Here is a 110303-nt window from a genome sequence, read left to right as displayed (position 1 = left end):
ACAGTTCACCGTGATCATCGTGACCCACAACATGCAACAGGCCGCGCGCTGCTCGGACTACACCGCGTTCATGTTCATGGGCGAGCTGATCGAGCACGGCGACACCGACACGCTGTTCACCAACCCGGCCAAGACCCAGACCGAAGACTACATCACCGGTCGGTTCGGCTGATCTGACGCGGCCTGCGGCCGCTGCCACTTTTTTCGTAGCAGCGGCCGCAGGCCGCGTCACACCCGCACGATCAACCGATGCACGCGCTTGCCCGACGACAGGCTCGTCGACTCGTCATCCAGCAGCACCTCCACACTGCCCAATGCCTCGCGCACCAGCCGCCGATCGAAGGCGCTGTACAGCCGCCCGGCCGCGTCGCGAATGGACGCATCAGGGGTCACCCGCCAGCTCAAATACAAGGTCCCGCCTGGGCGCAATAGCTCGCGCAGGCGCCGGGTAGCTGCGGCCACCTGTGCTTCGGGCAGGTGCATGATCACCGTTTCACACAGCACATTCTGCAAGCTGCCAGCCTTAAGGCCCTCCAATTCGGGCAGGTGCATCAGCGCAAAGCGCAGGTCGGGGTGCAGGGTGCGGGCCTGGGTCAGCAGGCCGCTGCTGGCTTCCACGCCCAGGGCGTCGAAGCCCTGGGCGCTGAGCCAGGCCAGGTCGCGGCCACTGCCGCAGCCCACGTCCACCGTAGGGCCGGGGCGGAAATGGCGCAGCAGCAGGGCGTACATGTCGCTGGGAGGTGCCTGGTGGTTCCATTCGCGCGCGTAGTCGGGCGCGCGTTGGTCATAGGCCTGGAGGGTCTTGGGGTCCACGTTCGGTTCCTGGAAAAGGCGGCATGCCATCACTCTAGACAATGTGCCAGCACCAGGGGTTCGCCTTGTTTTCAGGCGCTCAGTGCCCAGCCTGGTTCCAGTGGCGGTAGCCCGTGGTGGGCGCGGGCGCGGTCGCAGGCTTCGTTGTGCGTGCCGGTCTCCCAGGACGCCTCGAATTCGCGGCAGGTGCTGGAACGTTGCTCGTACATGGTGCAGCCCACCGAACAGCCGATTTCCCCGGCCAGGCTGGTGCAACGCGCCGGCTTGCCCTCGGTGCCACGCATGGCCACGTGGTTGGGGCTGACCTGCACGGTCAGTTCATCGGGCACCAGCCCGCCCACCGAGGTGCATTCGCCCCAGTAGAAAGACACACGGAAAAACGCGCAGCAGGCGCCGCAACTCACGCAAGGGTTGTTATCAGACATGATGAAGGCAGGATTCGATACGGGCGGCGAACTCAGGACGAGGACCGCAACCGAGGGCCTATTCTAGGCATCGCCGCGCCGTTGAGAAGAGGGAAACGGGGGGCTTGAGCAAATATATTTGTGTGGCGTTGTGGGCGCTTTTGTGCAGCGCGAACCGGCGCTGGGCCGGTTCGCGCCGCGCCCTGTTTCAGCGCCCGGCCAGCAGGCGCTGGCGCTTGAAATCGCGCTCGGTCAGGTAGCCGAAAATCAGCCCCAGGGCGCTCCACATCACCAGCTGGATACCCAGGGTGGCGAGGCGGAACTGCCAGAGGTTTTCTGCCGGGAAGCCGTCGGGCACCTCGTTGACCGGCGGGAACACCGAGCCGCCCAGGTTCACCACCAGCAGGTACAGGGCGATGCCGATCAGGGCAGCGGTCCAGGCGCCATGGCGCGGCAGCAGGTTGCGGGCGAAGTTCACGGCGATGACCATGGCCACCACCGACAGCATCACCATCAGCAGGAACAAGTGGGTACGCTCGCGGATAGTGTCGGGGTCGCCGATGGACGGCGGGTTGGCGGGGTATTTCAGCGCCGGCACCACGATCACCGCCACGAACGCCGCCAGCGCGAGCAACGCGGCCAGCCCCCGCGGGCCCAGGCGTCCGACCCGGCCCACGCAGTTGGCGAAGGCCAGGGCAAACAGCGCGCCCATGCTGGCGCTGTACACCACCACGCCGCTGATCAGGCCGATGCCGCTCTGCAGCTCGCGGCCCACCAGCTCGGGGGCGGGGCCCTGGTCCAGGTGTTCCTCGAAGGCAAAGGCCTGGTCGATCTGGGGTTCGCCGAAGCATTTGGCGAAGCTGAACGCGAGAAAGCCGGCAAGGATGCCGACGAACATGCCGCGCAGGAGCAGTGAACCGGTCATGAAGGCGCTCGTCTAGCGAATAGGTGCAGGCGAGTGTAAACCGGCCCCGGGCCATTGCGACGGGGCTGAGTTTTTTGTCATATAGGATGAAAAAGGAGGACCTGCCATGTACAGCCATATTCAACTGGGTGCACGGGACTTGCCGCGGCTGGCGGCGTTTTATGATGCCGTGCTGCATGAACTGGGGCTTGAACGCATGCCGGATGATAACGACGGCGGGCCGCCGGGGGCCGGCTGGCAGGTGCCGGGCCGGCGCTGGCCGCAGTTTTTCGTGCAGGAGCCGTTCAACGGCCTGCCGGCTACCTGGGGCAATGGTGTACAGGTCAGTTTTGCCGCGCGCAGCCGTGCCCAGGTTGATGCGGCGTGGAAGACCGCGGTGCAGTTGGGCGGCCAGGACGAAGGCGCCCCGGGCCTGCGGCCGCAGTATTCAGCCGACTACTACGGCGCCTACTGCCGCGACCCTGAGGGCAACAAACTCTGCTTCGTACACGCGGAGGGCCTTAACCCGTAGCAGCGGCCCAAAGGCCGCGTCCGGGGGCGCTACGGTGTTGGCGTCGGACGCAGCCTGCGGCAGCTGCTACGGGGGCTAGGCTGTAGCAGCGGCCCATAGGCCGCGTCCGGGGGGCGCTACGGTGTTGGCTTCGGACGCAGCCTGCGGCAGCTGCTACGGGGGCTAGGCTGTAGCAGCGGCCCAAAGGCCGCGTCCGGGGGCGCTACGATGTTGGCGCCGGACGCAGCCTGCGGCAGCTGCTACGGGGGCTAGGCCGTAGCAGCGGCCCAAAGGCCGCGTCCGGGGGCGCTACGGTGTTGGCTACGGAGGCAGCCTGCGGCAGCTGCTACGGGGGCTAGGCTGTAGCAGCGGCCCATAGGCCGCGTCCGGCCGCGCCACGGTGCTGGCTTCGGACGCAGCCTGCGGCAGCTGCTACGGGGGCTAGGCCGTAGCAGCGGCCCAAAGGCCGCGTCCGGGGGCGCTACGGTGTTGGCGCCGGACGCAGCCTGCGGCAGCTGCTACGGGGCGGGGGTGTCGGGGGTGTCGGAGATGGCGCGGTGCAGGTCGGCGTTCAGGCGTTCGCCGGCGTAGGCCTGGGCCTGGGCGGATTTCTGTACCAGGTTGCCCAGCCCGAAGAACTCATGGGTGACACCGCTGTACACCCGGCGCTCCACGTTCACGCCGGCTGCTTTCAACGCGGTTTCCATCAAGGCGCCGTCGTCACGCAGCGGGTCGACCTCGGCGTTGATCAGGGTCACCGGTGGCAAGCCCTGCAGGTTGGCGTGCAGCACGTCCAGGCGCGGGTCCTGTTTCTGCCCCGGGTCGCTCAGCAGCTGGTTGAAGAACCACGGCATCATCGCCGCGTTCAACGGCTTGGCGTGGGCGTATTTGCTGTAGGACTCGGTGTCGCTGCCGGTCTGGGTCACCGGGTAGATGGCCAGCACGTGCTTGGGCGCGGCCAGGCCTTGCTCATGGGCGGCGATGGCAGTGGCCAGGGCCAGGTTGCCGCCGGCGCTTTCACCGGCCAGGGCCAGGTGCTTGGGGTCGCCGCCCACGGCGCGGGCGTAGTGGGTCAGCCAGCGGTACACGGCCACGCCGTCATCGGCGGCGGCGGGAAAGCGGTCTTCCGGGGCGCGGCGGTAGTCGATGGACACCACCACGGCATCGGCCACCTTGGCCAGGGCGCGGGCCGAGCTGTCATAGACCTTGCGGTCAGCCAGCACCCAGCCACCGCCGTGGAAGTACAGGATCACCGGCTTGAAGCCACCGCCATCCGGGGTATAGACCGTGGCCGGGATCTGCCCGGCGGCACCCGGCACGCTACGGTCGTAGGCCTGCACGCCAGCCGCGTCGCCGGCCACGCCTTGGTCGGCCAGTACCGCCTTGGCGGCGTCGGCCAGGGTTGGCTGCACCCGCGCGGTCGCCACGTCCAGGGTCTCGATGGGTTGCGGGTTGAGGCTGGCCAGCTTGTCCAGCACCAGGCTCATGTCGGCATCGGTGCGCAGGTTGGCGGCTTCGATCTGCGCCAGTTGCTCGGGGGTAGGCGCCTTGGGCGTGCTGGAGCAGCCAGCCAGCAGGGCAACGGCGAGCAGGAGGAGGGTGGAGGGTTTGGTCATCGACAGGGGGCCTTGAACAGGAAGAAAAGACTCACCCAACTGTAGCGCCTGGCGCAGAGCGGCGCGACACAAATCCTGTGTCAGGCAAACAAGGCAGACAGCGCCACTCCATCAGGCCATGGCACGGTGCAACAAATGTAGCACCGGCCGGTAGGCCGGGTCGCGCCGTGCGGACGGCGCTCGATCTCAAGACCGCTGCAAAACCCCAGACATGCACTTGGCGGCCATAACGCAATCCTGTAGCCGCTGCCGCCAGGCTGCGCTGGCTTGTGTGAACCCTGAAGATCTGCAGTGTGGTAAAGGGCCAGCGCAGCCTGGCGGCAGCGGCTACGCGATTGCGGGGGATTTGAGAGGTGCATGGCGGGTTTTTTGTGGTGTTCATGAGATCGAGCGCCGCCCGCGCGGCGCTTCGGGGGCAGAGCCCCCTCCCACGTTTGTTTCGGGCCAGTTATGCCTGTGGCATCACCTGGTCCGCTTTGTTTGTATGGCTGGGGATTGTTGTTGGCCCAAAAACAAAACACCCCGCACTCGGCGGGGTGTTTTGTTTTGCATGGGTTAATCAACCCACCAACTGAAACCCAGCATGCTGCACCAGGTCCAGCAACGGCTGCGGGTACACGCCCAGGGCGAACGCCAGGATGGCGATGGCCAGCAGCATCACGCCGCCGGTGCGTTGTTCCCAGTTGAACGGCGCATCGTGGCGACGCAGGGTCGGCTCGATCAGGTACAGGGTGACCATCACGCGCAGGTAGTAGAACACGCCGATGGCGCTACCGATCACCAGGGCGCCGGTCAGCCACCACAGTTGCGACTGCACGCCAGTGGCGATGATGTAGAACTTGCCGATGAAGCCGGCGGTCAGCGGGATGCCGGCCAGGGATAGCATCATCACGGTCAGCACGGCGGTCAGGTACGGACGGCGCCAGAACAGGCCGCGGTATTCGTACAGGGCGTCGGCGTCACGGCCGTTGTACGGCGAGGACATCAGGGTAATCACGCCGAAGGCGCCCAGGCTGGTGATGACGTAGGTCACCAGGTACACGCCGATGGCCTCCAGCGCCAGGCCCTTGCTGGCCACCAGGGCGATCAGCAGGTAACCGAAGTGGGCGATCGACGAGAAGCCCAACAGGCGCTTGAGGTTGGTCTGGGTCACCGCCAGCAGGTTGCCGATGATGATCGAGGCCACCGCAATCACTTCCAGCACGGTGGTCAGCACGCCGCTGCTGGCCGCAGGCGACAGCTGGAACAGACGCACCACCACCGCGAACACCGCCACCTTGCTGGCCGTGGCCAGGAAGGCCGCCACCGGCGCCGGGGCGCCTTCGTAGACGTCCGGGGTCCACAGGTGGAAGGGTACCAGCGACAGCTTGAACGCCAGGCCCACGAACATCATGCCCAGGCCCAGGGCCGCCAGGCTGCTCGGCTTGCCGGTGGCTGCCAGGGCGCGACCGATGTCGGCGAACTGCAGGCTGCCGGCGTCGGCATACAGCAGCGCCATGCCGAACAGCAGGAAGGCGGAACCGGCGGCCGACAGCACCATGTACTTGATGCCGGCTTCCAGCGAACGCTTGTTGAAGAACGCGTAGGCGATCAGGCCGTAGGTGGGCACCGACAGCAGTTCCAGGCCGATGAACAGGCTCGACAGGTGCTGCGCGCTGACCAGCACCATGCCGCCGGCGGCGGCCATCAGGATCAGCAGGTACAGCTCTTCGCGGTTGCCCGGGTAGCCCGAGCCGCCATCACCCAGGTAGGCGTGGGCGAGGGTCACGCACGCCAGCGTGGCGATCAGGATCAAGGCAATGTACAGGCAGGCGAAGTGGTCGATCTGGATCAGCGAGGTGACGCTGATGGGCGACACCTTGAGGGCCGGCAGCACCGACAGCAGGGCAATGTTCAGCCCCGCCACCGACAGCAGGAAGGTTTGCGAGTGATTGCGCCGCCAGGCGATCGCCAGCATCACCACGACAACGGTGAGGCTGGTGATCAGCAGCGGTGCAAGCGCGATAAAGTGTTGAAGGGTCAGGTCCATAGCGCTCTTACCGGGCCGAAGCGAGTTGAGTGAAAGCGGTGCCGAACCACTGCTGCACACCGGCCATGGTGGCCGAAGAGGTGTCCAGGAACGGTTGCGGATAGACGCCAAGCAGTACCAGCAGGGCGGCAAGGCCCAGCACCATGATCAGTTCGCGGTTGTCCATGCCGGCCAGGATCGCGTCGGATTTCGACGGGCCGAAGTAGGCGCGGTGGATCATGATCAGCGAGTACACCGAGCCGAACACCAGGCCGGTGGTGGCGATGATGATCACGATCGGGGCAATCGGGAAGCTGCCGATCAGGATCAGGAACTCGCCGACGAAGTTGCCGGTGCCCGGCAGGCCCAGCGACGCCGCCGCGAAGAACAGGCTGATGGCCGGCAGGTAGGCGATGCGCGACCACAGGCCGCCCATCTCGCGCATGTCACGGGTGTGCAGGCGCTCGTACAGCTGGCCGCTGAGGATAAACAGCGCCGCTGCCGACAGGCCGTGGGCCAGCATCTGGATCACCGCGCCTTGCAGCGCCTGTTGCGAACCCGAGTAGATGCCGATCAGCACGAAGCCCATGTGCGACACGCTGGAGAAGGCGATCAGGCGCTTGATGTCGGTCTGCGCGAACGCCAGGAAGGCGCCGTAGAAGATACCGATCAGGCCCAGGGTCATGGCAATCGGCGCAAACTCGGCCGAGGCATGCGGGAACAGCGGCAGGGCGAAGCGCAGCAGGCCGTAGGCCGCGGTCTTCAGCAAGATACCGGCCAGGTCCACCGAACCTGCAGTGGGCGCCTGGGCGTGGGCATCCGGCAGCCAGGAGTGGAACGGCACCACCGGCAGCTTCACCGCGAAGGCGATGAAGAAGCCCAGCATCAGGATGTATTCCACGCCGTGGGGCAGGTTGGTCTTGAGCAGGTCGCTGTAGTTGAAGGTCAGCACGCCGGTGGCGTTGTAGTTGAACAACACCAGGCCCAGGATCGCCACCAACATGATCAGGCCGCTGGCCTGGGTGAAGATGAAGAACTTGGTCGCCGCGTAGATCCGGGTCTTCTTGCCGTCTGCCGAGCTGTGACCCCAGAGCGCGATGAGGAAGTACATCGGCACCAGCATCATTTCCCAGAAGAAGAAGAACAGGAACAGGTCCAGGGCCAGGAACACCCCGACCACGCCGCCCAGGATCCACATCAGGTTGAGGTGGAAGAAGCCGACGTGGCGCTGGATCTCTTTCCAGGAACACAGCACCGACAGCACGCCGAGCAGGCCGGTCAGCAAGATCATCAGCAGCGACAGGCCATCGAGGCCCAGGTGCACGCTGATGCCGAAGCGCTCGATCCACTGGACCTTGAATTCATAGGCCCAGACAGGTGCGGCGCCCGGGGCAGGGGCCAGGTGGTAGTCGCCATGGGCCCACAGCCAGAGGCCGAGGGCGAGTTCCAGGGACATGGTCAGCAACGCGATCCAGCGTGGCAGGGTGGCGCCGGAGCGCTCACCCAGCCAGCACAGAAGGCCGCCGATAAAGGGGATCAGGATCAGCCAGGGCAGAATCATGACGGGCTCAATTCCTTTCGCAAAGTCGCAAGGTTCATAGTCAGACCGCAGCCAGCACAACGGCGCCCAGTACCAGCACGGCACCGGCGGCGATGGAGGCGGCGTACCAGCGCAGCTGGCCCGTTTCGGTACGGCTCATGGCGCTGTTGCCGCCCTTGGCCATGCGCGGGATCAGACCGATGGTGCGGTCCACGGGGTCCTTGCGCAGCAGGTGGCTGATAGCCAGGTACGGTTTGACGAACAGTTTGTCGTAGATCCAGTCGAAGCCCCAGGCGGCGAACCACCAGGCCGACAGCACGCGGCCAAGGCTGCTGTTGGCGATGGCGGTGGCCACGCGGCGCTTGCCCAGGAACAGCATGGCCGACAGCAGGATACCGGCCAGGGCGATGGCGCCCGAGGCGATTTCCAGGCTGTGCTTGGCTTCACCGCCGGCATGGCCGACGCTTTCCGGCAGCACGCCCGCCAGTGGTGGGTGGATCCAGGCGCCGACGAAGGTCGACAGCACGATCAGCACGCCCAGCGGCAGCCAGTGGGAGATACCGTGGCCGGGGTGGGCGTCGGTCTTGGCTTCGCCGTGGAAGGCGATGAAGATCAGGCGGGAGGTGTAGATCGAGGTCATGAACGCGCCCACCAGGCCTGCGTACAGCAGGTAGGTGTGGCCGCTGGCGAAGGCTTCCCAGAGGATCTCGTCCTTGGAGTAGAAGCCCACGGTCAGGATCGGCAGGGCCGACAGCGCCGCGCCACCGACGATGAAGCAGGCGTAGGCCAGCGGCAGTTTCTTCCACAGGCCGCCCATCTTGAAGATGTTCTGCTCGTGGTGGCAGCCAACGATCACCGCACCCGAGGCAAGGAACAGCAGGGCCTTGAAGAAGGCGTGGGTCATCAGGTGGAAGATCGCGCCTTCCCAGGCACCCACGCCCAGGGCCAGGAACATGTAGCCGATCTGGCTCATGGTGGAGTAGGCGAGGATACGCTTGATGTCGGTCTGCACCAGGGCGGCGAAGCCGGCCAGTACCAGGGTCACGCCGCCGACGATGCCCACCAGGTGCAGGATATCCGGCGCCAGGGCGAACAGGCCGTGGGTACGGGCGATCAGGTACACGCCCGCGGTCACCATGGTGGCGGCGTGGATCAGTGCCGAGACCGGGGTAGGGCCGGCCATGGCGTCTGCCAGCCAGGTCTGCAGCGGCAGCTGGGCCGATTTACCGACCGCGCCGCCCAGCAGCATCAGGGTGGCGAAGACAATCCAGAAGTCGCCGACCTTGAAGTGCGCAGGGGCCCGCACCATCAGTTCCTGGATGTTCAGCGTGCCCAGCTGCTGGAACAGGATGAACAGGCCGATGGCCATGAACACGTCACCGATACGGGTGACGATGAACGCTTTCAGGGCGGCGTTGCCGTTGGCGCGGTTGCTGTAGTAGAAGCCGATCAGCAGGTAGCTGCACAGGCCCACGCCTTCCCAACCGAAGTACAGGAACAGCAGGTTGTCGGCCAGTACCAGGAACAGCATGCTGGCGATGAACAGGTTGGTGTACGAGAAGAAGCGCGAGTAGCCCTCTTCACCGCGCATGTACCAGGACGCGAACAGGTGGATCAGGAAGCCTACGCCCACCACCACGCCGAGCATGGTCACCGACAGGCCGTCGACGTACAGGGCGAAGTTGGGTTCGAAGCCGTCCACCGACATCCAGCGCCACAGCACCAGGGTGTAGTGGCCCGCTTCAGGCGGCGCAACGTTGAACTGCCAGATGACCCAGGCGGCGACAATCGCCGACAGGCCGATGGAGCCCACGCCGATCAGCGCCGAGAGGTTCTCGGAGAAGCGCCCGCGCGAGAACGACAGCAGCAGGAAGCCGATCAGGGGGAATACGAAAGTCAGGAAGATTAGGTTCATCCGCGCATCTCACTGGCAGCGTCGATATCAAGCGTGTGGAAGCGGCGGTACAGCTGCAGCAGAATCGCCAGGCCAATGCTGGCCTCGGCGGCTGCCAGGGTGATGACCAGGATGAACATGATCTGTCCATCCGGCTGCGCCCAGCGTGCACCGGCCACGACGAACGCCAGCGCAGTGGCGTTCATCATGATTTCCAGGCTCATCAATACGAACAGAATGTTGCGGCGTACCAACACGCCCATCAGGCCCAGGCAGAACAGCACACCGGCTACTGCGAGACCATGTTCCAGGGGAATAGATGACATGAGTTACTCCTTCGCCTCGTTGCGGCCCAGGTGGAAGGCGGTGACCACGGCGGCCAGCAGCAGCATCGAGGCCAGTTCCACCACCAGCAGGTAAGGGCCGAACAGGCTCACGCCCACGGCCTTGGCGCCCACGGTTTCCTGGCCGATGGCCGCGCCCGAAGGCTCGGCGAACAGCACGTACAGCAGCTCGAACAGCAGCATGCCGGCCAGGAAGATCGGGCCTGCCCAGATGCCGGGCTTGAACCAGCCCCGTTCCTGCAGCACCGACGCCGGGCCCAGGTTGAGCATCATCACCACGAAGACGAACAGCACCATGATGGCGCCGGCGTAGACGATCACTTCCAGCACACCGGCGAACGGTGCGCCCAGGCTGAAGAAGGTCATGGACACGGCGATCAGCGAGATGATCAGGTACAGCAGCGCGTGCACGGGGTTGGTGTTGGTGATCACCCTGAAGGTGGACACCACGGCGACTCCGGCTGCGAAATAGAAAGCGAATTCCATCTTTCTTCCTTAAGGGAGCAAGCTCTTCACGTTGATCGGCTCGGCTTCGTTCTGCGCAGCGCCTTTCGGCTTGCCGGCAACGGCCATCCCTGCAACGCGATAGAAGTTGTAGTCAGGGTTCTTGCCGGGGCCGGAGATCAGCAGATCTTCCTTCTCGTACACCAGGTCCTGACGCTTGAACTCGGCCATCTCGAAATCCGGGGTCAGCTGGATCGCGGTGGTCGGGCACGCTTCCTCGCACAGGCCGCAGAAAATGCAGCGGGAGAAGTTGATGCGGAAGAAGTCCGGGTACCAGCGGCCGTCTTCGGTCTCGGCCTTCTGCAGCGAGATGCAACCTACCGGGCAGGCCACGGCGCACAGGTTGCACGCCACGCAGCGCTCTTCGCCGTCGGGGTCGCGGGTCAGTACGATGCGGCCGCGGTAGCGCGGCGGCAGGTACACGGCTTCTTCGGGGTACTGCAGGGTGTCGCGCTTGCGGAAGCCGTGGCCGAAAATCATCACCAGGCTGCGCAGTTGGGTACCCGTACCCTTAACGATGTCACCAATATATTTGAACATGGGTCAAATCCTCACTGGGCCGCAACGGCTGGCGTGTTCAGCAACACGACGGCAGCGGTCACCAGCAAATTGATCAGGGTCAGCGGCAAGCAGAATTTCCAGCTGAAATCCATCACCTGGTCATACCGTGGGCGCGGGATCGAGGCGCGCAGCAGGATGAAGATCATGATGAAGAACGCGGTCTTCAGGGCGAACCAGATGAACGACAGTTGCGGCAGGATATCGAACGGGCCGTGCCAGCCGCCGAAGAACAGGGTCACCAGCAGCGCCGAGATCATGATGATGCCGATGTACTCACCGACGAAGAACATGCCCCATTTCATGCCGGCGTATTCAATGTGGTAGCCGTCAGCCAGTTCCTGTTCCGCTTCCGGTTGGTCGAAGGGGTGGCGGTGAGTTACCGCAACGCCGGCGACGAAGAAGGTGCAGAAGCCGAAGAACTGCGGAATGATGAACCACAGGTGCTGGTTCTGGTATTCAACGATGTCGCGCATGTTGAACGAACCCACCTGCGCCACGATGCCCATCAGCGCCAGGCCCATGAACACTTCGTACGACACGGTCTGTGCCGAGGCCCGCAGGCTGCCGAGCAGGGCGTACTTGTTGTTCGACGACCAGCCGGCGAACAGCACGGCGTACACCGACAGGCCGGCCATGGCGAAGAAGAACAGCAGGCCGATGTTCAGGTCGGCGATGCCCCAGGTCGGGGTGATCGGGATGATGGCGAAGGCGATCAGCAAGGCACTCATGGCCACCACCGGCGCCAGGGTGAAGATCACCCGGTCGACGAACGGTGGGTTCCAGTCTTCCTTGAAGAACATCTTCAGCATGTCGGCGGCGATCTGGAACATGCCGAACGGGCCGACACGGTTCGGACCGTAGCGGTCCTGCCACCAGCCCAGCAGGCGGCGCTCGACGAAGCTGAGCAGCGCGCCGCAGACCACCACGGCCAGCATGATCACCAGGGCCTTCACGACAGCAATGATGATGTCGATCACTTCAGGGGTGAACCAGGTCATTGTGCTGCCTCCTGCAGGCCGTCGACGGTAGCGCCGGCGAACGCAGGCGGAATGCCGGCGAAGCCTGCGGGCAGGGCCACCAGGCCCGCGCCGAGTTCTTCATTGATGCGCAGCGGCAGGCGCAGGGCCACGCCCGCCACGTTCAGGCTCAGCAGCGCGCCGTCGTTGACGCCCAGGCGGTCGGCTTCCGACTTGGCCAGGCTGACGTAGGCGGGCTGGATGCGTTCCTGCACGGGCGCTGCGCGGGACGAGTTTTCCTCGGAACCGAACAGGTGGTGCACCGGCACCGCGGTCCAGGTGCCACGGGCCGGGGCGAAGGCGCCCGGGATGGCGCTGTACCAGTTCAGGCTGTCGCCCTGGCTCTCGATCAGGCGGGTGCCCGGGTCGCCTGCACGCAGGTGACCACCGACCTCGTCCTGGAACTTGTTCCAGGCCTGTGGCGAGTTCCAGCCCGGCGACCAGGCGAACGGCACCTGCTGGCGCGGCTCGGCGGAGCCCGAGTAGCCTTCCATGGAGAAGGCGAACGCGGTGTCCTTGTCCTGCGGGGTGCGCGGCTCGTGCACGCTGACGTTGGCGCGCATGGCCGTGCGGCCGCTGTAGCGCAGCGGTTCACGGGCCAGCTTCAAGCCCTTGATGCGGAACGCGGCCGACGGGGCGGCTTCGACGATGCGCGCCAGGGCCGGCTTGCTGTTGGCCACGGCCTGGGTCACCTGGTCCAGCAGGGTGTAATCGACCTGACGGTCCAAAAGCGTGCTGCGCAGGGCGTGCAGCCAGCGCCAGCCTTCGTGGATCAGGTTGCTTGCGTCCAGGTACGCCGGGTCGAACACCTGGAAGAAGCGCTGGGCGCGGCCTTCCTGGCTGACCAGGGTGCCGTCGCCTTCGGCGAAGCTGGCCGCTGGCAGCACCAGGTGGGCGCGGTCGGCGGTGGCGGTCTGCTGGTGGTCGGCAACGATGACAACCTTGGCGGCGGCCAGGGCAGCATCGACCTTGGCGGCCGGCAGGCGGGTGTACAGATCGTTTTCGAGAATCACCAGGGCGTCGGCACGGCCGTCGAGCACCGCGTCCAGCGCAGCGTCAACCGACTCGCCACCGAGCATGGCCAGGCCCAGGCTGTTGGCCTCGGGCACCACCAGGCTCAGGGAGCCTTGCTTGCCGGCCAGGTTTAGGGCCTTGGCGATGTTGGCGGCGGCCTCGATCAGGGCGTTGCTGCCCAGCGAGGTGCCGGACACGATCAGCGGGCGCTTGGCTTTCAGCAGGGCGTCGGCGATGCGTTGCGCCAGCTCCAGGGCTTCGGCGTCCAGGCCAGTCACCGCAGGGGCGCTGGCGTCCAGGGCGTGGGCCACGGCGAAGCCGATGCGCGCCAGGTCTTCAGGTGCTGCGTGCACGCATTCCTCGGCCACGTCATCGAGCTTGGTGTCGGTGAGGCTGGCGATGAACAGTGGGTGTAGGGCGTGCTGGCCGATATTTTTGACCGCTGCGTCCAGCCAGGGCTGCACGCGCATGCCTTCGGCCATTTCCACGGCCTTGCCCTTCACCGACTGGCGCAGGGCCAGGGCCATGCGCGCGGCGGTCTGGGTCAGGTCTTCGCCCAGCACGAACACGGCGTCGTGGTCTTCCACTTCGCGCAGGCTCGGGATCGGCAGCGGGCTGTTTTTCAGCACGTCCAGCACCAGGCGGATGCGGCCCAGTTCAGCGGCTTCGATACCGCTGTAGAAGTGCTCGCCGCCTACCAGTTCCAGCAGCGCGTAGTTGCTTTCCAGGCTGGCGCGCGGCGAGCCGATGCCGACGATGTTGCGGCCGCGCAGCAGCTCGGCGGCCTTGTCCAGGGCGGCGTCCAGGCCCAGCTTCTGCTGGCCCAGCAGCGGCTGGCGCGGGCGGTCCTTGCGGTTCACGTAGCCGTAGCCGAAACGGCCGCGGTCGCACAGGAAGTAGTGGTTGACCGAACCGTTGTAGCGGTTCTCCACGCGGCGCAGTTCGCCGTAGCGCTCGCCGGGGCTGATGTTGCAGCCGCTGCTGCAGCCGTGGCAGATGCTGGGGGCGAACTGCATGTCCCACTTGCGGTTGTAGCGCTCGGAGTGGGTCTTGTCGGTGAACACACCAGTCGGGCAGACCTCGGTGAGGTTGCCGGAGAACTCGCTTTCCAGCACGCCGTCTTCAACGCGGCCGAAGTACACGTTGTCGTGGGCGCCGTACACGCCCAGGTCGGTGCCGCCGGCGTAGTCTTTATAGAAGCGCACGCAGCGGTAGCAGGCGATGCAGCGGTTCATCTCGTGGGCGATGAACGGGCCGAGCTCCTGGTTCTGGTGCGTGCGCTTGGTGAAGCGGTAGCGACGCTCGTTGTGACCGGTCATCACGGTCATGTCCTGCAGGTGGCAGTGGCCGCCTTCCTCGCACACCGGGCAGTCGTGCGGGTGGTTGGTCATCAGCCATTCGACGACGCTGGCGCGGAACGCCTTGGACTCGTCGTCGTCGATGGAAATCCAGGTGTTGTCGGTGGCAGGGGTCATGCACGACATGACGATGCGACCACGGGTGTCGTTCTCGTCGGTGTACTGCTTGACCGCGCACTGGCGACAGGCACCAACGCTACCAAGTGCGGGGTGCCAGCAGAAGTAAGGGATGTCGAGGCCAAGCGACAGACAGGCCTGTAACAGGTTGTCTGCGCCATCGACTTCGAGCGCTTTGCCGTCTACGTGGATAGTGGCCATGGTTCAAAGTTCTTCGTTGGCCCGCGTGGGCGGGCGTGGCTAATGGAAAGCTGTGTGCTCGCCCCGCAACCCTTCATGCAAGGGCAGGGGGCGGGCAGCCGGCGGCACGGACCACCGGCTTTTGAGTCTTGTTATGCGCCGACCTGGATCGGGCGCGCCAGGTCCGGGCGCAGGCCGCTGCTTGCGGCGATGCCAGCCTCGAATTCCGGGCGGAAATATTTGATCGCGCTGCCCAAGGGCTCCACGGCACCGGGTGCGTGGGCACAGAAGGTCTTGCCTGGGCCGAGGAAACCGACCAGGCCCAGCAGCGTCTCGATGTCGCCTTGCTGGCCGCGGCCTTGCTCCAGGGCACGCAGCAGCTTCACGCTCCACGGCAGGCCGTCGCGGCACGGGGTGCAGAAGCCGCACGATTCGCGGGCGAAGAACTCTTCCATGTTGCGCAGCAGCGAGACCATGTTGACCTTGTCGTCCACGGCCATGGCCAGGCCCGTACCCATGCGGGTGCCGACCTTGCCGATGCCACCGGCGTACATTTGCGCGTCCAGGTGCTCGGGCAGCAGGAAGCCGGTGCCGGCACCGCCTGGCTGCCAGCACTTGAGCTTATAGCCGTCGCGCATGCCGCCGGCGTAGTCCTCGAACAGCTCGCGGGCCGGGATGCCGAACGGCAGCTCCCACAGGCCGGGGTTCTTGACCTTGCCGCTGAAGCCCATCAGCTTGGTGCCGGCGTCTTCGCTGCCTTCGCGGGCCAGCGACTTGTACCAGTCCACGCCGTTGCCGACGATGGCCGGCACGTTGCACAGGGTTTCCACGTTGTTCACGCAGGTCGGCTTGCCCCACACGCCCACGGCGGCCGGGAACGGCGGTTTGGAACGCGGGTTGGCGCGGCGGCCTTCCAGGGAGTTGATCAGGGCGGTTTCTTCACCGCAGATGTAGCGGCCGGCACCGGTGTGCACGAACAGCTCGAAGTCGAAGCCCGACCCGAGGATGTTCTTGCCCAGCAGGCCTGCGGCCTTGGCTTCTTCCACGGCACGGTTGAGGTGCTTGGCGGCGGTCACGTACTCGCCGCGCAGGAAGATGTAGCCACGGTAGGCCTTCAGCGCGCGGGCGCTGATGAGCATGCCTTCCACCAGCAGATGGGGCAGTTGCTCCATCAGCATGCGGTCTTTCCAGGTGTTGGGCTCCATTTCGTCCGCGTTGCACAGCAGGTAGCGGATGTTCATGGATTCGTCTTTGGGCATCAGGCCCCATTTGACGCCGGTGGGGAAGCCCGCACCGCCACGGCCCTTGAGGCCGGAGTCTTTCACCGTCTGGACGATGTCGTCCTGGGACAGGTCGGCGAAGGCCTTGCGCGCGGCGGCGTAGCCGTCTTTCGCCACGTACTCGTCGAACCACACGGGTTCGGCGTCGTCACGCAGGCGCCAGGTCAGCGGGTGGGTTTCCGGGGTGCGGGCGATACGGTTCGCCGGGCCGAAGGAAGTCAGGGTCATACGTAGCCCTCCAGCAGTTTGGCAACGCCGGCTGGCTGTACGTCACCGAAGGTGTCGTCGTCGATCATCAACGCCGGGGCCTTGTCGCAGTTGCCCAGGCAGCACACCGGCAGCAGGGTGAAGCGCCCGTCCGCGGTGGTCTGGCCCAGGCCGATGCCCAGCTTGCTCTGGATCTCGCTGACCACCGATTCGTGGCCGCCGATGTAGCAGACCATGCTGTCGCACACACGGATGATGTGGCGGCCCACCGGTTGGCGGAAGATCTGGCTGTAGAAGGTGGCCACGCCTTCGACGTCGCTGGCCGGGATGCCGAGGATCTCGCCGATGGCGTACAGGGCGCCGTCCGGCACCCAGCCGCGTTCCTTCTGCACGATTTTCAGGGCTTCGATGGACGCCGCGCGCGGGTCCTCGTAGTGGTGCAGCTCGTGCTCGATGGCCGAGCGCTCGGTTTCGCTCAGGGCGAAACGGTCAGTCTGGATAAGCGTGCTGTTCATGCTTAGCGGTCCACGTCGGCCATAACGAAGTCGATACTACCCAGGTACGCGATCAAGTCCGCGACCATGCTGCCTTTGATCACCGAAGGGATCTGCTGCAGGTGCGGGTAGCTTGGGGTGCGGATCCGGGTACGGTAGCTCATGGTGCCGCCGTCGCTCGTCAGGTAATAACTGTTGATGCCCTTGGTCGCTTCGATCATCTGGAAGGACTCGTTGGCCGGCATGACCGGGCCCCACGAAACCTGCAGGAAGTGCGTGATCAAGGTTTCGATGTGCTGCAGCGTGCGCTCTTTGGGCGGCGGCGTGGTCAGCGGGTGGTCCGCCTTGTACGGGCCTTCGGGCATGTTGCGCATGCACTGGTCGATGATCCTGATGCTCTGGCGCATTTCTTCCACGCGCACCATGCAGCGGTCATAGGCATCGCCGTTGTGGCCCAGCGGCACTTCGAACTCGAAGTTCTCGTAGCCCGAGTACGGGCGCGCCTTGCGCAGGTCGAAGTCGCAACCGGTGGAACGCAGGCCGGCACCGGTGACGCCCCATTCCAGGGCTTCCTTGGTGTTGTAGGCGGCGACACCGACGGTACGGCCCTTGAGGATGCTGTTCTGCAGGGCAGCCTTGGTGTATTCGTCCAGGCGCTTGGGCAGCCATTCGACGAAGTCTTTCACCAGCTTTTCCCAGCCGCGCGGCAGGTCGTGGGCCACGCCACCAATGCGGTACCAGGCCGGGTGCAGGCGGAAACCAGTGATGGCTTCGATCACCGTGTACGCCTTCTGGCGGTCGGTGAAGGTGAAGAACACCGGGGTCATGGCGCCCACGTCCTGGATGTAGGTACCCAGGAACAGCAGGTGGCTGGTGATACGGAAGAACTCGGCCATCATGATGCGGATGGTGTCGACCTTCTGTGGCACCTTGATGCCCGCCAGCTTCTCGACCGCCAGCACGTAGGGCAGGTTGTTCATCACCCCGCCCAGGTAGTCGATGCGGTCGGTGTAGGGGATGAAGCTGTGCCACGACTGGCGCTCGGCCATCTTCTCGGCGCCACGGTGGTGGTAGCCGATGTCGGGCACGCAGTCGACGATCTCTTCGCCGTCCAGCTGCAGGATGATGCGGAACGCACCGTGGGCCGAAGGGTGGTTGGGGCCCAGGTTGAGGAACATGTAGTCCTCGTTGGTGCCCGAACGCTTCATGCCCCAGTCTTCCGGGCGGAAACGCGCGGCTTCTTCTTCAAGCTGCTGTTTGGCCAGGCTCAGGCTGTAGGGGTCGAACTCGGTGGCGCGCGCCGGGTAGTCCTTGCGCAGCGGGTGGCCTTCCCAGGTGGGCGGCATCATGATGCGCGACAGGTGCGGGTGGCCCTGGAAGGTGATGCCGAACATGTCCCAGACTTCACGCTCGTACCAGTTGGCGTTCGGCCAGATACCGGTGACGGTGGGCAGGTTCAGGTCGCCTTCGTGCAGCGCGACCTTGATCATCACGTCGCTGTTCCGCTCCACCGACATCAGGTGGTAGAACACGGTGAAATCGGCGCCCGGCAGGCCGCGGCGCTGGGTGCGCAGGCGCTCGTCGACGCCATGCAGGTCATACAGCATGGAGTAGGGCTTGGGCACGTTGCGCAGGAAGCTCATCACTTCCTTGAGCTTGGCGCGGGCGATCCACAGCACCGGCATGCCGGTGCGGGTTTCCTGGGCGACGAACGCCTCGGGGCCGAAGCGCTGTTGGAGTTCGACGACCACGTCCTGGTCGTCAGCCTTGTAAGGCGGGATATATAGAGCGGTGTCCGCTGTCATGTTCTCGGTCGCTATTCGTCAACGTACAGAATGAGGCCAGGGTTCTTTGTGGCGGTGCCGGGTAAAGAGCTGGATCAGACTTCGTCGGGGCTGCGCAGGTTGGTGACCGCAATGCGTTGTTCGCGGCGTTGTTCCTTTTGCGACGGCATCTCGGCGCGGTACACGCCTTGATCACCGACGACCCAGGACAGCGGGCGACGCTCTTGGCCAATCGATTCCTGCAACAGCATCAGGCCTTGCAGGAAGGCCTCTGGGCGCGGCGGGCAGCCGGGCACGTAAACGTCCACGGGCAGGAATTTATCCACCCCCTGGACGACCGAGTAAATGTCGTACATGCCACCGGAGTTGGCGCACGAACCCATGGAGATCACCCACTTGGGCTCCAGCATCTGCTCGTACAGGCGCTGGATGATCGGCGCCATCTTCACGAAGCAGGTGCCGGCGATGACCATGAAGTCGGCCTGGCGTGGCGATGCCCGGATCACTTCCGCGCCGAAGCGGGCGATGTCGTGGGGCGCGGTGAACGCGGTGGTCATTTCCACGTAGCAGCACGAAAGCCCGAAGTTGTACGGCCACAGGGAGTTTTTACGCCCCCAGTTGACAGCACCGCTCAGGACGTCCGAGAGCTTGCCCATGAAAATGTTCTTGTGGACCTGATCCTCTAGCGGATCGGCTACGGTTTCCCGTTCGCCGATCGGATACTGGTCGTTGGGTGCATCCGGGTCGATTCTGGTGAGATTGTATTGCATTGCCAAAGCCTCATTGTTTCAGCTTCGCTTGCCGCTTACGGCGACCTTCGGGAGCCCAATCGAGCGCCCCCACCCGCCAAAGGTAGACAAGACCTGCCAACAGAATTGCTATGAAAACGAGTGCTTCGACGAATCCGGCCCAGCCGCTTTCGCGTACCGACACAGACCATGCAAAGAGAAAGAGGGCTTCGATATCGAAGATCACGAACAGCATCGCGACCAGATAGAATTTGGCGGAAAGGCGCAGGCGGGCGCTGCCGACCGGCAGCATGCCGGATTCGAATGGTTCGTTCTTGCTGCGGCCCCAGGCCTTGCTGCCCAGCAGGGCCGACAGCCCCAGCATGAAGGCGCAGAGCCCGGCGACACCCAAAAGGAAGATGGCAAAGCCCCAGTTGTGGGCCATGAGTCCTGTCGAATCGGGCATGCTGGAATCCTTAACGGAGAGCAAATGTCTCGGTACTTGAAAAGTAGTAAAGCAGTGACGATATGTCGCAGCTGAATCTATCGCGCTGATTTTATGGGTAAAGCGGTAGCAAGTAAATTTTCTGCAGCAAATTTATTCGTAGGATTAAGCACATACACACCTTGCAAGTGCCTGCAGGCCCCATGGGGCGGGGGTTTCAGGTGGTTTTATTTATACCGTTGTTACACCCGTTTGGAGGTCTTTTTAATGTGTAATGATAATTAATATCATTTAAAGGGTTCCAAATCGTGTCAACCCTCACGTGCGCGTTAACCAACTCGTACGTTCTACGCTATTTTCCCTCTATATAAGTTGGCGTGGATCAAGACTTTGGTTGTAGAAGCGTAGTCGATGTGGGGCGGGGCGAAGGTTTGATTAGAAGGTGCGATGGCGGCGTCGTGCGCCAAGGCTGGCAACGCGAACTCGCAGGCCATGGCGCGTTGCAACAAATGTAGGAGCCGACCTTGGTCGCGATGCGCCGCGCGGGCGGCGCTCGATTTGATGACCGCCACAGGAATATCGGCAGGCACCTCGCGGCGACACCCCATCGTCGCTGCCGAAGGCTGCGGCTACAGGTCGGTGGTGTTGTTTAAAGGCGCATGCCGGTGTTTTCGTGGCGTTCTTTAGACCGAGCGCCGCCCGCGCGGCGCATCGCGACCAAGGTCGGCTCCTACGGTTTGTTGCAACGTGCCATGGCCTGTGAAAGCGGTGTTGTTCCAGGGGCCACAAAAAAAGGCCACCTGCGTGGGGTGGCCTTTTTCGTTACAGCGTGTGCGTCACATTAATGGAACTGCTCTTCTTCGGTGGAGCCGGTCAGTGCGGTCACCGACGAGGTGCCGCCCTGGATCACGGTGGTCATGTCGTCGAAGTAGCCGGTGCCCACTTCCTGCTGGTGCGCCACGAAGGTGTAGCCCTTGGCGGCGTCGGCGAACTCCTGCTCCTGCAGCTTCACATAGGCGGTCATGTCGTTGCGGGCGTAGTCGTGCGCCAGGTTGAACATGCTGTGCCACATGTTGTGGATGCCTGCCAGGGTGATGAACTGGTGCTTGTAGCCCATGGCCGACAGTTCGCGCTGGAACTTGGCGATGGTCGCGTCGTCCAGGTTCTTCTTCCAGTTGAAGGACGGCGAGCAGTTGTACGATAGCAGCTGGTCCGGGTATTCCTTCTTGATGGCCTCGGCGAAGCGGCGGGCTTCGTCCAGGTCCGGCTTGGCGGTTTCGCACCAGATCAGGTCGGCGTACGGGGCGTAGGCCAGGCCGCGGGCAATGGCCTGGTCGAGGCCGGCGCGCACCTTGTAGAAGCCTTCCTGGGTGCGGGTGCCGGTCACGAACGGCTGGTCGTATGGGTCGCAGTCCGAGGTCAGCAGGTCGGCGGCGTTGGCGTCGGTGCGGGCCAGGATGATGGTCGGCACGCCGGCCACGTCGGCTGCCAGGCGGGCAGCCACCAGCTTCTGCACGGCTTCCTGGGTAGGCACCAACACCTTGCCACCCATGTGGCCGCATTTCTTCACCGAAGCCAGCTGGTCTTCGAAGTGCACGCCGGCGGCGCCTGCCTCGATCATGCTCTTCATCAGCTCGTAGGCGTTCAACACGCCGCCGAAACCGGCTTCGGCGTCGGCCACGATTGGCGCGAAGTAGTCGATGTAGCCGTCATCGCCCGGGTTCTTGCCGGCTTTCCATTGGATCTGGTCGGCACGACGGAACGAGTTGTTGATGCGCTTGACCACGGTCGGCACCGAGTCCACCGGGTACAGCGACTGGTCGGGGTACATCGATTCGGCCGAGTTGTTGTCGGCCGCCACTTGCCAGCCGGACAGGTAGATGGCCTGGATGCCAGCCTTGACCTGTTGCACGGCCTGGCCGCCGGTGAGGGCGCCCATGCAGTTGACGAAGTCCTTGTCCGGACGGAAGGACGGCTTGGCGCCCTGGGTCACCAGGTTCCAGAGCTTCTCGGCGCCCAGGCGGGCCAATGTGTGCTCGGGCTGGATCGAACCGCGCAGACGCACAACGTCGGCAGCAGAGTAGGTCCGGGTTACACCTTTCCAGCGCGGGTTTTCTGCCCAGTCTTTTTCGAGGGCAGCTATTTGTTGTTCGCGTGTCAGTGCCATGGAGATAAACCTCGTCGCATAGGTTTGAATGAAAATTCTCGCTCCGCCGGCGCTGTCCTTACAGAAACACCATTGTGGCGCTCGCAGATCAGAAGCTTAGAAGGTCTGGGACGGGCTTGACGGAGAAGGCGACGATCGAACGGTCGTTCGAAGGAGGGGAAGACAGCTGGCAGGCCAAGGTTGCCCGGGCGCACGTGGCTCGTGGTTGCCGTTGTGCGAACGTTCAGGTCTTGCCGTGATGCCGATTGCGCTTCCGTCCCTCGGGACAACTTCTTCGTTCCAGTCGCAATCTCGTCAGGCTGCCTTGTGGGCGTTCCAGACACGAATCGGCTCAGGTGGGTAGGTTAGAGACCGATCCGAAGGCCCTTTCCAGGGCCCCTGATTAGCGGGAGCGAGGCCATCATGCCAAGCACGAATAGTGTCGTCAAATGTTTTGTAGTGGTTTTTTTCTATCACTACATCTTTGGTAGTAGGCGACTTGGCAGTCAGTTTTCGAGGGGCGGGTCGACGACTGGCGGGGCGTTTTCGCGACCCGCAAGTCATGTTTTCAGTCGAGAGGATCAACCTTTACCCGCAAAGTCATGTCGCTACGCCCCTGGGTGGACCAATTTCGCGTGTAGCCACTGTTATTGGCGGTACTTTGCTCATTGGTACCGGCCAAGGTGATCCATTCGCCCAGGCGCCCGCTGACCTGCGTGTCGGTGCTTTGCACGTTCACTACATCCTGACGTTCCTGGCTCATCCGGTCATTATTGGTGCTGATGTTGAGGTGCACGGTCTCGCCGGTGACGCTGGCGGTCACGTAGAAGCCCTGGGTGACGTTGCGGTACTGGGTCTGGGTCTGCAGGCCGCCGTAGCTGTCGCTCTGGGCGGTGGTGAAGGGCACGCTCTGGCCCACCTGGATCAGCGCCGGCGTGCCCTCGGTGGCCTGCACCTGCTGGGTGCCGCCGGTGCGGTTGGTGGTGCCGTAGTTGATGATGCGGGTGTTGTTGTTATTGACCGTGTAGCCGCCGCGGTCGCCCTCGTTGCTGTCGCTGGTGTCGACGCTGATCAGCAGGCGCCGGGCGGCCACGTCCAGCTGGGTGATGAGCGCGCGCAGTTGCTGGATCTTGTCCGGGTCGGCGTTGACGATCAATTGGTTGCCGTAGGCGCTGACCTTGCCGTCGCGGCCGATGAAGTTCTGCGCCACGGGCAGGAGGTCGTCGCTGGTGCGGTTGTTCAGCTGGACGATTTCGGTGGCGGCGCTGGCAGTGAACGAGGCGAGCAGTGCGCAGGTGGCAAGCAGGGGGCGTAACGGCATGTCCGGAGTCTCCATCATTGGAGTGGACATTATGGCAGAAGGGGCGAACGCAAATCCGTGACGCAACGCAGCTCCCGTAGCAGCGGCCGCCAGGCCGCGTCACAGGCGTTGCGGCCGGACGCAGCCTTCGGCAGCTGCTACGGGAGGTGTTTCAGCTATAGCGAACCATATCCACGTGCGGGATGCCCGCTTCGAGGAACTCTTCGCTTACCACCTTGAAGCCGTGGCGCTCGTAGAACGCCGTGGCGTGCACCTGGGCGCTCAGGCTTTGCTGCTTGAGGTCCTGGTGCTCGGCCTGGGTAATGGCGGCTTGTAGCAGGGCGTCGCCCACTTTCAGCCCGCGCCAGTCCTTGAGCACCGACACCCGGCCAATCTGGCCATCGGGCAGCAGGCGGGCGGTACCGATAGGGTAGTCGCCCTCGCACGCCAGGAAGTGCACGGCGTCGACGTCATCTGCGTCGAACTCCAGCTCCGGTGGCACCGATTGCTCGGCAATGAACACGGCCTCGCGGATACGTCGAATGTCGGCGATGTCCTTGTGCCAATCAGCCACGCGTACGCGAATCTTATTCATCGGCAAACCCCAGACTTCCTTGTTTGACCAGCTCGCAGATCAGTGTACGACCTTGCTCGTCAATCATCCATGGGCCCAGGTTTTCGATGTGCAGGGCGTCGGCCGCGCAGATCAGCTTCAGCAGCTCGCGCATCTCGCCCGGCAGCAGGCGGCTCTGGCCGCTGGCGAACAGCAGCAGGTCGTCGCCCACTTCCGACCAGGCCAGGCGCGCGCTCGGGTTGCGGATCAGGATGGCGCCGTCTTCCAGGCCGCCCAGCAGGTCGTCCTCTTCCAGCTCTTCACCGGCCACCAGCTCGGGGTAGCGCGGCTCGGTCATGAACTGGCCGAACCAGGTCAGCAGCAGGCGCTCGTCGTTCATGTGCTCGTTGAGCAGCTTCTTCAAGCGGTCCAGCGCGTCGTGCTGGATTTGCGTCGGGTCGCTCACAGGCTGGGCGTCGGCGTCGGTGTAGCGCTCTTCGTCCGGCATGAACTGGGTCAGGAAGTCGGTGAAGTGGGTCAGCACTTCAGCGGCGCTCGGCGCGCGGAAACCCACCGAGTAGGTCATGCAGTCGTCCACGGCGACGCCGTAGTGGGCCAGGCGCGGCGGCAGGTAGAGCATGTCGCCCGGCTCCAGCACCCACTCGTCGGTCTGCTGGAAGTCAGCCAGGATGCGCAGGTCGGCGTGGTCGATCAGCGGGCTGTCGGCGTCGCACATCTGGCCGATTTTCCAGTTGCGCTTGCCATGGCCCTGCAGCAGGAACACGTCGTAGTTGTCGAAGTGCGCGCCCACGCTGCCACCTGGGGCTGCGTAGCTGATCATCACGTCGTCGATACGCCAGCTGGGCAGGAAACGGAACGGCTGCAGCAGCTCGGCCACTTCCGGCACGAACTGGTCGACGGCCTGCACCAGCAGGGTCCAGTCACGCTCGGGCAGCTTGCTGAAGGCGTCGTCTTCGAACGGGCCGCGGCGCATTTCCCACGGGCGTTCGCCGTTCTCGATGACGATGCGCGACTCGACTTCTTCTTCCAGGGCCAGGCCCGCCAGCTCGTCGGGGCTGATCGGGTTGTCGAAATCGGTGAACGCCTGACGGATCAGCAGGGGCTTTTTCTGCCAGTAATCACGCAGGAATTCACGTGCAGTCAGGCCGCCCAGCAGTTGCAGAGGAGTATCAGGATTCATGTGTAACCTATTGAATGAGAGCGCTTTTAAGTCACGAATAAAAACGCCCGGCTGAGCCGGGCGTCGTAGCGACGGGGCGGAGCGTCAGATGCGCTTGGCCTGGGCCGCGGCGTTACCGATGTAGGAAGCCGGGGTCAGCTTCTTCAGTTCAGCGCGGGCTTCGGCTGGCATGTCCAGGCCGTCGATGAAAGTTTGCAGCGCGTCAGGGGTGATGCCCTTGCCGCGGGTCAACTCTTTCAGTTTTTCGTACGGGTTTTCGATGTTGTAGCGGCGCATCACGGTCTGAATCGGCTCGGCCAGGACTTCCCAGCAGGCGTCCAGGTCTTGGGCGATGCGCACTTCGTTCAGTTCCAGCTTGCTGATGCCCTTCAGGGTCGCCTCGTAGGCGATGACGCTGTGGGCAAAGCCCACGCCCAGGTTGCGCAGCACGGTGGAGTCGGTCAGGTCACGCTGCCAGCGCGAAACCGGCAGTTTGCTGGCCAGGTGCTGGAACAGTGCGTTGGCGATACCCAGGTTGCCTTCGGAGTTCTCGAAGTCGATCGGGTTGACCTTGTGCGGCATGGTCGACGAGCCGATTTCGCCAGCGATGGTGCGCTGCTTGAAGTAACCCAGGGAGATGTAGCCCCAGATATCGCGGTCGAAGTCGATCAGGATGGTGTTGAAGCGCGCGATGGCGTCGAACAGCTCGGCGATGTAGTCGTGCGGCTCGATCTGGGTGGTGTAGGGGTTGAAGCCCAGGCCCAGCTCGTCTTCGATGAAGGCGCGCGCGTTGGCTTCCCAGTCGATGTCGGCGTAGGCCGACAGGTGGGCGTTGTAGTTGCCCACGGCGCCGTTGATCTTGCCCAGCAGCGGCACGGCGGCTACCTGGGCGATCTGGCGCTCCAGACGGTAGACGACGTTGGCCAGTTCCTTGCCCAGGGTGGTCGGCGAAGCCGGCTGGCCGTGGGTGCGCGACAGCATCGGCACGTCGGCGAAGCGGTGGGCCAGTTCGCGGATGTTATCGGCGATCTGGCGCATCAGCGGCAGCAGCACGGTGTCACGGCCTTCGCGCAGCATCAGGGCGTGGGACAGGTTGTTGATGTCCTCGCTGGTGCAGGCGAAGTGGATGAACTCGCTGACCTTGGCCAGTTCCGGCAGCTTGGCAGCCTGTTCTTTCAACAGGTACTCGATGGCCTTGACGTCGTGGTTGGTGGTGCGTTCGATCTCTTTCACGCGCTCGGCGTGCTCGAGGGCGAAGTCATCGGCCAGGGCGTCGAGGATAGCGTTGGCTTCGGCGGAGAACGCCGGCACTTCGCTGATTTGCGGGTGGGCGGCCAGGCGCTGGAGCCAGCGCACCTCGACCAGGGCGCGGAAACGGATCAGGCCGTATTCGCTGAAAATAGGGCGCAGGGCCTGGGTTTTGCCGGCGTAGCGGCCGTCAACAGGGGAAACCGCAGTGAGCGAAGAAAGCTGCATGGGGTGTTCTCGGACAGTCGGGCAACGAAATGGGGCGCGTATCATACATGAAAATTCATTGCAGGTCGGCAGCCCAGCGCCGACCGCGCCCGTGAGGTGACGAGCGTTAACCGCGCATCATCGGATACAGTTCTTTGAGCAGCTTGCGCCGGCTGAATACCAGTTGCCAGCGGTGGCCGCCCAATTGCCGCCACAAACGCGCCGAACGGATGCCGGCCAGCAGCAACGCGCGAATTTTCGCGGCGTTGCTGGGCTGCTGCAGGTTGCGCATGTCGCCCTGCACCTGGATCCGCTGGCGCAGGGTGCTCAGGGTGTCCTGATACAGCGCACCGCTGGCGGCGATAACGTTCTCGTGGGTAATGCCAAAATGTTCTACCTGGGACTGGATCTGCGGCAACCGCCGGCCGATCACCTCCAGCAGGTCGTCACGCTTGCCCAGCTGGCGCTCCAGGTTGAGCATCGACAGGGCGTAGCGCAGCGGTTCGCGTTGCAGGCTGGCCGGGTCGCGCTCAAGCGCGCTGACCAGGGCGCGGTAGCCGTCGCGCAGGTTCAGGTCGTCGCCGCCGAACACCTCCAGGGTGTCCTTGGGGTCGCGAATCAGCAGGCTGCCAAGCATGCAGCCCATGGCCGCCTCGGCGCTCTGGCCGGTCTTGGCGATGCGGTCTACTAGCACGGCGGCCTGGAAGACCGCACCCAGGGCAATCAATTGCTCCTGAATGGGGTTCATGCAGCGGCGCCTTTGCTGGTCCACGGCTGGGCCACTTCAATGACGCCGCCACCCAGGCAGATCTCGCCGTCGTAGAACACCACGGACTGACCGGGGGTAACGGCGCGCTGCGGGTCGTCGAACACCGCGCGGTAGCCACTGGCGGTCTTTTCCAGCGTGCAGGGCTGGTCGCCCTGGCGGTAGCGCACCTTGGCGGTCAGGCGGCGCGGGCTGCTCAGGTCGATGGGGTTCACCCACCAGATCTCCGAGGCCAGCAGGGCGCGGGAGAACAGCCATGGGTGGTCATTGCCTTGGCCGACCACCAGCACGTTGCGTTCCAGGTCCTTCTCCAGCACGTACCACGGCTCGTCGCTGGCGTCCTTCAGGCCGCCAATGCCCAGGCCCTGGCGCTGGCCGATGGTGTGGTACATCAGGCCGTGGTGCCGGCCGATCACTTCACCTTCGGTGTTCTGGATCTCGCCGGGCTGCGCCGGCAGGTACTGCTTGAGGAAGTCGCTGAAGCGGCGCTCGCCAATGAAGCAGATACCGGTGGAATCCTTCTTCTTGGCGGTGGCCAGGCCGTGTTTCTCGGCAATGGCGCGCACTTCCGGCTTTTCCAGCTCGCCCACCGGGAACAGGGTGCGGGCGATCTGTTCGCCGCCCACGGCGTGCAGGAAGTAGCTCTGGTCCTTGTTCGGGTCCAGGCCCTTGAGCAGCTCGGTGCGGCCGTCGATGTCACGGCGGCGCACGTAGTGGCCGGTGGCGATCAGGTCGGCGCCCAGCGACAGGGCGTAGTCCAGGAAGGCCTTGAACTTGATTTCGCGGTTGCAGAGGATGTCGGGGTTCGGCGTGCGGCCGGCCTTGTACTCTTCCAGGAAATGTTCGAAGACGTTGTCCCAGTATTCGGCGGCGAAGTTGGCCGTATGCAGCTTGATGCCGATACGGTCGCACACGGCCTGGGCGTCGGCCAGGTCTTCGCGGGCGGTGCAGTATTCGGTGCCGTCGTCTTCTTCCCAGTTCTTCATGAACAGGCCTTCCACCTGGTACCCCTGTTCGAGCAGCAGGAGGGCGGACACGGAAGAATCAACGCCGCCGGACATGCCGACGATGACGCGCTGGGTTTCAGGGGCAGCAGCTGAATCACGCATAGGAATTGAGAGTGTGTCTGGGAAAAGCAGGGGATTCTACCACCAAGCGCCGCGCTTCGCTCGCTTCTGTAGCCGCTGCCGCAGGCTGCGCTGGCCTTTGAGTGCGCAGTAGATCTCCAGTGGGGCATAGGGCCAGCGCAGCCTTCGGCAGCGGCTACAGGTCAATTTCGGATCAGGGACAGGCTGTGCAGGTCGCCCGCCAGGTAATCATCAATACACTGCAACAACAACTCGCTGCGCCAGCGCGGCTTCTGCTCGATGATCTCATCGCGGGTCAACCACTGCGGCCCGATGATGCCGTGGTCCAGCGTGCGCTCCGGGTCGTGGTGCAGCGGCTTGCCGGCAAAGCACACTCGCTGGTACGTCACGCCGTTGCTGGGCGCGGTGTACAGGTAGATGCCAATGACGCCGGTCAGCTCGACGTCGTAGCCGGTTTCTTCCAGGGTTTCGCGGATGGCCGCCTCGATCAGGCTTTCATCGGGTTCCAGGTGCCCGGCGGGCTGGTTGAGCACGGCGCGGCCGCCCTTGAGTTCTTCGACCAGCAGGAAGCGGCCGTTCTCCTCGATGACGGTGGCGACGGTGACGTGGGGGATCCATGGGCGCATCGATGTTCTCCTGTAGAAAGCACAAAGCCCCGGCACATGACCGGGGCTTCGTGTGTTGCGGGCTAGCTTACTTCAGCGACGCGATCGCGGCGTTCAAGGTAGCGCTTGGGCGCATGACCTTGGCAGCCAGCTCGGCGTTGGCGTGGTAGTAGCCGGCGATGTCGACCGGCTTGCCTTGCACGGCGTTCAGTTCGGCGACGATGGTCGCTTCCTGTTCGGTCAGTGCAGCGGCCAGCGGGGCGAAGCGCGCCTGCAGGGTGGTGTCTTCGGTCTGGGCGGCCAGGGCTTGTGCCCAGTACAGCGCCAGGTAGAAGTGGCTGCCGCGGTTGTCGATGTTGCCGACCTTGCGCGATGGCGACTTGTTGTTGTCCAGGAACTGGCCGGTGGCCTGGTCCAGGGTGGCCGCCAGGACCTTGGCCTTGGCATTGTCGGTGGTCACGCCCAGGTGTTCCAGGGAAGCGGCCAGGGCCAGGAATTCACCCAGCGAGTCCCAGCGCAGGAAGTTCTCTTCCACCAGCTGCTGCACGTGCTTGGGAGCCGAACCGCCGGCGCCGGTTTCGAACAGGCCGCCGCCGTTCATCAGCGGCACGATGGACAGCATCTTGGCGCTGGTGCCCAGTTCCATGATCGGGAACAGGTCGGTCAGGTAGTCGCGCAGCACGTTGCCGGTCACCGAGATGGTGTCCTGGCCCTTGCGGATGCGCTCCAGGGAGAACTTCATGGCGTCGACCGGGGACATGATGCGGATGTCCAGGCCCGAGGTGTCGTGGTCTTTGAGGTAGACCTGGACTTTCTCGATCATCACGCCGTCGTGGGCGCGTGCCGGGTCCAGCCAGAAGATGGCCGGGGTGTTGGAAGCGCGGGCGCGGTTGACGGCCAGCTTGACCCAATCCTGGATCGGCGCGTCCTTGGTCTGGCACATGCGGAAGATGTCGCCAGCCTCGACTTTCTGTTCCAGCAGGGTGCGGCCCTTGCCATCGACCACGCGCACGGTGCCGTCGGCCTTGATGTGGAAGGTCTTGTCGTGCGAACCGTACTCTTCGGCTTTCTGCGCCATCAGGCCAACGTTTGGCACGCTGCCCATGGTGGTCGGATCGAAGGCGCCGTGCTTCTTGCAGTCTTCGATGGTGGCCTGGTAGATGGTGGCGTAGCAACGGTCCGGGATCACCGCCTTGGTGTCCTGCAGGTTGCCTTCGGCGTTCCACATCTTGCCCGAGTCACGGATCATGGCCGGCATCGAGGCGTCGACGATCACGTCGCTTGGCACGTGCAGGTTGGTGATGCCCTTGTCGGAGTTGACCATGGCCAGCGCTGGGCGGGTGGCGTACACGGCTTGCACGTCGGCTTCGATCTGCGCTTTCTGCTCGGCAGGCAGCGACTGGATGCGGGCGTACAGGTCGCCGATGCCGTTGTTCAGGTTGAAGCCAACCTGCTCCAGCACGGTGGCGTGCTTGGCCAGGGCTTCTTTATAGAACTCGGCAACCACCTGGCCGAACATGATCGGGTCGGAAACCTTCATCATGGTGGCTTTCAGGTGCAGGGACAGCAGCACGCCCTTGGCCTTGGCGTCTTCGATTTCGGCGGCGATGAAGGCACGCAGGGCCTTTTTGCTCATCACGGCGCAGTCGATGATCTCGCCGGCTTTTACCGAAGTCTTTTCCTTCAGGACGGTCACGGAACCGTCGGCGGCCAGCAGTTCGATGCGCACGGCGTCAGCGGCTTCGATCAGCGCGGCTTTCTCGCTGCCGTAGAAGTCGCCGTTGCTCATGTGGGCCACGTGGGACTTGGAGTCGGCAGCCCAGGCGCCCATTTTGTGCGGGTGCTTGCGCGCGTAGTTCTTCACCGACAGCGGTGCGCGGCGGTCGGAGTTGCCTTCGCGCAGTACCGGGTTCACGGCGCTGCCCTTGATCTTGTCGTAACGCGACTTGGCTTCTTTCTCGGCGTCGTTGGCCGGGGTCTCCGGGTAGTCCGGGATGTTGAAGCCCTGGGCCTGCAGCTCGGCGATGGCGGCCTTGAGCTGGGGAACCGAGGCGCTGATGTTCGGCAGCTTGATGATGTTGGCTTCCGGCGTGGTGGCCAGGGTGCCCAGCTCGGCGAGGTCGTCAGCGATGACCTGGTCGGCTTTCAGTTGCTCAGGGAAGCTCGACAGGATGCGGCCAGCCAGGGAGATGTCCCGGGTTTCCACGGCAATATCAGCCGAGGCGGTGAAGGCCTCTACGATAGGGAGCAGGGAATAGGTGGCGAGGGCCGGAGCTTCGTCGGTGAAGGTGTAGATGATCTTTGAGCGGGTGGGCATATTCGGATTAACTCTCTTCTTTGCTAAGCGTGCACAGAATCTCGAGATGCGCAGGGTAGGCGCTTTCGTCCAATGTGATCAATGAGCCGAAAGTCGAGGATTCGTCGCGATGATGTGGGGTGCATCAGTAGAGCGTCAAGCGACCGAGTTGCGGTACAACCGGGTCTTTTCAAGCGTTTTCAAAGGCTTGGTGTCTGGTTGCAGACGCCTCGGCCCCCGGTGACTCGATGGTCACTGCGACAGTATACCACTGGTGATGCGGGATAAATGATGCTCTTCGGCAGATTCACCTGCCAATCGGGTGGTTGCGGTCTAGGGCAGGTGGGTTACGCTCAGGGATAGCCAGGATGTTCAACCCACAAAAACGGAGTCCAGCATGGGATACCAGAAGATTCAGGTACCGAGCGTCGGCCAGAAGATTACCGTCAATGCAGATCATTCCCTCAATGTCCCTGACCAACCGATCATTCCGTATATCGAAGGCGATGGCATTGGCGTGGACGTCACGCCGGTCATGATCAAGGTGGTGGACGCCGCGGTGGCCAAGGCCTACGGCGGCAAGCGCAAGATTTCGTGGATGGAAGTGTACGCGGGTGAGAAAGCCACCCAGGTCTACGACCAGGACACCTGGCTGCCCCAGGAAACCCTGGACGCCGTGAAGGATTACGTGGTGTCCATCAAGGGCCCGCTGACCACGCCGGTGGGCGGGGGCATCCGCTCGTTGAACGTGGCCCTGCGCCAGCAACTCGACCTTTATGTGTGCCTGCGCCCGGTGGTGTGGTTCGAAGGCGTGCCCAGCCCGGTGAAAAAGCCTGGCGACGTGGACATGGTGATCTTCCGCGAGAACTCCGAGGACATCTACGCCGGCATCGAGTGGAAGGCCGGCTCGCCGGAGGCGCAGAAGGTCATCAAGTTCCTGAAGGAGGAGATGGGCGTCACCAAGATCCGCTTCGACCAGGACTGCGGCATCGGCATCAAGCCGGTGTCCAAGGAAGGCACCCAGCGCCTGGTGCGCAAGGCCCTGCAATATGTAGTGGATAACGACCGCAAGTCGCTGACCCTGGTGCACAAGGGCAACATCATGAAGTTCACCGAGGGTGCCTTCAAGGACTGGGGCTACGAGATCGCCCGCGACGAGTTCGGCGCCACCTTGCTGGACGGCGGCCCGTGGATGCAGTTCAAGAACCCCAAGACCGGGCGCAACGTGATCGTCAAGGACGCCATCGCCGACGCCATGCTGCAGCAGATCCTGCTGCGGCCGGCCGAGTACGACGTGATCGCCACCCTCAACCTCAACGGTGACTACCTGTCCGACGCCCTGGCGGCCGAGGTGGGCGGCATCGGCATTGCCCCGGGCGCCAACCTGTCCGACACCGTGGCCATGTTCGAGGCCACCCACGGCACCGCGCCCAAGTACGCGGGCAAGGACCAGGTCAACCCGGGTTCGGTGATTCTCTCGGCGGAGATGATGCTGCGCCACCTGGGCTGGACCGAGGCGGCGGACCTGATCATCAAGGGCACCAACGGCGCCATCGGCGCCAAGACCGTGACCTACGACTTCGAGCGGCTGATGGACGGCGCCACCCTGGTGTCCAGTTCGGGCTTCGGCGAGGCGCTGATCAAGCACATGTAATAGCAGGCAACAAAAAAACCGGCCGTCCTGGCCGGTTTTTCATGCCTCAATGCAACCTTTTGTAGCCGCTGCCGCAGGCTGCGCTGGCCCTATGCCCCGCTGGGAATCTCCAGTGGGCACAATGGCCAGCGCAGCCTGCGGCAGCGGCTACGGGCGAGGTGTTCAGGCAGTGATTGTCTGCTGCACAGCCTGCGGGGCAGTGTGCTGGGCGGGGCTGTCGGTGGCAGCGGAAATGTCGACGGCGTGCAGGCCCTTGGGGCCCTGGATGATTTCGAATTTGACAGGCTGGCCGGCCTTGAGGGTCTTGTAGCCATCCATCTTGATGGCCGAGTAGTGGGCGAACAGGTCTTCGCTTTTGCCCTCTTCAACGATGAAGCCATAGCCCTTGGCGTTGTTGAACCACTTGACCTTACCGTTTGCCATGCTCATATCCCTCTGCAAAGGACTCCATCTCTGGAGTATCATCCACTTCATCCGGCATTCGGACCGATCAAAAAATTTGGTTGACTGCGCGGACCTTTATTCCCCAATGTGGGTTCTATTGTTTGTAACACCGTTTTGCCGATAGTCAAGGTCATGCGGCGGCCGAGCTTACAGTCGGTCACAAGGTCAACACACAACCCTATTCGCTCAACCATGAACCTTCTTTCCATGCATGCATTCAGCCAGATTCGACTAACATTCAATCAGGATCGCCCGGAATCGCATGAGGACGATTCCGCAGGCGTGGCCATACAGGAGGCCAAGCCGGCCTTGAAGGCGCCACCCATGTATAAGGTGGTTTTGTTTAACGATGACTACACACCGATGGATTTCGTCGTCGAAGTGCTCGAGGTGTTTTTCAACCTTAACCGCGAGCTGGCGACCAAGGTCATGCTCGCCGTCCACACGGAAGGGCGAGCCGTATGTGGATTGTTTACCCGCGACATCGCCGAGACAAAGGCCATGCAGGTCAATCAGTACGCCAGGGAAAGCCAGCATCCGCTACTCTGTGAAATCGAGAAGGACGGTTAATCGCCGACCACTTGGGTATGAGGTGAAGCTATGTTAAACCGCGAGCTCGAAGTCACCCTCAATCTCGCCTTCAAGGAGGCGCGTTCCAAACGTCATGAGTTCATGACCGTGGAGCACCTCCTGCTGGCATTATTGGATAATGAGGCCGCCGCCACCGTTTTGCGTGCTTGTGGCGCAAACCTCGACAAACTCAAGCACGACTTGCAGGAGTTCATCGACTCCACCACGCCGCTGATCCCCGTCCACGACGAGGACCGCGAGACCCAGCCAACCCTGGGCTTCCAGCGTGTGCTGCAACGTGCTGTCTTCCACGTGCAGAGCTCGGGCAAGCGTGAAGTCACCGGCGCCAACGTGCTGGTCGCCATCTTCAGCGAACAGGAAAGCCAGGCCGTGTTCCTGCTGAAACAGCAGAGCGTGGCCCGCATCGATGTGGTCAATTACATCGCCCACGGTATCTCCAAGGTGCCTGGGCACGGCGATCATTCCGAGGGTGAGCAGGATATGCAGGACGACGAGGGCGGTGAGTCTTCTTCTTCAGGCAACCCGCTGGATGCCTATGCCAGCAATCTCAACGAACTGGCTCGCCAGGGCCGCATCGACCCGCTGGTAGGGCGTGAGCATGAGGTGGAGCGCGTTGCGCAGATCCTCGCCCGCCGCCGCAAGAACAACCCGCTGCTGGTGGGTGAGGCTGGCGTGGGCAAGACCGCCATCGCCGAAGGCCTGGCCAAGCGCATCGTCGACAACCAGGTGCCGGACCTGCTGGCCAACAGCGTCGTCTATTCGCTGGACCTGGGCGCCTTGCTGGCCGGTACCAAATACCGCGGCGACTTCGAAAAACGCTTCAAGGCGCTGCTGGGTGAGCTGAAAAAACGCCCGCAAGCCATCCTGTTCATCGACGAGATCCACACCATCATCGGTGCGGGCGCGGCGTCGGGCGGGGTGATGGACGCCTCCAACCTGCTCAAGCCACTGCTGTCCTCGGGTGATATCCGTTGCATCGGCAGCACCACGTTCCAGGAATTCCGCGGCATCTTCGAGAAAGACCGGGCCCTGGCGCGGCGTTTCCAGAAAGTCGACGTCAGCGAGCCTTCGGTGGAAGACACCATCGGCATCCTGCGCGGCTTGAAAGGGCGTTTCGAACAGCACCACAGCATCGAGTACAGCGACGAAGCCCTGCGCGCCGCTGCCGAGCTGGCCTCGCGCTACATCAATGACCGGCACATGCCGGACAAGGCCATCGACGTGATCGACGAGGCGGGTGCCTACCAGCGCCTGCAACCGGTGGAAAACCGCGTCAAGCGCATCGAAGTGCCACAGGTCGAGGACATTGTCGCCAAGATCGCGCGCATTCCGCCAAAGCACGTCACCAGTTCCGACAAGGAGCTGCTGCGTAACCTGGAGCGCGACCTGAAGCTGACCGTGTTCGGCCAGGACGCGGCCATCGACTCGCTGGCCACCGCCATCAAGCTGTCCCGTGCGGGCCTGAAATCGCCGGACAAGCCGGTGGGTTCGTTCCTGTTCGCCGGCCCTACCGGCGTGGGCAAGACCGAGGCCGCGCGGCAGTTGGCCAAGGCCCTGGGCGTGGAGCTGGTGCGTTTCGACATGTCGGAATACATGGAGCGGCACACCGTTTCCCGTCTGATCGGCGCGCCGCCGGGCTACGTCGGTTTCGACCAGGGCGGCCTGCTGACCGAGGCCATCACCAAGCAACCGCACTGCGTGCTGCTGCTCGATGAAATCGAGAAGGCCCACCCGGAAGTCTTCAACCTGCTGCTGCAGGTGATGGACCACGGCACCCTGACCGACAACAACGGGCGCAAGGCGGACTTCCGCAACGTCATCCTGATCATGACCACCAACGCCGGTGCCGAGACCGCGGCGCGCGCTTCGATTGGCTTCACGCACCAGGACCACTCGTCCGATGCCATGGAAGTCATCAAGAAGAGCTTCACGCCAGAGTTCCGCAACCGCCTGGATACCATCATCCAGTTCGGCCGGCTCAGCCACGAAACCATCAAGAGCGTGGTCGACAAGTTCCTCACCGAACTGCAGGCCCAGCTCGAAGACAAGCGTGTGCTGTTGGAAGTGTCGGACGCGGCGCGCAGCTGGCTGGCAGCCGGTGGCTACGACGCCACCATGGGTGCCCGGCCAATGGCGCGGCTTATCCAGGACAAGATCAAGCGGCCGCTGGCCGAGGAGATCCTGTTCGGCGAGCTGGCCGAGCACGGCGGCGTGGTGCACATCGATGTGAAGGACGGCGAGATGACCTTCGACTTCGAAACCACGGCGGAAATGGCCTGACGGTACACCGCCCGTAGCAGCTGCCGCAGGCTGCGTCCCCTACACCGCGAAACCGCGGTGGCTGTGACGCGGCCTGACGGCCGCTGCTACAAGGGGTGGTTTTGTAGCGCCCACACAAAAACGCCCGGCATGCGCCGGGCGTTTTCGTTTGTGTCGCTTAGCGAGCGCGGTAAGTGATGCGCCCTTTGCTCAAATCGTAGGGCGTCAATTCAACGCGCACCTTGTCACCGGTCAGAATACGAATGTAGTTCTTGCGCATCTTGCCGGAGATATGCGCGGTAACGACGTGCCCATTTTCCAACTCCACGCGAAACATGGTGTTCGGCAGGGTGTCGACGACAGTGCCTTCCATTTCGAAGCTGTCTTCTTTCGACATGCAGTAAAGCCCTCGGTGTCCAGTTAATGGCCCGGTGCAACTGCGCCAGGCAAAAGCGGCGTGCATTGTGCCTGAAAAAGGGGCGTTACGCCAAGGCCCTTCAGTTGAGTGTCACCCAGCGCTGGTTGATCAGCAGTTCTATGGGCCGGTATTGGGTCTTGTAGTTCATCTTTTTGCAGTTCTTGATCCAGTAGCCCAGGTACACCGCGCCCAGTTCCAGGCGCAGCGCCTCGCCGATCTGCCACAAAATCGCAAAACGGCCGAGGCTGCGGCGCTCCTCCGCGGGTTCGTAGAAGGTGTACACCGCCGACAAGCCGTTGGGCAGCAGGTCGGTGACCGCTACGGCCAGCAACTGGCCATCGCGGCGGAATTCGTAGAAGCGCGAGAACGGCAGGTCGCGTACCAGGAAGGTGGAAAACTGATCGCGGCTGGGCGGGTACATGTCGCCATCGGCATGGCGCTGTTCGATGTAGCGCTGGTACAGGTCGAAGTATTCTTCGCTGAACGCAGGCTTGGTGGAGGTCACCTGGATGTCGGCGTTGCGCTTGAGAATGCGTTTCTGCTGGCGGTTGGGGCTGAAGCTGGCCGCCGGGATGCGCGCCGGCACGCAGGCGTTGCAGCGCTGGCAGTGGGGGCGGTACAGGTGATCGCCGCTGCGCCGAAAACCCATTTCCGAGAGGTCGGCGTACACGTGCACGTCCATCGGCTGGCTGGGGTCGAGGAACAGGGTGGTGGCCTGCTCCTCGGGCAGGTAGCTGCACGAATGGGGTTGAGTGGCATAGAACTTCAATCGCGCCAACTCAGTCATGATCAACCCTCGGATCGAAACCTTTGAATAAGTGTAAGCCAGCCGCGCCCAACTCGCCTAACAAACCCAGGTGGCGGTGTTGGCTTGGTCGAGGTAGGTGCGCAGGTGCCAGGCGAAGTCTTCGCGGCTGATGGAGCGTGCGCCCAGGCTGAGCAGGTGCTCGGTGGGCATCTGGCAGTCGATGAGGACGAAGCCTGCCGCCTGCAGGTGGCCCACCAGGGCGGCGAAGCCGACCTTGGAGGCGTTGTCGGCGTGGCTGAACATGGACTCGCCGAAAAACAGCTTGCCCATGGCCAGGCCGTACAGGCCGCCCACCAGTTGCTCGCCTTGCCACACCTCCACCGAGTGGGCCAGGCCTTGCTGGTGCAGGTGGATGTAGGCCGCCTGCATGCTGCCGGTGATCCAGGTGCCGTCGGCGTAGGCCCGCGGGCCTGCGCAGGCGCGGATGACCGCGGCGAAGTCGGTGTCGAAGCTGACCCGGTAGCGCTGCTGGCGAATCACCTTGGCCAGGCTGCGCGACACGTGCAGCTCGGCGGGGAACAGCACGGTGCGCGGGTCTGGCGACCACCACAGGATGGGCTGGCCGTCCTGGTACCAGGGGAAGCAGCCATGGCGGTAGGCCTGCACCAGCCGCTCGGCGCTCAGGTCGCCGCCGGCGGCCAACAGGCCGTTGGGGTCGCGCAGGGCCTTGTCCAGCGGCGGGAAGGTGAGCTCGTTCTTTTTCAACCAGGTCAGCATGGGTTCTTTCTGGCAGGGGAGGGGAGGGCGCTTGTAGCCGCTGCCGCCAGGCTGCGCTGGCTCTTGGGTACACTGAAGAAATTCAGCGAGGCAAAAGGCCAGCGCAGCCTGCGGCAGCGGCTACAAGGGTGCGGCTGTGGCCAGTATTCAGGATAAAAACCCCGTCCTGCAACTCTACGGTCATGTCGCGGTCGTAAACCTTCGGGAATGTAATTGAAAAGCCTGCATAAGCCTTTGTCACAAAAGGCAATGCGTGCTCCAATTGAATCGTGCCAGACGCTCTGGGCTATGCTGTGGCGAACCCGTACAATGCTCCGTTCATTACCCTGATTTTTTATTGTTTGGTCCATCATCCGTTGTTGGCGCCCATGGGCGCAGGAAAAGACTTGTTTTGAAGAAATCCACCGCGACACCCAATCCCGTAGTGCCCCTGTGGCGTCAGCAAATGCACTACCGGCTCAAGGAAGGTGCCCTGATTGCCATGGGCGCCCTGTGCCTGTACCTGTGGATGGCGCTGCTCACCTACGACCAGGGCGACCCGGGCTGGAGCCACACCAGCACCGCCCATGAGGTGCAGAACGCGGCCGGCCGCGTGGGGGCCTTCGCCGCCGACATCCTGTTCATGGTGCTGGGTTATTTCGCCTACATCTTCCCGCTGCTGCTGGCGGTCAAGACCTGGCAGATCTTCCGCGAACGCCACCAGCCCTGGCAGTGGAGCGGCTGGCTGTTCTCGTGGCGACTGATCGGTCTGGTGTTCCTGGTGCTCTCGGGTGCCGCGCTGGCGCACATCCACTTCAAGTCCACCAGCCTGCCGGCCTCGGCGGGCGGTGCGCTGGGCGAAAGCCTCGGCGACCTGGCCTACAATGCGCTGAACGCCCAGGGCAGCACGCTGCTGTTCATCGCCCTGTTCCTGTTCGGCCTGACCGTGTTCACCGACCTGTCGTGGTTCAAGGTCATGGACCTGACCGGCAAGATCGTCCTCGACCTGCTGGAACTGGTGCAAGGCGCCGCCGGCCGCTGGTGGGCGGCGCGCAACGAGCGTCGCCAACTGGTGGCGCAACTGCGCGAGGTGGACGTGCGCGTGCACGACGTGGTCGCGCCCATTACCCCGGACCGCCGCGAGCAGGCCAAGGCCCGCGAGCGCATCATCGAGCGCGACCAGTCGCTGACCAAGCACACGGCCGAGCGCGAGAAGCAGGCGCCGCCGGTGATCATGCCGGCCCCGGCCATGGCCAAGCCGCCAGAGCCGAGCAAGCGCGTGCAGAAGGAAAAACAGGTGCCGCTGTTCGTCGACAGCGCCGTGGAAGGCACGTTGCCGCCCATTTCCATCCTCGACCCGGCCGAAAAGAAGAAGGTCAACTATTCGCCTGAATCCCTGGCGGGCGTGGGCCACCTGCTGGAAATCAAGCTCAAGGAATTCGGCGTCGAAGTGTCGGTGGACTCCATCCACCCCGGCCCGGTCATTACCCGTTACGAAATCCAACCGGCCGCTGGCGTCAAGGTCAGCCGCATCGCCAACCTGGCCAAGGACCTGGCGCGTTCGCTGGCCGTGACCAGCGTGCGCGTGGTGGAAGTGATTCCGGGCAAGACCACCGTGGGCATCGAGATCCCCAACGAAGACCGCCAGATCGTGCGGTTCTCCGAAGTGCTGTCGTCGCCGCAATACGACGAGGCCAAGTCGCCGGTCACCATGGCCCTGGGCCACGACATCGGCGGCAAGCCGGTCATCACTGACCTTGCGAAAATGCCGCACCTGCTGGTGGCCGGTACCACCGGTTCCGGTAAGTCGGTGGGCGTGAACGCCATGATCCTGTCGATCCTGTTCAAGTCCAGCCCCGAAGACGCCAAGCTGATCATGATCGACCCGAAGATGCTCGAGCTGTCGATCTACGAAGGCATCCCGCACCTGCTGTGCCCGGTGGTCACCGACATGAAGGACGCCGCCAACGCCTTGCGCTGGAGCGTGGCCGAGATGGAGCGCCGCTACAAGCTGATGGCGGCCATGGGCGTGCGCAACCTGGCCGGCTTCAACCGCAAGGTCAAGGACGCCGAGGAGGAGGGCACGCCGCTCACCGACCCGCTGTACCGCCGCGAGAGCATGGACGACGAGGCGCCGCTGCTCAAGACGCTGCCGACCATCGTGGTCATCGTCGACGAATTCGCCGACATGATGATGATCGTCGGCAAGAAGGTCGAAGAGCTGATCGCCCGTATCGCCCAGAAGGCCCGTGCCGCCGGTATCCACTTGATCCTGGCCACCCAGCGCCCATCGGTGGACGTGATCACCGGCCTGATCAAGGCCAACATCCCCACCCGCATGGCGTTCCAGGTGTCGAGCAAGATCGACTCGCGCACCATCATCGACCAGGGCGGCGCCGAGCAGCTGCTGGGCCACGGTGACATGCTGTACATGCCGCCGGGCACCAGCCTGCCGATCCGCGTGCACGGCGCCTTCGTCTCCGACGAGGAAGTGCACCGCGTGGTGGAAGCCTGGAAACTGCGTGGCGTGCCGGACTACAACGAGGACATCCTCGCCGGCGTCGAAGAGGCCGGCAGCGGCTTCGAAGGCGGCGGCGGTGGCGGTGGTGGCGACGAGGACAGCGAGTCCGACGCGCTGTACGACGAGGCCGTCAACTTCGTGCTGGAAAGCCGCCGGGCGTCCATCTCCGCGGTGCAGCGCAAGCTGAAGATCGGCTACAACCGCGCCGCGCGCATGATCGAGGCGATGGAAATGGCCGGCGTGGTCACGCCGATGAACACCAACGGCTCGCGCGAAGTCATCGCGCCCGGGCCGATGCGCGACTGATTGAACTGCCGGCCGCCGAATCGTCGGTGGCCGGTTCCATTCTTTGTACGAGGATTCCCATGCGCCTGATTCGCATGCTGTTGGTTTCTGCCCTGGCCTTCTCCACGCTGCCGGCCCACGCCGACGACGCCGCCGTGAAAAGCCTGACCCAGTTGCTGGAAAAGTCCCAGACCCTGGCGGCGCACTTCTCGCAACTGACCCTGGACGGCAGCGGCACCCAGCTGCAGGAAACCTCCGGTGAAATGACCCTGCAGCGCCCGGGCCTGTTCTACTGGCACACCGCGGCGCCGAACGAGCAGACCATGGTTTCCGATGGCCAGAAGGTCAGCCTGTACGACCCGGACCTGCAACAGCTGACCGTCAAGAAGCTCGACCAGCGCCTGACCCAGACCCCGGCCCTGCTGCTGTCCGGTGACATCTCGAAGATCAGCCAGAGCTTCGACATCAGCGCCAAGGAAGCGGGCGACGTGATCGACTTCATGCTCAAGCCCAAGACCAAGGACACCTTGTTCGACTCGCTGCGCCTGTCGTTCCGCAAGGGCCTGATCAATGACATGCAGCTGATCGACAGCGTCGGCCAGCGCACCAACATCCTGTTCACCGGCGTGAAAGCCAATGACCCGGTGGACAAGAGCAAATTCACCTTCGTGGCGCCCAAGGGCACCGACGTCATCCAGGAATAAGAGGTAGCCCCGCCCGTCATGGACCTGTTCCGCAGTGAGCCCATCGCCCAGCCCCTGGCCGCCCGCCTGCGGGCGCGCAACCTGGACGAATACGTTGGCCAGGAGCACCTGCTGGCCCGCGGCAAGCCGCTGCGCGAGGCGCTGGAGCAGGGTGCGCTGCACTCGATGATCTTCTGGGGGCCGCCTGGCGTGGGCAAGACCACGCTGGCGCGGCTGCTGGCGGAGGTTTCCGACGCTCATTTCGAGACCGTCTCGGCGGTGCTGGCCGGGGTCAAGGAGATTCGCCAGGCCGTCGAGGTGGCCAAGCAGCAGGCCGGGCAGTACGGCCGCCGCACCATCCTGTTCGTCGACGAAGTGCACCGCTTCAACAAGTCCCAGCAGGACGCCTTCCTGCCCTACGTGGAAGACGGCACGCTGATCTTCATCGGCGCCACCACCGAAAACCCCTCGTTCGAGCTCAACAACGCACTGCTGTCGCGCGCCCGCGTGTACGTGCTCAAGAGCCTGGACGAGGCGGCGCTGCGGCGCCTGGTGGACCGCGCGCTGACCGAGGAGCGCGGCCTGGGCAAGCGCCAGCTGCGCCTGGGCGACGAGGCCTTCGGCATGCTGCTGGCGGCGGCCGACGGTGACGGTCGGCGCATGCTCAACCTGCTGGAAAACGCATCGGACCTGGCCGAAGACGGCGAGGAAATCGCCACCGAGCTGCTGCAAAGCCTGCTGGGTGACACCCGCCGGCGTTTCGACAAGGGCGGCGAGGCTTTCTACGACCAGATCTCGGCGCTGCACAAGTCCGTGCGTGGCTCCAATCCGGACGCTGCCCTGTACTGGTACGCGCGCATGATCGACGGCGGCTGCGACCCGCTGTACCTGGCCCGGCGCGTGGTGCGCATGGCCAGCGAAGACATCGGCAACGCCGATCCGCGTGCCTTGGGCCTGTGCCTGTCGGCGTGGGACGTGCAGGAGCGCCTGGGCAGCCCCGAAGGCGAGCTGGCGGTGGCCCAGGCCATCGTCTACCTGGCTTGTGCGCCGAAGAGCAACGCCGTGTACATGGGCTTCAAGCAGGCCATGCGCGAAGCCACCGAGTACGGCTCGCTGGAAGTGCCGCTGCACCTGCGCAACGCCCCCACCAAGCTGATGAAACAGCTGGGCTACGGCGAGGAATACCGCTACGCCCACGACGAGCCCGACGCCTACGCCGCCGGCGAAGACTACTTCCCCGAACAGCTGGAGCCGCGCGCCTACTACCAGCCGGTGCCTAGAGGCCTGGAACTGAAAATCGGCGAAAAGCTCAAGCACCTGGCCCAACTGGACCGCCTCAGCCCGCGCCAGCGCCGCAAGCCCTGAAGGGGTGGTACGTTGCAACAGGCTGCGGCGCCCATGACGCGGCCTGCGGCCGCTGCTACGGAGGGGGCGTAGCCGCTGCCGCCAGGCTGCGCTGGCCGGTGTGAACCCTGGGGATCTCCAGTGAGGCACACGCATGTCTTGATTGTCAGGGTGTTGTCGAGATCGCGCGCTGCCAGCCTTGTTTGCCCGGTTCTGCAACACGCAACTGGAAACAGCCCTTCTATCCCGGTACGCTGGCCGTTAATATGGTCGGCTGCCCGGTGTCCTGCCCGCAACAAGGGCTGACCAAGACTTAATTTGATAACGAGAGACCGACATGCTCGATCCCCTGATTTTGCGTACCAAGCTCCACGAAACCGCGGATCGCCTCGCAGCCCGTGGCTACAGCCTGGACGTGGCGCGCCTGGAAGCGCTGGAAGCCCAGCGCAAGACCGTACAGACCCGCACCGAGCAACTGCAGGCCGAGCGTAACGCCCGCTCCAAATCCATTGGCCAGGCCAAGCAGCGCGGCGAAGACATCGCCCCGTTGATGGCTGACGTCGACCGCATGGCCGGCGAGCTGGCCGAAGGCAAGGCCGAGCTGGACAAGCTGCAGTCCGAGCTGGACGCCATCGTGCTGGGCATTCCCAACCTGCCGCACGAATCGGTGCCGGTCGGTGAAGACGAAGAAGGCAACGTCGAAGTGCGCCGCTGGGGCACCCCGGCCGATTTCGGCTTTGAGGTGAAAGACCACGTGGCCTTGGGCGAGAAGTTCGGCTGGCTGGACTTCGAGACCGCCGCCAAGCTGTCCGGTGCACGCTTCGCCTTGCTGCGCGGCCCGATTGCCCGCCTGCACCGCGCCCTGGCGCAGTTCATGATCAACCTGCACGTTACCGAGCACGGCTACGAAGAGGCCTACACCCCGTACCTGGTGCAGGCCCCGGCGCTCAAGGGCACCGGCCAGCTGCCCAAGTTCGAGGAAGACCTGTTCAAGATCAGCCGCGAAGGCGAGGCCGACCTGTACCTGATCCCGACCGCCGAAGTGTCGCTGACCAACATCGTCGCCGGCGAGATCCTCGACGCCAAGCAGCTGCCGCTGAAACTGGTCGCCCACACCCCGTGCTTCCGCAGCGAAGCCGGCGCCTCGGGCCGTGACACCCGCGGCATGATCCGCCAGCACCAGTTCGACAAGGTCGAAATGGTGCAAGTGGTCGAGCCGTCGAAATCCATGGACGCCCTGGAAAGCCTGACCGCCAACGCCGAGCGCGTGCTGCAGGCCCTGGAGCTGCCGTACCGCGTGCTGGCCCTGTGCACCGGCGACATGGGCTTCAGCGCCGTGAAGACCTACGACCTGGAAGTGTGGATCCCCAGCCAGGACAAGTACCGCGAAATCTCCTCGTGCTCCAACACTGGTGATTTCCAGGCCCGCCGCATGCAGGCGCGTTTCCGCAACCCGGAAACCGGCAAGCCGGAGCTGGTACACACCCTCAACGGTTCGGGCCTGGCCGTGGGCCGCACCCTGGTGGCCGTGCTGGAAAACTACCAGCAGGCCGACGGTTCCATCCGCGTGCCGGAAGTGCTGAAGTCGTACATGGGCGGCATCGAGGTCATCGGCTAAATGGAATTCCTGCCGCTGTTTCACAAGCTCAAGGGCAGCCACGTGCTGGTCGTGGGCGGTGGCGAGATTGCCTTGCGCAAGTCGCGCCTGCTGGCCCATGCCGGCGCGCTGCTGCGCGTGGTGGCCCCGGCCATCGAAGCGCAGTTGGATGAACTGGTGCGCAGCAGCGGCGGTGAAGCGGTGCGCCGCGGTTATCAGGAGAGCGACCTGGACGGTTGCCAACTGATCATCGCCGCCACTGACGACGAAGCCCTCAACGCCCAGGTGTCGGCGGACGCCAAGCGCCGCTGCGTGCCGGTCAACGTGGTGGACGCGCCAGCCCTGTGCAGCGTGATCTTCCCGGCCATCGTCGACCGCTCGCCCCTGGTGGTGGCGGTGTCCAGCGGTGGCGACGCGCCGGTGCTGGCACGCCTGATCCGCGCCAAGATGGAGGCCTGGATTCCGGCCGCCTACGGCGAGCTGGCCGGCTTGGCGGCGCGCTTCCGTGCCCAGGTCAAAGGCCTCTACCCCGACGTGCAGCAGCGCCGCGCGTTCTGGGAAGAGGTGTTCCAGGGCCCGATTGCCGACCGCCAACTGGCCGGGCAGGGCGCCGAAGCCGAAAGGCTGCTGGTGGAGAAAATCAACGGCCAGCCGCCCCACGCACCCGGTGAAGTCTACCTGGTGGGTGCCGGCCCCGGTGACCCTGACCTGCTGACCTTCAAGGCCTTGCGCCTGATGCAACAGGCCGACGTGGTGCTGTACGACCGCCTGGTGGCCCCGGCCATCATCGAGCTGTGCCGCCGCGACGCCGAGCGCATCTACGTCGGCAAGCGCCGCGCCGACCATGCCGTGCCGCAAGACCAGATCAACCAGCAACTGGTGACCCTGGCCAAGCAAGGCAAGCGCGTGGTGCGGCTCAAGGGTGGCGATCCGTTCATCTTTGGCCGTGGTGGCGAGGAAATCGAGGAACTGGCGGCCCATGGCATCCCGTTCCAGGTGGTGCCGGGCATTACCGCGGCCAGTGGTTGCGCGGCCTACGCCGGCATTCCATTGACCCACCGCGACTACGCCCAGTCGGTGCGCTTCATCACCGGCCACCTCAAGGACGGCACCAGCGACCTGCCCTGGGCAGACCTGGTGGCGCCGGCCCAGACCCTGGTGTTCTACATGGGCCTAGTGGGCTTGCCGAGCATCTGCGAGCAGTTGATCAAGCACGGCCGCGCCGCCGATACCCCGGCAGCGCTGGTGCAGCAGGGCACTACCGTCAACCAGCGGGTGTTCACCGGCACCCTGGCTGACCTGCCACGGCTGGTGGCGGAGCATGAAGTGCATGCGCCGACGCTGGTCATCGTGGGTGAAGTGGTGCAACTGCGCGAGAAACTCGCCTGGTTCGAAGGCGCCCAGCAAACTGTATAACCCCGTAGCAGCGGCCGCAGGCCGCGTCACAGGCACTGCGTAGTGTCCTGACGCGGCCTGCGGCCGCTGCTACGGGTTTTAGGCGATGCCTTTGCCGGGCAGGCGCGCGCGGTCGTGGGGCAGGGTGAAATCCTGCGCCGGGCCCTTCGGCACCACCCCCGTCGGGTTGATGGTGGCGTGGCTGGCATAGTAATGATGCTTGATGTGCTGGAAATCCACCGTCTGCGCCACACCTGGCCACTGGTACAGCTCACGCAGCCAGTTCGACAGGTTCGGGTAGTCGGCAATCCGCCGCAGGTTGCACTTGAAGTGCCCGTGGTACACCGCGTCAAAGCGAATAATCGTGGTAAACAGCCGCACGTCCGCCTCGGTCAGGTACTCGCCGGCCAGGTAGCGCTGCTCGCCCAACAACCGCTCCAGGCGGTCCAATTCAGCGAAGACATCATCGAACGCCGCCTCATAGGCTGACTGCGACGTGGCAAAGCCTGCGCGGTAAACGCCATTGTTCACCGCCGGGTAGATCGCCTCGTTCAGCGCGTCGATGGTGCCGCGCAGCTTCTCGGGGTACAGGTCCAGGGTGTTGCCGGTCAGGTCGTTGAACGCGCTGTTGAACATGCGGATGATCTCCGCCGATTCGTTGCTGACAATGCGCCCCAGCTTCTTGTCCCACAGCACCGGCACGGTCACGCGCCCGGTGTAGTCCGGCGTCTCGGCGGTGTAGCGCTGGTGCATGAATTGCAGGCCGTCGAGCTTGTCGCCAGTGGAGCCGAGCGTTGTGTCGAAGGTCCAGCCGTTCTCGCGCATCAGCCAGCTGACCACCGACACGTCGATCAGGCCTTCCAGGCCCTTGAGCTGGCGCACGATCAGCGTGCGGTGAGCCCAGGGGCAAGCCAGCGATACGTACAGGTGGTAGCGGCCGGCCTCGGCCTTGAAGCCGCCTTCGCCGCTGGGGCCCGGACGGCCGTCGGCGGTCACCCAGTTGCGACGCTTGGCCGCTTCGCGCTGGAACGCGCCGTCTTTGGCGCTTTCGTACCACTGGTCATGCCAGCGTCCTTCGATCAACAGGCCCATGGGCTGGACTCCTCGCAAACTCTATAAGCGTTGGAGCCCAGTGTACGGCCATCAGTTCGAATAAATAGCGCAAAAACCCCGATCAACCTATCGGTTAAATCGATCTGTCACGGGTGGCCCAGTATTCACGGGCGGTGGCAAAGGCCTCGTCACGGGGCTGGCCCAGGCCGCGCAGGGCCAGGGCCATGGTCGAGATCAGGGCCATCTCGCCGTAGCTGTCCTGGGCCTCGCCGCGCCATACCGCCAGCAGGTGCGCAGGCGCAAGGCTGGCCGGTTTCACATGGCGTTGCGCTGCCAGCTGCGGCCACTCTTCATCCCAGCTCTGGCCGCCGGTGGTGCCGTACAGGTGGCTGGGGCTGTCGGGGTTGACCTCGATCTCGCCGCCGTCACCCTTGATGACAATGGCGTGGTCGCCCAGCAGGCCGCTGGCATCGCGGTGCACCGCCTGGTAACCGGGGTGGAAGATGCTCTGCAGGCCGCAGCGCGCGCCCAACGGGTTGAGGATGCGCGCCAGGGAGTGGATCGGCGAGCGCAGCCCCAGGGTGTTGCGCAGGTCGATCATCCGCTGCAGTTGCGGCGCCCAGTCCACCAGCGGCGCGAAGGCCAGGCCGTGGCTGTCCAGCGCCGTGCCCACCGCGTCCCAGCCGCGCGCCAGGGGAATGCCCAGGGTGCCCAGCAGTTGCTCGGTGTACAGCCGCCCCGCGGTGTGGGCGCCACCGCCGTGCATCAGGATGCGCAGGCCGTTGCCGGCCAGGCACTTGGCTGCCAGCAGGTACCAAGGCAGGTGGCGTTTCTTGCCGGCGTAGCTGGGCCAGTCGATGTCCACGGCCAGGGCCGGGGGGTTGAGCCGCGCGCGCAGGGCCTCGGTGAAACCGGCCAGCTCCTCGGCGCTTTCCTCTTTGTGCCGCAGCAGCATCAGGAAGGCGCCCAGTTGGGCTTCCTCCACCTGCTCATCCAGCAGCATGCCCATGGCCTCGCGCGCTTCCTCGCGGGTCAGGTTGCGCGCGCCGCGCTTGCCCTTGCCCAAGGCACGGACGAATTGAGCGAACGGGTGTTCGGCAGGGGTTTCCAGCAGCAGGGCGGGGTAGTCGGTCATATGCAATTGGTCGGCTTGGGCAGGCCCGCCAGCTTGGCGGCAAGTTTGGCGGGAGTGCCGTTGAACAGGCGGTTCAGGTGCGGGCTGTTGCCTTTCTCGGCGCCCAGCTTCAGCGCGGTGTACTTGATCAGCGGCCGCGTGGCCGGCGACAGCTGGAACTCCTGGTAGAACTGGCGCAACACCTCCAGCACCTCCCAGTGTTCGGCGGTCAGCACGATCTCCTCGCGCGCGGCCAGGGCCTCGGCAACGGGTTTAGACCACTCGGTCAAATCTTCCAGAAAGCCGTTCTGGTCCAGCGCAATCGCACGGCCTTCAACCATCAGTTCACTCATAGCCAGGTGTTGACCTTGTCAAAATCGAGGGTGAGCTGCACAAAGCCCGGGTAATCCACCACCTGCGCCGCGCCATTGATGGCGCGCGCCTGCACATCCTCGTCCAGGGCGTAAACCCGGCCCGGCAGGTGCGCCAGGCTGTCATTGAGCAGCGCGTACACGGCGTCGCCGGTCAGCAGCAGGGCATCATCAGCACCCAGCAGGCGCAGGCAGCTGGCCAGGCGGTTGTCGCCGAAGGGCGAGTGGGACAACACATGCAAAGTAGCCATCAGAGGGTAATCACCTGATCAAAACGGTCGACAAGGGCGGCAAGGGCCGCGTCTTCCAGCACCTGGGCGACAAGGCTCAAGCCGTCGGCGGCCAGGCCGCGTTCGCGCAGGCTGCTGGCCGCCACGAACAGCTCGTCCACGCCGAACATCGGCAGCGCCTGCAGGTTGGCCGTCAGGTCTTTCTGCTGCACCTGGGCAGGTTGCTGCCCTTGCGCCAGCTGAAACACGCCGTCATCGAGGAACAGCATGCCCAGCGGTAAATCGAACGCACCGCCCGCCAGGGCGATGTCCAGCGCCTCGCGCGGGCCGGGGCCCGACCACGGCGCCTGGCGGCTGATAATCAACAAGGACTTGGCCATGTCACTGCCCTCCAAAGGTCACGAGGCGGTCGGCCAGCTGGGCCGCTTCATGCAGTTGCCCCAGCCCGGACAGGTCCCATGGCGCCGGCAGGTTGGCCGCGGGGCGGTTCCAGCGCTTGGCTTCGGCTTCATCCAGCACGCCACGGCGCAGGGCGGCGGCAATGCACACCACCGCGTCCAGCTGGCGCTCGGTAATAAAGGCGCGCCACTGGGCGGCCACGTCCAGCTCATCCTGCGGGGCAACGACGTTGCCCGAGGCGCTGTGCACCCCGTCCTGGTAGAAGAACAGGCGGACGATTTCATGGCCGCCCGCCAGCGCCGCCTCGGCAAACCGCAGGGCGCGGCGCGAGGAGGGCGCATGGGCGGGGGAAAATACAGCGATGGCGAACTTCATGGCGCGGCTCTATCAGCAAATCTGCCGGAATGATAAAGCCTGCACGCGAAAAAAGCCCGCCGCACCCGCCTCAGCGGGCGCTGTTGTCGCGCAGCTCCGGCAGGAACCAGTTCAGCACCAGGGCGCAGATGCCACCGGTGGCCACGCCCGACTCCAGCACGTTGCGCAGCGCCGACGGCATGTGCGCCAGGAACTCCGGCACCTGCGCCACGCCAAGGCCCAGGGCCAGGGACACGGCAATGATCAGCAGCGCACGACGGTCCAGGTGAATGCTGGCCAGGATATTGATGCCCGACGCCGCCACGGCACCGAACATGACCATGGCCGCGCCACCCAGCACCGGCTCCGGCACCGCTTGAATCACGCCGGCCACCGTCGGGAACAGGCCCAGAATCACCAGCATGCCGGCAATCCACACGCCAATGTGGCGGCTGGCGATGCCGGTCAGCTGAATCACGCCGTTGTTCTGGGCAAAGATCGAGCTGGGGAAGGTGTTGAACACACCGGCCAGCAACGAGTTCGCGCCGTTCACCAGCACGCCGCCCTTGATGCGCTGCATCCACACCGGGCCTTCCACCGGCTGCTTCGACACCTTGCTGGTGGCCGTCACGTCACCGATGGACTCCAGCGAGGTCACCAGGTAAATCACCAGCATCGGAATGAACAGCGCCCACGAGAAGCCCAGGCCGAAGTGCAGCGGCACCGGCACCTGGAACACCGCAGCTTCATGCATGCCGGTGAAGTTCAAGCGGCCCATGTAGCCGGCCAGGGCATAACCCACCGCCAGGGCGATGACGATCGCGCAGCTGCGCATCCACACCACCGGCACCCGGTTCAGCACCACGATAATTGCCAGCACCACGCCCGACAGCAGCAGGTTGTCGCCGTTGGCGAACGTGCCGTTGGCCATGGCCGAGAAGCCGCCGCCCATGCTGATCAGGCCGACCTTGATCAGCGTCAGGCCAATCATCAGCACCACGATGCCGGTCACCAGCGGCGTGATCAGCCGCTTCACGAACGGCAGAATGCGCGAAATGCCCATCTCCACGAACGAGCCGGCAATCACCACGCCGAAAATCGCCGCCATCACGCCTTCAACCGGCGTGCCCTGCTTCACCATCAGCGCGCCACCGGCAATCAGCGGCCCGACGAAGTTGAAACTGGTGCCCTGCACAATCAGCAAACCCGCGCCAAACGGCCCGAAGCGCTTGCACTGCACAAAGGTGGCGATACCGGAAATCACCAGCGACATCGACACGATCAGGTTGGTGTCATGGGGCGAAACGCCCAGCGCCTGGCAAATCAACAGCCCCGGCGTCACGATGGGAACAATGATCGCCAGCAGATGCTGCAGCGCAGCCAGCAGGGCAATCACCGGGCGGGGACGGTCTTCCAGCCCCAGCACCAGGTCTTGGCTAGGGGGCGGGGAGGGCTGTTGATGAACAGTCATGGCAGGGCCTTGGCGAAAAAAAGAGCGCAATTCTACGGATAAGCACCCCACAAGGCCACTACCGTTGCGCCGCGCATCGCCACCCGGTGCACCTTCTCCAACGCGGCGCCAAAGACGCGGCCTTGTGGCCGCTGCTACAGGCTCGCGCGGTATCCACTATCCCGCGTAGCAGCTGCCGAAGGCTGCGTCCCGCCACCCCGCGGTGTACCTGCCCCAACGCGGGGCCAAAGACGCGGCCTGCGGCCGCTGCTACAGGTCCGCGCGATATGCGCCGCCCACAAAAAAGCCCGCCGAAGCGGGCTTTTCCAACACAACCACCTAATCAGTCATCACGACCCATCAGGCCAAACAACTGCAACAAGCTGACAAACAGGTTGTAGATCGAAACATACAGGCTGATGGTCGCCATGATGTAGTTCCGCTCACCACCCTGGATGATCGCGCTGGTCTGGAACAGGATGCACACCGACGAGAACAGCACGAAGCCCGCGCTGATCGCCAGTTGCAGCCCGCTGATCTGGAAGAACATGCCCGCGACGGTGGCACCCAGCAGCACAAAGAAGCCCGCAGTGATGAAGCCACCCAGGAAGCTCATGTCCTTGCGCGTGATCAGCACGTAGGCCGACAGGCCGCCGAACACCAGCGCCGTCATGGCAAACGCCGAGCTGACCACCTCGGCACCGCCCTGCATGTGCAGGTAACGGTTGAGGATAGGGCCCAGCAGGTAACCCATGAAACCGGTCAGGGCAAAGGTGGACACCAGGCCCCAGGCGGAGTCACGCAGCTTGGTGGTGAGGAAGAACAGGCCGTAGAAGCCGATCAGCACCACGAAAATGTTCGGGTAGCCCACGTGCATCTGCTGCGACACGTAGGCGGTCACGGCGCTGAAGGCCAGGGTCATGGCCAGCAAGCCGTAGGTGTTGCGCAGGACCTTGCTGACCTCTAGCTGGTCGGCCTGCTGCCTGCTATTGACTGCGTAATCCTGTTCGCGCATGGCGAGACTCCTTTGGGTTGAAAACCGCGTTTGAAACGTTCAGATGCAAAGATCATAACAGACATGCTGCAAGGGGAAATGAAGAGAGTTTGACAGTGTGTTTCAATCGGGTATTATGCACGCCGCAACAAGCTGGAAGCGTGGCCGAGTGGTTTAAGGCAACGGTCTTGAAAACCGTCGATGGGCAACTATCCTAGAGTTCGAATCTCTACGCTTCCGCCACATTTTCTTTGTTAGAGCCCTGATTATTCAGGGCTTTTTTGTTTCTGGGGTTTGGGATTTCTGGTCAAGTCGCATCGGATGTGTTCCGCATCATTTCGATGTGTTCCGCAACTATTGGCTGGCTCGGGCCTACTTTGTAGGGCTTACAATCTCGCCAACAGGGCGATAAACGACCTCGGTAATGCGCTTGTCCGTATGCCCAAGCAGGCGGCTGGCCTGGCCAAGATCTTCGATTTCGCTTGCAGCCTTGGGACGGATATCCCTGAACTGAAAGCCCTTGATACTCTCTGCAAGCACGCTGTCCAGGTCTTCCAGAGCCTGTTTCGCAGCCGCTGCCCTCGCATCATCCCACCTCAGCCTCAGCATTGATTTCGTGACATTTCGGCCGTCCTCAGTATTGATCAGGTACGGATTCCGCACTCCTCGCTCTCGGCGTTGCAACAGCAGGCGCTCCAGCAGGACCGATAGCTGGCTTTCATCCTCACCGGTGCCAAGGCGAATACGCAGCTTCTTTGTTGTCTTGCCCTGGGCGATCTGTAAATACCCATCGATCACGTCAGTTGCGCGGAATGCCAGCACGTCCGCCGGGCGCTGGCCGGTTAGATAGGTAAGGTCCATTGCGTCACGCAATTCCGGAGAGGCTTTGGCATAGACCGCATCCCAGATAACCGGGCTGGCGTAAAAATCCCTCGGCTTCTCTTTATTCTTCCGCACGCCCGTTGCAGGGTTGACGCGGTCGGTGATGCCCCACTCTCTGGCCATGTTGAACATGTGGGAAAGCAACGCTATTTCCCGGTTTGCCCTGACCTTGCCTGTTCGCTTATCTCGGTACTGAGCAAGGGTGTGGGGGGGGGGATCGCGTCAATCGGGGCGCTGTCGAACGCTTTCCGCAACTGACGCAGTTCGGCCAAATTGTCCTTCTGTGTACGTGGTTTTTTGGTCGGTATGACATCCCGCTCGTACCGGTCAAACAGGTGGCTCATCAGGCGAACGATCTTCGGAACTGCCTTCCTATCCAGCTTTGCCCACTGCACCTTCGCCACATCCAGGTCGCTACCCAGCGGCACCTCTTTACGCCTCCCGTCCTCATCCCTCCCGTCGTAGTAATACTCCACCCTGATGTGGCCTAATTATCCCGGACACGCCCAAAGGAGCGGTAATCTACCGCTCAACCAAGAGGTGTTCGATGTCCCGACGAAATTTTTCGACAGAGTTCAGGCATGAGGCAGCGGCCCTTGTTCTTGATAGTGGCTACACCACTCCAGAAGCCTGCAAAGCCATGGACGTGGGCCCGACCGCACTGCGTCGGTGGGTGGAACAACTCCGCCAAGAGCGTTTCGGCATCACCCCCGAAACGGCTTCAGCTATGACTCCTGAACAACAGCAAATCCAGGCGCTGCAGGTAAAAATCCGCAAGCTCGAGCTGGAGAGGGAAATCTTAAAAAAGGCTACCGCTCTCTTGATGAACGATTCCCTCGATCGAAGGCTTTGATCGATGCGTTAAGTGAGCGTTTCTCGGTGACTGATTTGTGTCGTGTTTTTGGGGTAAGCCGCAGCGGTTATTACGAGCATCTCAAGCGCCGCAATTGCCCCGATCCAGACCGGGAACGGCTGAAACGTTGGCCGCAGGGCTGCTCGCCGAAAGTCGAGGCTCAATGGACGCACGGGTATTATCTGCGGCACTCAAGGCCCAGGGCGAGCAGGTGGGGCGTTTTTTGGCCGGACGTTTAATGGCCGAGGCTGATTTGCGGAGCATTCAACGTCGGCCAAACCCTTATCGCCTGGCCACGGTGGAGGCAAAATTTGCACCCAATCTATTGGAGCGCCAGTTCGAAGTGTCGGCGCCCAATCGGGTTTGGTGTGGTGATATCACCTATATCTGGGCGGGGACGCATTGGCTCTATCTGGCGGCTGTCCTCGACCTGTATGCCCGACGGATCGTGGGTTGGGCCATCTCCAAAAGCCCCGATTCGGCATTGGCGTGCAAGGCATTGGAGCTGGCTTATCAGGCCCGCGGAATGCCCGACAAGGTCATGTTCCATTCGGATCAAGGCTGTCAGTACAGCAGTGAGCTATTTCGCGACAAGCTTGAAGGATTCGGGATGAGGCAAAGCATGAGCCGGCGTGTAAACTGCTGGGATAATGCACCGATGGAGCGTTTTTTCAGCAGTCTGAAGTCAGAGTGGATACCCAAGAAAGGCTACCAGGACGAGGCGAAGGCCAGGCCGGATGTGCTTCGATACGTGATCCATCATTACAACCAGGTCCGGCTTCACAGCCATAACGAGTACCGCACGCCGGTCGAGCATGAAAAGCTGGCGGCGTAGCTCCTAAACAAATGTCCGGGATTGGTTGACCAGATCAAACCAAGCCTGGCCATAAATGGCCGCTTTTGGCCCTTCGGGCTTCCATCCTCTATTTTGAGGACAATCGCTTTACTCGTGCAGCAGTTCGCAGTTGCTTTGCGAGGTTGAGCTTACGAGTCGTGACGTATTACCAAGGTCAGGCTGGAAAGGCTGTTAGAACGCCAGGTACGGCCAGGCGCCTTGCCTGTGTAACTTTGAGAAATTAGGGCGAGAGATGGATAGCTTCGATAGAGAAAAGCATTTCACAAAACCACATTTGCAGCATGCCCGCCACCTGCCAGCTCTTGAGGAACTGCAACGCCATATTGAGGAGACCTTGCATGGAGTCAGTTTGAATGGTGTGGGCGATTTCAAAATGCCTACTAAGGTGTGCTGTTACGCCGCAGCGGAGATTGTTGAAGATCTCAACAGGGCGATGCTTCAAAGCCTGAAAATAGGAAGCTACTCTGCTGCGGAGACGTTATCTCGCACGTCGCTTGAGAACTCAATAAATATAATGTTCTTCAATAAGGATGTTACCTCCAATACCCCGAAGTCCCTTTTCTTGAATTACTTTAATACGGCCAAGGAAAGAGCGCGGAAGTGGAACCGTTACGCAGTAAGAAGTAAAGATGCTGAAAGCATTGAAAGGTCTTCTGGCTTTGAGCAGTCGCTGGATTTGATCCGAGGCATGTTTGGCGATCTGGACTCCAAGGGCGTCAAGGGTTGGCCCGATGCCTATAGCCGATTTAGAGATACTGGGTATGAATATGGCTACCATGTACTTTTTGCACCTGCTTCGGATTCCACGCATAGCTTTAGCAATGACCTGTTTAACCGGTTTTTCTCAGAGGCACTTCCTGTTAGCGATGAGGAGAAGAGGGAGCAGTTTGATGGGAATCGAGCTGAGAAAATCTCATTCTCTTTCTATCTGGCGACCAATGCAATTCAGTTCTATTGCGTAGCTGCGTCTCACATTGCAGATCGTGCAAAAGATGATGAAGCCTGTGATAGGTTTCAGATTATTGGGAAGGCTTTGGCAGAGATGTTGATGGAGCATGAGAATCTGACAAAAAGCTGTTTGGAAATGCTGGCCCCTGCCCGGGAAGAGGTTTTTGCGATGAAAAAGGAAGCGCCCAAGGCATCGTAGATCAACCTGCAGTACGTTTATAGTGGTCAACTGATCCCGGACACTGAGTTGAGTTTTTCCTCTGCGACCGCAGGCGGTAGCCCTTCTTTGAATTGATGCGGTCGCCGCCAGTTGTACCGCTCCATCAAAAACCGGCTGATATCTTGCTGTGCCAGCACAGCGCTCATCTAGCCCACCGGCGGTATCCATTCAGTCTTCAGGCTGCGAAATAGCCGCTCCATCGGCGCGTTGTCGTGGCAGTTGCCGCGCCGACTCATGCTCTGCGTGAAGCGGTATCTCCATAGTCTCTGTCGGAAACTCCGGCTGCCGTATTGTAACCGTCCGGGCAACACACCTTCCTGATGCCATCGCTTAAGGCGATGGTGTCCACCTAAATTTAAGTGGACACCATTTTTAGCCTTTTAAAGCGGGCGCCCATGCCACAAGAACGCCGTTCCTATTCCAAGTCCTTTAAGGCTCAGGTCATCGCCGAGTGTGCGCAAGCTGACACCTCGATTGCCAATATCGCCTTGACCCACAACCTCAATGCCAACCTCGTCCATAAATGGATTCGGGTGCATGGGCAGAAAAACCTGGCACTGCAAACTGCTTTTATTCCCGTCAAGGCATTGTCTTCGACAGCGGCCCCTCAAGTTCTTCCGGCCACGATTCGAATCGAAGTGCCTCATTCAAAAGGCGTAGTCGTGGTGAGCTGGCCGGGGGAAAATGCAGCGGCATGTTTCGCTTTCCTGCGAGACCTGCTGCGATGATCCGCATCGACACCATCTGGCTCGCCATCGAGCCCATGGACATGCGCGCTGGCACTGAAACTGCGCTGGCGCGAGTTGTCGCGGTGTTCGGTGCGGCGAAGCCGCACTGTGCTTATCTGTTCGCCAACCGCCGCGCCAATCGTATGAAAGTGCTGGTGCATGACGGTGTGGGGATTTGGTTGGCTGCCCGGCGCTTGAATCAAGGTCGTTTCTTTTGGCCAGGCGTGCGGCACGGTTCTGAAGTCGAGTTGGATGCAGAGTAACTTCAAGCCTTAGTGCTCGGTTTACCTTGGCAACGCGTCGGTTCCGGAGGCGCCATCACGGTGCTCTAAATCGTCTGCAATGGGGCGCTTGTCAGCGCAATTAGCCCATCAGTCTATCGCCGCCACTAGTCCTCTCTGGCAGAATTGGCGGCATGACTTCGCATCCGAATCTCGATCAATTAAACCCTGAAGAGCTGCGTGCCTTGGCGGCGCAGTTGATCCAGCGCGTCGAGACGATGGACAAGCAAATCAATCACCACAAGTCGGTCAACGAGAAGCTGGCCCACGAGATTGCGCTCCTCAAACGCTTCAAGTTTACCAAGCGCAGCGAGCAACTAAGTCCGGATCAAGCCAGTTTGCTCGACGACTTGATCGACACCGATATCGCCGCTATTGAAGCTGAGCTTGAAGCACTGCAACCGGCACCCGTTGACGGCAAAGTACGCCAGCAACCCAAGCGCGCTGCGCTGCCAGCGCAGTTCCCTCGCACGCTGATCCATCACGAACCAGAAAACAGCCACTGCCAATGCGGCTGCGCCCTCAAGCGTATCGGTGAAGATTCCAGCGAAAAGCTCGACTACACACCGGGCGTCTTCAGTGTCGAGCGCCACATCCGTGGGAAATGGGCCTGCGAGCAGTGCGAAACGCTGATCCAGGCGCCGGTACCGGCGCATGTCATCGACAAAGGCATACCGACAGCGGGCCTGCTGGCCCACGTCATGGTGGCCAAGTTTGCCGACCATCTGCCGCTGTACCGGCAGGAGAAAATCTTCGGCCGCGCCGGACTGCCTATTGCTCGCTCCACCTTGGCGCAGTGGGTGGGCAACTGCGGCGTGCAATTACAACCGCTGGTGGACGCGCTGCGCGAAGCCGTGCTGACGCATGGTGTCGTCCACGCCGACGAGACCCCGGTACAAATGCTGACTCCTGGCGCGAAGAAAACCCATCGCGCTTACGTCTGGGCCTATGCCACTAGCCCGTTCTCCGATCTGGTGGCGGTCGTTTACGACTTCAGCCCGAGCCGCGCTGGTGAACATGCCCGGAACTTCCTGGGCAACTGGAACGGTAAGCTGGTATGCGATGACTTCGCTGGCTACAAGGCAGGATTTGAGCTGGGCGTTACGGAGATCGGCTGCATGGCCCATGCACGGCGCAAGTTCTTCGACTTGCACGCGACCAACAAGAGCCAGATCGCCGAAAAAGCACTGCACTACATCGCGGCCTTGTACAAAGTTGAGCGAGAGGTTCGCGAACTGGAACCCGGCGACCGACAGCGAATACGGCGAGAGAAAGCAGCGCCGATCATCGACGCCCTTCATACCTGGATGATCGCCCAGAGGCAGCTTGTGCCGGAGGGATCGGCCATCGCCAAAGCCTTGGATTACAGCCTCAAACGCTGGATAGCGCTCACGCGCTATCTCGATGATGGTGCTGTGCCCATCGATAACAACTGGTGCGAAAATCAAATCCGGCCGTGGGCACTTGGGCGCTCAAACTGGCTGTTTGCAGGTTCTTTACGCAGCGGCAAACGCGCGGCGGCGATCATGAGTCTGATCCAGTCGGCGCGGCTCAACGGGCATGATCCGTATGCGTACTTAAAAGATGTCCTCCATCGCCTGCCGACGCAGCGTGCGAGTGAGATTACCGAGCTGTTGCCGCACAGGTGGGTGCCAGTTTGATCACTCAAACCTGTTCGGCAGACACCCCTTTAAACAAACGACGCTGTTTAGGCATTGGCCAAGGCAAGCCTCAGTAGATATGAAAACTTAGAGATTGCTACGTTGATCTCGTCTTGGGTGTCGCTATCCCACTCCTCGACTGACTCCAACTCTAGTTTTAGCGACTCTATTCGCCCTTTGATGTCGGCAACTTCTTCGCTCTGGCATCGTTTGGCGATTGCCTCCCACCTTGCCTGTGGGATGCTTTCCTGGATTGAGAGTCCTGCCCTAGCTTCAGCAATTAGCGCCGTTAGTTGGCTCATTGGGTATTTATCCTTACAAAGCAACGTATCCGTTATGCCTAATCGCTGTGCACGTCCGCCGTCTACACCTCACGATCCTAGCCAATAAAGGCGACGCCGTCCGCATATTTGAGGACACTTTCACCTAAAGCTTCAGGAAAGGTGTAATGCCCGGACGGTTACGCCGTATTGGCTGCCTTGGTCGCTGTGAAACAGCATATTCTGAGGCCGGCCACGCTGCTCATAGGCCATATCCAATGCCTTGATCATCAGGCCGGAGAAAGCCCAACCTACAACACGGCGGGCACAAAGGTCGATGACAGCCGCCAGATAGTGCCATTGGCCTTCAGCCCAGACGTACGTAATGTCACCGCACCAGACCTTGTTCGGGGATGCCACGCTGAACCCGCGATCAAGCACGTTCGGGATATCAGGCCGCTCCACGGTAGCCTTTTTTGTAGGCATGGGAGCCCGGCTGTTTGCTGATCAAGTTCAGATCGCGCATCAACCCACGTACCTTGAATCGCCCGATCTGCATGCCGTTCTCTTTCATCATCAGCATGATGCTCCGGCTGCCCGCAGCGCTTCGGCTTTGCGTAAACAACTCGTTCACGCGACTACGCAAGACTACTCGTTCGGCATCCGGATACCGACGTTTCCGGCAGTACGCGTAGTAGCAAGATCGGGTGACATCAAATACCGAGCACAACAGATCAACAGGCTCGTGAGCCCGCAGTTGATCGATTAATGCGAACGCTCGTGTTCCTCGGCCATCAAGAGCGCGGTGGCCTTTTTTAAGATCGATTTTTCCCGTTCTAGCCGATTGATACGGGCTTTGAGTTCCTGGATTTTTTGCTGCTCTGGCGTCAGAGCCTTGCTGGTGGGAGTAACACCGCCACGTTCTTGCTGAAGCTGGCTCACCCATCGACGATGCGCCGATTCGACCAAACCGAGCGAACGGGCGGCTTCGATATGGCTGTAGCCTTGGTCGAGCACCAGGCACGCAGCCTCGCGCTTGAACTCAGGGGTAAAGGTACGACGTTGCTTGGTCATCAGACACCTCTCTATGGCGAGCATTCTCGCCTAAATGGATGTCCGGTTTCATTAGACCACTACAGAGCGGAGCCTTACAGGATTCAGATCATATAGAAACCGGCGTATCAGCTCTGCTGTGAGAATCGATCAATGATCTTGAAGATAACCTCCATGAGCTTCTCCCGGCCCTGTGGTGACGTCATGAGCTTGGGGTTCGAAAGCTTCGTCAATTCTCTATCGGTTGGCCTGAGACCAGACTTCACCGCAGAGTTTTTCGTTCCTATGAGGCGTTCACTGATCCCTTTCGCCGCTCCTCCGCTGGCACCTACAGGTATGACGAATGCCCCCGCCTTCACTGCAAGTTCAAACTCTTCCAAAACACCACCAGCCTCGACCAGTACGTTGTTTTCAAGCTTAGCGCCTCCTAGAAAAATGACGATCCCTGCTTGCCTAGCTAGTTCAGAGCGGAGCGCAGACCATTGGGCCCTATTGGGCGGGTTGCCGGCGAGGGGTTGAGGGAAGGGGCGAGCAATCAATCGACGCTCCATGTTCCATTCTCCGACATCGCGTAGCGCCGCCAAGAAGCCTGACAAGGAAGCAGATCCAACCAGCAAGCCTGCCCCAGTCACCAGGTCGCGCCCCGTTTCCCCTATCTTGCTTCCGAGTGACTCGGCCAGCGCATGCATATCGACGTTGTGTGACCCACCGTGCTCAAGAGGCCAGCTGCCACTCACCCAGATTCGTCTAGCGGCCACCTGCTCTTCTACTTTTCGAAGCAGCTGAGGTATCTCCTGGTAGCTGTCTACTTCGACCGCGATCAGCCCATAGCGCTTCAGATCAGCTGCCCACAGCTTATGCTGGCTCAACCTCGCTTTGTATTCTGCAGCGCTACCAAATTCTTTTCGTTGAGGTGGCTTCACTATCGCGAAGTGCTCGGGAGGCTCATCCAGAAAACTTTCCCTGATCAGCGAAAGGACATGCCTGACGTTGGGATCGGTGAAACTGATACCGATGAAAAGCATAGACATGCTTGTCAGATGGGCTTCGAAAAGAGGTAGGTACGCACGACGTGTTTTCCGGAATAGCTCGTAGTGGTCTGTAGAAATCACGATGTCGTCTGTCCGCTCAACCGACCCATGCATTTTGTACAGACGTGTCGCGCCAGGCAGAGGCTTTTGCGATAATCCCTTTGCTGACGACACTGGATCAATTGGGCGATTAATCTCACGAAATGCCCGCTCCACCAGCAGATCGTAATTAGTCGTCCAGATATGCTTGACGGGCAGTTGGGCGATCACGCGTACTGCTTCCGGGATTTCCTTCTCGGGAAGTATCTCCTTTCGGATAATGTCCCTGACCCGATTTTCTCCGTGTGCACCAATAGCCCACTGAGCAAGCGCTGCCAGATCGTGGACATCCTTCGAACTCACTCCGAGCTGTGTTCCGATGTCCCGAAGCAGGGTCGACCAGCCTGGGTAACCTGCGGCCATTGACACACCTGCTCCCACGAAAATGGCGCCGTTTCCTTCATGAAGGGATTTGGGAAACTCGCTCAAAAAACGTGCCTTGGGTGATTGGGTCATGCGATCAAATCCCTGTGACTTGTGCGGTATGGTAGCCGACGGAAAGGGGCCCTAGCCCCGGCATGCCTTTCGGACCTTGATCGCGTTCTCAATCCATGACTCGATGTTTTGCTGGATTGATGCGTACACGGCTTTGCTGTCAGACCCTGGCGGTGTGATGAGCTTGACCTGGGATGACAGTTTTTGCTGGCCCAGATTGATCACGCTGAAAGGGTCTACTCCCAGTAACGAGGGGCTCTGTTTTTCGTCAAGCAATGAATGTATCCGGATGCCCAGAACCCCTTTGCCTGCGTTCCAGCCTTTGATGATCTCCTGTCTGACCCATGGCCGTTGTGAGGTCTGAGAACCGACCAGTACAACCACGCAGGTCTTGTCCTGCATGTTCTCATCGATCCAGCGCTCAACAGCTGCGTTGCCTTTTCGCTTCACCTCTTCCCAAGCATTCGGGGTGTACAGCTTTTGCCCGTGTAATGCCCCCATGTTTCGCACTTGTTGAGTGCGCCAACAATCGTTATCAAAGTGGAAACTGAAGAAAACGTTTCTAGCCATGGTGCACTCCTCCTGGATATTTTCAATATGCCGCAGCAGTATTGGCTACCTGTCTTTATAGGTGGCCTGACGAGCTTTCTCGAATTCTTTCGTGAGGTTTGTCGTCTTGTATAGGTTGTCCAATGCAGCCAAGCCCCGACTCGAGAGCTCGGTATACCAGTGCTTTAGACTGCTGCCACTTACCTTGGGCAAGTGCTTGTTGAATGCTTTGTAGGCCATCGTCATGTCAGCACGAGCAATTGTCTTGATGCGGCGCTCCTGAATGCTATCGAGAGTGATCGCCGACTCATTCGATACCCGTGGCGGGATGCGCTGCTCAGCGAACTGGCTGAACTGGAGCTCCGAGTAAATCCAGGGGGAGAAGGTGCGATCAAAGCTCTCATAGTTTTTCAGTGGGGCGGAGTTGCTGGTGTTCAAAAATATAAAGGTTTCGGTGCGGTCGATCATCGCTTGAAGGGCGCCTACCAGCATCATGTGCACGTTCACGGATACCTGGGTAGCCTTCGTGTAGTTATAATGAGTGATACCGTTAGCTAGTTCAGGTTCGGAGTACTGCTGATTTAGGTCGTTTACCAGATTCTGGAAGTATCCCCATACACACGAATCGACGAAGACGTTCAATCCCTTTTTTTGAAGCAGAACAGCCAGCCTAATAGCATCGTCCTCATCAGCGTGCGAGTGGGAAAGGAAAATATGTGCATTGTCCTGCGAGGGGAAAAGGTGCTGGGCTATTTTTTCCGCATCAATAACATCCTTTCCCTTCACCTGTCCAACAAGGTAAGTCGACAAATCTCGGTACTGCCCCTTCGCCTGACTCTTGAACTCAGAGACCTCTGAGTCGAGCACTGTGCCCAAGGGAAGGTATTCGTTGATCTCGAAGCCTAGATACATGAGCTATGTCCTTGCTCGATGGTCGTGAATGATCGTGTGGGTCGTCAGCGGTTTTGGGATCGGCTCCTCTCCGTTCGGTTCGCCTAACGCTTGGCTGTCGAATGGAATGGTCTTAGCAGGCCTCTCACTCTCGAGCCCGCACGGGCTGAACAGATACAGTGAACACTGGCATGATGATATTACAGGTCCGGAGCATTTGCGTCACGCAGCAGCACCCCGCCAGACGTCCGCAACATCGCATCAGCAACATGCGGCAAGAGGGGCGAGCAAGCGTCAGATGGGCGACCTTAGCATCGCATCGGTGTATTACCGTCTACACGCCAGAACAGGTTCAAGCCTGGACGCAGGTGCCGCTGACGGACCGGTACCGTGCAAGAGTGGAGCGCCGGTACCACATTGCATGGTGGGGCAAAGTGGCGGTTGCTACGAAGCTGATTGATTTCCAGTCCCGGGAGCTGGGCGCGTTCTTTGTGCTGCCCGCGTGCATGGGGCAGGGCATTGGCAAGGCCATGATCCAGCACCTGGATCAACTGGCGCTTGCGGCCGGACTTGCTGAAATTCATCTGGACGCGACCCCGAATGCCACTGCGTTCTATCATCGGTGTGGTTACCCCGGGGAGGTTGGCGGTATCTGTATTCGCCCTCGGGGCTTGAACTGGCATGCACGCCCATGCATAAGCGTTTGGACGGCTGAGGTGTCTCTGGCGGGGGGGGGGGGGCGAAACTTGATCGCTTTCGACTCATTGCAGCCTCAGAGGCTCCGCAAAGGTCGGCCAATTGCTGTCCGTCGATAGCCATCTTTGGGAGTCTGTCGTGCCGCCTACATCATCAAACAGCGAGTTGTTGATATTGTAACGAAGAAAATGAGCCTCAGATACGACGTGTCAATAGTGATAGCAGAAACCTATGAGGCTAGCTATCCTCAAGCGGCTAGCGTTTTTTAGGATCTCGTTGCGAGGTCTCATCAGTCGGGTGACGCGGTCAACATAAAGGATTGGTAAGTTGCAAATAAGAAAATTCCATCTCCCTACAGAACGGCGCGATCAAGTTGTTCTCCCTTACTCAAGCTCAAAGAAAAACAGAGTAACTATTTTGCTCGGTGCCAATGGCACGAGAAAAAGCACGATATTGCGGGGATTGCTTGACGATGCCCTAAAAGAGCATGAATTTTTAAATGGTATGAAATACCACTCTATCGGCACAGAGTTTTCCAGCAATCCTTCTATTATTATCGCGCTGTCTGCAATTCCTAATGATAGATTTCCGACAAAAAAACGACAAGGCAATACTCGACCTGACGGGCGGTATTCAGCTGAAATCTACGAGTATATAGGTCCGCGTCACAATCAAAATTTAGTCAGCAGAAATCAGAGCGTGCAAGCGTTGGTCTCAGCTGCATTAAGCCGAGATGGCGTATCGGATAATCTAAAAAACTTCATTGCAAAGATATCTGAAAAAACGGGAATCTCTACGCGTTTCGAACTATTTATAGAGTCGCAGCCTGGCTCGTCGGGTGACGACAGCCGTTTTACCAAACCAGCCACGCTAATGTTGGATATAGATAAGCGCAAGGCGATAATGTCGCAGTTCAAGGCCAGTCGTGGCGAGCCCGTAGTTTTTGATCTGTTATCCGACGATATCTGCCTTACTTATCATCGAGAATTAGTAAGCGAAGCGTTGCGCTATAATCTGATAGCTCTGAGGCGTCCGTCATTCAACGGCCGCACCCCTGAAGACTTCAGCGCTGGCCAATGGGGATTGTTTTCTACATTTGTTAGCTTAGCTTTACGTGCGAGAGATAACATGCTTGTACTTATCGACGAACCGGAAAGCGCCTTGCATCCATCTTGGCAACGTGAGTATATGGGAGACCTGTCTTCTGCGCTGGTGGAATCTAGAGATTGCCATATTGTTGTCGCAACTCACTCCCCTCTCATTGTTAGCAGTATGAGTCCGACTCATACCGACCTTATTATATTACGTAGAGAGGAGTTGAGCGGTGATATCGTGGCAGTGCCGTCTGAGATTCCAGCGGGATGGCAGTCGAATGATATCTTAGAAGATAAGTTTGATCTCAAGAGTACACGGTCTCCTGAATTGGTAGGTGCATTAGACTTGCTTCTAAAGTCAGTATCCGAAGGCGTGAAAAAAAACAAAAGAAAAATAAAGTCTCTGCTTGTGAGGATCGAAGATTTTACCTCTGGCCTACCGGAGGAAGACCCGGTTCTATCGCTACTAATTTCCATAAAGAAAATTATTGGTGTGTCATGACTGGCTTTGAAATTCTTTCGCCTGCACAATGGTCGAAATCAGATGTCGCAGCAATACAAAAGTATTTCAAGGGTAAGCATAAGGAATGGACAAAGGCATCCTTGGCAAATGTTCGTGATAGGCTGCGAAAAAAACTGCTTAAACAACAAAATTATGCATGTGCATATTGCCGCAGGCGAATAAGTATTGATTTGGGTCGTAACGAAATTGACCATATCGTCGCCAAAACAATTGTCGGAATGGAAAGGTTTACTTACGAGCGCATGAATTTAGTTGCTGCTTGCAAGTCATGCAACAAAAATAAAACCGATGATCCCGTGTTAAGTGTGACTCTTACGCCCAATTGCCCTTACCCGGTAGGTGCAGATGATTTCAACTGGATTCATCCTTATCTGCACCGCTACAGCGAACACCTCTTAATTCGAGAAGGATATATATTCGAGGCAATCGGTGATGAAAAGCAGAAGGCCAGGGCATTCGCGGTTATCGAATCTTGTCAGCTCGCAAGGCTGAAAACCTTGGAAAGAAGGCGAGCTTATGAAGAGGCTTGCGGTTCCATTAATACTAATTTTGCAATCCTGACGCTTATTAGTAACTTTGCACACTACGACAATGAGCAACTTGCGAAAATAATTCGTCGCGCTCGCCCTGAGTTTAAAGGGCGAACCTGGAAGGAGGTCGAAAAGGTGGTCATTTCCGTTAGAAATGGTTCGTCGGAGTCTTACCTAAAATCGATGAGAGCGATAGGTCTCTAAAGCTTTGTATTGCCGTACCAGATTCCTCATAGTCGCCTCCCGATCACGACGCCACCACATCCATCTGTAGCCGCCGGGACATAGTCAAAAAGGACAACCTTTTTCTCCTGAGTGCGGGTGGTTCGAAATGGAGTGGGGGGGGCAACGGACGCCCATGACGAAATCATTAGAGGAGGAAGTGTAGTGGTCTAATGAAACCGGACACCCATTTAGGCGAGAATGCTCGCCATAGAGAGGTGTCTGATGACCAAGCAACGTCGTACCTTTACCCCTGAGTTCAAGCGCGAGGCTGCGTGCCTGGTGCTCGACCAAAGCTACAGCCATATCGAAGCCGCCCGTTCGCTCGGATTGGTCGAATCGGCGCTTCGTCGATGGGTGAGCCAGCTTCAGCAAGAACGTGGCGGTGTTACTCCCACCAGCAAGGCTCTGACGCCAGAGCAGCAAAAAATCCAGGAACTCGAAGCCCGTATCAATCGGCTAGAACGGGAAAAATCGATCTTAAAAAAGGCCACCGCGCTCTTGATGGCCGAGGAACACGAGCGTTCGCGTTAATCGATCAACTGCGGGCTAAGAGCCTGTTGAGCTGTTGTGCTCGGTATTTGATGTCACCCGATCTTGCTACTACGCGTACTGCCGGAAACGTCGGTATCCGGATGCCGAACGAGTAGTCTTGCGTAGTCGCGTGAACGAGTTGTTTACGCAAAGCCGAAGCGCTGCGGGCAGCCGGAGCATCATGCTGATGATGAAAGAGGACGGCATGCAGATCGGGCGATTCCAAGTACGTGGGTTGATGCGCGATCTGAACTTGATCAGCAAACAGCCGGGCTCCCATGCCTACAAAAAGGCTACCGTGGAGCGGCCTGATATCCCGAACGTGCTTGATCGCGGGTTCAGCGTGGCATCCCCGAACAAAGTCTGGTGCGGTGACATTACGTACGTCTGGGCTGAAGGCCAATGGCACTATCTGGCGGCTGTCATCGACCTTTGTGCCCGCCGTGTTGTAGGTTGGGCTTTCTCCGGCCTGGTGATCAAGGCATTGGATATGGCCTATGAGCAGCGTGGCCGGCCTCAGAATGTGCTGTTTCACAGCGACCAGGGCAGCCAATACGGCAGCCGGAGTTTCCGACAGAGACTTTGGAGATACCGCTTCACGCAGAGCGTGAGTCGGCGCGGCAACTGCCACGGCAACGCGCCGGTGGAGCGGCTATTTCGCAGCCTGAAGACTGAATGGATACCGACGGTGGGCTACATGAGCGCTGTGCTGGCACAGCAAGATATCAATCGGTTTTTGATGGAGCGGTACAACTGGCGGCGACTGCATCAATTCAACGAAGGGCTACCGCCTGCGGTCGCAGAGGAAAAACTCAATTCAGTGTCCGGGATCAGTTGACCACTACACTTCTGACGGAGGCTGACTTGCCGTTTCGGATCGCACGAGAAGGCAGACCCTGTCCCTGAAGAAGAGACAGGGGCGGCACATTTCACGCTTATCGAACCTTGCACACCAGCTTGGTCGGGTCTGAGAAATCACAATCCTTGTGATCAATGACGAATCCCATTTCTACACCGGTGATGCTAATCGTGTGCTCGTTAGGTCGTGCTGCGTCTTTCACGCCCCACATGAAAACCCCCGCTGTAATTAGTATTCCCGCCAAGGTGACGAAACCCAAGGCCTTGCCTTTAAGAGTCATGCCAGCGGCACCCGCGATTATCGCCATCACGGCCGATGCAAGGGACACAGCTAGGGCAGTGTTACTGACGCTAAACCGAAGGGAAATCACCAACCCTCCAGCCAACGCCGCACACAGAAACGCTACGATCCAGCCCCAATGACGCTCCCCCCACATTTCGAATTTGCTTTTTGCTTTGATGCTTTGCGCCGTGAAATTCTTCAACTCTCTGTCTCCAACATAATCGATAAATCAAGCAAAATGCTCGGGCTAGAGCCTCCGCGCCCCAGTGTGTTAACGGCAGGGGGGAAATATCTTTGAGACATTTTCTGCGCTGATCGATTTAAAGCGGAGCCAGTGAACCCCGCAACGTGAAGCGCCAGACACGCGTAGGGTAGGGAGGCCCTCACCTGTGCCGAGACCTCTCAGCTGCTGTACCAAGGGCAGAAGTGATGGGGATGGTGTCGATATAACCCTGCTAACAGGTTTGATTTTCAGAGTTAAAGAGGACATTGATGAAAGCTACACTCAAAACCCATTTGCAGTCGTGGGTGGGCCGGCTCGAAGCGCAGCAGGATACGGGACGTGACCGTCATTCGGATTTCGACCCCTATTCGGATTACGACTATTTCTTGGAGTACAAGGTGCTGGGGATAGCGACGTTCCTGAAGCAGGTAGCCTACCAAGAAGACGATCTCGAGCTGCTGGCATTCGCGTCAAAAGCCGAGATGCAAGTCGAGAGCATGATTAGCGCTAATGAAGCAGCAGAGGAGGAGGCTGACCGCGAGCATGATGAGCAACAGCAGGCCTACTATGAGCAAGATGAGCGCATCAGGAAGGCGTGTGCCTACCATTTCTACACTGTCCCCGCATTTTCGGTTGATACGTCGAAATACGACGTGATGGTTCAGGATGCGGCAGCTAGATTTACTGACCCCTACAAGCTTTCTAGCTTGAGAAGGTATCTGGAGAGCGACCAGGTGCTTAGCAGAATCTACGAGAAGGTGAAGTCCCGTCTAAGGCGCACGTTTGATCGAGTGGGGGGCTCTCCAACCCTAGAAGAGATAGCACAGGCCTTCGATGCTGAACTGTTGAATATCTATCGGCTGGCGGATGCCCACGTCGGCCGCACGATTGCTCAGTACGCCCCCTAAATGCCACCCGGGCGCATTGGTTGATTGAGTGACGTGCGCCTTGTGGTGGGCTTGGCGGGGGGCTCTGGCCACCGCCAAGCGCCAATCAGCGACCGAGTGGCACAGCATTCACAAGATGTGCGCGCCTTGGGCGACGAGCAGTCTTAGATTCTGGTTTTCATCGTTCATTTAAGGTCTTGTCCAGCATCCCCCCCCCCCCCGATACGATCGTCCTCGGCTCTCCGCCGAAGCCCTGGTCGGCTTGAAAAGAGAATGTCCCCTCCGCCTCAATATTCTGCTATCGGCATCCGGATTTCCCGGTTATTCGCTAACGACAAAACGCCCAGCACAGCGACACATTCCGGAATTTTCAGATGACAGACTTCGTCAAGGCAGCTGCATTTGCAGCCAAACCTTCTCTCTCCGCGAAAGGCATCAAAGTCCAGCACGGTATCGCGCTGGAAGTCGTCGCTGTGTTTCTCGGCTACAAAATCTACGCCGCGCTTGCGGTTGAAGAGTGTAGGGAGGATCTGAAGCATCATCTGGCTGATGCTGAGGTTATCGTTCTCGATTACCAAGGCGGCGTATCCCGGCTGGCTGAGCTCGAGGTACTGCAGGTCTTCATTGTTCAGGATTTTATCGATGCTATCGCCAGCTGTCGCGATGGTGTGTTTTCAGATCTGCCCGAGTTTCTCGATGGTTACGTTCAACAAGAGCTCCGGGATGTGATTCTTTCGGATGAGGGTGTCATCGCTGCGGCAGGATCTGAGCCATTTTCGGTCGAGCTGGAGGAGGGAAGATCGTTCAGCGAGCCGCTTTGGGGTGCTTCTGATACCTGGGAAGTATCTGGTTTTGGCACAGTCCATGGAATGGTTGATCGTGCTGATTCCGACGATGAGGATCTTGAGCCGGCGGACTCTATCCGTTGTTTTGGCTGGGTCAAGTTTTCTAAGGCGGGGCGTGCTGGCCTCAAGTTCCAGCGGAGCGGCGGGGAGTCTCTCTAGAGGAGAGAGCCACCGACGGCCCGAGCCGTTACAAGGTTGGTTTACCAGGCTCGGGTCACGAATGGTTGAGACGGTACGGGATGGGCATGTGGCCTCCGACGTCTCAAACCAATCTCAAGCCACCGGGTGTGTCGACGTCGGCGGCTGCATCCTTTTCTCGCCTCGCTTCATCCATGCGCATCAGCAAATTCACCGCTCCTTGGCGGGTGATTACTCCACAGATTTGTAGAGTCGTGATTTGGCTTTCAAGTATCCCTTGGAATCGGTGGTACATCGCATCCGCAGCGTCCAGTTTCAGCCAGTTCGCAAGATTTCGTTCGAAACGTTCAATTTCACTCGCTCGTAAAGGGTGTGGCGGTTTTTTTGCTGCCATGCATGTGATCCTACTAATTAAGGGCAGTACCCATGGGGAGATGACTTGCCTCAACGGCTACTGCTCGCGCTCTCGTTTCGCTCTGGTAGATGCGACGCTCGAGCTTCGTACTGTTAGAGAAATGCCCTTTCAACCCAAGACGTCATGCTGAGCCCTGCGGTGCCCTCTACGAATAATTCCTGACTGCTAATCGCAAAGCGTGCTGGGTTGATATGCACGACCTTTGCGCCATTCGCTAAAGCTGCGAATGGCAATTCTGCAGCAGGATAAACGATACCGGATGTGCCTATCGATATGAACATGTCGCAGTCTTTTACGGCAGTGATTGCATGCGCCCATGCGTCATCCGGAAGCATTTCGCCGAACCATACGACACCTGGTCTCACATACCCGTTACACCTGGTGCATCGTGGTGGTTCGATGCGAATTCCTGCTTCTGGTACTGGCTCAGAAGGGAGAGGGGTCTCGTGTGCGGCACTGCAGTCGATGCATCGAGGCGAGTGCAGACTTCCATGGAGATGAGCCACTGCGGAACTTCCTGCTCGCTCGTGGAGGTCGTCTATATTCTGAGTGAAGACCGTCAATTTGGGCACGTAGTTGGCGAGTTGTGCGATTGCATAGTGTCCCCCGTTAGGTTGGGCCTGGATGACTTTGCGTCTACGCCATTCGTACCATCCCCAGCAAAGGCTTGGATCTGAACGGAACGCTTCGGCTGTCGCGAGCTTCGATGCATCAAGGTTTTTTCCCAAAGGCCAGTCAGTGCATCTCTGAATGTCGGAATACCACTTTCTGCTGATGCACCGGCGCCGGTGAAAACCACGACGTGTTTGGCTACCCGAAGGTGCTCTGCAATTGTGGCAATGGGCATGGCTGCTTTCCTCAATTTTCTTTTTCCGAGGCCTGGTTTTCTTGCGAGGGCGTCTTACGTTGTCTGGACATTGGACTTGCCGCTCTGCGGACGGCTGTCGTAAACCGAGCCACTCCATGTCTCAGCCCGATGTGCTACGGCCGGTGGCCTGCGCGCGCCGCTTGCTGCTTCATGTGCTGGACAGAGTGACGCCTGTTCAGCACTCGATGAAGTGATCCGCTTGGTCAATGTACATTTCGATGTTCTCGAAGAGCCAGGTCTGGTTAGAATTTTCCCCTCGGCCGCTCGTTCTGCGGACACGGGCTTTCCACTGCCCGAAGAAGATGTATTCATGCTGGCGTTTGAGCAGGGAGGCGAGGGCGGACTGTTTTAAAATCACCTGAGGCACGGGCTTGCGGACGATGCCGTCCTTGTCGGGCTCAACGTAGGGAGAGGTGAGCTCTGCCACGTGATATGGGAAGCGCTCGCTAGGTGGACGAATGTCTTGAACATACCCGGCAATAGCCAATGGAATTGTCCGGGTGCCTGTACCGTAGTAGCGAGTGAAGTCGCAAAGGTTGCTGTGATCGAAGTAGAATTTACTCCAAGGGATGGTGGTTTCCTTGGATTTCAGCGTAACGAGGTTTTTGAGCTCGTCATTGTCTTCACACAATGCCCTCAGCTCGAGTATCTGACCCAGGGTTTTCAGATAGTTCGAAAGGCGACCCTTGTTTCCAAAGCTTTTGTTCTGCGATTCAGGGGATCCCCAGCCTCCCCCCGAGCATCCACTTCTTCGTCATCAAGCTCCCATAGGGCTTTGATCAGTATGTGAAGACGAAACTCAAATTTCGACGCCGAGATGGCCGAAAACAGATCTGAAGACGATCCTTTTGCGATGATGCTGAGCTGTCCCCCAAGATTGTATTTGCAGTTAGCATCGTGGTTGAGCCGCTTCTTCAGCCTGAAACAAGGAGCCACCTCAATCGTCTTGGTGGCGTATCGTCTATCATGTCGCTTGACGAAAGATAGCCGCGCTTCACACCCGTTGGATGGGCAAGATAATTGTCCTACAGGGTTCCCCTCGTATTGCAGTGCACTGACTTTTGCTCCAAGAGCGTTCCTAGCCTCAGGGATTTTGCTTCCCATTCATTCCTCCTTGGTCTACAGCTCAGGGCATGGACTGCATGTTGCAGCACTCGCCAATCGTAGCCTTAAACCTGATCCAGTATGTCGCCACCAGTTGCGTAGTTAGCTCACCAACGCTGATCCAGTAGCATGCGACGAGTGTCTTAAGGTTCGTCTAGTGAGGCTGCGGCACGGTGATGTATTGGTCGTCGCCCACCGAGTAATCCTGCAGCGTTGACGTTCCTACCCTTTCCTTGTACCTGTCCAAATAGGGGCTCTGCATTTTGGCGAGGAATCGCACCAAGTACGTGCCAGGCGATTTCAGGCGGAATATGTAGCTGATGTCGTAGGTTTCTCCCGCTCCGATATCAATAAAGTTACCCACTTGCCTCAGGACGCCTTCAAAGCGGGTGTTGCCCATGGGTACCTCTCCGATGAACTGAGGCATGCTGTCCATGAAGACGATACCGCTGACTGACAGAGCCCCGTTATCCAAAATTACCCGCTGTGCATCAGTACCCTGATTTGAAAGCTCCACTCTCACCTGCACAATCGAACCAACATTACCCTGTGGTTCGCCCACCGTCGCGGTCACCTTCGATCTCACGTGTGGCGCGAGGTTTGTTTTCTGTTCCAATTCCCGCAGCGTGTAGGCGGAAATCTGTTGTTCCTGTTTCACGTACAAGGTGTTGAAAGCAATCCAAACACCTCCAATCAGCACCGCCAAGATCGAAACACAGTTGAGTGCGATCTGGGAGATGAGTTGTTTTCTGGCAAGCCCCTCGTGCTTGTCGGAGGTCGGCTTATTCGTAGGTGTATCAGTCATCAGCTAAAAGCTCCCAATAAAAAATAGCCAGGCAAACTGCAATCGAGCGAGTCGAAAATGGAGGGCCGCATAGGGAATCCCTAACCAGGCTATCGACCCGACTGAGCAGGACTTCAGATTTATATTGATGATTTCTAAGGCTTTTAGATATGCGACTCGGTGGGGGTACGACTTTAGATGGATCACCAACCAGTGTCGCCTTCAAGACGATATTGATAGGGGCAGTTTAAAGGCCCCGTTGCCTGCCTTTATCACGGAAGAGGTCCGCCTATTGGCGTTCAGGGCCTACGATTTGGTGCCGATGGTTGGCTACCGTAGCGGGCGGATTTTTCACGTCGTTTGGATTGATCGGGCGTTTAAGCTGTATAAGCACTAATGTCCTATCTTAGTGGTGTGCTTCATTGATGCGGAGTCGACTCAAATTTGCGTAAGTAAATGACCCCGGCCAGCTTCCGTCTGTCTCTCCGCATCCACGCTCAGGGAATTCTCACCCCGAGAGCGTTCAGTGTTGGCGTATCCATTTTCCCATGCACGGTAAGCCCCGAATCTGATTGGAAGGCCATGAGCGCCCCCCGGGTAGCTTTGCCCATCACACCGTCTGGACGACCTTGGTAATACTGACGAACCATCAGCGCAGTCTGCACCCTCATGACCAGCGTGTTCTTCTCTGCTTCGGTTGGGCGGGCAGCGGCAGTGGAAGTAGCCCCGCCTCCGGTTGATGTCCCATAAAGGGAATTGCTTGAGGAGGAACTCGTCGACCTGGTAGCGCTGTATATCGACGTACCCGAGGTGTTCGGCGTGGTCGCCACAGGGGGGCTGTAATAGCGTGGCGTGCTGTAGCCGCTTGATCCGCTGTAGTGAGAGCTATGGGAACTGTGCGAGCTATGGGAGCTATGCGATCGGTGAGCGGCATACATGTTGACCACGTCGAGCGCGTTCAAGGTATTGGCGAACACGGGTGGTAAAGCATTGTCCCTGGGTGCCCAGTTCATGTCAGCGAGGGGCAATTGGTTTGCGTCGGCCATGGCCGCGCCGGCAATCGGTAGCAGGCTTACGCCTCCGATCAATAGCTTCCAGCGATCAAGCAGTTTCATTGGGCGCTCCCTGCGTAGGCTGCGAAAGCCTGCGTCGTCAGTTTTTGTATTCCACGGCTTTGCCAGCGGGTGGTGTGAGATTTGAAGAAGCCAGAACAGTGTTCAGCGGCGGCGCAGTCTTTACAGTCGTCGATGAACAGATTTTTCCAGTCCGAGATGCTCTGCCGGGCAAACCGCGCGAGATGTGGGGGGACTAGGCAGAGCGGAAGGTTGTAGATCGACACCGGAAGGCCTCGGTTACTCAGGAAGTAAACGGCTTGGGTTAAGTGCTCCTGGTAATCCAGCGGGTCTATCCAGAGCTCGTCGTAATGCTTGCGAGCAAGTCCGGTGCTCTCAATCCCCATCAACGCAACGTGTTGTACAAACGACAAATTGCGGAAAATGTAGTGGGCCAGCTCGGGGAGGCGCGGCGTCGTCAATTGGTTGAGCACGACCCGGATCTCGATGACCTGTTTTGCGCGCGCCAAGTTGTACAGCCCCTGCAAGGTTTCGCTAAAGGCGCCAGGTGCTTGCACGACGTGGTCGTGATCTATGGGATTGTCCGCATAGAGGGGAATTCCCCAGCTGAGCTGTGGATGATCAACCTGAGTCAGCGCCTCAATCCAGCTGGGGTCTTTGAAAGTTCGGCCGTTGCTCAATACGTGGATCGACTTGTGAGGGAGCACGTCTTTGCATTTACGCAAAATGGCCAACAGTCCTTCCCGGTAAAGGGTTGGCTCACCGCCGCTGATGCCGATGTTCTCCTCCTGCGGATCCATCAGATCAATCACGCGTAGGTTTTCCTCGATGTGCCAGCGGTCATCGATGTCCTTGGGCGGTTGAGAACACATCAGGCACAGGCTGTTGCAGCGGTCGGTCATGAACAACAGGTTGCTGTCGGAGCCCCTCCGATAGAGCACTCGAACTACCGGGCTTCCGGGCGTTAACGCAATCACATCACCTGGCTGGACGACCCCCTCGTCCTTCGGGCCGTGGAGGGCCAACACCCCAATAGCCACCGGTAGCTCAGTACTAGTTGGGGTGATGAAACCACCGAGGGGTAGTTCAAGCAGGTTGGCTTGGAGCGCGGGCTCTGCAACCCATAGCATCAGATCCTCGAAGCCAACTTGGCCTGCACAGGCAGCAGTGCCTTTCTCAATGAACTCTTCAAGGCTGACGACTTTCAGTAGCCGAGGTTCGACCAACCCCTGAATTTCAAAGTGAGTGTCTTTACGCAACAAAATGGTTACCCCCGATATCCGGCCAGACGAACATCGGAGTAGGCGCGCCGGTTCAGCCAAGATAGGAACACCCTTTGGCTGGCGTCATCGCCATCGCGCAGCAGCGTGAACAGATGCTGAAGTAAACCAAGGTTTTTGGTGCAAAAGCTGCTGAGCGCCCGGTGCCCTATAGGGTCGCCTTGACGGGCAAAGTGCTCCACTGGATCTGCCCCACAGTAGGGAACCAGCGCGCAGTCAGAGCAACCAGGCAGAGCTTCGGCCACGCCACTGGCGAGCAGTACCTCCATTACAGGAGACTTCAGCAGTTCATGCAGCGGCTGGTGGACTGTACCCAGGCGCAGGCCATCCTCACCCATCTCCAGAAGCATGCGTGCCTCGTCGGATGGGTAGACGTAGCCGTCATAGTTGTACACCAGCGCTCCGGTGCCCGCGCCGGTAGGGGAGCGCAGATCCACGTATCCCGAGGCGAAGGGGGTCAGCACATTCCTCAGGAGAAGAGTGGTGTAGCTTTCAGAGAGGTAAACCCCTTGCTGGTTGATCTCCAGCAAATACGCCAAGGCCTCTTTGTAGAAGTCGACGAATCGCTCCATCGGATAGTCCAGTCTCTGCGCACTACGCGTAGCAAAGCCGTAGGGGCTGAGGGGGCGCAGCGCGATACTGGTGAAGCCTTGTTTGACGTACTCGTCGATGATGGCCTTGGGGATTTCGAGGCTGCGTGCTGTCAGTGTCGTCAGGGCGGAGACCGCGTCATGCCCCATGTGTTCACGGACACGCCTGACACCCTCAAGGGTGCGCTCGTAGGAATCGCGGGACGGCGTTGGGCGGTTTGCGTTGTGCAATGCCGCGGGCCCATCAAGCGAGGTGGAAAACTGGATCTGATGGTGTTTGGCGAAATCGAGAATTTCGTCAGTCAGGTGGTGCAGCGTCGTGGTGACGACAAACTGCACGTTGCGTTGTTCGACCAGGTTGCGTGCCTCAACCCACTCGACAATTTGCTGGATCCGTTCGAATGCCAGGAGGGGCTCACCACCTTGAAATTCTACGGTGAGTGCCTGCGCGTTTGACTCGAATACTCGGTCGACTGCTGCGCGAGCGTCCGCTTCCGAGAGATCATGGCCGGCGCCGGCCATGGGCGCCCGGGACACCTGGCAGTACTGGCAGGTATGGTTGCACCGCAACGTGACCACGAAAATGTGTAAGGCCGGCCCTTGGAAAAGGAAATCCTTGCGGCTGCGGTACTGGGCCGCCATCTCAGGCATAGGGTCGTGGCGCCCGGGCTCATAGATGAAATGGCGCGCAAGCAGATCTTTGTAAAACGGCGTTTCAGGAGGAATCTTTTTGTCCACCAGGGCCTGCAACTGTGGGTCGCTGACAAACAGGTATTCACCTGTTTCCGAAGTGATCAGGACATCCTGCGCATGCTTTTCTGGCAGGCGCATGAATCGCAGCGGGAGAAGCCTGAAGCTGCTCGCGTCGGTAGCAATAAGGGTCATTTCAGGCCGCAACCCGATAAGGCTGCACGTGCCAGCAACTCCCTGATACCAGCGGACTCTTGGTTAATACGGTCACGTAGCGCAAAGTCATTCAGGGATTGAATGACCAGCGCGCGAGCGCGATCAGCCTGCATGATGCCGTCGGAAATGGGGGGCGAGATCTTCAAATCGATTTGATCTGCCGAAGGCGCAACCTGGATGGTCAAGGAGCTTGCCAGTGCATAGGCAGCTCGTTGCACAACACCAAGAGGATATGCTGTGGCGCTCACGCGCAGGGTGACTGGCCATGTCATTTTGTTCGATCCCTGAATACACACCGGAAAGTGGGGATTTTGCCGTTGTTGTAGGCAATTGGCCACTACCATATATAGCCTTTATGAAGATTTTTTCATTCTAGGGGCACAGGTTCACCAAGTGAGAAGAGCCGGCTGATCATGAGGCCGCAAATGCCGCACGCGCGGCTCAAGTGAAGCATGGCGGGCCTGCTGTGGGTGCCGTCCTTGGCAGTGGTCTGGCTGGTGTCCGCCAGGGTTGGGGCAGGGATGTCGATGGTCACCTGCCTGACCCTGCTCGGTGTGCGGGTGCGTGATCATCACCAGGCCAGCGCACTGTCGGCCATGGCGCAATGCGTGGGGTATGGGCCGTTCCTGGCGGGGCGTCGGCGGTTCGTCGAGTAGCTCCCCAAGGGACGTAGCAGCTGCCGCAGGCTGCGTCCGCCCCAACGCGGTATACCTGGAAAAAGCGCGGCGCCTGTGGACGCGGCCTGGCGGCCGCTGCTACGCAGGCTTGCAGGGAGTCAGCGCCTCACAACCAATGCCACAACCGGCTCCAGAACCCGCGGTCCAGATCAGCCTTGCACCCCGCATACTGCTGCGCGTACATCTGCGAACGGGCCTGCACCTTGCCCGCCACCGCCGGCAGCCACGCCTTGCTGGCGTAGGTGCGCTGCCGGTAGCCGCCCCAGCCCTCGTGGTAGTTCAGGTACTGGTCATAGGCGTCCCACTTGGACACGCCGTTGATGGTGTAGGTCTTGTCCATGTACCAGCCGACGAAATCGATGGCGTCGTCGAAGTCCTTGCGGCTGGCGCCGCTGTGGCCGGTGCTTTTGCGGTAGTCGTTCCAGCCTTCGTCCTTGGCCTGGGCGTAGCCGGCCGCGGTGGTCACGCGGCCCCAGGGGATCACCCACAACAGGTATTTGCGTGGCGCCTTGGCGTCCTGATGGAAGGCCGATTCCTGGTACATGATGGCGAACGGCACCTGGATCGGCACGCCCCAGCGTTGCTGGGTGGCCTTGGCGGCGTCGTACCAGCTGTCCTTTTCGCGGAAGATGCCGCAGATGTCATCCGGGGTGCGGGGCGGGGAAACGCTGCATGCGGCCAGGAAAGAGGTGAGTAATAAAAGTCCTGCGGCTTTGCCAGTGCTCATTGGGCATCCGTTCGATACGCGTAAAAAGCGCCGATTTTACCCCCGCAACGTCGGTGATGGCGATATAGCAGCGCCGCCGCTGCCGCCAGGGCGCGGCGACGCAGCGGGCTACCTGACGGCGATCAATGCATCGACCAGGCCCTTGGCGCCTTCGATGTGGTGCAGCGCCGACCACGCCAGGCCTTTTTCAACGCCGTCGCCGTCGGTGAGTTCGTAGGCCGAGTCGTACGCGCAGCGCAGCAAATGCGCCAGGTGGCACAGCGTGTCTTCCAGGCTGATGCCCGGGTTCACGCTGAAGAAGGGTTGCTGCTGGGAGTCGCGCATGCCGAAGGGCAGGGCGGTGGTTGCCAGAAAGTCGCTCATGATCAAATTCCCTGTGAATAAATCCTTGTGGCCGCCCGGCCGGTAGGGGGGGCGGTGCGGTGACGGGGGGATTTGTTGCAGGGTGGATCGGGGGTGGGTTTGACCATGATGTAGCTCCTGTTGGATTAACGGAGCTGCCAGTCAATGTGACCAAACAAAGGGGTGGCAGCTATACGAGGGTTGGTCAACCGGGGCAACAGGATCCCGGCGCATCCTAGGATGCCCCGCGCACAGCTGCCATAAAGCATCGTGCCGGCCCAGAAAGGGGCTTGCACGAAATGGCGACGCTGTTGCGTCTGTTGACCGTCGGGTGACCAAACCCGGCCGCTATCAGTCAGCGGCGAAGGGGAGGTTAATTATCGAGGAGAACAGGCGCAAGCGTGAAAATGTAAGCTGATTATTCGATTATCACAGGAGTTGTAGGACTTTTCCTAGGAAATTTCCTATAGCTTTTGTTTCTGGAAATGTGCGTGCGAGGTTTAGGTCAAGCCAAACCCCCCTGTTGCATCTTCATGGCGATTAATAGTTAATGTTGTTATTCAATATAACAACAAGAGGTCGCCCCATGAACTTGCGCAAGCAACTGCCCATCCTGGCCATGACGGCCTGCGCCAGCATAACCCAAGCCGCCACCTACGACCCACCACCGCTCAAGCTGGAACCCCTGGCGCGCTTCAGCGTTGATCTGGTGGCGCCCATCTGGGAGCTGGGTGCCACCAGCGGGCAGGGCAACCGGCGCATCATCCCCATCACCGGCGGGCACTTCGAAGGCCCGCGGCTCAAGGGCACCATTCTCGACAACGGCGCGGACTGGCAGGTGGTCACGCCCGACGGCGTGGCCGTTATCGACACCCGTTACCTGCTGCAGACCGACGACGGCGCCTTGATTTACCTGCGCACCGAGGGCTATCGGTTTGGGCCGGCGGAGGTGATGAAGAAGGTCGCGGCTGGGGAGGACGTTGACCCGGGCCAGTACCAGTTTCGGATTACGCTGAGGTTCGAGACGTCGGCGCCACGGTACGCGTGGCTCAACCGCACGATCGGGGTGGGCAGCGCCATGCGGCTTGGCAATGCGGTGGTCTACGACGCGTTCGAACTGAAATAGCTTTCAAATGATTAATTGCATTAATTGATTAGGGCGTGCCGGCAACTGTCTTGAAATGGCGCCGTCTGCATCGCGATCTGTGGGGTATACCCACTCGCGTAGCAGCTGCCGAAGGCTGCGTCCGTGCGCCACCGGGGTTTGTCTGGACAACCGCGGTGCCTGGGGACGCGGCCTTCGGCCGCTGCTACGGGAAGGTGGATGCTGGATGGGGTACGCACCTGAAACAATGATCCCTCAACGCCCTGCGGTTCGCCAAAGCAGACCCGGCCCCGGCAGGTTGCTTTCGCTTTTCGAATCAGGATAACTGGGGCCTTCTCCTGCCCTGAGGTGGTCCGCGATGTTCGATCTGGCTTCCATCGTGACGTATGTCGCTGTCGTCATCGGCCTGTTCCTGATCCCCGGCCCCGCCGTGTTGCTGGTGCTGACCCGCACCCTGCAAGGCGGGCGCCCCGTGGGCATGGCCACGGGGCTGGGCATCGCTGCAGGCGACCTGATACATACCTTGAGCGCTGCGCTGGGCCTGTCGGCCATCCTCATGACCTCGGCGCTGGCGTTCACCGTCGTCAAAGTGGCCGGCGCCTGCTACCTGATCTACCTGGGGGTTATCGCCTTCTTCGCCAAGGCAAGTGCCACGCGGGTCACCCAACTGCCCACTGTCTCGCCCGGCCAGGCCTTCGCCCAGGCGGTGGGGGCGGAAGTGTTGAACCCGAAAACCGCGATCTTCTTCCTGGCGTTCCTGCCCCAGTTCGTTCACCCGGCATCGGGCTCTTCGCTGGCGCAGTTCGCGGTGCTTGGCTTGATCTTCTCGGGGCTCAGCGCGCTGTATACCAGCCTGCTCGTATTGGCCATTCGTCCGTTGAGCCGCTGGGCCAAGGGGCTCGCCAGGCTGCGGCAGTGGGAGGGCAAATTCATCGGCACGGTGTTTATTGCGTTGGGGGTGAAGGTTGCGTTTCAGCAGCGGTAGGTTGTGCCGCCCCCGCAAATAATTCCCCATGGCTTCACCGCGGCGGGTGCCAACCAGGTCCTCAAGTTGGCACCCAGGCGGCCGAGAATATTTCATGCCTGACACAAAGTACCTATTATTGTGTCGACAATGAAAATAACTCCGTCGCCTCGACAGGGAAGCCGCATGATCATCAACAACAACTCGTCCAACACCGCCGCGGCCGCCTACGCCAGCCAAGCCACGCGCAGCACCAGTGCTGCCAGCGCCACCGCGCAAGCCACAGCCAGCAGCGCCCGGCACGCCGGCAACGCCGTGAGCCTGTCCGGCACCTCGACCGACTACAGCCACGCCATCGCCAGTTATTCCGCCTATTTTCCCGTGCGCGAGGGCATGGCGGCCGACGCCTTGGCACTGGGCGTTTCCCAGCCTGGCGCGGTGTCCAGCTCCAAGGGCCTGAGTTTTGCCGACGTGGCCACCGACGCCCGCAAGCGCCTGGACGAGAAGTACGCGCTGATGAACAAAAGCGGCAAGCCCTACGACGGCAGTGACACCGACCGCAACTCGGCGATGGGCGACCTCGACCGCCGCTCGCTGTACGCGGTGGCGACCAACAAGGACGGGCACTTCACTAGCCAGGAGCAAACCGCAGCCAAGGCGCTGATGACGCAGCAGGGGCGGCTGGCCACGGGGTATTACAGCGGCCCGGCCGACCAGGCGAAAAACTTCACCGACCCTTACGCGAAGGACCCGGTGGGCCGCGCCAAGGCGGCGCTGGCGTTTCTGGACAATGTGAGCGTGGAGGAGAAGTCGGCCTCCGGTTGGCTGGTGCAGCACCAAACGTTGAGCCAGGCCCTGACGCAGACGGGCAGCGCCGCTGGCGGCTCGACGGCCACCCCGGGGAAGGGGCATTTCCACAACCTGGCGGAGATATTAGCAGGCACCGATACCTCCGGGGACTAAACACGTAGCAGCTGCCGAAGGCTGCGTCCGGGCTCCGCCGCGGTGCGTCTGGACAACCGCAGCGTCCGTGGACGCGGCCTGGTGGCCGCTGCTACAGGCAGAGTAACTAGCTAAGCAAGTTAGTTATATGTTAGCTTTGCTTCATCGCAGCCGCGCCCCTTGCCCACCGGACACCCCGCGCATGAAGCCATCCCCAGCCCAAGACCCCCGTACCCTGCAGATCGCCAACGACCCCCTGGGCCAACAGCTGCAGCAGATTGCCATCCTCACCCGCGCCGCCGCCGGTAACCTGGCGGCCACCCTGGGCATCAACCAGACCGACATGGCCGCCCTCGAACACCTGATCACCGACGGGCCCTTGCCGCCTACCGAACTCGCCGCGCGGCTGGCGGTGACCACCGCCGGCATTACCCAGGTCATCGACCGGCTGGTGCGGGCCGGGCACGTGGTGCGCCAGCGCCAGCTCGATGACAAACGCCGGGTGCTGGTGTGCCCGATGCCGGCGTCGGTGGCGCTGGCCTATCGGCATATCTCGCCCATGCTCACGGGCTTGAGCACCGTGCTGCACGGCCTCGACAGCCGTGACCGTAGCGTGATCGAAGCCTTTCTGGGGAAGGTGATCGGCGTCTATCGCAGCAGCCTGCCACGCGCCCCCCACGCCTGATGAAAACTCAAAAGATTCTGGTGACCGGCGCCAGCATTGCCGGGCCAACCCTGGCGTACTGGCTGGCGCGCCAGGGCATGGACGTGACCGTGGTGGAGCGGGCGCCTGCCTTCCGCGATGGCGGGCAGACCATTGACGTGCGTGGCGCCGGCCGCACGGTGGTGCAGCGCATGGGGCTGGAGGCGCAGGTGCGGGCGCACACCACCGCAGAGCAGGGCATCGCCTTCGTTGACCGCGCCAACCACACCCAGGCGTTCATCGGCGTAGGCGCGTTTGACGGCAAGGGCCCGATAGCCGAGCTGGAAATCCTGCGCGGCGAACTCGCCAAGCTGTTGATCCAGCACAGCCAGGATCAGGTCACCTATCGTTTTGGCGACAACATTGAACGGCTGGTGGACGACGGCGAGCAGGTGTACGTGCGTTTTGCCCAAGGCGCGGAACAAGCCTACGACCTGGTGATCGTGGCCGAGGGTATCGGTTCGACCACGCGCAACCAGGTGTTTGGTGACGAGGTCACGCGCCGCTCCCTGAACTTGTACACGGCCTATTTCACCGTGCCGTGGCAGCCCAGCGATGGCCAGGTGATGCGCTGGTACAACCTGCCGGGAGGCCGCTGCGTGTGCCTGCGCCCGGACAACCTAGGCACCACGCGCGCCTTTCTGTCCTTCCAGCAGCCGCCCAGTGGCTACGAGAAACTTGCCCAGGCCGAGCAGAAAGCCTTGCTCAGGCAACTGTTCGCCGGCGCCGGCTGGGAGACGCCCCGCGTGCTAGCCGCACTGGACGATGCGCCCGACCTTTACCTGGAAGCCGTGGGCCAGGTGAAACTGCCCCGCTGGAGCAAAGGCCGCGTCGCGCTGGTGGGCGACGCTGCCTATTGCGCGTCGCCCATCAGTGGCATGGGCACCAGCCTGGGCCTGAGCGGCGCCTATGTGCTGGCCGGCGAGCTGGGGCGCCACGCCGACCACGCCCAGGCGTTCGCGGCGTATGAAACCTTGATGCGGCCTTATGTGGCGCAGGCGCAAAGCGTGCCCACATTCGCCCCCCGGCTGGCCTCGCCGCATTCGCGGGCGGGCATCGCGGTGGGGCATGCGCTGTTGCGGTTGGCGACCTTGCCGGGGTTCAAGGGCGTTTTCGGCAAGCTCCTGTCGCCGAAGGCGGATGCCATCGAGTTGCCGAACTACGAACCTTAAGTGCGCAATGGCGGTTCGTCCTGGGCCTGTCATCGCTTGGCTATGCTGTGTGTCTACTCGTCATGCAAGGAAGCGCCGGGATGCCAGCGCAGGTTCGATCGACACTGCCGTTCAGGCCTTATCTCTGGATAAGCATCGCCCTGTTCTTTCCCGCGCTTGCCTTGCCGGCTTACTACCAAGGCACCAAGGTCGTCTACGGTGTCGAAACGGCCGCACTAGGGTGGCTCGGGTTTATCGACGGGCACTTCTCCTGGTTCGCCAACCCTCTTTACCTCGGGGCTGTGCTGCTGTCTCTCGCCAACCCGCACCGCGCATTACGCTGGGCGGTGGTGGCGTTGGTCCTGGCCTGCACGTTCATGTTCCGCAGCGGCATTATCTATGACGAAGCTCACGGGGACGGGGCGATATCCGGCCTGGGTTGGGGTTACTTCTGTTGGCTGATGGCGATGCTGTTCGCCGTGCTAGGGCTAGCACGGCCTTCCTGGCCTGGTTACCTGAAGCCGGGCTGGCTGGAGGTGTCTGTGCTGGCGGCTGCCTTGCTGGCGTTTAACTTCTATTGGTTCCATCACCCCACGGGCTATTGGCAACAAAAGTCGAAGCTGGAGCACTTCATGGCCATCAACTGTGGTGAAGCAACACAGATGATCGAGCATACGCTGCCAGAAGTGAGGCTGTTGTACATGCCTGAAGGAAACTTTTCGTTGTCGAGTTACCTACTTACTCACACAGACCTTCAGGAAATTCAGACGCAACGCACGTCGCGCCCAGGCGTGAAAGTACTCCATGGGCCAGACGTTCATGAAGCCGAAAAGCTGGACAGCCCGACGGCCAGGTATCAATACGACGTCAACACCCAGTTCCCTGTTGCCGCCAGCGGTGCGTGGGCTTCGCGTGCGCGGATAGTTGACCGAGAGACGGGGGAAGAGGTCGCGTCGAGTACTTCGTATGGTTACCTGTCCATCGGCGGTAGCGCCGAAGTGACCTGTGGAGAGCCAGCGGGGGCCCCGTTCATCGTCAAGGTGCTGTCGCTCAGGTTACTCACTGAACAAGAGACTACCGAGCGCGTGATGAACGCTCGCAAGGCTGCCAGAGCACCCACCCTCTGAAGGTAAATGCTCTGCCAGGGGGCTGTTGTGGCGACTGTGACGCGGCCGGCGGCCGCTGCTACGCAGAGCGTGTGGGCACACCTCAAGGCTCTAGCACACAGTGATGAGTCGCCTGTTCATCCACCACCGCCTGAAAGCCGCAGGCAGTGTAGAAGGCTGCGCCGCTGGAGGTATCGGTGGACAGGCGCACCTCGCGGAAGTGCCCAGCGGCATGGGCAACCAGCTGCTCGACCAGGCACCTGCCCAGGTTCCGGCCCCTGAACGCCCGGGCAACGAACACCCGGCGCAGCCTGCCGACGCCAGGCGCTGCGAATGGGTGTTGGGTAAGACCGCCAATCGCTATCAGCTGGCCCTCCATAAAAGCCGCCATGAGGCATTCGCCGGGGCGGTTGAAGCGATTGGCGCCGGACTGCCATTCGGCAATCAGGCGCGTGAGAAACCTGAAGCCCTCGTCGATGGCCTCTTTTTCCAAAACCGCGATGTTCTCGGGCAGTGCTGTTATGGAATGTATTGCTGGCTGGCTCACTATCGTCACCCCCCAATCTCATCCATGAAATCCGCCAGGAACGACTCAAGCCGCCCATGGCGCACCGCAGCCAGGCGGCCGCCCTCGGTTGTCTGGAAACCGACCGCGAGCGTCAGCAGCTTGGTGTGGAAATGCTCGATGGCGAACTGCTTGTCGTGGTAGTCGCGACCGGCAGCCGTGGGGTTGGTGAAATCGTACAGCGCCGAGCCCATGCGCCCGGACACATAAAAGCAGCGCGCCACGCCCACCATGCCAATCGCGTCCAGGCGGTCGCTGTCTTGCAGTATCTTCGCCTCCAGGGTCTGGGGCGCGACGCCTGCCGAGAAGCTGTGGGCCTGCACGGCATGGGCGACCTGTTCGACCCGGCTGGGCTTCCAGCCCCTATCCGTCAGGATCGAAGCGGCCTTTTCCGCCGAAAGCGTCGAGGCCTGGGCCCGCAAGGGCGAGTCCTTCTCGACCGCCACGCAATCGTGCAGCAGGGTGGCAGCCAGCAGCACTTCCAGGTCGCCGCCTTCGCACCGCTGGATGCGCCGGACGTTGGACCATACCCGGTGAAGGTGCGACAGGTCGTGGGAGCCGTCGTTGGTGGTGGGTAGGCAGGCCAGGAGGTCGCTGGCCAGGTGTTGGCAGGGGGCGAAGGGTGGGTTGGGCATGGGTTTGGCTCGGAGGGGTGGCGCGTATGGGTAGCGGTAGTTATCCAGTGATGGCCTTGGCCATCTCCGACGTCCCCATCCAGCCTATCTGCTCATACACAGGCTTTCCAACCTGGGTGGCGTGCAGCACGGCAAAGCTGATACCCCGCCTCGCGAACTCGGCCTCTCTCGGCGTCATCTGGCCCAAGAGGCCGGCATTGCAGCCCGCTTGATTCGCTACGTCCCTGTGGTGGGTTCATCGCTGTCCCGTCGATGGTGAGTGCCGAAGACAAGCAGGCTATGGCATTTGCCAGCGCTGTGGCAAGGCTGAGCAAAGAGCGCAGAGCCAACCACGCCTCTATAGGCCCCGCCTATGCAAGACACTGGAAACCCACTGTTCATCTCGCCCTACACCGAGCGCCACAATGCTGCTGGTGGAGGCATGCGCCGGCAATCCCATGCCAGGAGCCGTTTTGCCCTGCAACCGGCGACCCGTTCGCCGGTTTTTATTGGCCAAGAGGAATGCCTCGATGAAACTGTGCTGGATTCACCCGACTGCCCGTAACCCGGCCCTGGAGCCGCTATGGGCGACCATTCACGAGCGTGTCGGCGCCGTGGTTGCCCCAAACGTTCAACTGGACTTTCGCTTCCTGGCCACCAGCGGTGGCTTCACCCGCTCGCAGTACGCCGAGCACCTGAACTCGGTGCTGATGGTGGAAGCCGCCATGCAAGCCCAGGCCGACGGATACGATGGCGTTTATCTGGGCTGTTGGAATGACCCTTTGTGGGAAGCACGCGAGATGCTCGACATCCCGGTAGCTTCGGTGGGCGAGCAGTCGATGCTGGCCGCCCTGGCCATGGGCCAACGGTTTGCGGTGGTCACGGTCTCCGACAAGACCGCCGTGGCCATCGAGCGCGATATCATCGCCTATGGCCTGCGGGACCGCTGTATCGCTCGGCCGGTCCGGTCCATCACGCCCTATTCCGATGCACAGCTATTGCTGGAAGCCGTCGATGGGCCGGCACGGCAATTCCTTCCTCGCTTCGAGGCTGCGGCGCACGCGTGCATCAGCGACGGGGCAGACGTGATCCTGGTGGGCTGTGCCTATTACGGGCCACTGTTGCGTCGCGCCGGCTACAGCCACGTGCAGGGCACGCGCGTGCCCGTGGTGGATTCCTCCTCCGTGGGGCTCAAATACCTGGAGGCAATGGTGGGGGTTGCCCGCTGTACCGGGCTGGTGAAAAGCCAGGCGAACTTGTTCGCCGGTGTCGCGCCTGAGTTCGTGGCCCAGGGCCGCAAGGCCCTGGGGTTGCTGTAGCAGCTGCCGCCAGGCGGCGTCTTGCAACCACGGTGAGCCAGGCACAACGCAGCGGCTCATGACGCGGCCTGGCGGCCGCTGCTACAGGTAGACTAGCCCTGCTGCACCCACGCCAGCCGCACCGCGAAGCCGATCAACATCCCGCCAAACAGCCATTGCTGGACCTTCTGCGCGACGGCGCTGTGTTCCAGGCGGCGGCCCATCCAGCTGCCAGCGGTGGCGTAGGCTACGTCGAACACTGCGCCCACGCTCACTAATATCACACCCAGGAGCGCAAATTGGCCCAGCACGGGCCCCTGGCCCGGGTGGATGAATTGCGGCAGCAACACTGAGCAGAACAACAAGGCCTTGGGGTTCAGCAGGTTGGTCAGCATGCCACGCCGCACCGCCGCCAGGCCCTGGCCTGGGGTGCTCTGCGCAGGCGGGTGGCGTGGTGTGCCATGGCTGGTCGGCTTGAACATTCTGAGGCCGAGCCAGAGCAGATAGGCAGCCCCACCGAACTTGGCCATCTCGAACGTCCAGGGTAGCACCTTGAACAGCGATGCCAGGCCCACCGCCGCCAATGTGACATGAGCGGCACGGGCCATGGCCAAACCCAACGCGGTGGCCAGCGCCCGCCTGCGGCCCTGGCGAGCGCCGGTCTGCAACAGCAGGACCATGTCGGGGCCAGGCATGAGAAAAATCATGGCAAGGGCGGCGAGATAGAGAACTTTATCGTCCATGGCAGCGACCGTCAGGGCAGGAAGTGAGGACGAAATTCTAAGCCGCATGGGCAGGGCAGGTGGTTGCGTAATGAACCCTTGAATTGGCTATCATTGGCAGATTGTGCCAATCAACCCCTGCTCAACAGGCTGCCTATGCCAACTCAGCGCCCGGTCTACCCCAAGCTCGATGGTTACGACAAACGTATTCTCACCGCCCTGCAGCGCGACGGTCGGCTCACCAACGTTCAACTGGCCGAGGAGATTGGCCTGTCCCCCTCGCCATGCTTGCGGCGGGTTCGCCAGTTGGAGGAGGCGGGGGTGATACGCGGCTATCAAGCCAGCCTGGAGGCGGAAGCCGTGGGGCTGGGGTTGACTGTCTTCGTGGGGGTGAAGGTCGAACGTCACCATGAGGTCGAAGCCGAGAACTTCCGTTTGGCGGTGCTGGCGCTGCCAGAGGTCATTTCGGCGTTCCTGGTCTCAGGTGAGTCGGACTTCCTGCTGCATGTGGTGGTGCCAGATCTGCGTGACTACGAGCGCTTTCTTACGGAGTCGCTGCTGAGGCTGCCGGGGGTGCGGGATATCCGCAGCAATTTTGCGATCAAGACCATCAAGCCTCAAGGGGGATTACCCTTGGGGCATTTGCCCTAGGTGGCGTGAAGCCGGGGTGGGCTTGCTTCGTTCGGCTAGCGTTGACGGCTGGGGGCCGCTGACGCCGCCTGCGGCAGCTGCTACGGGGAGGTGCGGCATGCCCTGTAGCAGCGGCCGGTAGGCCGCGTCAGCCGGCGACGATGGCGTAGGTCTCGATTTCGACCTTCTGCCAGGGCCGCAGCATGGAGTCGACCTGGATCAGGCTGCTGGCCGGGCGGATGCCGTCGAACACGTCGCTGTGGGCCTTGGCCACCTGGGCGGCATCATTGATGTCGCGCAGGTAGACCACGGTGCGCACCACGTCTTCCACGCTCATGCCGGCCTCGGCCAGCACGTTGCGCACGGTGGCCAGGATGGCCTGGGCCTGCTCCCCGGCGTTGCTGTGCTCATGGTCGGGCGAGGCGCAGGTGCCGGAGATGTGCAGGTGGTTGCCCACGCGCACGGCGCGCGAGTAGCCGAACACCGCTTCGTACTGGCCACCCGAGGAGATGTTTTGACGCAAGGTTGGAGTAGTCATCATGGGTCTCACTGTGGGAGAGGTTTGCCGGTGGAGTCCTTCACGAACAGGACGGAAATCAGGCCGACCACGGCGCCTGCGATCAGGTACCAGGCCGGTATCATCTGATTGCCGGTGGCGTTGATCAGCCAGGTGTTGATCAGCGGGGCGGTGCCGCCAAACAGCGACACGGCGACGTTGTAGCTGATGGCCAGGGCGCTGAAGCGCACCCGTGAGCCGAACAGCGACGTCAGCGTGGCCGGCATGGCGCCTTCGAAGAACAGTTGCGCCAGGGTCAGGGTCAGCATGGCCGCCAGCAGCAGGGGCAGCGACTGGCTGTGCAGCAGCATGAAGCAGGGGATGGCCAGCACGATCAGCAGGGCGCAGCCGGCGATGATCATGGCTTTGCGGCCGATGCGGTCCGCCAGCAGGCCGGACACCGGGATCAGCACCAGCATGAACAGCGTGGCGGTCATGCCCAGGCTCAGGCTGAAGCTGTTGCTGTAGCCCAGCACGTTCTCCAGGTAGCCGGGGATGTACCCCAGGATGATGTAGTAGGTCACGTTGAACACCGTGACCAGGCCCATGCACTTGAGCAGTTGCGGCCACTCGTTCAACAGCAGGGTGAACAGGCCGGCTTTGGCCGCCGGGCTGTTTTTCAGCGCGGCTTCGTTTGCCTGCATTTGCTGGAACACCGGGGTCTCTTCCAGGCCGAGGCGCAGGTACAGGGCGATCATGCCCAACAGCCCGCCGATGGCAAACGGCACGCGCCAGCCCCAGTCAGCCATGGTGGCTTCGCCCAGCGTCAGGGTGAACAGGGTGACCACCGCGCCACCGAGCAGGAAGCCGGAGATATTGCCGAACTCCAGCCAGCTGGTGAGGAAGCTGCGGCGTTTGTCCGGCGCGTGCTCGGCGATGAAGGTGCACGAACCGCCGTACTCGCCGCCCGTGGACAGGCCTTGCAGCAGGCGCATCAGGATCAGCAGTATCGGGGCGAACGCGCCGATGCTGGCGTAGCTGGGTATCAGCGCAATGGCGAAGGTGGCCACCGCCATCAACGAGATGCTCAGCGACAGCGCCATGCGCCGCCCGTACTTGTCGCCGATGGGGCCGAACACCAGGCTGCCCAGGGGGCGGATGAGGAAACCGGCGGCAAAGGTTGCGTAGATCGCCAGCAGTTGCGTGGTGGGGTTGTCGTTGTGGAAGAAAGTCTTGCCGATGATACCGGCCAGTGATGAGTACAACGCAAAGTCAAACCATTCGACCATGTTGCCCAGGGTCACGCCGACCACGGCCTTGGTCATCGGTTTGCGCGAGGTCGATGCCTTGGCGCGCGGGGTGGACCTGTCGTGCGAGGTTGAGGAAACGTAGAGTTCGCCCATGATCTTGCCCTCTGGAATAATTGTAATGAGGCAGCAGTCAGGAGGAAGGGCAGGCCCACGTCTTGGCGCGTGGGGCCTGCGATCGGGTCAGCGCATGAACACACCACCGGCGATGCACAACGACTCGCCCGTCACGTAGGACGGCTTGGCGCCGAGCTGCCAGACCCAGTCGGCAATCTCGTCGACGCGGGCGGCACGCTTGAGCGGGATCGACGCAATGGCCGCTTCGATGCGGCCACCGGCACGGGTGCCTTCGGTGTCTACCCAGCCCGGCGCCAGGGCGTTGACCACGATGTTGTGGTCGGCCAGTTCAATCGCCAGCGAGCGGGTGATGGACACCACGGCGGCTTTCGAGGCGCTGTACAGCAGTTGGTTCTTGGACACCGTGAAGGCGTCCACCGATGCGAAGAATACGATGGCGCCGCCACCGGCGGCCTTCAAGTGCCGGGTGCCGATGCGGGCGATGTTCAGCGAGCCCAGCACGTTGATGTCGAAGATCTTGCGGTAAAGGGCGTCGCTGTAGCTTTCCAGCGACGAGGTCGGGAAAATCCCGGCCGCGTTGATCACGGCTTTCAACGGCGCCTTGCCGTCGAGGGCGGCGTCGATGGCGCTGGTCAGCTCTGCTTCGCGGGTGATGTCACCCACCACGGGCGAGAACAGGGCGCTGGGTGCCTGGGTGCCGGGGGTGACGTCGACGGCCACCACGTGCCAGCCTTCGGCCTGGAAACGTTGGGCGACAGCCTGGCCCATGCCGGAGGAGGTGCCGGTGATGATGACGCTGGCGGTAGGTGCAGTAGTCATGATGAGTAGTCCAGTCAGGCCAGTTGGGCGATAGGGGTGGCGGGTTGCAGGGACAGTTCCATGACATCCAGTTGGCGCTGGGTGTCCTTGTAGCTGGCCAGCCATTCGCGCTTGATGATGTCGATGCGCGAGTCGGCTGGTTGCAGCCTGGCGAACTTGGCAGCCAGGCCTTGCATGCCGGCGGCGCGCAGTTTCAGGAAGCGCATCACCAATTTGGTCTGGTCGCAGTACACCGGCCATTGCGGGCCACGGGGGGCGCCCAGGCCGATGTAGAACAGGCCTTCGATGTTGGTCGGTAGGGTCATGGCGGCGGTGCGCAAGGGGGCACCGTCGCGCCACTGCAGCAGGTTCTCGTCCAGGAACGGCAGGCGCGTGTTGAAGCCGGTCGCCCAGACAATGGTGTCGTAGTCGCCCTGGCTGCCGTCGCTGAAGGTGACGGTCTTGCCTTCAATGTGCTCGATGCCCGGGGCCACCTTGATGCGGCCGTGCTGAATCCAGTACAGCAGTAAGGTGTTGACCACCGGCGGCTGTTCGTCCAGGTCGTAGCTTTCCGGGGCGGGCAGGCCGGGGTAGTTCGTGTGCGAGCCGACGGTGGCCATGATCAGCAGGTTCATCACCATGTTCTGCTGTTCGGGCGGCAACTGGCCGAGGAACGGCAACTCACCGCGGGGCACGCCAAAGATGGTCTTGGGCTGGAACAGCTGGCCGCGGCGGATCACGATGGTGGTGTCGAGGCGCGCCTGGGCGGCATCCACCGCCAGGTCGCAACCGGAGTTGCCAAAGCCCACCACCAGCACCTTGCCCTCCACCTGTTTGACGTTGCGGTATTCGCCCGAGTGAATGGACAAGCCGGTAAAGCCTTTGCCCACCTCGGGGATCTTGCAATCCCACAAATGGCCGTTGGCAACCAGCACCCCGGCGTAGCGCTTGCGGGTGCCGTCGGCCAGGGTCACCTGCCAGCCCGCTTCGCCGATGTCACCCAGCGGCACCAGGGTGCGCACTTCGGTGTTGAAGGTGATCTTCTCGCGCAGGCCGAAGGTGTCGGTGTAGGCGTTCATGTACGCCTTCACCTGGTCGCGGCTGGGGTACACCGGGTAGTCCGCCGGCATGGGGAAACCATCGAAGCATGAGCTGCTTTTCGGGGTGATCAGGTGCAACGCGTCGTAATCGGTGTTCCAGTGGCCGCCGATGTGCGCCGACTTCTCGTAACAGTCCACCTGGAAGCCGGCGTCGGTCATGGTCTTCAGCGCTGCCAAGCCTGCGGCCCCGGCGCCAATGATGCAGTACTGCAGTTGAGTGGACATGGTTGACTCCCCCTTCATCGAACGGTGCAAGCGCCTGTCATTGGCGTCCGTGGGGGCAGTATCCAACCGGCTTGCGTGCGGATGAATGGGTAAAACAAAGTGCTTCGTATAGGCGCAGCCTATGGCTACTGCGACTCCAGATGCGCATACAACGCCTGGATACGGCTGAGGTGGCTGCGCATCAGGTTCATCAGCACCCGGGTGGGCGGCGAGATGGGCGTGTCGTGGCGGTGGATGAAGCCGAAGACTTCGAAGATGGGCGGGTTGATCGGCACCCAGCCCAGGCGGTCATTGAAGCCCAGCTGATGCAGGATCGGGCGCGTGGCAATGACGTCGCCGAGCCCGCGGGCGGCCAGTTCGAAGCCGGTGACCTGGTGCTCCACCTCGATGATCGGGTCCAGCACCTCGCCGCCCTTGGCGGCCAGTTGGGCGAGCAGGCGGCGGATAGGGTCGGCGGTATTCCAGCGCGCTTCTGTCAGGATAAGGGGCGCGGTGGCCAGGTCGCGGATGGTTTTCGGGCCCTGCAGGTGGTCGGGGTTGGCGCTGATGTAGCCGACCTGCGCCGACCAGACCGGCTCGCTGACCGTCAGGTTCTGCTGCTTGATGGGCAGCATCACCAGGCCCGCCTCGATATCGCCGTGGCTGACCAGCTCGGCGATCTCGGACGAGTTGTAGCCCACGATCTTGATGCGCATGTCGGGGTGCTGGGTGCGGAACTGTTCGATCAGGTCGGTCAGGAAGTAATGGTGCGCCGTGCCGAACGTGCCGAAGCTGGCCACCCCGCCACTGAGTTCGCGCACCGCTTGCACCGCCTCGTAGCCTTGGCGGGCGGCGGTGACCATGCCTTGGGCGAACGGCTGCAGGCGCCGCCCCGCCTCGGTGAGCACCAGGCGCCGGTTGGTGCGGATGAACACGTGGGTGCCCAGGTGCTCCTCCAGGCGCAGGATCTGTTCGGACAGCGACGGCTGGGCGATGTGCAGGCTTTCGGCGGCCTTGGAGAAGGTGCCGTGCTCGATCGCGGCCAGGAAGTAGGTCAGTTGTTGCAGGGTCATGTGAAGGTCAACCGTTCCTTGTCTGTTCGCGCCAGGGGCTGCGCGCTGCCGTGCATCATGGCCTAAATGGGCGGGGAACGTCGCCCCTGGGCTTGCTGAAACGTTTCTTCACGGCTATAAAAAACCCACAACTCCAAGAAAGGCTATTGCAATGACCCCGCTCAAACTCTTCGTTGCCCTCGGCGCCCTGTCCGCCGGCTCCCACGCCATGGCGTGGGATTACGTATTGCTCGACACCGACAAAGCCGCCCAGAACTGGCAGGTCACCAGCCAGCAGCTCGGGGTGAAAACCGCCAAACCCTTCAGCGTCACGGTGCGTACCTTGCACGGTGGGCGGCAGGAGGGGGTCAGCATCGTCGACATCGATAACGGCACGATGCAACTCTCGGTGGTGCCCACCCGCGGCATGAACGTCTTGCACGCCTCGGTGGGCAAGGTGCGCATGGGCTGGGATTCACCGGTCAAGGAGGTGGTCAACCCCGCCTTCATCGAACTCAATGGCCGCGATGGCTTGGGTTGGCTGGAAGGCTTCAACGAGCTGGTGGCCCGCTGCGGCTACGAATGGGTCGGCCACCCCGGCGTCGACAACGGCGAGCTGCTGACCCTGCACGGGCGGGCGGCCAACATACCCGCAAGCAAAGTCACCCTGCACATCGACGAGCAGCCACCGTACGCCATCCGCTTGCGTGGCGAGCTGAAAGAGCAGGCGTTCAAGAAGGTCGACTTTGCCGTCGCCACCGAGCTGGTCACCGAGCCGGGCAGCGTAGCGTTCGCCCTCAACGACACCCTCACCAACAACGGCGACTACCCAAAGGAATACCAGGCGCTGTACCACAGCAACTTCAGCACCCCGTTCCTTGAGCAGGGCGCGCGTTTCGCTGCGCCGGTGAAACAGGTGTCGCCGTTCAACGACAAGGCCAAGGGCGACCTCGCCGACTGGCAAACCTACCGCGCGCCCACCAAGGACTACGACGAAACGGTCTACAACGTAGTGCCCTATGCCGATGCCAAGGGCGATACCTTGACTGTGCTGCATAACCAGGCGGGCAGCCTGGGCGTGGCGGTCGGTTTCAACACCCGGACGCTGCCGGTGTTTTCCCTGTGGAAAAACACCGACACCCAAGGCCAGGGCTACGTCACGGGGCTGGAACCCGGGACCAGTTTTTCCTACAACCGCCGTTACCAGCGCCCACTGAACCTGGTACCCACCATTGGCCCGAAAGAGCACAAGCAGTTCCACATCAGCTACAGCCTGTTGGCGGACAAGGCCGCAGTGGACAAGGCCTTGAAGCAGGTGAGTGATATTCAGGGTGGGCGCGACACCGAAGTGCGGCAGACGCCGTTGGTGGACTTGAGCAAGGGGTAGGGCCGGCCAGCTCGTTGTCGCGCTGTTGCAGCGGCATGAGCAGAACTAATGTTTTTCTGAAATCAATTCGTTTTTACTCAACTGCCACCCGCTTTAACCTGCGCTCAGCTCTTCACACTCGGCAACAGCCAAGGCCGTGAGGGAACGGAACGCTGGTCAATATTGAAAAGTAGGGTGGCAGTTGGAATGAACAATGAATTCACCTTCACGATCAAACGCGTAAATTTTGATGAGCACTATTCGCCATCAAACAATACCCGGGTCACCACCAACTTCGCCAACCTGGCCAGGGGTGAAAGCCGCCAGGAGAATTTGCGCAATACGTTGAAGATGATAGATAACCGTTTCAACGCGCTGGCGCATTGGGACAACCCCGCAGGTGATCGCTACACCGTTGAACTGGAGATCATCTCCGTCGAGATGAACATGGGGGCGGGCACCCGTGGTCACGCCATCCCGCTGATCGAAGTGCTCAAGACTACGATCGTCGACCGTCAAGCCAACGAGCGCATCAGCGGCATCGTCGGCAATAACTTTTCCTCGTACGTGCGCGACTACGATTTCAGCGTGCGATTGCTCGAACACAACAACAAGCAGGCTGGGTTCAGCACACCGGAAGGCTTTGGCGAGCTGCACGGAAAGCTGTTCAAGTGCTTCGTCAATTCCAGCGCCTACCAAGCGCATTTCGACAAGCCGCCGGTCATCTGTTTGAGCGTTTCGAGCAGCAGAACCTACCGCCGCACCGAAAACCAGCATCCTGTATTGGGCCATGAATACCAGCAGGATGAATACTCGCTGACCGATGAATACTTCAAGCAAATGGGCATGAAGGTTCGCTACTTCATGCCGCCTGACAGTGCGGCGCCGCTGGCGTTTTATTTTACAGGCGATGTGTTGGGTGATTACTCCAACCTGGAGTTGATGGCCACGATCAGCACCATGGACACGTTCCAGAAAATCTACCGGCCCGAGATTTACAACGCCAATTCGGCGGCAGGTAGAACCTACCAGCCAAGCCTGACGCACCAGGACTACTCGCTGACGCGCATTGTTTATGACCGAGAGGAACGTAGTCGCCTGGCTGTGGAACAAGGCAAGTTCGCCGAAGAACAGTTCATCAAACCCTACCAAACCATGCTTGAACAGTGGGCGGCGAACTGCGCGCTTTGATTCATTTATACCAAGGTCTTTTTCATGAAAAAACTGTTGCCCACATCGACGGCTGGCAGCCTGCCCAAGCCTGCCTGGCTTGCCCAACCCGAGACACTCTGGTCACCCTGGAAACTGCACGACGAAGCGCTGATGGAAGGCAAGCAGGACGCCTTGCGCCTGGCGTTGCACGAGCAGCAACTGGCCGGTATCGATATCGTCAGTGACGGCGAACAAACCCGTCAGCATTTCGTGACCACGTTCATCGAACACCTCGACGGCGTTGATTTTGAACAGCGCAAGACCGTCAGGATCCGTGATCGCTACGACGCCAGCGTCCCCACGGTGGTGGGCGCTGTTGCGCGCAGACAACCAGTGTTCGTCGAGGACGCCAAATTCCTGCGGCAGCAGACCCGGCAACCGATCAAATGGGCACTGCCAGGCCCCATGACCATGATCGACACTCTGTTTGATGCGCATTATAAGAGCCGGGAAAAACTGGCGTGGGAATTTGCCAAAATTCTCAACCAGGAGGCCCGGGAGCTGGAGGCTGCCGGAGTGGATATCATCCAGTTTGACGAGCCTGCGTTTAACGTCTTTTTTGATGAAGTGAACGACTGGGGCGTGGCTACCCTGGAGCGCGCCATCGAAGGGCTCAACTGCGAAACCGCCGTGCATATCTGCTATGGCTACGGCATCAAGGCCAATACCGACTGGAAACAGACGCTGGGCGCGGAGTGGCGCCAGTACGAACTGGCGTTCCCCAAGCTGCAACAGTCCAGCATCGATATCGTCTCGCTGGAATGTCACAACTCCCACGTTCCCCTGGAGTTGCTTGAACTGATCCGGGGCAAGAAGGTGATGGTCGGGGCCATTGATGTGGCCAACCATGCCATCGAAACGCCCGAGGAAGTTGCCGACACCCTGCGCAAAGCCCTTCAATTCGTCGACGCCGACAAACTCTACCCGTGCACCAACTGCGGCATGGCGCCGTTGCCGCGTCGAGTTGCCAGCGCCAAGTTGAGAGCGTTGAGTGCTGGCGCAGCGATTGTTCGCGAGGAACTTGCGAGCGAAGGTTGAGCCGGCCTTGGCTGCCTGATGGCGTTAGGTTTAAAGTCAGCTTTAAGGTCAAGAGTGGTGCAGGGTGGGGTTATGAGAATAGGCGAACTGGCGAAAATCAGCGGGCTGGCCCCCTCACGAATTCGTTTCTACGAGGCCAGTGGCTTGATTCGCTCCGTCGAGCGCAAGGCCAACGGCTACCGGGACTACGCGCCTGATACCCAATGGGTGCTGGAACTCATCACCGGTGCACAGGCGGCAGGTTTCTCGTTGGAGGAGATCCGGCAACTGATGCCGGGGAACGCCAGCGGCTGGCAGCACGACGCGTTGCTCACGGGGCTGAAGCAAAAGGTGGAGGAAATCAGTGTGCTGCAGGAGCGGCTGGCGCAAAACAAAGCGCAACTTCTGCTCGTCATCAAGGGCATCGAAGCTAAGCCCGAGGGCGTTGCGTGTGAGGACAATGCGCAAATGCTGATCACTCGTCTGCGAGAAGAGGGGGCTACAAAAAGGTATTGACCTTAAAGTTCACTTCAATCTTAAGGTGGCCTCATCTCCAGTTGAGGACTGCCCCCATGAATGTGTTCGCCCCCCTGACCCTTCCCAACGGTTCCACCATCAAGAACCGAATCGCCAAAGCCGCCATGGAAGAGAACATGGCGGACGCCCACCAGGCTCCGTCCGAAGACCTCATGCGGCTCTATCAAGCGTGGGCGGACGGCGGTGTTGGCCTGATCATCACTGGCAACGTGATGGTCGACGGCCGCGCCATGACCGGACCGGGTGGCGTGGTGTTGCAGGACGATCAGCACCTGGCCCCTTTCAAGCGCTGGGCGCGTATTGCTCGATCCGGCGGCGCGCAGGTCTGGTTGCAGATCAACCACCCAGGTCGGCAGATGCAGGCCAACCTCGGGCAAACGACGTGGGCGCCGTCGGCCGTGCCACTGGCACTGGGCAACATGTCCAAGCGCTTCGCCACGCCCCGGGCGATGACCCCTGATGTGATTGAAGAGGTCATCCAGCGCTTCGCGAACACCGCCCGCCTGGGCGAAAAAGCCGGGTTCACCGGCGTGGAAATCCACGCCGCCCATGGCTATTTGTTGAGCCAGTTCCTTTCGCCCCTGACCAATCAGAGAACGGACGAGTGGGGCGGCTCCCTGGAAAACCGCGCGCGCCTGTTGCTCGCCATCGTCAAGGCGGTCAGGGCGGTGGTGTCCACGGAATTTGCCGTGGCGGTTAAGCTCAATTCCGCCGATTTCCAGCGCGGAGGGTTCACTGCCGATGAGGCGAAACGGGTGGTTGAGTTGCTCAACGACCTGGGCGTCGACATGGTGGAGTTATCCGGAGGCAGCTACGAAGTACCCGCTATGCAGGGTGACGCCCGCGACGGTCGCACCTTGGCGCGTGAAGCGTATTTCGTCGAATTCGCCCGTGACATCCAAACCGTCGCCAACATGCCGGTGATGGTCACCGGCGGTATCCGCCGCCGGCCGGTGGCCGAAAGCGTGGTGCGCAGCGGTGTGGACATGGTGGGCATCGGCACCGCGTTGGCCATCGACCCGCACTTGCCTCGTGACTGGCAGCAGGGCAAGGACAACGCCCCGCAACTGCCTGCAATCACCTGGAAAAACAAAGCCATTGCCGCCTTGGCGAACATGGCGGTGGTGAAGTTTCAGTTGCGCAAACTCAGCCTGGCTAAAAAAACCGATCCGAGCGTTTCACCGTTGCGGGCGCTGATCCTGCAGCAGCTCGCCATGGCCTTGCGCACTCGCCAGTATCGTAGATGGGTGGAAAAGTCGTCGCACTACAACGGCTTGGGAGACTTGAGATGACCATCGCAGGGCACGCACTGCTGCGTCTCGCCGATTGCGCCTTCGGGGCTTGAGCTGGCGTGCGCGCCCATGCGCAAGCGATTGGTTGGTTGAGGTGAGTCTGGCGAGCATCTTGCGCCGGCCGCTAGCCCCAGCACCGTAGCCGCTGCCGCAGGCTGCGCTGGCCTTCAACCACACTGGAAACCTCCAGCGTACCCGGCGGCCAGCGCAGCCTGGCGGCAGCGGCTACGGTGTATGGGCGCTTCAATGCCGAACAAAAAAGCCAGACCGAAACCAGGTGCTCCCCGACGCAGAAACCGGCTTGTTACACATCACAATACCGCCGATCACCAACGCTCCCCCCACCGCGGTATAAGCGCTGATGTGCTCATCGAGCAGCCCCCACCCCAGCAGCACCGCAGTCAACGGGTTAAGCGCAATAAACACCCCCGCGCGGGTAGCGCCGATCACCTGGATGCCGTTATAGAACCAGATGTACGCCAGCGCCGAACCGATGGCCCCCAGGTAGGTCAGGCTCAACAGTTCATTGGCAGGCAACGCCCTCATCAGGTCCAGGCTGAACTGCCCCTTGGCAATGGCGGTGACGGTCAGCATCGCCGCGCCGGCCCAGATCGAGTAGGTCACGGTATGCAACGCGCCGATTTCCTTGACCATCGACTTGCCGAACAGGCTGTAGGCTACCCAGCTCAGCACACAGCCGAAAATCAGCAGGTCGCCGCGCCAATCAGCGCCATCGCCGGCGATCGCCAGGTGGTTCCTGGAAAATATCACCACCGCAGCCCCCATCAGGCACAGCACGATACCGAAGGCTTTCACGAGGGAGATCGCCTCGCGATACATGAGATAAGCGCCTATCGCCATGACGGCCGGGTTCAGCGCCACGATCAACGACGCCCGCGAGGCGCTGATGAGGTGCAGGCCATAGAAAAAACACAGGTTATAGGCGTAAATGCCGCAAAACCCCAAACCTAGCACTTTGACCAACTGGGCGCCCGATAGCTTCACAAATGCCTGTTTGGACAACAGCAAAAACACACCCAGCACCGCACCTGCCAGCAGAAATCGCAAGCTGGCTGACAGCAGGGCAGGGTTGTCCACCGACATATAGCGCCCAGCCACGAACGTGCCGCCCCATATCATCGCGACCAGGGATAACTGCAGGTAAATCAGCCGCGCTGAGTATCGGCTCTGTGAGTCACCTTGGCCGCCGCGGACCTGAAGGTGTCCCAATCGGCGATTTCTCATGCGGTGAAGGCCCTTGAGCAAGAGCTGGGGGTTGAGTTGCTGGTCCGCCATCAGGGCCAGGTCGAGTTGACCGACATCGGCGCGCGCCTGGTTCAGCGGGCCAAGGCCATGCTGGGCATGGCCGACGCCATGCGCCTGGAGGCGGCCGACGCGCGGAACTTGATGTTGGGCACGCTGCGCATAGGTTCCTTCGGCCCCACGTCCTCGCAGCGCTTGCTGCCTACCATTCTGCGCGAGTTCCGCGCAGCCTACCCGGGCATCGAAGTTCACATAGACGAGGGGCCTGATCGCCAGGTTGTCCAATGGCTGCTGGAGCATCGAGTCGATGTGGGCTTCGTTACCTTGCCCGATGGGCAGTTTGACACCTACCCGCTGATCGAAGATCAGATGGTCGCCGTGCTGCCGCTCGATCATTGCCTGGCGCCCCAAGCCTCGGTAAGCCTGGCCGACCTGTGCGCCGACCCCTTCGTCCTGACCGAGGCCGGCTCCTCTGAACTGGTCTCGCAATTGTTCGCGGCGGCGCGGCTGCAACCCCGCGTGCGCTACCGAACCTCACAGCTGATGAGCACCCTGGCTGCGGTGGAGCGTGGCGATGCTGTGACGGTGGTGGCGCAATCCTCGTTGCCCCAGCGCGCGTCGGCCGATTACCTGACGCGGCCCTTGAACCCTGCGGTCAGGCGAGTGGTCGGGCTTGCCGTGCTGGACAAGACCCAGTCCTCGACGGCAACCCAGGCCTTCATTGCCGTGGCGCGCAAGTGTTATGGCGATGAATCCAGCGGGCGCTAGTGAGGGGCGGGGGAGTTGGGTCGTTGCTGCGGTGGTGAGGCACTCAAGAGCGATTTCGAGAGCGATCAGTTCTGAGGTACGTAGATACATTTTCAGAGGCTGCTTTCGACCCATTGCAGTCGGCCGTAACGCTAGTCAAAAGGGGCGCAATACGCGATTATCGCGATTTACTTTTGCAAGAGATGCCAACGGAATGCTCCACTCTTTTTGTCACGGAAAAAGTCACTTCTATAGACGCTACCTCGGTCATCGCGATGTAGGTGAAAAAAGAGTATGCGAAGAGGATGAGATAACCTCTTTAATCATGGGACCATTGGACTACCTTCCCCCTGAGGCCAGTGGCTCATTTTGGAGGGCGCTAATCGAGCGCGACGTACGGGAGGAACTAGCTTTTCCGTCGGGAACCGTCAGCCGCGTTCAGATGGATTTCTGGCTACGCCGAACTATTGAGCCAGATCTCCTCGTCGAGTTGCACTGGCCATCGGGAGAACGCCGCATAGTGTTAGTAGAGTTCAAGTGGAATGCGTCGCTAAGCGGCAAAGATCAGTTGCACCGACAATGGACTGAGTATCTGACTGACACCGAGCGCGAAGTTGCGCACCACCTTTTCATTGCGCCTGAAATCAGTGCAGGTCTGAATGCTATTGGTCAAGACAATATCTGGAATGGCCGCCTGATTCTGCGATCATGGATCAGTATTCTCGACGTATTGAAACATTTGGATTGCTCAACCGATTCCGGACTGAAGAAGTGGAGCGCTCAAGTGACAACCCTACTTGAGCGCTTGCATATTAGGCGTTTCCAAGGCTTCAGAGGTCTCACGACCCCTTCCGCGCTCCCAAAGTCTCCGTTGTTCTGGAGCCCAATTAATGGCTTCAAAAAACTTGCTCCCCCCGTCGTCCCTATGGCTGGCACCTCATTTCCATCTTTCATTTGGAGTTCAGAACAGTGACTACCCCGAACGATATTGGTAAGTCGATTACAGAGGCCATTCGATTCGTTTCACGACTTGGTGCTGAATGCGAACGTCTGACTGACCTTATCAAAGAAGAGTTGAGTCGTGCGTTGCTTGCTCCGGAGCTCGCCAAGCATTACAAAGTAGGGGGCAAATGGATCGACCACTGTACGACTGATGAACACGATTGGGTATACACCCAACTGGGTATCTCTCTACCGATCATTTCCAAACCGAAACGTTCGACGAGCAGTTATCTTGTAGCCCAGATAAGCCTTACAGGTGAGGGTGTTGAGGCAGAGGACAATCACGAACCACTCCTGCATATAGGGAAATGGGGAAACCCCATTGACTTCGAAGATATACAAATGGGTTTCCCCCTAGATCTCACCAATGGGTATGACCTAGTTCTTGAAGATGAGCGCCTTTTTCGTTGGGTGCATACGCAGTACGAGAGCGAATGGTGCTATAGCGTACGCCTAACCGATATCAACAGCCCGAAGGATGTTCAAAATAACATCATCAATCCCATAAAAGCTTTGCTATTAAAACTCGATGCAGCCCAAGCGCTCTCCACCACAGCAGCGGTGAGGTATGCTCGAGTTGAAGGCAAAACCGGGCAATATCGTGTTCTTCCTCGTACATCAGGTTCCTTTTAGTCCTGCCGAAGGGGCGGAAGGGGCCTGGTCTCTGCGTGCCGTTGCCGGTAGAAATTGATCCAAAGCAGCTACACCCATCAATGGAAACGTGAGCGGCAACGGCCCACCTAGATTGATCCATCCTTGCCCTCCAGCAGGCTGGAGGACTAGCCAATTTGTCGGTTGAAAGCTGGCAGTGTACCGTGTCGTTTCATGTAAGCCGTCTGTAGATAGACTTCGATGAGCGATACTACCACCGAGTCAGAGACCGTAATGACGGCGATCCGTGCTTCACCATCTTGAACCTGAGGCACTGGATTTTTGTTGTTCCTAAACCCTGTGAATCGGTGGTTGGGAAAGGTTCGCCAACCGTCTTCTCGGATTTTGGGCGTCTTAACATGGTCCCAGACCCGATGATGCAGGTTGTTCCGGGTTGCCTTGCCGATATAGAGGATTTGCCCCTCAGGGGTACCAAAAAAATATACGCCGTTCTTACACCCGACCCCATCGCCGGTGACCAGCATTCCCGAGTTGGTTGGATCTGACCAGTCGCCGATGGCGGGACTTGCGTCACCAAAGGCGAGTTCTATTGTGACTCTGTCGAATATCGCAGGCATGGCCTCGGCAAGATCCTTTACCAGTGTGAATGCTTCTTTGAAGTCCATTTCCCCCCTCCGTTCGCTATCTGTTTGGGCCAAATATTGGCATATTTGGAGCCGACTTCTCCACTCTTGAGCGTCCGCTCCTGGCCGAAAGCCGTCATTCAATGCAGGTAACAAAGCGAGTTTCAATTTCAGGACATGCAGGTGGAAGCCTGTTGACCAGCATCACAGCATCGTCACCCTGGTTCAGAAAAACCAGGTAATTGCCGGACTCGAAAGTGATTCTAAACCCGACCTGCCGAGGAGCCTGATCGTAGAGGGAGTCCAGAATGCCTTCTACTTCGCAAACCGTGTCGCGTTCAAAGTGGGGTATTGACAGGGCTGTCAGAAGATTTTCCCTCTTCCAACAGCAGGTCGCGTCGGGCTTGAGATCGAGCGGCGGGGGTGTCGTTATGGGCAACAGATCAGCCCCTACGCTTTCACCGTCACTCAACAGGTACATGGCAATTGTGGGGTGGCCGTCACTATGCCACTCAATGGAGCCTACATCTCCCAGACACTTCTCTTCGTTGAAGTAGTACTGGTCATGTGTAAGCGCGATCAGTCGTCTACCCACCAGTAGGCGTGCGGTGTGAAGATCCTGAATCGCCCTGTCAGAGGTAAAGATGTATCGGCTAGCCATATCAGGTCTCGGTGGGTCAGACGGGTATGCATTCGTGTGAATCAGCGCCTAATCGCTGGCGCAGTGATCAGTTTGTTGTCTGCGTGCGTCTGAAGGGAGTCGCAAAGTTCTGACAGAAGCGCCAGAAAGACGTTGAGGGATGAGTCGGACCAACACGTTCCGAACCGGAGTGATAAATGGATGGACGTCACCGGCTTTCCTGAAAGGCTTCCTTCAACTGTGAACGACTCATCCCTGGCGAATACTCCTTGAACACACCCCGGCAACACCTGCGCCAGAGACCTGAGGACCGATGCTTCATCCCCGATTTCCAGCACGTCATTGACGTTTGCCAAATCATCAGTGCCAGACCCCATCGGCTTTAAGATGATGATGTCGTAGCTCATCCGTTTTCCTGTACCCCATCTCGTGCGTGTGACTTATCGTACCTTCGAGCAGGGGGATGTGGATGTTGTCGACTAGCCATTGGCTTGCAGGTCCTCGCGTGAGGGCGAGAGCAGCCGCGAATGGCAGCAATCGACCCATTGCTGACGGCCAGCCCCAGCACTGTAGCCGCTGCCGCAGGCTGCGCTGACCATCACCCACACTGGAGATCTCCAGCGTACCCAGCGGCCAGCGCAGCCTGGCGGCAGCGGCTACAGCGCATGGCCGAGCCTTAGCCGTCCAGATGGAGGGCAGCTTCTGGCCGAAAGCGGCCAGTCATGACAGAGCGCTCTTGACTGCGGACAGCCATCCTTCACACTACCCGCGCTCATGGCTGCTATGGCTGACCTCGCTGAATCCCTCCAGGGGTCAACCCGGTCAGGGCTGCCTGGCGGCAGTGACTAACAACATGCTGGTTAGCCATTGTGCAATAGCGTTCAAACGGCTGATTCGGCCCGCCCGAATTGCTTGCGATAACAGCTGGGGCTGCTGTTCAGGCTTTTGCGAAAGTGATGCCGCATCGTGGCTGCAGTGCCGAATCCGCATTGTTCGGCAATCCTGGGCATGGACAGTGTGCTGGTCTCCAGCAATGCCTTGGCGCGTTCCAGCCTTACCCCCAGCAACCAGTTGGCGGGCGTGGTGCCCGTGGCATCATGGAATCGGCGCAGGAATGTCCGGCGACTCATGTGGGCGGTACGCGCCATGTGCTCGATATCTATTTCGCTGTCCGGGCTGAGCCGCAGCCTGTCCAGCAGCGGTGCCAGGCTGCTGCCGGGTCTGACGGTGACGGGTTGTTCGATATACTGCGCTTGGCAGCCCAGCCTATGGGGAGGCGTGACCATGCGGCGTGCCGCCCGATTGGCCGCCTCAGGACCAAAATCGCGACGTATCAGGTGCAGGCAAGCGTCAAGTCCGGACGCGCAGCCGGCCGAAGTGAGGATATCGCCTTCGTCCACGTACAGCACCGAGGCCTCGACTTGAATGTCCGGATAAGCCTGCGCGAACGCCTGGTGATGGTGCCAATGGGTGGTGGCGCGTCTACCGGCCAGCAAGCCGGTTGCCGCCAGCACAAAGCTGCCGGCGCAGATGGTAATGATGCGGCATCCTCTTTTGCCGGCCACCTTGAGCGCTTCGAGCAGCGCGGTGGGCACGTTTTCTGCCAGGTCGCGCCAGCCCGGAATCACAATGGTGCCCGCCTGTTCCAGCAGTTCGAGCCCACCTTCCACGCAGATCTGCACGCCACCGAAAGCCCTTAGCGGGCCGGGCTCGGCCGCCGCGACGCGCACATCGTAGAGGGGAGCGTTGAGGTGTGGGTCGTCACGACCGAAGGCTTCTACCGCGGTGCCGAACTCGAAGGTACAGAGCTGGTCGTACGCGACCACGACGAGTCGGTTGTTGAACGGAGTTACGTCGGGAGGATGTTTTGGCATGAAATTGACAATACCTGGCCTTCGTGCCGATTTCCAGCCACCCTCGAGTCCTTGATCATCGCTGCATTCATTCGGGCTATGGAAGGTGCAGCATGAGAGACTCGGTAAAAGCGCTGGCCGCGGTTTGTGTGGCGGCAATGATGTTTGGTTTGGAAATCTCAAGTATCCCGGTGATATTGCCCACGCTTCAGGCGTTGCTCAAGAGCCATTTCAGTGATCTGCAATGGATCATGAATGCCTACACGCTCGCCTGCACGACGGTGCTCATGGCGGTGGGCACGCTGGTGGATCGGTACGGGCGCAAAGTCTTGTTCATAATCAGTGTCGCGACGTTCGGCGTGGCGTCTTTGGCCTGCGGCTTGGCTGGCAATACAACCACACTGATCATCGCCAGGGCTGTACAGGGCGCGAGTGGCGGCGCCATGTTGGTGTGTCAGATTGCAATTCTCTCCGGGCAGTTCAGCCAGGCTCGTGAACGCAGCAAGGCTTTTGCGATGTGGGGGATCGTTTTTGGCGCCGGGCTGGGGCTGGGGCCAATCATCGGCACGGTCATCCTTGAGCTCGCCAACTGGCAGTGGGTGTTCTTGATCCACGTGCCGCTGGCTGTAGGCGCGTGCCTGCTCGCAGGTACCGGCGTAAAGGCGTCGCGGGAGGTGCAGGGCGGCAAACTGGATGGCCTGGGCATAGTGTTATTGGCGTCTTCGGTGTTCGGTTTGACCTACGTCATTACTCAAGGCTCGCAATCTGACCTATCGACCGTGGAAGTCGGTGTGATCATGTCGTTGACTCTGCTTGGATTCATAGCGTTCGTGGTTTCGCAAAAGTACAACCGTCAGCCGATGATGGATTTCTCGGTGTTCCGTATCCGGGATTTTTCCGGGGCGTTGCTTGGCTCGGCAGGAATGAACTTCAGCTATTGGCCGCTGATGATCTATTTGCCTATCTATGTGCAGGCGGGCATGGGGCTGGGCAAAGGCGAAGCGGGGCTGCTGCTCTTGGCATACACATTGCCGACGCTTTTTGTCCCGCCCCTGGGTGAGCGGCTGGCGCTGAAACTGCATCCAGGTGTAATGATCCCGGCAGGGCTATTGGTGATTGGGGCGGGCATGTTGCTGATGTGTGCATCCATTGGCCATGCGGGGCTGTTGGTACCCGGCATGACCGTTGGCTGCTTGCTGGCCGGGACAGGGTTGGGCCTGACGAATACCCCGGTGACGAATACCAGCACAAGCGCTGTACCAGCGATTCGTGCCGGTATGGCTTCGGGCATGGACATGACCACCCGGATGACTTCGCTGGCCATCAACATTGCGGTCATGGGCTGGATTTTGGTGCAAGGTATTAGCGCCGGGCTACGCCAGGTACTGCCCGAGTTGGAGGGGGATTCAGTCGTGCAGGCCGTGGCCCAGGCGGTGGCGGCCGGCAAACAGGATTTACCAGTCGCCACGTTCCAAGCGTTGCTGAATATTGGCTTCACCTGGGTGCTGCTGTACAGCTTTGCAAGCGCCTGCGTGGCGTCGGTTGCGAGCTTTCTGGTGTTTAGGCCATGGAAAACGAGGGGACCTGTTTTGAACGTCGCATGAGCCGGTTTTGTGGGCGTGGGTGTTCCTTCTCAAGCTCTGAAAAGCTCGGCGCCCGCGCCGGCTATGGGTTGAGCACCCTTGATTCCAGGGTCTATTGGCGGTGATCGCTTTGGGAGACGCGGATGATCGCTTCTGGCCGGAAGCGGTCGATCGACCGTGGCACACCTTCGCTGCCGAGTATGTGAGTTCGGCCTGAGGCCTACGCAGAGACGGCACCCATGCGATCACGCTGTGGTGCTTGGACGCATGTCGAAAAACAGCTGTTGGGATCGCTCAGCCCGCCGCCGTGAAGATTTCCTGTTTTTTGTGAACCCCGGTGTTTGAAGAATACTCGCTGCAGACCAGCCCTTGGCTGAACGCCACGTCCCTGACCAGCTGCCGGTTGGACAGGCTATTGCCGGAATCTTCCAGGTAAGCCGGTAGCGCTACCCATTTCGCTTCTTCGATCTCGTCGGTGTCCTGGATGGCGATATGCTGGGTCAAGGGTGTCATTCGGCAAATAAAGTGAATGTTCGATTTGCCAAATTGGTAGGGGTGTTTGGTGGTAAAGGCCACGATAGAGTCGAACCTCGTTTCAATCCCCGTCTCCTCCATCACTTCGCGCACGATCGCGTCCTGAATTCGTTCGGCATCGTCTACATGCCCCCCCGGTAGCTTGAACCCGGTAGTACCTCGTTCCCTTATAACCAGTAGCTCCCCGGCATTGTTAATGACGATAGCCCCGGCGCCTAGGGTATGCGTGGGTATAAAGGGCACGAATGCCTGATCAACGTGGCGGCGCACCAGGGTCAACTGATCGGCCAGGCAGCTATGGAAGGAGAAACCGACGGCGGTAAAGGCAGGAATCGCTTGGGCATTGCTGATCGGCAGGGTGACCCAGGCCAGGTTCAGGCCCTCGTGCTCGACAATGGCAACCAACTCCTCGACCGCACTCCACAAGGTTTGCGGGTTGTCCGGCAGCGAAGCGGCGTCGACGATGATGCCGTTGAATCTGTCTCGTTCGAATTCCACGTTGCACCTTTGGCTTGGTCGGTATGCCGAGATTGTAATGAGCCGGGAGCTGGTTTACGAATCATGGATTGCTTCATGGGATGATTCGCTCCGAGGAGCTATATGGAACGATCAAAACCGTTGCGTCCACCGGCTGAATCCACAATCCAAAGCAGTCGGTACCCCCGTGGCTAACGAGTGGCACCGACGAGGCCTATGGCCAAATGTTTCGGAAGGGGCTGTTTGAGGCGGGTCGTCGGTCACCAGCTATGCTTACTAGTTACTCGATCCTACTTCGTTGGGACCGGACTGGGAGCGGAGCATGAATGGATTCAGTCGTATGGTTGGTCGAAATAGAACTGACAAAATTATGGCGTTTTTCCCAGTGGTCAGTATTTCTATTTTTGCTTTTTTAGTCGTTCTCTATCTTTGGCTTGCGCACATTCCTCCTGACTTGCACGCTTTTTCGGGGATGTTCTCAATCAAGAAAGTTGGACGTAACTCATATGTCAGCATAGAGGGGGGCGGACAAGAGAAAATAAGATTTACCTGTTCGGACATGTTTGCCGGTGCTTCGGACTGCCTGCCGCGTCGAAAGATTTCGGAGTTGCTTGGACGGGATGTAATTGTCTACTGGTATGCGCAGAAATATTTTCCGCTGGTCGTGGAGAATAAATTAGTGGTATTGGAGGTTGGTGGGCAGCAAGTTGTTACTCGAGAAATGTCGCAAGCTCGTCTGGCGAGAAGCAAGGTTATCGGGGCTTGGCTATATGGTGGTGGGGTCTTTTTTTCAGGCAGTATAACGTTGTTCTTTTATAAGTTGGCGTGCAGGCAGAGTCGTTTGGGCTAAATTAGGTTTGGATGCGGTCAAGCTGGAAACGTTAACCCCGCATCAAATGCGGGGTTGTACAAGGTGAAGTGGTGGGTGTGTCATCACGCGCCATCGAGGACGGGAAACGGGGGTTGATTTATAAAATGAAAATTCGCTTGATAAATGATCGCTTGTCTATAAGGGGGAGTGGCTCGCTGGGAGCGGTAATTACGCTCGGTGGCCGGAGGGGGGTATGATTGCGCTCGAGGATTTGGTCAGAGATCCTAAGTTGTGGTGGAAAGTGGTGTTTGTAAAGGTGGATAAATACCAAAAGATTTTCACGCTCTTCGGGGCGTCAATTGGGCTTGTAGTGTTTTCCTTAAGTGCAGTAGCTTATTTTGGCTGGCAGCGCATCGCGTTTAATGATCTTGTTATCGTATCTGGGCAGGCGTCTTTTACCCAGTCGGAGAGAAATAAGCAGTTGTGGCAAATTTATCTGGTCTCGCACTCGGGTCTTGATCGTATCCCTTTGAAAGGGGCATGCTTCGAGAATAGGTTGTTGGATTCCAACGTTGCAGAAGGCGATCATATATCTGTTTGGATGCAAAGGGGGGCGGCTGTTCAAATCCTAAACACCGCTGGGCAATACTACAAGCCCGCGTCGCCTAGGTTTATATGCTCTCTGGATACTGCTTGGAGAAAAGTTGAATTGGGTTTTAATTTCTTTCTAGTGGTTTCGATTATTGGAAGTGTTGCTGCTGCGCTGTCGGGCTTCCGGATTCGAAGTTTGCTTAATCGTCAAAGGGGATTTTGAAAGTGGCGGAATTTTACTAGTGGAGAGATTTTTGGCTGTGTTGCAGAAGTTTTTGGGGACGTGCTTTTGGTTGTGGGGCAGGAGTGGCGTATCAAGCGTGCCTAGCGCTACCGAAATCCAGTCGGAAAATTCACCCTTACAACGTGACCAGAACAGGGTTGAACCGCACTCTGCACAGAACTCGCGCAACACCGTTTGTGAGGATGCATAGGTCTTGAGGTTGTTGGCGCCGCGAAGAATTCGTAGCGCGCTACGCTGAACGCTGCCATATGATGCAAACGCTGCTCCGTGAGCTTTGCGGCACTGGCTGCAATGACAATGGCTTACTGCTTTTGGAGGGACGAGCAACTCATAACCGACCTCTGCGCACAGGCAGCTTCCTTGGTATGCCTTGGGCATTTGTTTCTCCATGTGGTCAAAAAAACCAGTGTAATTGCCCCAGACTCAATCCGCGAGAGACCGCCTGTGGCCGAAAGCGGCTGCCCCGGTGATGGCTACGATTATTTGTCGGACTTTGCTATACAGCTCGTAGACCATACCCTGTCTGCAGGCTCAATAAAAAGGCTAATGGAATGGCACTTCAACTTCGACAAGCACGTATCACCGATCTTCCGGCCGTCTATCGAGGCGAGGAGAGCTACATACGCTGCTGGGAGCCCAAGCATGAATCCGCTTGGCGCACCCAACTGGAACGACACCTGACGCGGTGGGTAGAGAATTTCGACCGTCTGACAGTCGCGCTCATGGACGATCAATTCGCGGGTTACTCACTCTGGGTGCCTGAGCACTCTCACGCGGAAATTTGCACTGTTCATGTCGGGCCTGAGTATCGACGTTGCGGCGTTGGAATGGCCCTCTTGGAAGCTTTTGTGACGGACGCGACACAGCATGGATTCCGGCAACTGCGGCTGAGTGTGCGAGCGGATAACCCTGCGAAGAGACTGTATGAGAAAGCGGGATTTTTATGT

General features: G+C 60.7%; 109 protein-coding genes, 1 tRNA gene and 6 pseudogenes (2 of these 116 running past the window's edge). 43 read left to right on the top strand and 73 right to left on the bottom strand.

Annotation, left to right across the window (positions count from 1 at the left end; genetic code table 11):
- Nucleotides 1–172 carry the final stretch of a phosphate ABC transporter ATP-binding protein PstB gene (gene pstB, locus AC0Z2B_RS07950; RefSeq protein WP_416425248.1) on the top strand. It extends 602 nt beyond the left edge of the window, so the window shows 172 of its 774 coding nt (coding positions 603–774); the start codon falls outside the window, past its left edge; the stop codon is at nt 170–172.
- A gap of 56 nt (nt 173–228) precedes the next feature.
- Here the strand turns inward: pstB and AC0Z2B_RS07945 are convergent, their stop codons facing one another.
- The 3 genes from AC0Z2B_RS07945 to AC0Z2B_RS07935 all read right to left on the bottom strand — a co-directional run bounded on the left by AC0Z2B_RS07945 (nt 229) and on the right by AC0Z2B_RS07935 (nt 2142).
- Nucleotides 229–813: a class I SAM-dependent methyltransferase gene (locus tag AC0Z2B_RS07945; RefSeq protein WP_416425247.1), complete on the bottom strand. Its 585-nt coding sequence runs from the start codon at nt 811–813 to the stop codon at nt 229–231.
- A 71-nt stretch (nt 814–884) separates the two neighbouring features.
- Nucleotides 885–1238: a YkgJ family cysteine cluster protein gene (locus AC0Z2B_RS07940; RefSeq protein ID WP_416425246.1), complete on the bottom strand. Its 354-nt coding sequence runs from the start codon at nt 1236–1238 to the stop codon at nt 885–887.
- 187 nt (nt 1239–1425) lie between these two features.
- Nucleotides 1426–2142 carry a CbtA family protein gene (locus AC0Z2B_RS07935; RefSeq protein WP_476295833.1) on the bottom strand — a complete coding sequence of 239 codons (717 nt, stop codon included), beginning with the start codon at nt 2140–2142 and terminating at the stop codon, nt 1426–1428.
- A 106-nt stretch (nt 2143–2248) separates the two neighbouring features.
- Here AC0Z2B_RS07935 and AC0Z2B_RS07930 point away from each other — a divergent pair, with 106 nt between their 5' ends.
- Nucleotides 2249–2653 (top strand): VOC family protein, encoded by a 405-nt coding sequence (locus AC0Z2B_RS07930; protein WP_416425244.1) that lies wholly within the window; start codon nt 2249–2251, stop codon nt 2651–2653.
- Between the two features lie 497 nt (nt 2654–3150).
- Here AC0Z2B_RS07930 and AC0Z2B_RS07925 read toward each other — a convergent pair whose 3' ends face one another.
- The 23 genes from AC0Z2B_RS07925 to AC0Z2B_RS07815 form a co-directional block, all read right to left on the bottom strand.
- Nucleotides 3151–4248 (bottom strand): alpha/beta hydrolase, encoded by a 1098-nt coding sequence (locus AC0Z2B_RS07925; protein ID WP_476295832.1) that lies wholly within the window; start codon nt 4246–4248, stop codon nt 3151–3153.
- A gap of 559 nt (nt 4249–4807) precedes the next feature.
- Entirely contained in the window at nt 4808–6277 is a 1470-nt protein-coding gene (gene nuoN, locus AC0Z2B_RS07920; protein WP_476295831.1) for an NADH-quinone oxidoreductase subunit NuoN, read from the bottom strand.
- A gap of 7 nt (nt 6278–6284) precedes the next feature.
- Entirely contained in the window at nt 6285–7817 is a 1533-nt protein-coding gene (gene nuoM, locus AC0Z2B_RS07915; RefSeq protein ID WP_416425241.1) for an NADH-quinone oxidoreductase subunit M, read from the bottom strand.
- A gap of 40 nt (nt 7818–7857) precedes the next feature.
- Nucleotides 7858–9711 (bottom strand): NADH-quinone oxidoreductase subunit L, encoded by a 1854-nt coding sequence (gene nuoL / locus AC0Z2B_RS07910; RefSeq protein ID WP_476295830.1) that lies wholly within the window; start codon nt 9709–9711, stop codon nt 7858–7860.
- Nucleotides 9708–10016 (bottom strand): NADH-quinone oxidoreductase subunit NuoK, encoded by a 309-nt coding sequence (nuoK, locus tag AC0Z2B_RS07905; RefSeq protein WP_008369052.1) that lies wholly within the window; start codon nt 10014–10016, stop codon nt 9708–9710. The genes nuoL and nuoK overlap by 4 nt, the downstream gene beginning before the upstream one ends.
- A gap of 3 nt (nt 10017–10019) precedes the next feature.
- On the bottom strand, nt 10020–10520 hold the full coding sequence (gene nuoJ / locus AC0Z2B_RS07900) for an NADH-quinone oxidoreductase subunit J (protein ID WP_416425239.1): 501 nt from the start codon (nt 10518–10520) through the stop codon (nt 10020–10022).
- Nucleotides 10521–10529: 9 nt separating this feature from the next.
- Nucleotides 10530–11078, bottom strand: a complete 549-nt coding sequence (gene nuoI, locus AC0Z2B_RS07895; RefSeq protein ID WP_027979511.1) for an NADH-quinone oxidoreductase subunit NuoI — start codon at nt 11076–11078, stop codon at nt 10530–10532.
- Nucleotides 11079–11089: 11 nt separating this feature from the next.
- Entirely contained in the window at nt 11090–12097 is a 1008-nt protein-coding gene (nuoH, locus tag AC0Z2B_RS07890) for an NADH-quinone oxidoreductase subunit NuoH (protein ID WP_416425238.1), read from the bottom strand.
- Nucleotides 12094–14805, bottom strand: a complete 2712-nt coding sequence (nuoG, locus tag AC0Z2B_RS07885) for an NADH-quinone oxidoreductase subunit NuoG (protein ID WP_476295829.1) — start codon at nt 14803–14805, stop codon at nt 12094–12096. Before nuoG ends, nuoH begins: the two co-directional genes overlap by 4 nt.
- A 131-nt stretch (nt 14806–14936) precedes the next feature.
- Nucleotides 14937–16292, bottom strand: a complete 1356-nt coding sequence (gene nuoF / locus AC0Z2B_RS07880; protein WP_416425236.1) for an NADH-quinone oxidoreductase subunit NuoF — start codon at nt 16290–16292, stop codon at nt 14937–14939.
- On the bottom strand, nt 16289–16786 hold the full coding sequence (gene nuoE / locus AC0Z2B_RS07875; RefSeq protein WP_007970445.1) for an NADH-quinone oxidoreductase subunit NuoE: 498 nt from the start codon (nt 16784–16786) through the stop codon (nt 16289–16291). The genes nuoF and nuoE overlap by 4 nt, the downstream gene beginning before the upstream one ends.
- Before the next feature lie 2 nt (nt 16787–16788).
- On the bottom strand, nt 16789–18570 hold the full coding sequence (gene nuoC, locus AC0Z2B_RS07870) for an NADH-quinone oxidoreductase subunit C/D (protein WP_476295828.1): 1782 nt from the start codon (nt 18568–18570) through the stop codon (nt 16789–16791).
- A 74-nt stretch (nt 18571–18644) separates the two neighbouring features.
- Entirely contained in the window at nt 18645–19319 is a 675-nt protein-coding gene (locus tag AC0Z2B_RS07865) for a NuoB/complex I 20 kDa subunit family protein (RefSeq protein ID WP_158156576.1), read from the bottom strand.
- 10 nt (nt 19320–19329) lie between these two features.
- On the bottom strand, nt 19330–19743 hold the full coding sequence (locus AC0Z2B_RS07860) for an NADH-quinone oxidoreductase subunit A (RefSeq protein WP_008369061.1): 414 nt from the start codon (nt 19741–19743) through the stop codon (nt 19330–19332).
- A gap of 820 nt (nt 19744–20563) precedes the next feature.
- A complete protein-coding gene (gene aceA / locus AC0Z2B_RS07855; protein ID WP_476295827.1) occupies nt 20564–21889 on the bottom strand; it encodes an isocitrate lyase in 1326 nt (441 codons plus the stop codon).
- Between the two features lie 547 nt (nt 21890–22436).
- Nucleotides 22437–23189, bottom strand: a complete 753-nt coding sequence (locus AC0Z2B_RS07850) for a secretin N-terminal domain-containing protein (RefSeq protein WP_476295826.1) — start codon at nt 23187–23189, stop codon at nt 22437–22439.
- A 151-nt stretch (nt 23190–23340) separates the two neighbouring features.
- A complete protein-coding gene (locus AC0Z2B_RS07845; RefSeq protein WP_416425232.1) occupies nt 23341–23763 on the bottom strand; it encodes a GNAT family N-acetyltransferase in 423 nt (140 codons plus the stop codon).
- Nucleotides 23756–24922, bottom strand: coding sequence for a ribosomal protein uL16 3-hydroxylase (locus AC0Z2B_RS07840; protein WP_416425231.1), 1167 nt, complete (start codon nt 24920–24922; stop codon nt 23756–23758). The genes AC0Z2B_RS07845 and AC0Z2B_RS07840 overlap by 8 nt, the downstream gene beginning before the upstream one ends.
- An 84-nt stretch (nt 24923–25006) precedes the next feature.
- Nucleotides 25007–26377 carry an adenylosuccinate lyase gene (purB, locus tag AC0Z2B_RS07835; RefSeq protein WP_416425230.1) on the bottom strand — a complete coding sequence of 457 codons (1371 nt, stop codon included), beginning with the start codon at nt 26375–26377 and terminating at the stop codon, nt 25007–25009.
- Nucleotides 26378–26483: 106 nt separating this feature from the next.
- On the bottom strand, nt 26484–27104 hold the full coding sequence (gene hflD, locus AC0Z2B_RS07830; protein ID WP_416425229.1) for a high frequency lysogenization protein HflD: 621 nt from the start codon (nt 27102–27104) through the stop codon (nt 26484–26486).
- On the bottom strand, nt 27101–28231 hold the full coding sequence (gene mnmA / locus AC0Z2B_RS07825; RefSeq protein WP_416425228.1) for a tRNA 2-thiouridine(34) synthase MnmA: 1131 nt from the start codon (nt 28229–28231) through the stop codon (nt 27101–27103). The genes hflD and mnmA overlap by 4 nt, the downstream gene beginning before the upstream one ends.
- A 161-nt stretch (nt 28232–28392) precedes the next feature.
- On the bottom strand, nt 28393–28836 hold the full coding sequence (locus tag AC0Z2B_RS07820; protein ID WP_476295825.1) for an NUDIX hydrolase: 444 nt from the start codon (nt 28834–28836) through the stop codon (nt 28393–28395).
- Between the two features lie 67 nt (nt 28837–28903).
- Nucleotides 28904–31132: an NADP-dependent isocitrate dehydrogenase gene (locus AC0Z2B_RS07815; protein WP_416425226.1), complete on the bottom strand. Its 2229-nt coding sequence runs from the start codon at nt 31130–31132 to the stop codon at nt 28904–28906.
- 376 nt (nt 31133–31508) lie between these two features.
- On the opposite strand from AC0Z2B_RS07815, the gene icd reads away from it, so the two are divergent.
- A complete protein-coding gene (gene icd, locus AC0Z2B_RS07810) occupies nt 31509–32765 on the top strand; it encodes an NADP-dependent isocitrate dehydrogenase (protein WP_416425225.1) in 1257 nt (418 codons plus the stop codon).
- A gap of 162 nt (nt 32766–32927) precedes the next feature.
- On the opposite strand, the gene cspD is transcribed toward icd, so the two are convergent.
- Nucleotides 32928–33188 carry a cold shock domain-containing protein CspD gene (gene cspD / locus AC0Z2B_RS07805; protein WP_416425224.1) on the bottom strand — a complete coding sequence of 87 codons (261 nt, stop codon included), beginning with the start codon at nt 33186–33188 and terminating at the stop codon, nt 32928–32930.
- A 228-nt stretch (nt 33189–33416) separates the two neighbouring features.
- Between cspD and clpS the strand changes: the two genes are divergently transcribed.
- A complete protein-coding gene (gene clpS, locus AC0Z2B_RS07800) occupies nt 33417–33779 on the top strand; it encodes an ATP-dependent Clp protease adapter ClpS (protein ID WP_416425223.1) in 363 nt (120 codons plus the stop codon).
- A 30-nt stretch (nt 33780–33809) separates the two neighbouring features.
- The gene (gene clpA / locus AC0Z2B_RS07795; protein ID WP_416425222.1) at nt 33810–36080 is read left to right on the top strand and encodes an ATP-dependent Clp protease ATP-binding subunit ClpA; all 2271 of its coding nucleotides are present in this window, start codon (nt 33810–33812) and stop codon (nt 36078–36080) included.
- A 157-nt stretch (nt 36081–36237) separates the two neighbouring features.
- Here clpA and infA read toward each other — a convergent pair whose 3' ends face one another.
- From infA to aat, 3 genes are all read right to left on the bottom strand, one after another.
- Nucleotides 36238–36456 (bottom strand): translation initiation factor IF-1, encoded by a 219-nt coding sequence (infA, locus tag AC0Z2B_RS07790; RefSeq protein WP_002553999.1) that lies wholly within the window; start codon nt 36454–36456, stop codon nt 36238–36240.
- Nucleotides 36457–36556: 100 nt separating this feature from the next.
- On the bottom strand, nt 36557–37264 hold the full coding sequence (locus AC0Z2B_RS07785) for an arginyltransferase (protein WP_475504269.1): 708 nt from the start codon (nt 37262–37264) through the stop codon (nt 36557–36559).
- Nucleotides 37265–37321: 57 nt separating this feature from the next.
- Nucleotides 37322–38002, bottom strand: a complete 681-nt coding sequence (gene aat, locus AC0Z2B_RS07780; RefSeq protein ID WP_476295824.1) for a leucyl/phenylalanyl-tRNA--protein transferase — start codon at nt 38000–38002, stop codon at nt 37322–37324.
- A gap of 391 nt (nt 38003–38393) precedes the next feature.
- Here aat and AC0Z2B_RS07775 point away from each other — a divergent pair, with 391 nt between their 5' ends.
- The 5 genes from AC0Z2B_RS07775 (at nt 38394) to cysG (ending at nt 45827) form a co-directional block, all read left to right on the top strand.
- Nucleotides 38394–40808, top strand: a complete 2415-nt coding sequence (locus tag AC0Z2B_RS07775) for a DNA translocase FtsK (protein ID WP_416425219.1) — start codon at nt 38394–38396, stop codon at nt 40806–40808.
- A 59-nt stretch (nt 40809–40867) separates the two neighbouring features.
- Complete coding sequence (gene lolA / locus AC0Z2B_RS07770) at nt 40868–41491, top strand: outer membrane lipoprotein periplasmic chaperone LolA (RefSeq protein ID WP_416425218.1); 624 nt, start codon at nt 40868–40870, stop codon at nt 41489–41491.
- A gap of 18 nt (nt 41492–41509) precedes the next feature.
- Nucleotides 41510–42835: an AAA family ATPase gene (locus tag AC0Z2B_RS07765; RefSeq protein WP_473003084.1), complete on the top strand. Its 1326-nt coding sequence runs from the start codon at nt 41510–41512 to the stop codon at nt 42833–42835.
- 316 nt (nt 42836–43151) lie between these two features.
- The gene (serS, locus tag AC0Z2B_RS07760; protein ID WP_476295823.1) at nt 43152–44432 is read left to right on the top strand and encodes a serine--tRNA ligase; all 1281 of its coding nucleotides are present in this window, start codon (nt 43152–43154) and stop codon (nt 44430–44432) included.
- Nucleotides 44433–45827 carry a siroheme synthase CysG gene (cysG, locus tag AC0Z2B_RS07755; protein WP_476295822.1) on the top strand — a complete coding sequence of 465 codons (1395 nt, stop codon included), beginning with the start codon at nt 44433–44435 and terminating at the stop codon, nt 45825–45827. It begins immediately after the preceding gene.
- Nucleotides 45828–45905: 78 nt separating this feature from the next.
- Here the strand turns inward: cysG and AC0Z2B_RS07750 are convergent, their stop codons facing one another.
- From AC0Z2B_RS07750 to AC0Z2B_RS07715, 8 genes are all read right to left on the bottom strand, one after another.
- The gene (locus AC0Z2B_RS07750; RefSeq protein ID WP_476295821.1) at nt 45906–46898 is read right to left on the bottom strand and encodes a glutathione S-transferase family protein; all 993 of its coding nucleotides are present in this window, start codon (nt 46896–46898) and stop codon (nt 45906–45908) included.
- Between the two features lie 94 nt (nt 46899–46992).
- A complete protein-coding gene (locus tag AC0Z2B_RS07745) occupies nt 46993–47994 on the bottom strand; it encodes a glycosyl transferase family protein (RefSeq protein ID WP_476295820.1) in 1002 nt (333 codons plus the stop codon).
- Nucleotides 47991–48326, bottom strand: coding sequence for a TusE/DsrC/DsvC family sulfur relay protein (locus AC0Z2B_RS07740; protein WP_473003078.1), 336 nt, complete (start codon nt 48324–48326; stop codon nt 47991–47993). Before AC0Z2B_RS07740 ends, AC0Z2B_RS07745 begins: the two co-directional genes overlap by 4 nt.
- Nucleotides 48323–48595 (bottom strand): sulfurtransferase complex subunit TusB, encoded by a 273-nt coding sequence (tusB, locus tag AC0Z2B_RS07735; RefSeq protein ID WP_476295819.1) that lies wholly within the window; start codon nt 48593–48595, stop codon nt 48323–48325. The genes AC0Z2B_RS07740 and tusB overlap by 4 nt, the downstream gene beginning before the upstream one ends.
- Nucleotides 48595–48954 (bottom strand): sulfurtransferase complex subunit TusC, encoded by a 360-nt coding sequence (gene tusC, locus AC0Z2B_RS07730; protein ID WP_476295818.1) that lies wholly within the window; start codon nt 48952–48954, stop codon nt 48595–48597. The genes tusB and tusC overlap by 1 nt, the downstream gene beginning before the upstream one ends.
- Before the next feature lies 1 nt (nt 48955).
- The gene (gene tusD / locus AC0Z2B_RS07725; RefSeq protein WP_476295817.1) at nt 48956–49348 is read right to left on the bottom strand and encodes a sulfurtransferase complex subunit TusD; all 393 of its coding nucleotides are present in this window, start codon (nt 49346–49348) and stop codon (nt 48956–48958) included.
- 70 nt (nt 49349–49418) lie between these two features.
- Nucleotides 49419–50798 carry a nucleobase:cation symporter-2 family protein gene (locus AC0Z2B_RS07720; protein ID WP_416425208.1) on the bottom strand — a complete coding sequence of 460 codons (1380 nt, stop codon included), beginning with the start codon at nt 50796–50798 and terminating at the stop codon, nt 49419–49421.
- 322 nt (nt 50799–51120) lie between these two features.
- Nucleotides 51121–51792: a Bax inhibitor-1/YccA family protein gene (locus AC0Z2B_RS07715; protein ID WP_416425207.1), complete on the bottom strand. Its 672-nt coding sequence runs from the start codon at nt 51790–51792 to the stop codon at nt 51121–51123.
- Between the two features lie 134 nt (nt 51793–51926).
- On the opposite strand from AC0Z2B_RS07715, the gene AC0Z2B_RS07710 reads away from it, so the two are divergent.
- Nucleotides 51927–52014, top strand: a tRNA-Ser gene (locus AC0Z2B_RS07710).
- Nucleotides 52015–52143: 129 nt separating this feature from the next.
- Here AC0Z2B_RS07710 and AC0Z2B_RS07705 read toward each other — a convergent pair.
- Nucleotides 52144–52785, bottom strand: a complete 642-nt coding sequence (locus AC0Z2B_RS07705) for a tyrosine-type recombinase/integrase (protein ID WP_476295816.1) — start codon at nt 52783–52785, stop codon at nt 52144–52146.
- A 415-nt stretch (nt 52786–53200) separates the two neighbouring features.
- On the opposite strand from AC0Z2B_RS07705, the pseudogene AC0Z2B_RS07700 reads away from it, so the two are divergent.
- A pseudogene (locus AC0Z2B_RS07700) lies at nt 53201–54341 on the top strand (IS3 family transposase).
- Nucleotides 54342–54594: 253 nt separating this feature from the next.
- Nucleotides 54595–55509, top strand: a complete 915-nt coding sequence (locus AC0Z2B_RS07695) for a DUF5677 domain-containing protein (RefSeq protein ID WP_476295815.1) — start codon at nt 54595–54597, stop codon at nt 55507–55509.
- A gap of 26 nt (nt 55510–55535) precedes the next feature.
- Here the strand turns inward: AC0Z2B_RS07695 and AC0Z2B_RS07690 are convergent.
- Nucleotides 55536–55823 (bottom strand): annotated as a pseudogene (locus AC0Z2B_RS07690) (integrase core domain-containing protein); the annotation flags it as partial.
- 102 nt (nt 55824–55925) lie between these two features.
- Here AC0Z2B_RS07690 and tnpA point away from each other — a divergent pair.
- The 3 genes from tnpA to tnpC all read left to right on the top strand — a co-directional run bounded on the left by tnpA (nt 55926) and on the right by tnpC (nt 58200).
- Nucleotides 55926–56258 carry an IS66-like element accessory protein TnpA gene (gene tnpA, locus AC0Z2B_RS07685; RefSeq protein ID WP_476295814.1) on the top strand — a complete coding sequence of 111 codons (333 nt, stop codon included), beginning with the start codon at nt 55926–55928 and terminating at the stop codon, nt 56256–56258.
- Nucleotides 56255–56521 carry an IS66 family insertion sequence element accessory protein TnpB gene (gene tnpB, locus AC0Z2B_RS07680; RefSeq protein ID WP_476295813.1) on the top strand — a complete coding sequence of 89 codons (267 nt, stop codon included), beginning with the start codon at nt 56255–56257 and terminating at the stop codon, nt 56519–56521. The genes tnpA and tnpB overlap by 4 nt, the downstream gene beginning before the upstream one ends.
- Before the next feature lie 152 nt (nt 56522–56673).
- Entirely contained in the window at nt 56674–58200 is a 1527-nt protein-coding gene (gene tnpC, locus AC0Z2B_RS07675; RefSeq protein WP_476295812.1) for an IS66 family transposase, read from the top strand.
- 47 nt (nt 58201–58247) lie between these two features.
- Here tnpC and AC0Z2B_RS07670 read toward each other — a convergent pair whose 3' ends face one another.
- The 5 genes and pseudogenes from AC0Z2B_RS07670 to AC0Z2B_RS07650 all read right to left on the bottom strand — a co-directional run bounded on the left by AC0Z2B_RS07670 (nt 58248) and on the right by AC0Z2B_RS07650 (nt 62539).
- Complete coding sequence (locus AC0Z2B_RS07670) at nt 58248–58502, bottom strand: hypothetical protein (protein WP_476295811.1); 255 nt, start codon at nt 58500–58502, stop codon at nt 58248–58250.
- Between the two features lie 162 nt (nt 58503–58664).
- A pseudogene (locus tag AC0Z2B_RS07665) lies at nt 58665–59534 on the bottom strand (IS3 family transposase); the annotation flags it as partial.
- Between the two features lie 107 nt (nt 59535–59641).
- Nucleotides 59642–61099 (bottom strand): SIR2 family protein, encoded by a 1458-nt coding sequence (locus tag AC0Z2B_RS07660; protein WP_476295810.1) that lies wholly within the window; start codon nt 61097–61099, stop codon nt 59642–59644.
- A gap of 51 nt (nt 61100–61150) precedes the next feature.
- The gene (locus AC0Z2B_RS07655; protein ID WP_476295809.1) at nt 61151–61648 is read right to left on the bottom strand and encodes a TIR domain-containing protein; all 498 of its coding nucleotides are present in this window, start codon (nt 61646–61648) and stop codon (nt 61151–61153) included.
- 45 nt (nt 61649–61693) lie between these two features.
- The gene (locus AC0Z2B_RS07650) at nt 61694–62539 is read right to left on the bottom strand and encodes a hypothetical protein (RefSeq protein ID WP_476295808.1); all 846 of its coding nucleotides are present in this window, start codon (nt 62537–62539) and stop codon (nt 61694–61696) included.
- A gap of 170 nt (nt 62540–62709) precedes the next feature.
- On the opposite strand from AC0Z2B_RS07650, the gene AC0Z2B_RS07645 reads away from it, so the two are divergent.
- The 4 genes and pseudogenes from AC0Z2B_RS07645 to AC0Z2B_RS07630 all read left to right on the top strand — a co-directional run bounded on the left by AC0Z2B_RS07645 (nt 62710) and on the right by AC0Z2B_RS07630 (nt 66955).
- On the top strand, nt 62710–63333 hold the full coding sequence (locus AC0Z2B_RS07645) for a GNAT family N-acetyltransferase (protein WP_476295807.1): 624 nt from the start codon (nt 62710–62712) through the stop codon (nt 63331–63333).
- Between the two features lie 208 nt (nt 63334–63541).
- A complete protein-coding gene (locus AC0Z2B_RS07640; RefSeq protein ID WP_476295806.1) occupies nt 63542–64810 on the top strand; it encodes an AAA family ATPase in 1269 nt (422 codons plus the stop codon).
- Entirely contained in the window at nt 64807–65565 is a 759-nt protein-coding gene (locus AC0Z2B_RS07635; protein ID WP_476295805.1) for an HNH endonuclease, read from the top strand. Before AC0Z2B_RS07640 ends, AC0Z2B_RS07635 begins: the two co-directional genes overlap by 4 nt.
- Before the next feature lie 243 nt (nt 65566–65808).
- Nucleotides 65809–66955: pseudogene (locus tag AC0Z2B_RS07630) on the top strand (IS3 family transposase).
- 97 nt (nt 66956–67052) lie between these two features.
- Here AC0Z2B_RS07630 and AC0Z2B_RS07625 read toward each other — a convergent pair.
- Nucleotides 67053–67460, bottom strand: a complete 408-nt coding sequence (locus AC0Z2B_RS07625) for a hypothetical protein (RefSeq protein WP_476295804.1) — start codon at nt 67458–67460, stop codon at nt 67053–67055.
- A gap of 290 nt (nt 67461–67750) precedes the next feature.
- Here AC0Z2B_RS07625 and AC0Z2B_RS07620 point away from each other — a divergent pair, with 290 nt between their 5' ends.
- Together AC0Z2B_RS07620 and AC0Z2B_RS07615 are read left to right on the top strand one after the other, a co-directional pair.
- Entirely contained in the window at nt 67751–68389 is a 639-nt protein-coding gene (locus AC0Z2B_RS07620) for a hypothetical protein (protein WP_476295803.1), read from the top strand.
- Between the two features lie 353 nt (nt 68390–68742).
- A complete protein-coding gene (locus tag AC0Z2B_RS07615; RefSeq protein WP_476295802.1) occupies nt 68743–69372 on the top strand; it encodes a hypothetical protein in 630 nt (209 codons plus the stop codon).
- Nucleotides 69373–69475: 103 nt separating this feature from the next.
- On the opposite strand, the gene AC0Z2B_RS07610 is transcribed toward AC0Z2B_RS07615, so the two are convergent.
- The 9 genes and pseudogenes from AC0Z2B_RS07610 to hxsD form a co-directional block, all read right to left on the bottom strand.
- Nucleotides 69476–69745, bottom strand: coding sequence for a hypothetical protein (locus AC0Z2B_RS07610; RefSeq protein WP_476295801.1), 270 nt, complete (start codon nt 69743–69745; stop codon nt 69476–69478).
- A 113-nt stretch (nt 69746–69858) separates the two neighbouring features.
- Nucleotides 69859–70613, bottom strand: a pseudogene (locus tag AC0Z2B_RS07605) (SIR2 family NAD-dependent protein deacylase).
- Between the two features lie 196 nt (nt 70614–70809).
- Nucleotides 70810–71265, bottom strand: coding sequence for a hypothetical protein (locus AC0Z2B_RS07600; protein ID WP_476295800.1), 456 nt, complete (start codon nt 71263–71265; stop codon nt 70810–70812).
- A 32-nt stretch (nt 71266–71297) separates the two neighbouring features.
- Nucleotides 71298–71738 (bottom strand): hypothetical protein, encoded by a 441-nt coding sequence (locus tag AC0Z2B_RS07595; protein WP_476295799.1) that lies wholly within the window; start codon nt 71736–71738, stop codon nt 71298–71300.
- A 154-nt stretch (nt 71739–71892) separates the two neighbouring features.
- Complete coding sequence (locus AC0Z2B_RS07590) at nt 71893–72543, bottom strand: hypothetical protein (RefSeq protein WP_476295798.1); 651 nt, start codon at nt 72541–72543, stop codon at nt 71893–71895.
- A 476-nt stretch (nt 72544–73019) separates the two neighbouring features.
- Entirely contained in the window at nt 73020–73637 is a 618-nt protein-coding gene (gene hxsA, locus AC0Z2B_RS07585; RefSeq protein WP_476295797.1) for a His-Xaa-Ser repeat protein HxsA, read from the bottom strand.
- Nucleotides 73634–74857: a His-Xaa-Ser system radical SAM maturase HxsC gene (gene hxsC / locus AC0Z2B_RS07580; RefSeq protein WP_476295796.1), complete on the bottom strand. Its 1224-nt coding sequence runs from the start codon at nt 74855–74857 to the stop codon at nt 73634–73636. The genes hxsA and hxsC overlap by 4 nt, the downstream gene beginning before the upstream one ends.
- Nucleotides 74858–74862: 5 nt before the next feature.
- Nucleotides 74863–76350 (bottom strand): His-Xaa-Ser system radical SAM maturase HxsB, encoded by a 1488-nt coding sequence (hxsB, locus tag AC0Z2B_RS07575; protein WP_476295795.1) that lies wholly within the window; start codon nt 76348–76350, stop codon nt 74863–74865.
- Nucleotides 76347–76643, bottom strand: a complete 297-nt coding sequence (hxsD, locus tag AC0Z2B_RS07570) for a His-Xaa-Ser system protein HxsD (protein ID WP_476295794.1) — start codon at nt 76641–76643, stop codon at nt 76347–76349. Before hxsD ends, hxsB begins: the two co-directional genes overlap by 4 nt.
- A 249-nt stretch (nt 76644–76892) precedes the next feature.
- On the opposite strand from hxsD, the gene AC0Z2B_RS07565 reads away from it, so the two are divergent.
- On the top strand, nt 76893–77027 hold the full coding sequence (locus AC0Z2B_RS07565) for a hypothetical protein (RefSeq protein ID WP_476295793.1): 135 nt from the start codon (nt 76893–76895) through the stop codon (nt 77025–77027).
- A gap of 127 nt (nt 77028–77154) precedes the next feature.
- On the opposite strand, the gene AC0Z2B_RS07560 is transcribed toward AC0Z2B_RS07565, so the two are convergent.
- Together AC0Z2B_RS07560 and AC0Z2B_RS07555 are read right to left on the bottom strand one after the other, a co-directional pair.
- Entirely contained in the window at nt 77155–77775 is a 621-nt protein-coding gene (locus AC0Z2B_RS07560; RefSeq protein ID WP_416425062.1) for a transglycosylase SLT domain-containing protein, read from the bottom strand.
- Nucleotides 77776–77883: 108 nt separating this feature from the next.
- Entirely contained in the window at nt 77884–78138 is a 255-nt protein-coding gene (locus AC0Z2B_RS07555; protein ID WP_476295792.1) for a DUF3077 domain-containing protein, read from the bottom strand.
- Between the two features lie 565 nt (nt 78139–78703).
- On the opposite strand from AC0Z2B_RS07555, the gene AC0Z2B_RS07550 reads away from it, so the two are divergent.
- The 6 genes from AC0Z2B_RS07550 to AC0Z2B_RS07525 all read left to right on the top strand — a co-directional run bounded on the left by AC0Z2B_RS07550 (nt 78704) and on the right by AC0Z2B_RS07525 (nt 84109).
- A complete protein-coding gene (locus tag AC0Z2B_RS07550; protein ID WP_473003052.1) occupies nt 78704–79243 on the top strand; it encodes a DUF3237 family protein in 540 nt (179 codons plus the stop codon).
- A gap of 337 nt (nt 79244–79580) precedes the next feature.
- The gene (locus AC0Z2B_RS07545) at nt 79581–80207 is read left to right on the top strand and encodes a LysE family transporter (RefSeq protein WP_473003049.1); all 627 of its coding nucleotides are present in this window, start codon (nt 79581–79583) and stop codon (nt 80205–80207) included.
- A 165-nt stretch (nt 80208–80372) separates the two neighbouring features.
- Nucleotides 80373–81149: a hypothetical protein gene (locus AC0Z2B_RS07540; RefSeq protein WP_476295791.1), complete on the top strand. Its 777-nt coding sequence runs from the start codon at nt 80373–80375 to the stop codon at nt 81147–81149.
- 181 nt (nt 81150–81330) lie between these two features.
- The gene (locus AC0Z2B_RS07535) at nt 81331–81813 is read left to right on the top strand and encodes a MarR family winged helix-turn-helix transcriptional regulator (protein WP_476295790.1); all 483 of its coding nucleotides are present in this window, start codon (nt 81331–81333) and stop codon (nt 81811–81813) included.
- On the top strand, nt 81813–83003 hold the full coding sequence (locus AC0Z2B_RS07530) for an FAD-dependent monooxygenase (protein ID WP_476295788.1): 1191 nt from the start codon (nt 81813–81815) through the stop codon (nt 83001–83003). Before AC0Z2B_RS07535 ends, AC0Z2B_RS07530 begins: the two co-directional genes overlap by 1 nt.
- An 80-nt stretch (nt 83004–83083) precedes the next feature.
- Nucleotides 83084–84109, top strand: a complete 1026-nt coding sequence (locus AC0Z2B_RS07525) for a hypothetical protein (protein ID WP_476295787.1) — start codon at nt 83084–83086, stop codon at nt 84107–84109.
- Between the two features lie 82 nt (nt 84110–84191).
- On the opposite strand, the gene AC0Z2B_RS07520 is transcribed toward AC0Z2B_RS07525, so the two are convergent.
- The 3 genes and pseudogenes from AC0Z2B_RS07520 to AC0Z2B_RS07510 form a co-directional block, all read right to left on the bottom strand.
- Nucleotides 84192–84635 (bottom strand): GNAT family N-acetyltransferase, encoded by a 444-nt coding sequence (locus AC0Z2B_RS07520; protein ID WP_476295786.1) that lies wholly within the window; start codon nt 84633–84635, stop codon nt 84192–84194.
- A 5-nt stretch (nt 84636–84640) separates the two neighbouring features.
- Nucleotides 84641–85288, bottom strand: coding sequence for an HD domain-containing protein (locus tag AC0Z2B_RS07515; protein ID WP_476295785.1), 648 nt, complete (start codon nt 85286–85288; stop codon nt 84641–84643).
- A 40-nt stretch (nt 85289–85328) separates the two neighbouring features.
- A pseudogene (locus AC0Z2B_RS07510) lies at nt 85329–85454 on the bottom strand (GNAT family N-acetyltransferase); the annotation flags it as partial.
- A gap of 343 nt (nt 85455–85797) precedes the next feature.
- Between AC0Z2B_RS07510 and AC0Z2B_RS07505 the strand changes: the two are divergent.
- Nucleotides 85798–86586 (top strand): aspartate/glutamate racemase family protein, encoded by a 789-nt coding sequence (locus tag AC0Z2B_RS07505; RefSeq protein WP_476295784.1) that lies wholly within the window; start codon nt 85798–85800, stop codon nt 86584–86586.
- Nucleotides 86587–86678: 92 nt separating this feature from the next.
- On the opposite strand, the gene AC0Z2B_RS07500 is transcribed toward AC0Z2B_RS07505, so the two are convergent.
- Nucleotides 86679–87308: a LysE family translocator gene (locus AC0Z2B_RS07500; protein ID WP_476295783.1), complete on the bottom strand. Its 630-nt coding sequence runs from the start codon at nt 87306–87308 to the stop codon at nt 86679–86681.
- A gap of 135 nt (nt 87309–87443) precedes the next feature.
- On the opposite strand from AC0Z2B_RS07500, the gene AC0Z2B_RS07495 reads away from it, so the two are divergent.
- Nucleotides 87444–87938 (top strand): Lrp/AsnC family transcriptional regulator, encoded by a 495-nt coding sequence (locus tag AC0Z2B_RS07495; protein ID WP_416427412.1) that lies wholly within the window; start codon nt 87444–87446, stop codon nt 87936–87938.
- Between the two features lie 127 nt (nt 87939–88065).
- On the opposite strand, the gene AC0Z2B_RS07490 is transcribed toward AC0Z2B_RS07495, so the two are convergent.
- The 5 genes from AC0Z2B_RS07490 to AC0Z2B_RS07470 form a co-directional block, all read right to left on the bottom strand.
- Entirely contained in the window at nt 88066–88458 is a 393-nt protein-coding gene (locus AC0Z2B_RS07490) for a Rid family hydrolase (protein WP_476295782.1), read from the bottom strand.
- Nucleotides 88459–88463: 5 nt separating this feature from the next.
- A complete protein-coding gene (locus tag AC0Z2B_RS07485) occupies nt 88464–89816 on the bottom strand; it encodes an MFS transporter (protein WP_476295781.1) in 1353 nt (450 codons plus the stop codon).
- Between the two features lie 87 nt (nt 89817–89903).
- Complete coding sequence (locus tag AC0Z2B_RS07480) at nt 89904–90617, bottom strand: SDR family NAD(P)-dependent oxidoreductase (RefSeq protein ID WP_476295780.1); 714 nt, start codon at nt 90615–90617, stop codon at nt 89904–89906.
- 14 nt (nt 90618–90631) lie between these two features.
- A complete protein-coding gene (locus AC0Z2B_RS07475; protein ID WP_476295779.1) occupies nt 90632–91921 on the bottom strand; it encodes a flavin-containing monooxygenase in 1290 nt (429 codons plus the stop codon).
- A gap of 125 nt (nt 91922–92046) precedes the next feature.
- Nucleotides 92047–92973, bottom strand: coding sequence for a LysR family transcriptional regulator (locus AC0Z2B_RS07470; protein WP_416425042.1), 927 nt, complete (start codon nt 92971–92973; stop codon nt 92047–92049).
- Between the two features lie 151 nt (nt 92974–93124).
- On the opposite strand from AC0Z2B_RS07470, the gene AC0Z2B_RS07465 reads away from it, so the two are divergent.
- The 5 genes from AC0Z2B_RS07465 to AC0Z2B_RS07445 all read left to right on the top strand — a co-directional run bounded on the left by AC0Z2B_RS07465 (nt 93125) and on the right by AC0Z2B_RS07445 (nt 98376).
- The gene (locus AC0Z2B_RS07465) at nt 93125–94339 is read left to right on the top strand and encodes an aldose 1-epimerase family protein (RefSeq protein ID WP_476295777.1); all 1215 of its coding nucleotides are present in this window, start codon (nt 93125–93127) and stop codon (nt 94337–94339) included.
- Nucleotides 94340–94525: 186 nt separating this feature from the next.
- Nucleotides 94526–95509: a DUF1852 domain-containing protein gene (locus AC0Z2B_RS07460; RefSeq protein WP_476295775.1), complete on the top strand. Its 984-nt coding sequence runs from the start codon at nt 94526–94528 to the stop codon at nt 95507–95509.
- A 24-nt stretch (nt 95510–95533) separates the two neighbouring features.
- Nucleotides 95534–96568, top strand: a complete 1035-nt coding sequence (locus AC0Z2B_RS07455; protein ID WP_476295774.1) for a methionine synthase — start codon at nt 95534–95536, stop codon at nt 96566–96568.
- A 72-nt stretch (nt 96569–96640) separates the two neighbouring features.
- Entirely contained in the window at nt 96641–97063 is a 423-nt protein-coding gene (locus AC0Z2B_RS07450) for a MerR family transcriptional regulator (protein WP_476295773.1), read from the top strand.
- 56 nt (nt 97064–97119) lie between these two features.
- Nucleotides 97120–98376 (top strand): NADH:flavin oxidoreductase/NADH oxidase family protein, encoded by a 1257-nt coding sequence (locus AC0Z2B_RS07445; protein WP_476295772.1) that lies wholly within the window; start codon nt 97120–97122, stop codon nt 98374–98376.
- Nucleotides 98377–98619: 243 nt separating this feature from the next.
- Here AC0Z2B_RS07445 and AC0Z2B_RS07440 read toward each other — a convergent pair whose 3' ends face one another.
- Nucleotides 98620–99621: a DMT family transporter gene (locus tag AC0Z2B_RS07440; RefSeq protein ID WP_476295771.1), complete on the bottom strand. Its 1002-nt coding sequence runs from the start codon at nt 99619–99621 to the stop codon at nt 98620–98622.
- Between AC0Z2B_RS07440 and AC0Z2B_RS07435 the strand changes: the two genes are divergently transcribed.
- The 3 genes from AC0Z2B_RS07435 (at nt 99577) to AC0Z2B_RS07425 (ending at nt 102021) form a co-directional block, all read left to right on the top strand.
- Nucleotides 99577–100407 carry a LysR family transcriptional regulator substrate-binding protein gene (locus AC0Z2B_RS07435; RefSeq protein WP_476295770.1) on the top strand — a complete coding sequence of 277 codons (831 nt, stop codon included), beginning with the start codon at nt 99577–99579 and terminating at the stop codon, nt 100405–100407. The two genes, AC0Z2B_RS07440 and AC0Z2B_RS07435, sit on opposite strands and share 45 nt — an antisense overlap.
- Before the next feature lie 193 nt (nt 100408–100600).
- Complete coding sequence (locus AC0Z2B_RS07430) at nt 100601–101359, top strand: hypothetical protein (RefSeq protein WP_476295769.1); 759 nt, start codon at nt 100601–100603, stop codon at nt 101357–101359.
- Complete coding sequence (locus tag AC0Z2B_RS07425; RefSeq protein ID WP_476295768.1) at nt 101356–102021, top strand: hypothetical protein; 666 nt, start codon at nt 101356–101358, stop codon at nt 102019–102021. The genes AC0Z2B_RS07430 and AC0Z2B_RS07425 overlap by 4 nt, the downstream gene beginning before the upstream one ends.
- 146 nt (nt 102022–102167) lie before the next feature.
- Here AC0Z2B_RS07425 and AC0Z2B_RS07420 read toward each other — a convergent pair whose 3' ends face one another.
- The 4 genes from AC0Z2B_RS07420 to ftrA all read right to left on the bottom strand — a co-directional run bounded on the left by AC0Z2B_RS07420 (nt 102168) and on the right by ftrA (nt 105137).
- Complete coding sequence (locus AC0Z2B_RS07420) at nt 102168–102665, bottom strand: GIY-YIG nuclease family protein (RefSeq protein ID WP_476295767.1); 498 nt, start codon at nt 102663–102665, stop codon at nt 102168–102170.
- 94 nt (nt 102666–102759) lie between these two features.
- A complete protein-coding gene (locus AC0Z2B_RS07415; RefSeq protein WP_476295766.1) occupies nt 102760–103284 on the bottom strand; it encodes a hypothetical protein in 525 nt (174 codons plus the stop codon).
- A gap of 41 nt (nt 103285–103325) precedes the next feature.
- The gene (locus AC0Z2B_RS07410) at nt 103326–103670 is read right to left on the bottom strand and encodes a hypothetical protein (RefSeq protein WP_476295765.1); all 345 of its coding nucleotides are present in this window, start codon (nt 103668–103670) and stop codon (nt 103326–103328) included.
- Nucleotides 103671–104144: 474 nt separating this feature from the next.
- Nucleotides 104145–105137, bottom strand: coding sequence for a transcriptional regulator FtrA (gene ftrA / locus AC0Z2B_RS07405; protein WP_476295764.1), 993 nt, complete (start codon nt 105135–105137; stop codon nt 104145–104147).
- A gap of 92 nt (nt 105138–105229) precedes the next feature.
- On the opposite strand from ftrA, the gene AC0Z2B_RS07400 reads away from it, so the two are divergent.
- Nucleotides 105230–106720: an MFS transporter gene (locus AC0Z2B_RS07400; RefSeq protein ID WP_476295763.1), complete on the top strand. Its 1491-nt coding sequence runs from the start codon at nt 105230–105232 to the stop codon at nt 106718–106720.
- Nucleotides 106721–106993: 273 nt separating this feature from the next.
- Here the strand turns inward: AC0Z2B_RS07400 and AC0Z2B_RS07395 are convergent, their stop codons facing one another.
- Entirely contained in the window at nt 106994–107731 is a 738-nt protein-coding gene (locus AC0Z2B_RS07395; RefSeq protein WP_476295762.1) for an NUDIX hydrolase, read from the bottom strand.
- 301 nt (nt 107732–108032) lie between these two features.
- Between AC0Z2B_RS07395 and AC0Z2B_RS07390 the strand changes: the two genes are divergently transcribed.
- Nucleotides 108033–108560 carry a hypothetical protein gene (locus AC0Z2B_RS07390; RefSeq protein ID WP_476295761.1) on the top strand — a complete coding sequence of 176 codons (528 nt, stop codon included), beginning with the start codon at nt 108033–108035 and terminating at the stop codon, nt 108558–108560.
- A 214-nt stretch (nt 108561–108774) separates the two neighbouring features.
- A complete protein-coding gene (locus tag AC0Z2B_RS07385) occupies nt 108775–109335 on the top strand; it encodes a hypothetical protein (RefSeq protein ID WP_476295760.1) in 561 nt (186 codons plus the stop codon).
- Here AC0Z2B_RS07385 and AC0Z2B_RS07380 read toward each other — a convergent pair.
- Nucleotides 109249–109734, bottom strand: a complete 486-nt coding sequence (locus tag AC0Z2B_RS07380; RefSeq protein WP_476295759.1) for a GFA family protein — start codon at nt 109732–109734, stop codon at nt 109249–109251. The genes AC0Z2B_RS07385 and AC0Z2B_RS07380 overlap by 87 nt on opposite strands.
- A gap of 173 nt (nt 109735–109907) precedes the next feature.
- Between AC0Z2B_RS07380 and AC0Z2B_RS07375 the strand changes: the two genes are divergently transcribed.
- A protein-coding gene (locus tag AC0Z2B_RS07375) for an N-acetyltransferase family protein (RefSeq protein ID WP_476295758.1) crosses the window boundary here: on the top strand, nt 109908–110303 show its 5' portion. 48 nt of this gene lie beyond the right edge of the window; only the first 396 of its 444 coding nucleotides appear in the window; the start codon lies at nt 109908–109910; its stop codon lies off the right edge, out of view.

It is taken from the genome of Pseudomonas sp. GYB4201 (genome assembly GCF_056312595.1).
This window is presented reverse-complemented; position numbering and strand designations above follow the sequence as displayed.

Excerpts from the sequence above, each read along its gene's own strand:
- nuoH (WP_416425238.1), bottom strand. The coding sequence starts at position 12,097 with ATGACCTGGTTCACCCCTGAAGTGATCGACATCATCATTGCTGTCGTG.
- AC0Z2B_RS07560 (WP_416425062.1), bottom strand. The coding sequence starts at position 77,775 with ATGAGCACTGGCAAAGCCGCAGGACTTTTATTACTCACCTCTTTCCTG.
- AC0Z2B_RS07860 (WP_008369061.1), bottom strand. The coding sequence starts at position 19,743 with ATGCCCGATTCGACAGGACTCATGGCCCACAACTGGGGCTTTGCCATC.
- tnpA (WP_476295814.1), top strand. The coding sequence starts at position 55,926 with ATGCCACAAGAACGCCGTTCCTATTCCAAGTCCTTTAAGGCTCAGGTC.
- tnpC (WP_476295812.1), top strand. The coding sequence starts at position 56,674 with ATGACTTCGCATCCGAATCTCGATCAATTAAACCCTGAAGAGCTGCGT.
- AC0Z2B_RS07385 (WP_476295760.1), top strand. The coding sequence starts at position 108,775 with ATGATTGCGCTCGAGGATTTGGTCAGAGATCCTAAGTTGTGGTGGAAA.
- tusB (WP_476295819.1), bottom strand. The coding sequence starts at position 48,595 with ATGGCTACTTTGCATGTGTTGTCCCACTCGCCCTTCGGCGACAACCGC.
- tnpB (WP_476295813.1), top strand. The coding sequence starts at position 56,255 with ATGATCCGCATCGACACCATCTGGCTCGCCATCGAGCCCATGGACATG.
- cspD (WP_416425224.1), bottom strand. The coding sequence starts at position 33,188 with ATGGCAAACGGTAAGGTCAAGTGGTTCAACAACGCCAAGGGCTATGGC.
- AC0Z2B_RS07505 (WP_476295784.1), top strand. The coding sequence starts at position 85,798 with ATGAAACTGTGCTGGATTCACCCGACTGCCCGTAACCCGGCCCTGGAG.
- mnmA (WP_416425228.1), bottom strand. The coding sequence starts at position 28,231 with ATGCGTGATTCAGCTGCTGCCCCTGAAACCCAGCGCGTCATCGTCGGC.
- AC0Z2B_RS07635 (WP_476295805.1), top strand. The coding sequence starts at position 64,807 with ATGACTGGCTTTGAAATTCTTTCGCCTGCACAATGGTCGAAATCAGAT.
- AC0Z2B_RS07380 (WP_476295759.1), bottom strand. The coding sequence starts at position 109,734 with ATGCCCAAGGCATACCAAGGAAGCTGCCTGTGCGCAGAGGTCGGTTAT.
- nuoF (WP_416425236.1), bottom strand. The coding sequence starts at position 16,292 with ATGACCCTGACTTCCTTCGGCCCGGCGAACCGTATCGCCCGCACCCCG.
- AC0Z2B_RS07930 (WP_416425244.1), top strand. The coding sequence starts at position 2,249 with ATGTACAGCCATATTCAACTGGGTGCACGGGACTTGCCGCGGCTGGCG.
- purB (WP_416425230.1), bottom strand. The coding sequence starts at position 26,377 with ATGCAGCTTTCTTCGCTCACTGCGGTTTCCCCTGTTGACGGCCGCTAC.
- AC0Z2B_RS07485 (WP_476295781.1), bottom strand. The coding sequence starts at position 89,816 with ATGGGCGAACTCTACGTTTCCTCAACCTCGCACGACAGGTCCACCCCG.
- AC0Z2B_RS07490 (WP_476295782.1), bottom strand. The coding sequence starts at position 88,458 with ATGATGACTACTCCAACCTTGCGTCAAAACATCTCCTCGGGTGGCCAG.
- AC0Z2B_RS07590 (WP_476295798.1), bottom strand. The coding sequence starts at position 72,543 with ATGACTGATACACCTACGAATAAGCCGACCTCCGACAAGCACGAGGGG.
- AC0Z2B_RS07400 (WP_476295763.1), top strand. The coding sequence starts at position 105,230 with ATGAGAGACTCGGTAAAAGCGCTGGCCGCGGTTTGTGTGGCGGCAATG.
- AC0Z2B_RS07935 (WP_476295833.1), bottom strand. The coding sequence starts at position 2,142 with ATGACCGGTTCACTGCTCCTGCGCGGCATGTTCGTCGGCATCCTTGCC.
- hflD (WP_416425229.1), bottom strand. The coding sequence starts at position 27,104 with ATGAACCCCATTCAGGAGCAATTGATTGCCCTGGGTGCGGTCTTCCAG.
- AC0Z2B_RS07820 (WP_476295825.1), bottom strand. The coding sequence starts at position 28,836 with ATGCGCCCATGGATCCCCCACGTCACCGTCGCCACCGTCATCGAGGAG.
- tusC (WP_476295818.1), bottom strand. The coding sequence starts at position 48,954 with ATGGCCAAGTCCTTGTTGATTATCAGCCGCCAGGCGCCGTGGTCGGGC.
- hxsB (WP_476295795.1), bottom strand. The coding sequence starts at position 76,350 with ATGACCCTTATTGCTACCGACGCGAGCAGCTTCAGGCTTCTCCCGCTG.
- AC0Z2B_RS07660 (WP_476295810.1), bottom strand. The coding sequence starts at position 61,099 with ATGACCCAATCACCCAAGGCACGTTTTTTGAGCGAGTTTCCCAAATCC.
- AC0Z2B_RS07670 (WP_476295811.1), bottom strand. The coding sequence starts at position 58,502 with ATGAGCCAACTAACGGCGCTAATTGCTGAAGCTAGGGCAGGACTCTCA.
- AC0Z2B_RS07845 (WP_416425232.1), bottom strand. The coding sequence starts at position 23,763 with ATGAATAAGATTCGCGTACGCGTGGCTGATTGGCACAAGGACATCGCC.
- AC0Z2B_RS07765 (WP_473003084.1), top strand. The coding sequence starts at position 41,510 with ATGGACCTGTTCCGCAGTGAGCCCATCGCCCAGCCCCTGGCCGCCCGC.
- AC0Z2B_RS07450 (WP_476295773.1), top strand. The coding sequence starts at position 96,641 with ATGAGAATAGGCGAACTGGCGAAAATCAGCGGGCTGGCCCCCTCACGA.
- infA (WP_002553999.1), bottom strand. The coding sequence starts at position 36,456 with ATGTCGAAAGAAGACAGCTTCGAAATGGAAGGCACTGTCGTCGACACC.
- AC0Z2B_RS07420 (WP_476295767.1), bottom strand. The coding sequence starts at position 102,665 with ATGGACTTCAAAGAAGCATTCACACTGGTAAAGGATCTTGCCGAGGCC.
- nuoG (WP_476295829.1), bottom strand. The coding sequence starts at position 14,805 with ATGGCCACTATCCACGTAGACGGCAAAGCGCTCGAAGTCGATGGCGCA.
- AC0Z2B_RS07840 (WP_416425231.1), bottom strand. The coding sequence starts at position 24,922 with ATGAATCCTGATACTCCTCTGCAACTGCTGGGCGGCCTGACTGCACGT.
- AC0Z2B_RS07865 (WP_158156576.1), bottom strand. The coding sequence starts at position 19,319 with ATGCAATACAATCTCACCAGAATCGACCCGGATGCACCCAACGACCAG.
- AC0Z2B_RS07565 (WP_476295793.1), top strand. The coding sequence starts at position 76,893 with ATGTCGATGGTCACCTGCCTGACCCTGCTCGGTGTGCGGGTGCGTGAT.
- AC0Z2B_RS07850 (WP_476295826.1), bottom strand. The coding sequence starts at position 23,189 with ATGCCGTTACGCCCCCTGCTTGCCACCTGCGCACTGCTCGCCTCGTTC.
- AC0Z2B_RS07615 (WP_476295802.1), top strand. The coding sequence starts at position 68,743 with ATGACAGACTTCGTCAAGGCAGCTGCATTTGCAGCCAAACCTTCTCTC.
- AC0Z2B_RS07455 (WP_476295774.1), top strand. The coding sequence starts at position 95,534 with ATGAAAAAACTGTTGCCCACATCGACGGCTGGCAGCCTGCCCAAGCCT.
- AC0Z2B_RS07495 (WP_416427412.1), top strand. The coding sequence starts at position 87,444 with ATGCCAACTCAGCGCCCGGTCTACCCCAAGCTCGATGGTTACGACAAA.
- AC0Z2B_RS07650 (WP_476295808.1), bottom strand. The coding sequence starts at position 62,539 with ATGTATCTAGGCTTCGAGATCAACGAATACCTTCCCTTGGGCACAGTG.
- AC0Z2B_RS07925 (WP_476295832.1), bottom strand. The coding sequence starts at position 4,248 with ATGACCAAACCCTCCACCCTCCTCCTGCTCGCCGTTGCCCTGCTGGCT.
- AC0Z2B_RS07785 (WP_475504269.1), bottom strand. The coding sequence starts at position 37,264 with ATGACTGAGTTGGCGCGATTGAAGTTCTATGCCACTCAACCCCATTCG.
- nuoC (WP_476295828.1), bottom strand. The coding sequence starts at position 18,570 with ATGACAGCGGACACCGCTCTATATATCCCGCCTTACAAGGCTGACGAC.
- AC0Z2B_RS07525 (WP_476295787.1), top strand. The coding sequence starts at position 83,084 with ATGCCAGCGCAGGTTCGATCGACACTGCCGTTCAGGCCTTATCTCTGG.
- lolA (WP_416425218.1), top strand. The coding sequence starts at position 40,868 with ATGCGCCTGATTCGCATGCTGTTGGTTTCTGCCCTGGCCTTCTCCACG.
- AC0Z2B_RS07550 (WP_473003052.1), top strand. The coding sequence starts at position 78,704 with ATGAACTTGCGCAAGCAACTGCCCATCCTGGCCATGACGGCCTGCGCC.
- AC0Z2B_RS07475 (WP_476295779.1), bottom strand. The coding sequence starts at position 91,921 with ATGTCCACTCAACTGCAGTACTGCATCATTGGCGCCGGGGCCGCAGGC.
- nuoI (WP_027979511.1), bottom strand. The coding sequence starts at position 11,078 with ATGTTCAAATATATTGGTGACATCGTTAAGGGTACGGGTACCCAACTG.
- AC0Z2B_RS07480 (WP_476295780.1), bottom strand. The coding sequence starts at position 90,617 with ATGACTACTGCACCTACCGCCAGCGTCATCATCACCGGCACCTCCTCC.
- AC0Z2B_RS07695 (WP_476295815.1), top strand. The coding sequence starts at position 54,595 with ATGGATAGCTTCGATAGAGAAAAGCATTTCACAAAACCACATTTGCAG.
- hxsD (WP_476295794.1), bottom strand. The coding sequence starts at position 76,643 with ATGACATGGCCAGTCACCCTGCGCGTGAGCGCCACAGCATATCCTCTT.
- AC0Z2B_RS07940 (WP_416425246.1), bottom strand. The coding sequence starts at position 1,238 with ATGTCTGATAACAACCCTTGCGTGAGTTGCGGCGCCTGCTGCGCGTTT.
- AC0Z2B_RS07515 (WP_476295785.1), bottom strand. The coding sequence starts at position 85,288 with ATGCCCAACCCACCCTTCGCCCCCTGCCAACACCTGGCCAGCGACCTC.
- AC0Z2B_RS07645 (WP_476295807.1), top strand. The coding sequence starts at position 62,710 with ATGATGATATTACAGGTCCGGAGCATTTGCGTCACGCAGCAGCACCCC.
- aceA (WP_476295827.1), bottom strand. The coding sequence starts at position 21,889 with ATGGCACTGACACGCGAACAACAAATAGCTGCCCTCGAAAAAGACTGG.
- AC0Z2B_RS07440 (WP_476295771.1), bottom strand. The coding sequence starts at position 99,621 with ATGAGAAATCGCCGATTGGGACACCTTCAGGTCCGCGGCGGCCAAGGT.
- AC0Z2B_RS07445 (WP_476295772.1), top strand. The coding sequence starts at position 97,120 with ATGAATGTGTTCGCCCCCCTGACCCTTCCCAACGGTTCCACCATCAAG.
- AC0Z2B_RS07715 (WP_416425207.1), bottom strand. The coding sequence starts at position 51,792 with ATGCGCGAACAGGATTACGCAGTCAATAGCAGGCAGCAGGCCGACCAG.
- icd (WP_416425225.1), top strand. The coding sequence starts at position 31,509 with ATGGGATACCAGAAGATTCAGGTACCGAGCGTCGGCCAGAAGATTACC.
- nuoN (WP_476295831.1), bottom strand. The coding sequence starts at position 6,277 with ATGGACCTGACCCTTCAACACTTTATCGCGCTTGCACCGCTGCTGATC.
- AC0Z2B_RS07620 (WP_476295803.1), top strand. The coding sequence starts at position 67,751 with ATGAAAGCTACACTCAAAACCCATTTGCAGTCGTGGGTGGGCCGGCTC.
- AC0Z2B_RS07540 (WP_476295791.1), top strand. The coding sequence starts at position 80,373 with ATGATCATCAACAACAACTCGTCCAACACCGCCGCGGCCGCCTACGCC.
- nuoK (WP_008369052.1), bottom strand. The coding sequence starts at position 10,016 with ATGTCATCTATTCCCCTGGAACATGGTCTCGCAGTAGCCGGTGTGCTG.
- AC0Z2B_RS07555 (WP_476295792.1), bottom strand. The coding sequence starts at position 78,138 with ATGAGCGACTTTCTGGCAACCACCGCCCTGCCCTTCGGCATGCGCGAC.
- AC0Z2B_RS07535 (WP_476295790.1), top strand. The coding sequence starts at position 81,331 with ATGAAGCCATCCCCAGCCCAAGACCCCCGTACCCTGCAGATCGCCAAC.
- nuoJ (WP_416425239.1), bottom strand. The coding sequence starts at position 10,520 with ATGGAATTCGCTTTCTATTTCGCAGCCGGAGTCGCCGTGGTGTCCACC.
- AC0Z2B_RS07595 (WP_476295799.1), bottom strand. The coding sequence starts at position 71,738 with ATGGGAAGCAAAATCCCTGAGGCTAGGAACGCTCTTGGAGCAAAAGTC.
- nuoM (WP_416425241.1), bottom strand. The coding sequence starts at position 7,817 with ATGATTCTGCCCTGGCTGATCCTGATCCCCTTTATCGGCGGCCTTCTG.
- clpA (WP_416425222.1), top strand. The coding sequence starts at position 33,810 with ATGTTAAACCGCGAGCTCGAAGTCACCCTCAATCTCGCCTTCAAGGAG.
- AC0Z2B_RS07545 (WP_473003049.1), top strand. The coding sequence starts at position 79,581 with ATGTTCGATCTGGCTTCCATCGTGACGTATGTCGCTGTCGTCATCGGC.
- AC0Z2B_RS07500 (WP_476295783.1), bottom strand. The coding sequence starts at position 87,308 with ATGGACGATAAAGTTCTCTATCTCGCCGCCCTTGCCATGATTTTTCTC.
- hxsA (WP_476295797.1), bottom strand. The coding sequence starts at position 73,637 with ATGAAACTGCTTGATCGCTGGAAGCTATTGATCGGAGGCGTAAGCCTG.
- AC0Z2B_RS07470 (WP_416425042.1), bottom strand. The coding sequence starts at position 92,973 with ATGACCCTGCAACAACTGACCTACTTCCTGGCCGCGATCGAGCACGGC.
- AC0Z2B_RS07430 (WP_476295769.1), top strand. The coding sequence starts at position 100,601 with ATGCTCCACTCTTTTTGTCACGGAAAAAGTCACTTCTATAGACGCTAC.
- AC0Z2B_RS07465 (WP_476295777.1), top strand. The coding sequence starts at position 93,125 with ATGACCCCGCTCAAACTCTTCGTTGCCCTCGGCGCCCTGTCCGCCGGC.
- AC0Z2B_RS07460 (WP_476295775.1), top strand. The coding sequence starts at position 94,526 with ATGAACAATGAATTCACCTTCACGATCAAACGCGTAAATTTTGATGAG.
- AC0Z2B_RS07415 (WP_476295766.1), bottom strand. The coding sequence starts at position 103,284 with ATGGCTAGCCGATACATCTTTACCTCTGACAGGGCGATTCAGGATCTT.
- tusD (WP_476295817.1), bottom strand. The coding sequence starts at position 49,348 with ATGAAGTTCGCCATCGCTGTATTTTCCCCCGCCCATGCGCCCTCCTCG.
- AC0Z2B_RS07720 (WP_416425208.1), bottom strand. The coding sequence starts at position 50,798 with ATGACTGTTCATCAACAGCCCTCCCCGCCCCCTAGCCAAGACCTGGTG.
- AC0Z2B_RS07610 (WP_476295801.1), bottom strand. The coding sequence starts at position 69,745 with ATGGCAGCAAAAAAACCGCCACACCCTTTACGAGCGAGTGAAATTGAA.
- AC0Z2B_RS07705 (WP_476295816.1), bottom strand. The coding sequence starts at position 52,785 with ATGTTCAACATGGCCAGAGAGTGGGGCATCACCGACCGCGTCAACCCT.
- aat (WP_476295824.1), bottom strand. The coding sequence starts at position 38,002 with ATGCTGACCTGGTTGAAAAAGAACGAGCTCACCTTCCCGCCGCTGGAC.
- AC0Z2B_RS07745 (WP_476295820.1), bottom strand. The coding sequence starts at position 47,994 with ATGACCGACTACCCCGCCCTGCTGCTGGAAACCCCTGCCGAACACCCG.
- AC0Z2B_RS07410 (WP_476295765.1), bottom strand. The coding sequence starts at position 103,670 with ATGAGCTACGACATCATCATCTTAAAGCCGATGGGGTCTGGCACTGAT.
- clpS (WP_416425223.1), top strand. The coding sequence starts at position 33,417 with ATGCATGCATTCAGCCAGATTCGACTAACATTCAATCAGGATCGCCCG.
- AC0Z2B_RS07740 (WP_473003078.1), bottom strand. The coding sequence starts at position 48,326 with ATGAGTGAACTGATGGTTGAAGGCCGTGCGATTGCGCTGGACCAGAAC.
- ftrA (WP_476295764.1), bottom strand. The coding sequence starts at position 105,137 with ATGCCAAAACATCCTCCCGACGTAACTCCGTTCAACAACCGACTCGTC.
- AC0Z2B_RS07390 (WP_476295761.1), top strand. The coding sequence starts at position 108,033 with ATGAATGGATTCAGTCGTATGGTTGGTCGAAATAGAACTGACAAAATT.
- nuoE (WP_007970445.1), bottom strand. The coding sequence starts at position 16,786 with ATGAACAGCACGCTTATCCAGACTGACCGTTTCGCCCTGAGCGAAACC.
- AC0Z2B_RS07655 (WP_476295809.1), bottom strand. The coding sequence starts at position 61,648 with ATGGCTAGAAACGTTTTCTTCAGTTTCCACTTTGATAACGATTGTTGG.
- serS (WP_476295823.1), top strand. The coding sequence starts at position 43,152 with ATGCTCGATCCCCTGATTTTGCGTACCAAGCTCCACGAAACCGCGGAT.
- AC0Z2B_RS07750 (WP_476295821.1), bottom strand. The coding sequence starts at position 46,898 with ATGGGCCTGTTGATCGAAGGACGCTGGCATGACCAGTGGTACGAAAGC.
- AC0Z2B_RS07530 (WP_476295788.1), top strand. The coding sequence starts at position 81,813 with ATGAAAACTCAAAAGATTCTGGTGACCGGCGCCAGCATTGCCGGGCCA.
- nuoL (WP_476295830.1), bottom strand. The coding sequence starts at position 9,711 with ATGAACCTAATCTTCCTGACTTTCGTATTCCCCCTGATCGGCTTCCTG.
- cysG (WP_476295822.1), top strand. The coding sequence starts at position 44,433 with ATGGAATTCCTGCCGCTGTTTCACAAGCTCAAGGGCAGCCACGTGCTG.
- AC0Z2B_RS07815 (WP_416425226.1), bottom strand. The coding sequence starts at position 31,132 with ATGCCCACCCGCTCAAAGATCATCTACACCTTCACCGACGAAGCTCCG.